The sequence below is a fragment of the Pantoea sp. DY-15 genome (genome assembly GCF_019795935.1).
In the GTDB taxonomy this organism is placed as follows: domain Bacteria; phylum Pseudomonadota; class Gammaproteobacteria; order Enterobacterales; family Enterobacteriaceae; genus Pantoea; species Pantoea leporis.
The window spans coordinates 113,633-228,975 of record NZ_JAIMIF010000005.1 but is presented as its reverse complement, the minus strand read 5'-3'; the positions used below and the strand labels follow the sequence as shown (position 1 = coordinate 228,975).

Annotated in this window: 102 protein-coding genes, 1 tRNA gene and 1 riboswitch (2 of these 104 running past the window's edge); of the genes, 50 read left to right on the top strand and 53 right to left on the bottom strand. The window is 53.5% G+C overall.

The genetic code is table 11. The features are described 5' to 3' along the window. From flgA to K5Y32_RS18830, 3 genes are all read left to right on the top strand, one after another. Nucleotides 1-355, top strand: partial view of a flagellar basal body P-ring formation chaperone FlgA gene (flgA, locus tag K5Y32_RS18840; RefSeq protein WP_222185428.1) — the final stretch only. 410 nt of this gene lie to the left of the window's left edge; 355 of the gene's 765 nt are visible here — the last part of the coding sequence; its start codon lies off the left edge, out of view; its stop codon occupies nt 353-355. A gap of 68 nt (nt 356-423) precedes the next feature. Continuing rightward, nucleotides 424-708: a flagellar biosynthesis anti-sigma factor FlgM gene (flgM, locus tag K5Y32_RS18835; protein ID WP_222185427.1), complete on the top strand. Its 285-nt coding sequence runs from the start codon at nt 424-426 to the stop codon at nt 706-708. Further along, the gene (locus tag K5Y32_RS18830) at nt 705-1,136 is read left to right on the top strand and encodes a flagellar protein FlgN (RefSeq protein ID WP_222185426.1); all 432 of its coding nucleotides are present in this window, start codon (nt 705-707) and stop codon (nt 1,134-1,136) included. Before flgM ends, K5Y32_RS18830 begins: the two co-directional genes overlap by 4 nt. A 196-nt stretch (nt 1,137-1,332) precedes the next feature. Here the strand turns inward: K5Y32_RS18830 and K5Y32_RS18825 are convergent, their stop codons facing one another. The 9 genes from K5Y32_RS18825 to K5Y32_RS18785 form a co-directional block, all read right to left on the bottom strand. Continuing rightward, nucleotides 1,333-2,235, bottom strand: coding sequence for a hypothetical protein (locus K5Y32_RS18825; protein WP_222185425.1), 903 nt, complete (start codon nt 2,233-2,235; stop codon nt 1,333-1,335). After that, the gene (locus tag K5Y32_RS18820) at nt 2,232-3,617 is read right to left on the bottom strand and encodes a glycosyltransferase family 2 protein (RefSeq protein ID WP_222185424.1); all 1,386 of its coding nucleotides are present in this window, start codon (nt 3,615-3,617) and stop codon (nt 2,232-2,234) included. The genes K5Y32_RS18825 and K5Y32_RS18820 overlap by 4 nt, the downstream gene beginning before the upstream one ends. Further along, the gene (gene fliJ, locus K5Y32_RS18815; RefSeq protein WP_222185423.1) at nt 3,614-4,057 is read right to left on the bottom strand and encodes a flagellar export protein FliJ; all 444 of its coding nucleotides are present in this window, start codon (nt 4,055-4,057) and stop codon (nt 3,614-3,616) included. Before fliJ ends, K5Y32_RS18820 begins: the two co-directional genes overlap by 4 nt. Nucleotides 4,058-4,065: 8 nt before the next feature. Further along, nucleotides 4,066-5,379, bottom strand: a complete 1,314-nt coding sequence (gene fliI / locus K5Y32_RS18810; protein WP_222185422.1) for a flagellar protein export ATPase FliI — start codon at nt 5,377-5,379, stop codon at nt 4,066-4,068. Nucleotides 5,380-5,467: 88 nt separating this feature from the next. Beyond that, on the bottom strand, nt 5,468-6,136 hold the full coding sequence (gene fliH / locus K5Y32_RS18805; protein WP_222185421.1) for a flagellar assembly protein FliH: 669 nt from the start codon (nt 6,134-6,136) through the stop codon (nt 5,468-5,470). A 3-nt stretch (nt 6,137-6,139) separates the two neighbouring features. After that, nucleotides 6,140-7,180, bottom strand: a complete 1,041-nt coding sequence (locus K5Y32_RS18800; RefSeq protein ID WP_222185420.1) for a flagellar motor switch protein FliG — start codon at nt 7,178-7,180, stop codon at nt 6,140-6,142. Continuing rightward, nucleotides 7,158-8,762 carry a flagellar basal-body MS-ring/collar protein FliF gene (gene fliF / locus K5Y32_RS18795; RefSeq protein WP_222185419.1) on the bottom strand — a complete coding sequence of 535 codons (1,605 nt, stop codon included), beginning with the start codon at nt 8,760-8,762 and terminating at the stop codon, nt 7,158-7,160. The genes K5Y32_RS18800 and fliF overlap by 23 nt, the downstream gene beginning before the upstream one ends. 13 nt (nt 8,763-8,775) lie before the next feature. Next, complete coding sequence (locus K5Y32_RS18790; protein ID WP_176971773.1) at nt 8,776-9,117, bottom strand: flagellar hook-basal body complex protein FliE; 342 nt, start codon at nt 9,115-9,117, stop codon at nt 8,776-8,778. A gap of 17 nt (nt 9,118-9,134) precedes the next feature. Next, entirely contained in the window at nt 9,135-10,130 is a 996-nt protein-coding gene (locus K5Y32_RS18785; RefSeq protein WP_255602699.1) for a sigma-54-dependent Fis family transcriptional regulator, read from the bottom strand. A 541-nt stretch (nt 10,131-10,671) separates the two neighbouring features. Between K5Y32_RS18785 and K5Y32_RS18780 the strand changes: the two genes are divergently transcribed. The 7 genes from K5Y32_RS18780 to K5Y32_RS18750 are packed head-to-tail and all read left to right on the top strand — an operon-like array spanning nt 10,672 to nt 16,909. Next, nucleotides 10,672-11,505 carry a FliM/FliN family flagellar motor C-terminal domain-containing protein gene (locus tag K5Y32_RS18780; RefSeq protein WP_255602698.1) on the top strand — a complete coding sequence of 278 codons (834 nt, stop codon included), beginning with the start codon at nt 10,672-10,674 and terminating at the stop codon, nt 11,503-11,505. A 1-nt stretch (nt 11,506) separates the two neighbouring features. Continuing rightward, on the top strand, nt 11,507-11,872 hold the full coding sequence (gene fliN, locus K5Y32_RS18775; RefSeq protein WP_222185416.1) for a flagellar motor switch protein FliN: 366 nt from the start codon (nt 11,507-11,509) through the stop codon (nt 11,870-11,872). A 5-nt stretch (nt 11,873-11,877) separates the two neighbouring features. Beyond that, a complete protein-coding gene (gene fliP / locus K5Y32_RS18770) occupies nt 11,878-12,639 on the top strand; it encodes a flagellar type III secretion system pore protein FliP (RefSeq protein ID WP_222185415.1) in 762 nt (253 codons plus the stop codon). After that, the gene (gene fliQ / locus K5Y32_RS18765) at nt 12,636-12,908 is read left to right on the top strand and encodes a flagellar biosynthesis protein FliQ (protein ID WP_168197468.1); all 273 of its coding nucleotides are present in this window, start codon (nt 12,636-12,638) and stop codon (nt 12,906-12,908) included. The genes fliP and fliQ overlap by 4 nt, the downstream gene beginning before the upstream one ends. Nucleotides 12,909-12,910: 2 nt before the next feature. Beyond that, the gene (gene fliR / locus K5Y32_RS18760; RefSeq protein WP_222185414.1) at nt 12,911-13,684 is read left to right on the top strand and encodes a flagellar biosynthetic protein FliR; all 774 of its coding nucleotides are present in this window, start codon (nt 12,911-12,913) and stop codon (nt 13,682-13,684) included. Beyond that, nucleotides 13,684-14,820, top strand: coding sequence for a flagellar biosynthesis protein FlhB (flhB, locus tag K5Y32_RS18755; RefSeq protein WP_222185413.1), 1,137 nt, complete (start codon nt 13,684-13,686; stop codon nt 14,818-14,820). The genes fliR and flhB overlap by 1 nt, the downstream gene beginning before the upstream one ends. Further along, entirely contained in the window at nt 14,807-16,909 is a 2,103-nt protein-coding gene (locus K5Y32_RS18750) for a flagellar biosynthesis protein FlhA (protein WP_222185412.1), read from the top strand. The genes flhB and K5Y32_RS18750 overlap by 14 nt, the downstream gene beginning before the upstream one ends. A gap of 176 nt (nt 16,910-17,085) precedes the next feature. On the opposite strand, the gene K5Y32_RS18745 is transcribed toward K5Y32_RS18750, so the two are convergent. Continuing rightward, complete coding sequence (locus K5Y32_RS18745) at nt 17,086-17,421, bottom strand: endonuclease domain-containing protein (RefSeq protein WP_255602697.1); 336 nt, start codon at nt 17,419-17,421, stop codon at nt 17,086-17,088. 173 nt (nt 17,422-17,594) lie between these two features. Between K5Y32_RS18745 and K5Y32_RS18740 the strand changes: the two genes are divergently transcribed. Continuing rightward, the gene (locus tag K5Y32_RS18740; protein ID WP_176971763.1) at nt 17,595-18,077 is read left to right on the top strand and encodes a YlaC family protein; all 483 of its coding nucleotides are present in this window, start codon (nt 17,595-17,597) and stop codon (nt 18,075-18,077) included. On the opposite strand, the gene K5Y32_RS18735 is transcribed toward K5Y32_RS18740, so the two are convergent. Next, complete coding sequence (locus tag K5Y32_RS18735; RefSeq protein ID WP_222185410.1) at nt 18,074-19,486, bottom strand: PLP-dependent aminotransferase family protein; 1,413 nt, start codon at nt 19,484-19,486, stop codon at nt 18,074-18,076. The two genes, K5Y32_RS18740 and K5Y32_RS18735, sit on opposite strands and share 4 nt — an antisense overlap. 242 nt (nt 19,487-19,728) lie before the next feature. On the opposite strand from K5Y32_RS18735, the gene K5Y32_RS18730 reads away from it, so the two are divergent. Together K5Y32_RS18730 and K5Y32_RS18725 are read left to right on the top strand one after the other, a co-directional pair. Then, the gene (locus K5Y32_RS18730; RefSeq protein WP_222185409.1) at nt 19,729-21,078 is read left to right on the top strand and encodes an Ig-like domain-containing protein; all 1,350 of its coding nucleotides are present in this window, start codon (nt 19,729-19,731) and stop codon (nt 21,076-21,078) included. Nucleotides 21,079-21,138: 60 nt separating this feature from the next. Beyond that, nucleotides 21,139-22,263, top strand: coding sequence for an Ig-like domain-containing protein (locus tag K5Y32_RS18725; protein WP_222185408.1), 1,125 nt, complete (start codon nt 21,139-21,141; stop codon nt 22,261-22,263). A gap of 110 nt (nt 22,264-22,373) precedes the next feature. On the opposite strand, the gene exbD is transcribed toward K5Y32_RS18725, so the two are convergent. Beyond that, nucleotides 22,374-22,796, bottom strand: coding sequence for a TonB system transport protein ExbD (gene exbD / locus K5Y32_RS18720; protein WP_008103349.1), 423 nt, complete (start codon nt 22,794-22,796; stop codon nt 22,374-22,376). Between the two features lie 5 nt (nt 22,797-22,801). After that, on the bottom strand, nt 22,802-23,530 hold the full coding sequence (exbB, locus tag K5Y32_RS18715; RefSeq protein ID WP_176972228.1) for a tol-pal system-associated acyl-CoA thioesterase: 729 nt from the start codon (nt 23,528-23,530) through the stop codon (nt 22,802-22,804). Between the two features lie 260 nt (nt 23,531-23,790). Between exbB and metC the strand changes: the two genes are divergently transcribed. Next, on the top strand, nt 23,791-24,981 hold the full coding sequence (gene metC / locus K5Y32_RS18710; RefSeq protein WP_222185407.1) for a cystathionine beta-lyase: 1,191 nt from the start codon (nt 23,791-23,793) through the stop codon (nt 24,979-24,981). A gap of 98 nt (nt 24,982-25,079) precedes the next feature. After that, entirely contained in the window at nt 25,080-25,742 is a 663-nt protein-coding gene (locus K5Y32_RS18705) for a DedA family protein (RefSeq protein WP_101761796.1), read from the top strand. Here the strand turns inward: K5Y32_RS18705 and K5Y32_RS18700 are convergent, their stop codons facing one another. Then, the gene (locus K5Y32_RS18700) at nt 25,743-26,654 is read right to left on the bottom strand and encodes an AraC family transcriptional regulator (protein ID WP_222185406.1); all 912 of its coding nucleotides are present in this window, start codon (nt 26,652-26,654) and stop codon (nt 25,743-25,745) included. It abuts the gene before it with no gap. 205 nt (nt 26,655-26,859) lie between these two features. On the opposite strand from K5Y32_RS18700, the gene dkgA reads away from it, so the two are divergent. After that, on the top strand, nt 26,860-27,687 hold the full coding sequence (gene dkgA, locus K5Y32_RS18695) for a 2,5-didehydrogluconate reductase DkgA (protein WP_222185405.1): 828 nt from the start codon (nt 26,860-26,862) through the stop codon (nt 27,685-27,687). Between the two features lie 63 nt (nt 27,688-27,750). Here dkgA and ftsP read toward each other — a convergent pair whose 3' ends face one another. From ftsP to parC, 3 genes are all read right to left on the bottom strand, one after another. Further along, nucleotides 27,751-29,178 carry a cell division protein FtsP gene (gene ftsP / locus K5Y32_RS18690; protein ID WP_222185404.1) on the bottom strand — a complete coding sequence of 476 codons (1,428 nt, stop codon included), beginning with the start codon at nt 29,176-29,178 and terminating at the stop codon, nt 27,751-27,753. A gap of 119 nt (nt 29,179-29,297) precedes the next feature. After that, nucleotides 29,298-30,035 carry a 1-acylglycerol-3-phosphate O-acyltransferase gene (locus tag K5Y32_RS18685; protein WP_101763012.1) on the bottom strand — a complete coding sequence of 246 codons (738 nt, stop codon included), beginning with the start codon at nt 30,033-30,035 and terminating at the stop codon, nt 29,298-29,300. Nucleotides 30,036-30,076: 41 nt separating this feature from the next. Continuing rightward, nucleotides 30,077-32,347 carry a DNA topoisomerase IV subunit A gene (gene parC / locus K5Y32_RS18680; RefSeq protein ID WP_137386541.1) on the bottom strand — a complete coding sequence of 757 codons (2,271 nt, stop codon included), beginning with the start codon at nt 32,345-32,347 and terminating at the stop codon, nt 30,077-30,079. A 407-nt stretch (nt 32,348-32,754) separates the two neighbouring features. Between parC and K5Y32_RS18675 the strand changes: the two genes are divergently transcribed. From K5Y32_RS18675 to K5Y32_RS18650, 6 genes are all read left to right on the top strand, one after another. Further along, nucleotides 32,755-34,317, top strand: coding sequence for a transcription antiterminator (locus K5Y32_RS18675; RefSeq protein WP_222185403.1), 1,563 nt, complete (start codon nt 32,755-32,757; stop codon nt 34,315-34,317). Between the two features lie 17 nt (nt 34,318-34,334). Next, nucleotides 34,335-34,805: a PTS sugar transporter subunit IIA gene (locus tag K5Y32_RS18670; protein WP_061720482.1), complete on the top strand. Its 471-nt coding sequence runs from the start codon at nt 34,335-34,337 to the stop codon at nt 34,803-34,805. Between the two features lie 24 nt (nt 34,806-34,829). Then, nucleotides 34,830-35,144, top strand: a complete 315-nt coding sequence (locus tag K5Y32_RS18665; protein ID WP_101763009.1) for a PTS fructose transporter subunit IIB — start codon at nt 34,830-34,832, stop codon at nt 35,142-35,144. 11 nt (nt 35,145-35,155) lie between these two features. Further along, nucleotides 35,156-36,247, top strand: a complete 1,092-nt coding sequence (locus K5Y32_RS18660; RefSeq protein ID WP_222185402.1) for a PTS fructose transporter subunit IIC — start codon at nt 35,156-35,158, stop codon at nt 36,245-36,247. Between the two features lie 9 nt (nt 36,248-36,256). After that, entirely contained in the window at nt 36,257-37,108 is an 852-nt protein-coding gene (locus K5Y32_RS18655) for a class II fructose-bisphosphate aldolase (protein WP_222185401.1), read from the top strand. 128 nt (nt 37,109-37,236) lie between these two features. Continuing rightward, complete coding sequence (locus K5Y32_RS18650; RefSeq protein WP_101763006.1) at nt 37,237-38,100, top strand: ketose-bisphosphate aldolase; 864 nt, start codon at nt 37,237-37,239, stop codon at nt 38,098-38,100. A gap of 138 nt (nt 38,101-38,238) precedes the next feature. Here K5Y32_RS18650 and K5Y32_RS18645 read toward each other — a convergent pair whose 3' ends face one another. Then, complete coding sequence (locus K5Y32_RS18645; RefSeq protein ID WP_222185400.1) at nt 38,239-39,003, bottom strand: transporter substrate-binding domain-containing protein; 765 nt, start codon at nt 39,001-39,003, stop codon at nt 38,239-38,241. Nucleotides 39,004-39,166: 163 nt separating this feature from the next. On the opposite strand from K5Y32_RS18645, the gene K5Y32_RS18640 reads away from it, so the two are divergent. Further along, nucleotides 39,167-39,745: an NAD(P)H-dependent oxidoreductase gene (locus K5Y32_RS18640; RefSeq protein WP_222185399.1), complete on the top strand. Its 579-nt coding sequence runs from the start codon at nt 39,167-39,169 to the stop codon at nt 39,743-39,745. A 31-nt stretch (nt 39,746-39,776) separates the two neighbouring features. Further along, the gene (locus K5Y32_RS18635; RefSeq protein WP_008103384.1) at nt 39,777-40,085 is read left to right on the top strand and encodes a putative quinol monooxygenase; all 309 of its coding nucleotides are present in this window, start codon (nt 39,777-39,779) and stop codon (nt 40,083-40,085) included. A gap of 85 nt (nt 40,086-40,170) precedes the next feature. Here K5Y32_RS18635 and K5Y32_RS18630 read toward each other — a convergent pair whose 3' ends face one another. The 4 genes from K5Y32_RS18630 to K5Y32_RS18615 form a co-directional block, all read right to left on the bottom strand. Then, the gene (locus K5Y32_RS18630; RefSeq protein ID WP_222185398.1) at nt 40,171-43,326 is read right to left on the bottom strand and encodes an Ig-like domain-containing protein; all 3,156 of its coding nucleotides are present in this window, start codon (nt 43,324-43,326) and stop codon (nt 40,171-40,173) included. Between the two features lie 205 nt (nt 43,327-43,531). Next, nucleotides 43,532-44,401, bottom strand: a complete 870-nt coding sequence (locus tag K5Y32_RS18625; RefSeq protein WP_222185397.1) for an OmpA family protein — start codon at nt 44,399-44,401, stop codon at nt 43,532-43,534. A gap of 71 nt (nt 44,402-44,472) precedes the next feature. Beyond that, nucleotides 44,473-46,665 (bottom strand): Ig-like domain-containing protein, encoded by a 2,193-nt coding sequence (locus K5Y32_RS18620; RefSeq protein ID WP_222185396.1) that lies wholly within the window; start codon nt 46,663-46,665, stop codon nt 44,473-44,475. A 254-nt stretch (nt 46,666-46,919) separates the two neighbouring features. Then, nucleotides 46,920-47,819, bottom strand: coding sequence for a LysR substrate-binding domain-containing protein (locus K5Y32_RS18615; RefSeq protein WP_222185395.1), 900 nt, complete (start codon nt 47,817-47,819; stop codon nt 46,920-46,922). Between the two features lie 92 nt (nt 47,820-47,911). Between K5Y32_RS18615 and K5Y32_RS18610 the strand changes: the two genes are divergently transcribed. After that, the gene (locus K5Y32_RS18610) at nt 47,912-49,387 is read left to right on the top strand and encodes a tetratricopeptide repeat protein (protein ID WP_222185394.1); all 1,476 of its coding nucleotides are present in this window, start codon (nt 47,912-47,914) and stop codon (nt 49,385-49,387) included. A gap of 27 nt (nt 49,388-49,414) precedes the next feature. Here K5Y32_RS18610 and parE read toward each other — a convergent pair whose 3' ends face one another. The 5 genes from parE to nudF are packed head-to-tail and all read right to left on the bottom strand — an operon-like array spanning nt 49,415 to nt 53,871. Further along, entirely contained in the window at nt 49,415-51,310 is a 1,896-nt protein-coding gene (gene parE, locus K5Y32_RS18605; protein ID WP_222185393.1) for a DNA topoisomerase IV subunit B, read from the bottom strand. Nucleotides 51,311-51,356: 46 nt separating this feature from the next. Beyond that, a complete protein-coding gene (yqiA, locus tag K5Y32_RS18600) occupies nt 51,357-51,938 on the bottom strand; it encodes an esterase YqiA (protein WP_176972208.1) in 582 nt (193 codons plus the stop codon). 3 nt (nt 51,939-51,941) lie between these two features. After that, nucleotides 51,942-52,769: a 3',5'-cyclic-AMP phosphodiesterase gene (gene cpdA / locus K5Y32_RS18595; protein ID WP_222185392.1), complete on the bottom strand. Its 828-nt coding sequence runs from the start codon at nt 52,767-52,769 to the stop codon at nt 51,942-51,944. Nucleotides 52,770-52,813: 44 nt separating this feature from the next. Beyond that, nucleotides 52,814-53,239 carry a DUF1249 family protein gene (locus K5Y32_RS18590; protein WP_222185391.1) on the bottom strand — a complete coding sequence of 142 codons (426 nt, stop codon included), beginning with the start codon at nt 53,237-53,239 and terminating at the stop codon, nt 52,814-52,816. Continuing rightward, nucleotides 53,236-53,871, bottom strand: a complete 636-nt coding sequence (gene nudF, locus K5Y32_RS18585; RefSeq protein ID WP_222185390.1) for an ADP-ribose diphosphatase — start codon at nt 53,869-53,871, stop codon at nt 53,236-53,238. The genes K5Y32_RS18590 and nudF overlap by 4 nt, the downstream gene beginning before the upstream one ends. A gap of 25 nt (nt 53,872-53,896) precedes the next feature. On the opposite strand from nudF, the gene K5Y32_RS18580 reads away from it, so the two are divergent. The 4 genes from K5Y32_RS18580 (at nt 53,897) to K5Y32_RS18565 (ending at nt 57,544) form a co-directional block, all read left to right on the top strand. Then, nucleotides 53,897-54,088: a hypothetical protein gene (locus K5Y32_RS18580; RefSeq protein WP_225614418.1), complete on the top strand. Its 192-nt coding sequence runs from the start codon at nt 53,897-53,899 to the stop codon at nt 54,086-54,088. Then, nucleotides 54,085-55,557 (top strand): outer membrane channel protein TolC, encoded by a 1,473-nt coding sequence (tolC, locus tag K5Y32_RS18575; protein WP_222185389.1) that lies wholly within the window; start codon nt 54,085-54,087, stop codon nt 55,555-55,557. Before K5Y32_RS18580 ends, tolC begins: the two co-directional genes overlap by 4 nt. A gap of 140 nt (nt 55,558-55,697) precedes the next feature. Continuing rightward, entirely contained in the window at nt 55,698-56,372 is a 675-nt protein-coding gene (locus K5Y32_RS18570) for a DUF1190 family protein (protein WP_222185388.1), read from the top strand. An 8-nt stretch (nt 56,373-56,380) separates the two neighbouring features. Beyond that, nucleotides 56,381-57,544, top strand: a complete 1,164-nt coding sequence (locus tag K5Y32_RS18565) for a glutathionylspermidine synthase family protein (protein ID WP_222185387.1) — start codon at nt 56,381-56,383, stop codon at nt 57,542-57,544. Between the two features lie 38 nt (nt 57,545-57,582). On the opposite strand, the gene ygiD is transcribed toward K5Y32_RS18565, so the two are convergent. Further along, on the bottom strand, nt 57,583-58,368 hold the full coding sequence (gene ygiD / locus K5Y32_RS18560; RefSeq protein ID WP_222185386.1) for a 4,5-DOPA dioxygenase extradiol: 786 nt from the start codon (nt 58,366-58,368) through the stop codon (nt 57,583-57,585). 273 nt (nt 58,369-58,641) lie between these two features. On the opposite strand from ygiD, the gene K5Y32_RS18555 reads away from it, so the two are divergent. Continuing rightward, entirely contained in the window at nt 58,642-59,025 is a 384-nt protein-coding gene (locus K5Y32_RS18555) for a cell wall hydrolase (protein ID WP_222185385.1), read from the top strand. Nucleotides 59,026-59,083: 58 nt separating this feature from the next. Here K5Y32_RS18555 and ribB read toward each other — a convergent pair whose 3' ends face one another. Further along, nucleotides 59,084-59,740, bottom strand: coding sequence for a 3,4-dihydroxy-2-butanone-4-phosphate synthase (gene ribB / locus K5Y32_RS18550; protein WP_222185384.1), 657 nt, complete (start codon nt 59,738-59,740; stop codon nt 59,084-59,086). A gap of 105 nt (nt 59,741-59,845) precedes the next feature. Then, nucleotides 59,846-59,995: riboswitch (FMN riboswitch) on the bottom strand. 171 nt (nt 59,996-60,166) lie between these two features. Between ribB and K5Y32_RS18545 the strand changes: the two genes are divergently transcribed. Next, on the top strand, nt 60,167-60,472 hold the full coding sequence (locus K5Y32_RS18545; RefSeq protein ID WP_110867312.1) for an accessory factor UbiK family protein: 306 nt from the start codon (nt 60,167-60,169) through the stop codon (nt 60,470-60,472). A gap of 37 nt (nt 60,473-60,509) precedes the next feature. On the opposite strand, the gene hldE is transcribed toward K5Y32_RS18545, so the two are convergent. From hldE to K5Y32_RS18530, 3 genes are read right to left on the bottom strand one after another with little or no spacing between them, the layout of a single operon-like run. Beyond that, a complete protein-coding gene (gene hldE, locus K5Y32_RS18540) occupies nt 60,510-61,934 on the bottom strand; it encodes a bifunctional D-glycero-beta-D-manno-heptose-7-phosphate kinase/D-glycero-beta-D-manno-heptose 1-phosphate adenylyltransferase HldE (protein WP_222185383.1) in 1,425 nt (474 codons plus the stop codon). 59 nt (nt 61,935-61,993) lie between these two features. Next, on the bottom strand, nt 61,994-64,852 hold the full coding sequence (glnE, locus tag K5Y32_RS18535; RefSeq protein ID WP_222185382.1) for a bifunctional [glutamate--ammonia ligase]-adenylyl-L-tyrosine phosphorylase/[glutamate--ammonia-ligase] adenylyltransferase: 2,859 nt from the start codon (nt 64,850-64,852) through the stop codon (nt 61,994-61,996). Between the two features lie 25 nt (nt 64,853-64,877). After that, the gene (locus K5Y32_RS18530) at nt 64,878-66,188 is read right to left on the bottom strand and encodes an inorganic triphosphatase (protein WP_222185381.1); all 1,311 of its coding nucleotides are present in this window, start codon (nt 66,186-66,188) and stop codon (nt 64,878-64,880) included. A gap of 204 nt (nt 66,189-66,392) precedes the next feature. Here K5Y32_RS18530 and K5Y32_RS18525 point away from each other — a divergent pair, with 204 nt between their 5' ends. Both K5Y32_RS18525 and K5Y32_RS18520 read left to right on the top strand, forming a co-directional pair. Continuing rightward, entirely contained in the window at nt 66,393-67,016 is a 624-nt protein-coding gene (locus K5Y32_RS18525; protein ID WP_101762988.1) for a TIGR04211 family SH3 domain-containing protein, read from the top strand. 142 nt (nt 67,017-67,158) lie between these two features. Beyond that, the gene (locus K5Y32_RS18520) at nt 67,159-68,391 is read left to right on the top strand and encodes a multifunctional CCA addition/repair protein (RefSeq protein ID WP_222185380.1); all 1,233 of its coding nucleotides are present in this window, start codon (nt 67,159-67,161) and stop codon (nt 68,389-68,391) included. 18 nt (nt 68,392-68,409) lie between these two features. Here K5Y32_RS18520 and bacA read toward each other — a convergent pair whose 3' ends face one another. Both bacA and folB read right to left on the bottom strand, forming a co-directional pair. Further along, on the bottom strand, nt 68,410-69,228 hold the full coding sequence (gene bacA / locus K5Y32_RS18515) for an undecaprenyl-diphosphate phosphatase (protein WP_222185379.1): 819 nt from the start codon (nt 69,226-69,228) through the stop codon (nt 68,410-68,412). Between the two features lie 191 nt (nt 69,229-69,419). Continuing rightward, a complete protein-coding gene (gene folB, locus K5Y32_RS18510) occupies nt 69,420-69,779 on the bottom strand; it encodes a bifunctional dihydroneopterin aldolase/7,8-dihydroneopterin epimerase (protein WP_101762984.1) in 360 nt (119 codons plus the stop codon). 107 nt (nt 69,780-69,886) lie between these two features. Between folB and plsY the strand changes: the two genes are divergently transcribed. Beyond that, on the top strand, nt 69,887-70,486 hold the full coding sequence (gene plsY / locus K5Y32_RS18505) for a glycerol-3-phosphate 1-O-acyltransferase PlsY (protein ID WP_101762983.1): 600 nt from the start codon (nt 69,887-69,889) through the stop codon (nt 70,484-70,486). A 25-nt stretch (nt 70,487-70,511) separates the two neighbouring features. Here the strand turns inward: plsY and tsaD are convergent, their stop codons facing one another. Then, nucleotides 70,512-71,525 (bottom strand): tRNA (adenosine(37)-N6)-threonylcarbamoyltransferase complex transferase subunit TsaD, encoded by a 1,014-nt coding sequence (gene tsaD / locus K5Y32_RS18500; RefSeq protein WP_101762982.1) that lies wholly within the window; start codon nt 71,523-71,525, stop codon nt 70,512-70,514. Between the two features lie 281 nt (nt 71,526-71,806). On the opposite strand from tsaD, the gene rpsU reads away from it, so the two are divergent. The 3 genes from rpsU to rpoD all read left to right on the top strand — a co-directional run bounded on the left by rpsU (nt 71,807) and on the right by rpoD (nt 76,107). Further along, the gene (gene rpsU / locus K5Y32_RS18495; RefSeq protein ID WP_008103436.1) at nt 71,807-72,022 is read left to right on the top strand and encodes a 30S ribosomal protein S21; all 216 of its coding nucleotides are present in this window, start codon (nt 71,807-71,809) and stop codon (nt 72,020-72,022) included. 118 nt (nt 72,023-72,140) lie between these two features. Then, a complete protein-coding gene (gene dnaG / locus K5Y32_RS18490) occupies nt 72,141-73,886 on the top strand; it encodes a DNA primase (RefSeq protein WP_222185378.1) in 1,746 nt (581 codons plus the stop codon). Between the two features lie 379 nt (nt 73,887-74,265). After that, a complete protein-coding gene (gene rpoD, locus K5Y32_RS18485; RefSeq protein WP_064738465.1) occupies nt 74,266-76,107 on the top strand; it encodes an RNA polymerase sigma factor RpoD in 1,842 nt (613 codons plus the stop codon). A 63-nt stretch (nt 76,108-76,170) separates the two neighbouring features. Here rpoD and mug read toward each other — a convergent pair whose 3' ends face one another. Further along, on the bottom strand, nt 76,171-76,686 hold the full coding sequence (gene mug, locus K5Y32_RS18480; RefSeq protein ID WP_222185377.1) for a G/U mismatch-specific DNA glycosylase: 516 nt from the start codon (nt 76,684-76,686) through the stop codon (nt 76,171-76,173). After that, a complete protein-coding gene (locus tag K5Y32_RS18475; protein ID WP_222185376.1) occupies nt 76,683-77,270 on the bottom strand; it encodes a TetR/AcrR family transcriptional regulator in 588 nt (195 codons plus the stop codon). Before K5Y32_RS18475 ends, mug begins: the two co-directional genes overlap by 4 nt. Before the next feature lie 134 nt (nt 77,271-77,404). On the opposite strand from K5Y32_RS18475, the gene K5Y32_RS18470 reads away from it, so the two are divergent. Beyond that, nucleotides 77,405-78,187, top strand: a complete 783-nt coding sequence (locus K5Y32_RS18470; protein WP_222185375.1) for an SDR family oxidoreductase — start codon at nt 77,405-77,407, stop codon at nt 78,185-78,187. A gap of 189 nt (nt 78,188-78,376) precedes the next feature. Then, a tRNA-Ile gene (locus tag K5Y32_RS18465) sits at nt 78,377-78,452 on the top strand. 112 nt (nt 78,453-78,564) lie between these two features. Here K5Y32_RS18465 and K5Y32_RS18460 read toward each other — a convergent pair. From K5Y32_RS18460 to K5Y32_RS18445, 4 genes are all read right to left on the bottom strand, one after another. Then, on the bottom strand, nt 78,565-79,269 hold the full coding sequence (locus tag K5Y32_RS18460) for an MgtC/SapB family protein (RefSeq protein ID WP_222185374.1): 705 nt from the start codon (nt 79,267-79,269) through the stop codon (nt 78,565-78,567). Between the two features lie 340 nt (nt 79,270-79,609). Then, nucleotides 79,610-81,430 (bottom strand): TolC family protein, encoded by a 1,821-nt coding sequence (locus tag K5Y32_RS18455; protein ID WP_222185373.1) that lies wholly within the window; start codon nt 81,428-81,430, stop codon nt 79,610-79,612. 5 nt (nt 81,431-81,435) lie between these two features. Continuing rightward, nucleotides 81,436-82,677, bottom strand: coding sequence for an HlyD family type I secretion periplasmic adaptor subunit (locus K5Y32_RS18450; RefSeq protein ID WP_222185372.1), 1,242 nt, complete (start codon nt 82,675-82,677; stop codon nt 81,436-81,438). Then, nucleotides 82,674-84,974, bottom strand: a complete 2,301-nt coding sequence (locus K5Y32_RS18445; RefSeq protein ID WP_222185371.1) for a type I secretion system permease/ATPase — start codon at nt 84,972-84,974, stop codon at nt 82,674-82,676. The genes K5Y32_RS18450 and K5Y32_RS18445 overlap by 4 nt, the downstream gene beginning before the upstream one ends. Nucleotides 84,975-85,240: 266 nt before the next feature. Here K5Y32_RS18445 and ddlA point away from each other — a divergent pair, with 266 nt between their 5' ends. Next, nucleotides 85,241-86,335: a D-alanine--D-alanine ligase gene (gene ddlA / locus K5Y32_RS18440; protein WP_222185370.1), complete on the top strand. Its 1,095-nt coding sequence runs from the start codon at nt 85,241-85,243 to the stop codon at nt 86,333-86,335. Between the two features lie 16 nt (nt 86,336-86,351). On the opposite strand, the gene K5Y32_RS18435 is transcribed toward ddlA, so the two are convergent. Then, nucleotides 86,352-87,776: a GGDEF domain-containing protein gene (locus K5Y32_RS18435; protein WP_222185369.1), complete on the bottom strand. Its 1,425-nt coding sequence runs from the start codon at nt 87,774-87,776 to the stop codon at nt 86,352-86,354. On the opposite strand from K5Y32_RS18435, the gene K5Y32_RS18430 reads away from it, so the two are divergent. Next, nucleotides 87,684-87,941: a hypothetical protein gene (locus K5Y32_RS18430; protein ID WP_199559720.1), complete on the top strand. Its 258-nt coding sequence runs from the start codon at nt 87,684-87,686 to the stop codon at nt 87,939-87,941. The two genes, K5Y32_RS18435 and K5Y32_RS18430, sit on opposite strands and share 93 nt — an antisense overlap. A 128-nt stretch (nt 87,942-88,069) precedes the next feature. Here the strand turns inward: K5Y32_RS18430 and K5Y32_RS18425 are convergent, their stop codons facing one another. Together K5Y32_RS18425 and K5Y32_RS18420 are read right to left on the bottom strand one after the other, a co-directional pair. Next, the gene (locus tag K5Y32_RS18425) at nt 88,070-89,545 is read right to left on the bottom strand and encodes a SulP family inorganic anion transporter (protein ID WP_222185368.1); all 1,476 of its coding nucleotides are present in this window, start codon (nt 89,543-89,545) and stop codon (nt 88,070-88,072) included. 682 nt (nt 89,546-90,227) lie between these two features. After that, nucleotides 90,228-91,037, bottom strand: a complete 810-nt coding sequence (locus tag K5Y32_RS18420) for a 5'-nucleotidase, lipoprotein e(P4) family (protein ID WP_222185603.1) — start codon at nt 91,035-91,037, stop codon at nt 90,228-90,230. Nucleotides 91,038-91,146: 109 nt separating this feature from the next. On the opposite strand from K5Y32_RS18420, the gene K5Y32_RS18415 reads away from it, so the two are divergent. Then, nucleotides 91,147-91,866, top strand: a complete 720-nt coding sequence (locus K5Y32_RS18415; RefSeq protein WP_222185367.1) for a polyphenol oxidase family protein — start codon at nt 91,147-91,149, stop codon at nt 91,864-91,866. A gap of 30 nt (nt 91,867-91,896) precedes the next feature. Here K5Y32_RS18415 and K5Y32_RS18410 read toward each other — a convergent pair whose 3' ends face one another. From K5Y32_RS18410 to K5Y32_RS18395, 4 genes are all read right to left on the bottom strand, one after another. Further along, nucleotides 91,897-93,216: a gluconate:H+ symporter gene (locus tag K5Y32_RS18410; protein WP_008103467.1), complete on the bottom strand. Its 1,320-nt coding sequence runs from the start codon at nt 93,214-93,216 to the stop codon at nt 91,897-91,899. A gap of 79 nt (nt 93,217-93,295) precedes the next feature. After that, nucleotides 93,296-94,060: a gluconate 5-dehydrogenase gene (gene idnO / locus K5Y32_RS18405; RefSeq protein ID WP_222185366.1), complete on the bottom strand. Its 765-nt coding sequence runs from the start codon at nt 94,058-94,060 to the stop codon at nt 93,296-93,298. Nucleotides 94,061-94,069: 9 nt separating this feature from the next. Continuing rightward, on the bottom strand, nt 94,070-95,101 hold the full coding sequence (gene idnD / locus K5Y32_RS18400; RefSeq protein ID WP_222185365.1) for an L-idonate 5-dehydrogenase: 1,032 nt from the start codon (nt 95,099-95,101) through the stop codon (nt 94,070-94,072). 170 nt (nt 95,102-95,271) lie between these two features. Next, the gene (locus tag K5Y32_RS18395; protein ID WP_222185364.1) at nt 95,272-95,973 is read right to left on the bottom strand and encodes a response regulator transcription factor; all 702 of its coding nucleotides are present in this window, start codon (nt 95,971-95,973) and stop codon (nt 95,272-95,274) included. A 509-nt stretch (nt 95,974-96,482) separates the two neighbouring features. On the opposite strand from K5Y32_RS18395, the gene K5Y32_RS18390 reads away from it, so the two are divergent. The 3 genes from K5Y32_RS18390 to K5Y32_RS18380 all read left to right on the top strand — a co-directional run bounded on the left by K5Y32_RS18390 (nt 96,483) and on the right by K5Y32_RS18380 (nt 103,145). Beyond that, the gene (locus K5Y32_RS18390; protein WP_255602696.1) at nt 96,483-100,097 is read left to right on the top strand and encodes an ATP-binding protein; all 3,615 of its coding nucleotides are present in this window, start codon (nt 96,483-96,485) and stop codon (nt 100,095-100,097) included. A 99-nt stretch (nt 100,098-100,196) separates the two neighbouring features. Continuing rightward, entirely contained in the window at nt 100,197-100,820 is a 624-nt protein-coding gene (locus tag K5Y32_RS18385) for a response regulator transcription factor (RefSeq protein WP_222185363.1), read from the top strand. Nucleotides 100,821-101,141: 321 nt separating this feature from the next. Next, the gene (locus tag K5Y32_RS18380; RefSeq protein WP_222185362.1) at nt 101,142-103,145 is read left to right on the top strand and encodes an NADPH-dependent 2,4-dienoyl-CoA reductase; all 2,004 of its coding nucleotides are present in this window, start codon (nt 101,142-101,144) and stop codon (nt 103,143-103,145) included. Here the strand turns inward: K5Y32_RS18380 and rlmG are convergent, their stop codons facing one another. Continuing rightward, nucleotides 103,146-104,264: a 23S rRNA (guanine(1835)-N(2))-methyltransferase RlmG gene (rlmG, locus tag K5Y32_RS18375; RefSeq protein WP_110867387.1), complete on the bottom strand. Its 1,119-nt coding sequence runs from the start codon at nt 104,262-104,264 to the stop codon at nt 103,146-103,148. Nucleotides 104,265-104,345: 81 nt separating this feature from the next. Between rlmG and K5Y32_RS18370 the strand changes: the two genes are divergently transcribed. Further along, nucleotides 104,346-104,846: a M48 family metallopeptidase gene (locus K5Y32_RS18370; protein ID WP_101762916.1), complete on the top strand. Its 501-nt coding sequence runs from the start codon at nt 104,346-104,348 to the stop codon at nt 104,844-104,846. Here the strand turns inward: K5Y32_RS18370 and K5Y32_RS18365 are convergent. Beyond that, nucleotides 104,843-106,531 carry a chloride channel protein gene (locus K5Y32_RS18365; protein ID WP_222185361.1) on the bottom strand — a complete coding sequence of 563 codons (1,689 nt, stop codon included), beginning with the start codon at nt 106,529-106,531 and terminating at the stop codon, nt 104,843-104,845. The two genes, K5Y32_RS18370 and K5Y32_RS18365, sit on opposite strands and share 4 nt — an antisense overlap. A 139-nt stretch (nt 106,532-106,670) precedes the next feature. On the opposite strand from K5Y32_RS18365, the gene K5Y32_RS18360 reads away from it, so the two are divergent. The 3 genes from K5Y32_RS18360 to sstT all read left to right on the top strand — a co-directional run bounded on the left by K5Y32_RS18360 (nt 106,671) and on the right by sstT (nt 110,380). Next, nucleotides 106,671-107,657, top strand: a complete 987-nt coding sequence (locus K5Y32_RS18360; RefSeq protein ID WP_222185601.1) for a Gfo/Idh/MocA family protein — start codon at nt 106,671-106,673, stop codon at nt 107,655-107,657. A 271-nt stretch (nt 107,658-107,928) separates the two neighbouring features. Beyond that, on the top strand, nt 107,929-108,900 hold the full coding sequence (locus K5Y32_RS18355) for a TerC family protein (protein ID WP_008103489.1): 972 nt from the start codon (nt 107,929-107,931) through the stop codon (nt 108,898-108,900). Nucleotides 108,901-109,132: 232 nt separating this feature from the next. Further along, nucleotides 109,133-110,380, top strand: a complete 1,248-nt coding sequence (gene sstT / locus K5Y32_RS18350) for a serine/threonine transporter SstT (RefSeq protein WP_101762914.1) — start codon at nt 109,133-109,135, stop codon at nt 110,378-110,380. Between the two features lie 44 nt (nt 110,381-110,424). On the opposite strand, the gene K5Y32_RS18345 is transcribed toward sstT, so the two are convergent. Genes K5Y32_RS18345 through uxaC form a run of 3 tightly spaced genes read right to left on the bottom strand, consistent with a single transcriptional unit; the run spans nt 110,425 to nt 114,786 of the window. After that, nucleotides 110,425-111,915 (bottom strand): UxaA family hydrolase, encoded by a 1,491-nt coding sequence (locus K5Y32_RS18345; protein WP_222185360.1) that lies wholly within the window; start codon nt 111,913-111,915, stop codon nt 110,425-110,427. A gap of 4 nt (nt 111,916-111,919) precedes the next feature. Continuing rightward, nucleotides 111,920-113,368, bottom strand: a complete 1,449-nt coding sequence (locus K5Y32_RS18340) for a tagaturonate reductase (protein WP_222185600.1) — start codon at nt 113,366-113,368, stop codon at nt 111,920-111,922. Nucleotides 113,369-113,370: 2 nt separating this feature from the next. Further along, entirely contained in the window at nt 113,371-114,786 is a 1,416-nt protein-coding gene (gene uxaC, locus K5Y32_RS18335) for a glucuronate isomerase (protein WP_222185359.1), read from the bottom strand. Between the two features lie 373 nt (nt 114,787-115,159). Between uxaC and K5Y32_RS18330 the strand changes: the two genes are divergently transcribed. Then, on the top strand, nt 115,160-115,343 hold the 5' end (the start) of the coding sequence (locus K5Y32_RS18330; protein WP_222185358.1) for an MFS transporter. It continues 1,118 nt past the right edge of the window; only the first 184 of its 1,302 coding nucleotides appear in the window; it begins with the start codon at nt 115,160-115,162; its stop codon lies beyond the right edge, outside the window.

The window sequence follows — 115,343 nt, the reverse complement described above, 5'->3', positions numbered from 1 at the left end:
ACAGCTGGCTGCCAGCGACGTGGAAATGAAGAAGCGTAATATTGTGGGGCTGCGCGACGGCTTCCTTACCAACCCCGACGATGCAGTCGGTTTTACACTGAAGAAACGCGTGCGTGAGTTGCAGGCGATCGCACCGGCCCATCTCGATCAGCCGGTATTGATCGAACGTGGTCAGCAGATTGTGATGATTGCCGAACAGGATGGCGTGCAAGCTAAGATGATGGGCGAAGCGCTGAAGAAAGGCCGTAAAGGCGACATCATTAAGGTGCGCAATCTGCAAAGCCAACGCGTGGTGAGCGCACGTGTTGATGAGCGTGGCGTAGTAAGAATGCTGGTGGCACCGGGGGCTCCCTAAAAGCGGAATTTAAGTTTCCGCAAGCCGGTGTCGTTGTGCTGGGATATGCCGTAATCGACCCGAGACAGATGACTATGAAAATCACCCGTAATGAAGCTGGCATCACGCCAGTGACTCAATCAGTGACTACATCGCTGAATGATGCACCTGCTGCGCATAAAAATGAACATGCCGCAGCGCGCAACAACAAAACCGAGCAAGGCCCAATGCAAGCCGCACAGCAGCAATTGCGTGAGATGCCCGACGTTGATGCTACCTTTGTGAGCGCCATGCAGGACGCCGTAAAATCAGGCCGTTTGCAGGTGGATACCGACACGCTGGCGCAAGCCATGATGGACTTCTATCGCTCATGAACACCACTGCAGAACGGGTAAAAACGCTACTGCGCGATATCAAACAAGACACGCAGCACTACGATGCGCTGACGGCGCTGCTGCAGCAACAACGTGAAGCGATGATCGCCTGTGATGCCATACATCTGCAGTCAGTGAATGAGCAGTTGCTGTCTATATATCAGCAGTTACACGGTTCGGCCCAACGCCGCAGCGAAACCTTGCAGGCGTTGAAACTGGCTTCCGATAGCCGTGGCATCAGCCAGCTTATGCCGTACTTGCCTGTCGCGCTGGCACAGCAAGCGGAAAGCTGGTGGCGCATGCTGGAACTGAGCGCATTGGCCTGCCAGCAGATGAACGAACGCAATGGATTATTGCTGTCGATGCAGCAGGAAACGCTGAATTCTCTGACCGGACAAGGGCAGCAGAACTTCCTGTATCAACGATAACATCCCGCTTGTTGTATAAAAAAGTCGCCAAACTGGCGACTTTTTTGTTTTCCGCTGCAGAGAACCTGAACCGATCGCCATAAATGGCGACCCTACGGGTAATTTGTGCAAATCGGTCGCCATGAAAGGCGACCTGCTGGGTTTTCGTAGGGTGCGCATTCATGCGCACCTGGAAAAGTGATGACGGCCGCTTCATTTACTTCAGCAGTGACAAACCGATTAACAGCGCATTATCTTCGCTCAGCGCTGGCAAAGTCTGACGCTCCCACGCAGCAAACAGCGCTGCCAATGCCGCATTATCCAGCTCACACTGTTCAGCCAATAACAGGCCTAAGATTACCTGCATGCCGAATACCCGCTGGCACAGCAGTAAAAACGCCGTTTCCCACTGCGCATCGGAAGTGCCGGGGAATACACCGTGATAAGCATGCCACAGCAGATAGTTGCGCCACATAGTCGTCTTCTGCTGCATAAAGCTTTGTAATTGCACATCTTCACGCAGCTCCGCCAGCAGCGGTAACAACTGTGCATCACTCAGCATGGCTAATTCATTTAATTTCATTACCAGCGTCATACCAGTAAGCGGATCGAGGTTAGCATCGATTTCTACCTGCGCCAGCTGACGTAGCGCAGCCAATGGATACGCATCAATAGCCGGTAATGCAAGAAAAGCCTCGGCCAATAGGCCGCTATTCATCAACGTCAGCAGCTCTTCCCCCACCTGAAGAATGTCTTCTGCTTGCTGCAATTGCTGGCATTTGCTCAGCAGCACGCCCACAGCATAAAGCTTCTCTGCCAGCGGCGCTTCCTCGTTACTCAGCAGGAAAATCGCCTGCTGGTTGAGCATTTGTAAGCGCGAGCAGAGTGCCGGCGCATCCAGCGCCGCAGCAGAGCTATGCTGCAGGGCAAAAGCATCGTCATCAAATAAAATGGTGGATGCCGCGCTGTCGCAGCTTAGCTCTGCACTGGCACGCTGCTCTTCACGCCAGCGCAGTTGCAGCAGCGGTTTTTCACCGTTGCAGCCAGCGCAGCGGCACTGCCAGGGTTGCGCCTGCAGGCGAGTCACATATTCCGGGGTATAACTGTTTGCGGTATTCATGGTTGCTCCTGTGCACCGTCTTGCGGCACGATACCTAATTTACGGAAAAAGCGCGCCGTACATGCCTGCCCATCATCATCTTCACTGCGGAAGAACATGCTGGGATAGAGGGCAAACCAGCGCAGGTCCGCAGTATTGAGATAACCAGCTGCTGTCAGCTGATCCTGTAAACGTTCGATTAAAGGTGCATACGCCTGCTGATTTACACAGCAGGCCAGATGCGGCAGCGATTGCACGGTGGGGCTGATAACACCTTCCAGCTGGCTGAGAATCCAGCCCTCATTAAGTTCGGCGGCCAGATGAAAACCATCCCATACAACGTGGTTAAGCGCGCGCAGCAGGCGATTAAGTGCATCAATACCACGCTGCTGACGCACCCAATGGAGGCGGCTGTCGAGCAGCAAATAGTTTGGCCACTGCTCGCGCTGGGCACGTTGCGTCACGGCCAAATGCGTCAGGCGGGAATCGTTCTCCACAGACTCAATCTGTTCCAGCTGCGCCTGCGATAAGCCGGCATCCAGCAGTCGTTGGCTAAACGCGGCTGCCATGTTGGCATCGTCGCCCACCAGCACCACGCGATGGAAAAAGGCCCAGTTCGGCTGTTGTGATAACGGTGCCTGATGCAGTCGCTGATAAAATTTGCGAACAAAGGTATCGGGCACCGCCTCTTCAAGCGTGGAGCTCTGCGCTTCGCAGGAGGCAAGAACAAAATCTTTATCGAAAGTATTCCTGCTGTGCGACACACAAAGAATCGAGCGCCATGGATCCAGTAGCAGTACCGGTGCGGTGAAGTAATTGGTGAAGCCTTCCTCTTCGGCTAGCGTGGCAAGATCGTCATAGCGATGTTTTTTGAGGAAGTTACGGTGATAGGCAAAAGTGCCATTCAACACGTTACGCTTCCCATTATCGCTGGTCATAAAGATGCGATTAATGTGGCTGTACCAAATTGGGATCACGTTACAGGCCGCAAATAACGCGTTATGGCGACGCATTTCGTTAATGGTGTAACTGAGCTTATCGACGCGATAAAAATCATCGTCGTCCATACAAACAATATATTCGCCGCGCGCCAGTTCATTCACCCGATTGCGCTTGGCGCCAATCGTCATGCGTTCGCTGAGATGGTAATAGCGGATCAGCTCAGGATGCGGCGAGTAGCGCGTCAGCGAGGCAATCAGATCGGCGTTGCTCTCTGGAGAATCATCCAGAATCACCAGTTCACGGCGATCGGCCGGATAATCCTGATACTGGAACATATAGAGCAGATAAGGCAGAAACTCGCGGCGGTTCCACGTTGGCGTCACCACGCTGATAAACGGCAGTTCGCCCCTTTTCAGCGGCTGACGTTTGCTCATCAATTGGTTAAACAGCGGGTTGCTCATGCAAATTTTCCTCGATTGCGCAGCCAGCACTGCATGGCCTGCGCATCAGTGAGTTTCTGCTGCTGTTGTTGACGCGCCTGTGCCAGCGCCTGCTGCTGTTGCTCCAGCACCAGCGACACGGTTTTCTCCTGACACGCATGGCTGATCAGCTCGGTTTGCAGTTCATCCTGCTGTTTTTCCGCCAGTGCCGACGCCTGCGTCTGCCAATCAATCACGCGCTGAATATTGGTTTTATAACGCGCCAGATTGGTCAGCTGCGTGGCATTCGCCCCTTCTGTGCTGGTGCCGCCACCCAAACGATTGAGCGCCGAAATATTATTTTGATAGCGCTGCACCAGCTGCTTTTGCTGCGCCAGCTGGCTGCTGAGATCGTTCACTTTGCGCTCGCGCATTTCGCGCAGCTGCGTCAGGGTAGCGATCATTTTTTGTTTTCTGATCATGCCTTGCCTTATGCCTGGCTCAGGGCCAGCAGGTCATTAATGGATTGCGCCAGCGCGGCGGGTTGATCCACCGTCTGGCACAGGAAACTGGTAATTGCTGGCTGCAGGCGGACCGCGCGATCGGCCTGCGCATCAACGCCCGCAACATAGCCGCCCAGCGGCAGCAGCGGTTTGATCGCCATGTAATCGGCATACAGCTGCTTGAGCATACGCGCTGCCAACTGATGATCTTTGTCGGTGATTTGGCTCATGCAGCGGCTGATGCTTTGCCCGATATCGATCGCCGGATAGTGGCCCGATTCGGCCAGCGCACGCGTCAACACAATGTGGCCATCCAGCACTGCACGCGCGCAGTCAACGATCGGATCCTGCTGGTCATCACCTTCCGCCAGCACGGTGTAAATGGCGGTCATACTGCCGTTCGAGGCACTGTTACCCGCGCTCTCCACCAGCTTGGGAATGATGCCAAACGCCGAAGGCGGATAGCCTTTGGTGGCTGGCGGTTCGCCGAGTGACAGCGCAATTTCGCGCTGCGCCATGGCGTAACGCGTCAGTGAATCCACCAGCAGCAACACGTCATAACCGGCATCGCGATACCACGCCGCCAGCGTGTGGCAGAGCTCGGTGGCTTTCATGCGCATCAGCGGCGATTCATCTGCCGGCGCAGCCACCACCACCGATTTCGCCATGCCAGCCGGGCCGAGCGAGTGGTCGATAAACTCTTTGACTTCGCGGCCACGTTCGCCAATCAGACCAACGATCACCACCTGCGCATTGGTGCTGCGGGTGATCATGCCGAGCAGCACGCTTTTACCTACGCCCGAACCGGCCATTAAACCGACGCGCTGGCCTTTACCGATGGTCAGCAGACCGTTGATGGCGTTGACGCCGACATCCAGCGGTTCCACCACGGCTTTACGCGTCAGCGGATGGATTTGCGTTGGCTGCGTTGGCAGCACCTCATCGCCGCCAAGCTTGCCTTTGCCGTCGATCGCTTCGCCCAGGCCGTTTACCACGCGTCCGAGCCAGCTTTCGCCAATCAGGATGTCGCTCTGTTTTTCCTCGGGAAAAACGCGGGCGCCAGCCATCAGTCCTTCCGGGCTTTTGAACGGCATCAGCCAGGTGACATCACGATCGAATCCCACCACCTGCGCGGCCAGCAACGTGCCATCGGCCTGCTCGACGTTGCAGCGCTGGCCGACGGCTAAGCGGCAACCGACGCTTTCCAGCAGAATGCCGTTAACGCGCACCAGCCGTCCGGCGACACGCGCCAGCGGGATGTTTTCCAGCGATTGCAGTAGGGTGTTGAAGGATTGCGTCATGATGGATCCTGTTAGTTTTTGTGCGGCCTGCCCGGTGCGCATAAATGCGTCGATGTAGGGTCGCCATTCATGGCGATCGGCCTGACACTTACAAATTCTCCTGCAGCACACTCATGCACTGGCTCAAACGTTGATTGCAGCCGATATCCATCTCGCTGGCATCGGTAACAATGCGGCACTCGCCGGGCTCCATTTCGCTGTCGGCAACTAAGCCCCAGCTTTTTACCTTCTTCGGCTCCAGCTCTTTGATACGGCTGAACTCTTCCGCATTCATCAACACACGCAGCTGCTTTGGCCGCTCCGGCAAGCTGGTCAGCGCTTCGTCCACCAGCGCCAGCAGCTGTGAAGGCTGCAACGCCAGCTCAACGCGGATCACCTGGCGCGTCACTTTCTCGACCAGCGCTAACAATTCGCTTTTACGGCGCTCTTCATGTTCATCCAGCTGCTGCTGCAACTGTCTGCTCAACGCATCCAGTGGCTCACCAGCGCTTAGAAAGTGCTCCAGCGCCTGCTGCTTGCCCGCATCAAAACCCTGCTGCTTACCTTCGGTACGCCCACGCTCAACGCCTTCCTCGTAACCCTGGCTGCTACCCTGCTCTAAACCCTGAGCAAAACCATCGCTAATGCCCTGCTGAAAACCATCCATCAGCTGCTGTTGCAGCGTGGCGGCATCGGCAGGCACGCCGGATTCGTCCGTGCGCTGCCAGGCTTTGCGCAGCGGGGGAAACTGATGCAAACGCATCTGTTTGCTGGTCATCGCTTACTCCACCGTTTGTTCGCTAAACAGCTGAATCTGGATCTCGCCGCTTTCCGCCAGTTCACGCACGCGCGTCATGATCTCTTTGCGCACCTGCTCAATACGGCTGATCGGCACAGGACCAAGGCGCGAAGTGGTGTTCTGCAACAGCTGCACCTGACGGCGTGGCATGGCATCGTAAATCGCCTGGCTCAACATCGGCTCGGTGCCTTTCAGCGCCACCGCCCATTGATCCATTGGCACCTCTTCCAGCAGACGCCCAAGGACCGTGCTGTTCTGGCGGCTGAGGATAAAGAACTCGTACATTTCGCTTTTCAGCTCATCCACCACCGCTTCATCACGCATCTCCAACTGCGCCAGTAGCGCCTGCTGATTGCCGCTGATGCGGTTAACGATGTTGGCAGCCTGACGCATGCCCTGCACTTTCGAACCGTGTTCGGACAGCACCGCCACGCCGCGATCGATCAGGCGATCCAGCTCATCCACCACATCGCGGTTGATGTCATCAAGACGCGCCACGCGATAGAGAATTTCGTCCTGACGCGATTCGTCGAGCTGCGCCAGCACGCCAGCGGCGACATCCGGCGGCAGGAAGGCGAGAAAGACCGCCTGCAACTGGAGATGTTCCTGGGCGATCATCGCCGCCAGCTGCGGCGTATCGACCCACTGCAACCGCGCCATCCGATGACGAATCTCATCGCCGTAGATGCCGTTAATGACGCTGCGGGCGATTTCACCGCCCAACGCACGTTCAAGGATGTTGCGCAGATAGCTGCGCGACGCGCCGTTAATGCCGCTCTGTTCGCGGTATTCCTGGAAAAAATTGTTCATCGCCAGGCGGGCATGCGTCAGCTTGACGCCGTGCAGGCGCGCCATGGTTTCCGACAGACGCAGCACTTCTTCACGGCTCATCTTGCTCATCACCTGCGCCGCGGCTTCTTCGCCGATGCTCAGCAGCACGATGGCGGCCTGCTCAAGACGCGAACGCACCTTGGTGGTCTGGTCGCTGCTTTTGCTGTTTTTACTTTCTGTTGCTTCGCTCATTGCTGCTGATCCATTGTTTCAACACTTCGGCGACGCGATCGGTTTCGCTCTGCGCCAGGTTTTGGAGATGATTAATTTTGGTTTCGAGGCCCGAGCTCTGCGGCGGTAAGTTGTCGTCGCCGTTAAAGCTGTTGCCCGGCAATACCGGTGTATCCTCTTCCGCTTCGGCCACGGCTGCTGGCAGCGCGACGCTGGCTTCAGACACCTCGCTAGCGGCCGGTTGGCGCGCCACGCGGCGCATCATCGGCAGCAGACCAAACAAAATCACCAGCAGTGCCAGCAGGCCAATGCCGCCGCGCTCCGCCCACAGCAGCGTGCTGTCGCGTTCCCACCACGGCAGCGCCTCTTCGGGCTGCACTTCCGGCTGATTAAAGGCCAGCAAGGCCAGCGACAATTCATCGCCGCGCTCGCTATCGATACCAGCCGCTTTGGTCAACAAGGCGTTGATTTGCGTTTGGTTATCCGCTGTCCAGCCCTGCACCACCGCCGCGTTTTGATTCAGCACCACGGCCACGGTCAGTTTCTGCACCTGATAGCCCTGATGTTTAATATGGCGAACATCGCGATCCCAGTTGAACTGGCGCTGTGCCTGATTACGCGAGGACATCTGCGGTTGTGCGTTGTTTTGCGCGGGTGCATTGGCCGGACGGTTGCTGAGCGAACCCGGGATACCGACCGCCAGCTGCTCGGTGGTGTTGTCCTGCGCCAGCTGCTCACTCGCCACGCGCGGTTCGTTAAGGAAGCGTTCCTGCGTCTCTTCGACCTGGCTGAAGTCAACGCGCGGCACCACGCTTACGCGGAAGTTTTCATGTCCCAGCACCGGCACCAGCAGGTTGGCAATGTTGCGTTCCACCTGCTCACGCATCTGCTGCACCATCTCGCCGCTATTACGCAGGCCGGTGCGGCCATTTAGCTGGTCAGCGATATTCGCCGACAGCAGCGCGCCTTTTTGATCGACCACGCTTACCAGTTCGGCCTTCATGCCCGGTACGCTGTTCGCCACCAGGCTCACCACCGCGCCAACCTGTTCGTCGCTGAGTTGACGACCATATTTCAGGCGCAGAACCACGGAAGCGGTGCTGTTCGGTTTATTGGAAAGGACAAACGAGCTGGTTTCCGAAATGCCGAGATGCACGCGGGCAAACTCAACGCTGTCGAGCGCCATGATGCTCTGCGCCAGTTCGCCTTCCATGCTGCGGCGCAGACGTACGTTCTGCACGAACTGGCTGCTGCCGAGCATCTCTTCTTTATCCATCAGCTCATAGCCATCTGGCGTGGCTGCGCGGATGCCTTTCGCGGCCAGCGCCATACGCGCCTTAGGTAAATCATCTTCGCGCACCAGCACCATGCCGCTGTCGGGCGCGACGCGATAATTCAGTCCTTCACCGCTCAGCGTGGCCACTACTTCGGACATCGGCAGGTTCTCCTGCGTGCCGAACAGCGTGGTCCACTTGTTATTGCTCTGCCACAGCAGCGCCACGATCACTGCGGTGATCACCGCTGCAATCGCCGCAGGGAGCAGCCATTTTTTCACTATCGCCTGCAGGTTCGCAGGCAACAGCGCTTGTAATTTATCCAGCACGTCTCAACTCCATTTACATTGGGCTATTGATGACTTCATCGAAGCCCTGTTGCAGCTTGTTACGCACCTGCATCAGCGCCGAGAACGCCACACTGGCTTTCTGACTTTCGATCATCGCGCCACTCAAATCATCGCTCAGGCCCATATCGATGGCCGTTTGCTTCTGCGAAGCGACATGCTGCTGGCGGTCAACGCTGCCGACGGCGCCCTTCAGCACATCAGTGAAACTCGGGGTGCTGAGCGAAGCCATTTGACCGGCTGGCGCGATAGGGCTGGTTTGTGCCTGCAGCTGCATACGTTGCATCTCGGCCATCATGTTGCCCTGTACGCCGATAGCGGGAAGTTTGTCTAACATTGCGTAGTTCTCTTTTATCAGGCGCAGCCGAGGTCAAAGCCTTGCTCGCGCATGGAGGCCAGTCGATAGCGCAGCGCGCGTGGAGTGATGCCAAGAAACTCGGCGGTTTTGGATTTGTTGCCCTGATTGCGTTTCAGCAAATCAAGGATGTACTGCGATTCGGCACGACGACCGTGACTCTTAATCTGGCATTCTTCGGCGTTGGCGGCGTCGCCCAGCTGCTGCACCATCACTTCCGGTAGCAAGGTAGTGCTGACTTTCAGGTTGAAGCAGCCCGCGTGCAGATCGCCATCGGCGCACATAATCAGGCCGCGTTGCATGATGTTTTCCAGCTCACGCACGTTGCCCGGCCAGCTGTAGCTTTCCAGCGCCTGACGGCCACATTCGGTGATGCGCGGTTGGTGTTTGACGAAAGCCTTATATTTTTCAATGAAGCGTTCAGCTAACGGCAGGATATCTGCGGTACGTTCACGCAGCGGCGTGATGTGCATTGGCACCACCGACAGGCGGTAGAACAGGTCCTGACGGAAACGCCCTTCGGCGATCTCCACTTCCAAATCTTTATTAGTAGAAGCAATTAAACGTATATCGAGCGGAATCTTTTTATGGCTGCCGAGGCGCTCAACTTCCTGCTCCTGTAATACGCGCAGTAATTTAACCTGCAGCGCTAACGGCATATCACCGATTTCATCAAGTAATAATGTGCCGCCGTTGGCCAATTCAAATTTACCTGGCTGGCTACTGACCGCACCGGTAAACGCACCTTTTTCATATCCGAATAAAATCGCTTCCAGCATATTCTCTGGAATCGCTGCACAGTTAACACCAACGTAAGGTGCTGACTGTTTAAATGCGTGTTGATGAATATACTTCGCCACGCACTCTTTACCGGTGCCAGTTTCACCGGTAATTAATACCGGCACATTGAATTTTGCTACACGTTGCGCCAGTGCAAACAGATTCACACTCGATGAAGCCTGAGCGATAAAGCGATCATCATTATTCTTTTGCATTGAGTCAGCCATATTCATAATGAAAATTTCCTGAACACCGAGTAAGAGACGCATCTTTATAAGAAAAAGAGTTGCCTTTATTACGCATGACATTTCATACGTTTTCCGAAGGTGAAAGCCAGACTATTCGTTATTAAGAATCGACTTATATCAAGCCCGGTAAAGATGCCGAATTGCTGGTTCCGCCTGTGTTGTGCGCTGAGTATACGTATCGGACTATTCCTAGCTAGCATCTTCGCAGTATTAAAAGATTAATCTATGTTTATTAGTTACTTAACAAATTTAATTAATCTGATTCTCGGTTTTCAATTAATGGATTAATAAGTTTTTCCACCTTGTTTTAATTAGACGGAAACGTTTTAATTTGCACCAGAGAAAACATCTCGCTTAATAAAGATTAGAAGATTCCTATATCAGCAAATTCTTATGAATTAAGACGTGACTGATAAAAGGGAATCACCAGCGGGATCGCATTCATTCTATTAAAGACAGGTTCACCCTGACAGACGGAAGCATGAAGATGCGCACGAAATCCAATCGGATGAGAATCTATACCCCAGAAAATCAGCCTGAGCTGATGAAACTGGAAGTCAATAAACTCGGTCGCCCGTATCACAAGGTCCCGAAAGTATTTAAAGATAATAGCGATCGCTTAGACGCCAAACTGGGTATCTATTTTCTGAAGAAGTTTCGTGTCGATGTCAGTTTGCGCGATATGCAATTTCAGATGGATTGTGCGGTTAAGCAGGCCACCATTTTCAGCAGTGAATTGGGTAACCTGGCATTTCGCCTCGACCGCGCCTTATTACTGAATATTTTACACGACTATTACGGATTATCACGCGACGACCAGCATGAGTTAACGGCCGATAATTTCCCGGTAACCAAAACGGAAGAGCGTTTGCAAATGAAACTGGCCAGCGAGCTGGTGCATTTAATTTGCGGTGACGAGTTATTTACCGAAGCGCTGAACATTAAACCAGACCCGGCATCGTTATTAACCCAATGGTCTTATCGTGTGGATTTCTTCCTTGACGGTTACAGCAATGGCAAGTTCTCGCTGCTGCTGGATGCCGCGCACGTTGACCGTTTACTCAGCACGCTGCGCCAACCTGCCGAGGCGAATCGCAACACGCCAGTGCCTACCCGTCCACACAGCTTTAAGCAGTTGCCGGTGCGCCTGCGCGGACGCTTAGCCACGCTGCCGATGACGGTAGCGGACCTGGCACGTCTGAAGCCGGACGATGTCCTGCCCTTTGCCATGAATGACCGCATTCCACTGCTGGTGGGCGATCAACCGTTGTTTAGCGCCGTAATCTGCGAAGAGCGCGGCAAACTCTTTTTCTCCGAATTCAGTGAACGTACGAGTGAATAACATGAGCGATTTAAATGATTTAGCCACTGCGCTGGACCTCGATTTTAACCTGGAAAACCAGCCTGAAACGGAAGTAGCCGAGCCGGTTACTGCGGTCACGCGTGACGCACCGCGTAACCTCGCGCTGTTCAGCCGCATTCCGGTGACGCTGACGCTGGAAGTGGCGTCGATTGAGATCTCTCTCGCCGACCTGATTGGCGTGGGCAACGACTCGGTCATCGAACTGGATAAGCTGGCCGGTGAACCGCTGGACGTGAAAGTGAACGGCATTCTGTTTGGTAAAGCCGAAGTGGTGGTGCTGAACGACAAATATGGCCTGCGCCTGATTGAGTTCAACAACAGCGATCTTAGCGAACTGGCGGGCTAATAATAATGCGCAATTCCGGCTGGATTAAAGGAGGGCTGGCGCTGGCTGGCCTGCTGCTGGTGCCTTCATTGGCATTGGCAGAACAGAACGGACTGCCGTTGTTCTCTGCTGTGCCCTCCGCCAATGGCGGCCAGGAGTACAGCGTAAAAGTTGAAATTCTGATTCTGATGACGCTGCTCGGCTTGCTGCCGATCATGATGCTGATGATGACCTGTTTTACCCGCTTTATCATTGTGCTGGCTCTGCTGCGTCAGGCAATTGGCCTGCAGCAAAGCCCGCCGAACAAAGTGCTGACCGGCATCGCGCTGGTGCTGACGCTGCTGGTGATGCGTCCGGTGTGGACCAACGTCTATGACAACGCGGTTGTCCCATATCAGAACAATGAAATCAGCCTGCAACAGGCGCTGAGCACCGGTCAGGTGCCGCTGAAAAAGTTCATGCTGTCGCAAACTCACAGCACCTCGCTGGCGCAGATCATGACCATTGCGAACGCGACCGGCGAGCCGGAAGCGCAAGATCTCACTATCATCGCGCCGGCCTTTGTGCTGAGCGAGCTGAAAACCGCCTTTAAAATTGGCTTCATGATCTACATCCCGTTCCTGGTGATCGACCTGATCGTCGCCAGTATTTTGATGGCGATGGGGATGATGATGTTGTCACCGCTGATTGTTTCCCTGCCGTTCAAACTGATTCTGTTTGTGCTGTGTGACGGTTGGTCGCTGATTGTTGGCACGCTGACGCAGAGCGTACAGGGGCTGGGATTATGATGAATATCGACATCGCCGGCGACATTTTGGCACAAGGTCTGAAGCTGGTGCTGATGATCTCCGCCGTTGCCATCGTGCCGAGCCTGATCACCGGCCTGCTGGTGAGTATTTTCCAGGCGACTACCCAGATCAACGAACAGACGCTGAGCTTTCTGCCGCGTCTGATCATGACGCTGCTGGTGCTGGTATTTGCCGGTAAATGGATGCTGACGCAGCTGATCGATTTCACCCAGCTGATCTTTCAGCAAGCCGCGCAGCTAGTAGGCTAACGATGGATATCGCCATCAACGATCTGATCCAACCGATCTTCGCGCTGTGGCTGCCTTTCGTGCGCATCTATGCCTTTATGCACTTTTGCCCGCTGCTGGATAACCGGGCTTTTTCACGCAAGGCCAAACTCGGCCTGGCGCTGCTACTGAGCATCATTATGACGCCGATGCTGGCGCATAACGTGGTGCTGCGTGATCTGATGTCGGTGCAGAGTTTGATTCTGACCGGCGAACAAATTCTTTGGGGCTTCCTGTTTGGCCAGATGCTGTGGTGGACCTTCTGGGCGCTGCAGACAGCGGGCAATATTTTGTCGATGAACATGGGCCTCGGCATGGCGGTGATGAACGATCCCACCAGCGGCAGTTCCACCATGGTGATCTCACAGATTATTCAGGTGTGGGCCGCGCTGCTGTTTTTCAGCATGGATGGGCATTTGCTGCTGATGTCGATTCTGTTTAGCGGCTTTACCTACTGGCCGATTGGTCAGGCGATTAATGAAGTTTCCCTGCGTACGCTATCGGGCGGCGTTGGCTGGATCTTCAGCGGCGCGCTGCTGCTGGCGATGCCCACGGTGATCATCATGATGCTGGTGCAAGGCGTATTTGGCCTGCTGAACCGCATTTCACCGACGCTAAACCTGTTCGCGCTGGGCTTCCCGATCAGCATGCTGTTCGGCCTGTTCTGCTTCACCTTGCTGATGGGCAATGTCGGCAGCCACTACCTTGAGCTTACCAATCAGGTGCTCGGTATGTTGGAAAAAATGAGGAGCTACTGATGGCCGATGCAGGAAGTGGTGATAAGAGCGAAAAACCCAGCCCGGGAAAACTGCGTAAAGCGCGTGAAAAAGGCGACATTCCTCGCTCCAAAGAGGTGAACCTGGCCGTTAGCCTGGTGATGGCGCTGGTGACGATGGGCCTGTTTTTTCCCTACTATCGGGAGTTAATCCAGGCGTCCTTTCAGGCCGTACGCCAGATGGCCGATCGCATCCAGGATGATGGCGCGCTGCACCAGTTCATGCTGACGCAGGTGCTGATCATCATGAAATTTATCGTCACGCTGATCCCGATCCCGTTCGCCGCCGCCCTTTCAACGCTGGTGCCGGGTGGCTGGATCTTTGTGCTGACACGCATTAAGCCAGACTTTAAAAAGCTCAATCCAATCAGCGGAGTAAAGCGCATGTTCTCGATGCAGCACTACGTTGAGGTGTTGAAGATGATCGCCAAATGTTTGCTGATGCTGGCGCTGCTGTGGAGCACCATTACCGGCAATCTGACCGCGATGATGGATCTGCAAGGCCTGTTTTTACGCGACGCCATCAATCAGGGCCTGCACCTGTTCGAGTCGATGATGCGGCTGTTTATCATCACCATCGTGCTGTTCGCGGTGATTGATGTGCCGCTGACCAAATTCTTCTTCACCAAAAAAATGAAGATGTCGAAGAAAGAGGTGCGCGATGAGCACAAGAACAACGAAGGAAATCCGCAGGTAAAAGGCCGCATTCGTAACCTGCAGCGTCAGATGGCGATGGGCCAGATTAACAAGCAAGTGCCGCTGGCGGATGTGGTGATCACCAACCCCACGCACTTCGCGGTGGCGCTGAAATACGACCCGAAAAAGGCCGCTGCACCCTACGTGGTGGCCAAAGGTGTGGATGACGTCGCGCTCTATATCCGCAGCGTGGCCGGTAAACACAAAATTGATGTGGTGGAGTTTCCGCCGCTGGCGCGTGCCGTTTATCACAGCACGCGTATCAACCAACAAATTCCTGCAGCCCTGTTCCGTCCGATTGCACAGGTGCTGACTTACGTGATGCAACTGCAAACCTGGCGCACCGGTCAGGGTGAAAAACCTCGGCTGGATACCCAACTGCCGAACTTAGATGAGGTAATGAAAGCTCATGAGCCAACTTAAAACGCGCCAGTTCACACAACTGCTGCGCCAGGCCCACATCGGCGTGCCAGTACTGCTGCTCAGCGTGCTGGCGATGGTGATTTTGCCGCTGCCGCCGATTGTGCTGGACGTGTTGTTCACCTTTAACATCGTGCTGGCGATCATGGTGCTGCTGGCCAGCGTGAACAGTAAACGCCCGCTGGATTTCTCCATCTTCCCGACCATTTTGCTGATCACCACGCTGATGCGTCTGACGCTCAACGTCGCCTCGACGCGCGTAGTGCTGCTCGACGGTCACGAAGGCGTCGGCGCTGCCGGTAAGGTGATTGAAGCCTTCGGTAACGTGGTGATTGGCGGTAACTTCGTCGTCGGCTTTGTGGTGTTCATCATCCTGATGATCATCAACTTTGTGGTGGTGACCAAAGGTGCTGAGCGTATCTCCGAAGTGTCAGCACGCTTTACCCTCGATGCGTTACCGGGCAAACAGATGGCGATCGATGCCGATCTGAATGCCGGTTTGATCAATCAGGAACAGGCGCGCACGCGTCGTCAGGATGTGGCCAACGAAGCTGACTTCTACGGAGCGATGGACGGTGCCTCGAAGTTCGTGCGTGGTGATGCTATCGCCGGGATCATGATCCTGATGATCAGCGTGATCGGCGGGATTTTGATCGGCATGTTCAAACACGGTTTACCGGCGGGCCAAGCCTTTGAGCAATATGTTCTGCTGACCATCGGTGATGGTTTGGTGGCGCAGATTCCATCGCTGCTGCTTTCGACCGCAGCGGCGATTATCGTGACGCGCATCAGTGATGGCGCGGATATGGGCGATGACATTAAGACGCAGCTGCTGGCACGACCGGGCACGCTGTATACCGCCTCCGCCGTGATGTTTGTGCTGGCGATTGTGCCGGGCATGCCGCATCTGGTGTTCCTGATCTTTACCGCGATGCTGCTGTTCGCTGCCTGGCGTCAAAGCCGTGGCGTGAAAGCGCCGACGCAAGATCACCACGATATGGAAGCGATCAACCAGGCGCTGACGCAGCCAGAAGATCAGCCTGCTATCGGTTGGGACAATATCCCGATGGTTGAGCCGATCGGCTTGAATCTCGGCTACAAGCTGGTGACGCTGGTAGATAAAGGCAAAGGCGCGCCGCTGACGCTGCGTATGCGCGGCGTGCGACAAGTGGTGTCAGAAACCAGCGGCGTGCTGCTGCCGGAAATCGCCCTGCGTGAGGATTTCCATCTCAAGCCGGCGCAGTACGCGATCAAGATCAACGGCGTGCGCACCGCTGTCGGCGAAGTGCATGCCGATCGTCTGATGGCGATCCCGACGCCGGAACAGTACGGTGAAATCGATGGCGTATTGGATACCGATCCGGCTTACGGCATGGCGGTGACGTGGATTCTGCCCGAGCAGAAAGCTAAAGCGCTGAACCTGGGTTATCAGGTAGTGGATTGCGCCAGCGTGGTGGCTACGCATGTGAATAAAGTGGTGCGCGAGAACCTGCCCGAGCTGTTTAACTACGATGACATTACCCAGCTGCATCAGCGTCTGGCGAACGTGGCGCCTAAGCTGTCTGAAGATGTGAATGCGGCGGTGAACTACAGCTTGCAGCTAAAAGTGTATCGTCTGCTGCTGAACGATCAGGTGTCGCTGAAAGACATCATCACCATCGCCACGACGTTGCTGGAGAGCGCGGCGATCACCAAAGATCCGATCCTGCTGACTTCCGATGTGCGCTATGCCTTGCGCCGTGCGATGGTGGCGGCGATTGCGCCGGACAACAAACCGCTGTCGGCGTATACGCTGGAAAACAGTTTGGAGAACCTGCTGCTGGCGGCGCTCAATCAGGCGCAGCAAGCCGGTAAAGTGGCGCTGGATAGCTTCCCGGTTGATCCAAATATCCTGACGCAGCTGCAGAGCACGCTGCCGGTGATGATGGAGCAGTTGAAAGCGCAGAACCTGACACAGGTGCTGCTGGTGACGCCGCAATTGCGTCCATTGATTGCGCGCTACGCACGTCTGTTTGCTAATGGCTTGAATGTGCTGTCTTACAACGAAGTGCCAGATGAGGCGAATTTGCAGATTGTGGGGCAAGTAAGTTAGATCGTGCTGGCTGTACCAGATTGTGCTCGCTGTCCCCCATCCCGGCCTTCCCCCGCTAGCGGGGGAAGGAGATGCTGCCACATGCAGCTTCATCACAGGCATGTGGCAGCATCTTCCTCCCCCATTTATGGGGGAGGACCGAGGAGGGGGACAACGGGCACACACATCACCCAGCACTATCCCATCAACGCCGCCATAATCACCGCAAAAACCGCGCCCGACTCGAGCATCACTTCATGATTCCAAAATCTCAGCACACGCCAGCCATGTCTATTCAACCGTTGCGTGCGTTCATCGTCATATCTGACGTTTTCACCATGTTGCGATCCATCGAGTTCAATCACTAGCCGTTTCTCCAGGCAGGCAAAATCCAAAATATACGGGCCGAAAGGATACTGGCGGCGAAACCGCATACCGCCACATTGTCTGGCACGCAGCAGAGACCAGAGCTTAAGCTCTGCTGGCGTCATGTTATTTCTCAACTCCTTAGCGCGCAGCACATGATGTCGCATGGTTATTCATCCTAAAAAGCGCATCTTGTTCCCGGTATGACACCATCTCAACGTGTGCAGTGCAATCTTGAGCAATACATCCCAACTGTTATAAAAAAACACACCAAATCTGTCTCTAATTCGCTTCACTGTTATGTGCTTTACTGGCAGGCAGTGATAATTAGAGGTGAACAATGGACGCGATCAAACAAATCCTGCTCGACGAAATCGCCACGCTGAACCGCGAGGGACAGCGCGATAATTTGCCGCGCTTTAGCTTTTCCTTCCTGAAAACCCATCCGGGGCTCTGGGCCATCATGTATCTGTGTTACGCGCTGTGCGTGGCGCTGATCTTCTCCACCGACATGCTCGGCTGGCCCGCCTTCTGGTTTGCCACGGTGTTTGTGGTGGTGATGAGCGTGCTGATGCTGATGGATATCAACCCGAAATATCGCTTCGAAGATATCGATACGCTGGATCTGCGCGTGTGCTACAACGGCGAGTGGTATTACGTGCAGCCGGTTTCGCAACAGGCACTGGACAAAATTCTCGATAATCCGCACACGCCGGATCGCGTGCGCAGCGGCATTGATCGCCTGATGAAGCAGAAAGGTGAAGTGGATTTCTACGACGTCTACTATCTCACCTGGGGCCACCAGCAGGCGGCCCAGGTTTAACGATTTAGCTCGGCAATCAGTTTTCCCAACGTCTCTACCGCCGCTTCGGCGCGTTCATCCCACGGCCAGGCGGTGTTGAAGCGGAAACAGTGGCTGAAGCCTTCGCTGCTGGAAAACAGCTGACCGGGAGCGATGCTGATTCCCTGCTGCAAGGCGAGATGATACAGCTCAGTGGTGTTGATCTGCGCTGGCAGCGCAACCCAGAGAAAATAGCCGCCCGGCGTGTCGCTGATGCTGGCATCGGCAGGCAACACGCGGCGCAGCGCCTGTTGCGCCAGCTGCTTGCGCTTTGCCAGCGTCTGCCGCAGCTTCTTCAGATGCGTATCATAGCTGCGCGTGCTGAGGAAATCGGCCAGCGCCAGCTGCATCGGCGCGCTGGTAGACAGCGTGCTCATCAACTGAATACGCTGCACGCGCTGTGCGTGACGTCCGGCTGCTACCCAACCAACGCGAAATCCCGCCACCAGATTCTTAGAGAAACTGCCGCAGTGCAGCACGTTGCCATCGCGATCAAAGGCTTTGGCCGGTAGCGGTTTGTCATGGCCTTCATACAGATCGCCGTAAACGTCGTCTTCAATCATCGCCACGTTGTAGCGCGCCAGCAGTCCCACCAGCTGCTGCTTGCGCTCGGCGCTCAAGGTAAAGCCGAGCGGATTTTGCCGGTTGGTCATCAGCCAGCAGGCTTTCACCGGCCAGCGCTGTAGCGCCTGCTCCAGCTCTTCCAAATCCATGCCTTGCTCCACATCGCTGGCGATGGCAATCGCGTTCAGCTTGAGGCGTTCAATCGCCTGCAGCGCGCCATAAAACGACGGATTTTCGAGGATTACCCAATCACCGGGTTCGGTAACGGCTTGCAGGCTGAGATTGAGCGCTTCCATCGCGCCGTTGGTGATGACGATGTCATCCGGCGACAGCGTGATGCCCTGCTGTGCATAGCGCTGCGCCAGAATTTTGCGCAGCGCTTCATTGCCTGGCGGCAGGTTGTTGAGCGCATCGGTGGGCTTTAAGTTGTGTGAGACTTTTACCAGCGAGCGCATCAGCTGGCGCTGCGGAAAAAGTTCGGGATCGGGAAAGGCTGAGCCAAACGGCATGATGGCGGGATTGCGGGTGGCTTGCAGCACATCAAACACGAAGCTGTTGGTATCCGCCTGATCGGTTTTAGCGACCTCATGAGTGGGCAGCCGGGGACGACTTTCGGCGGCGCGCGGCGCCACGTAATAGCCCGATTGCGGCTTTGAGACGATCCAGCCCTGACTTTCCAGCACTTCATAGGCGTGCATCACCGTCATCAGGCTCAATCCGCTCAGCTCCGCCTGCTGGCGTAGCGATGGCAGCTTTTCACCCGGCGGCCAGATCCCTGCTTCAATTTGCGTACGAAGCGTTTCCACCAACTGCTGATATTTCGCCACTGACTCTCCGTGCTACTGGATTTTTACCTCATAGTGTACAGAGGTTGATCGCGAGCGCCGCAGGAAAATATTTACGCTTATTTAACGCTTTCCATGCCTCTATTAACTTCATCCAGGATTTTTCCTACTTCGGGACATTTCTCGTACATGCATTTAAGTGTCCCTCTTACTCTCACGTCCGCCAGATTAACGAAACAATTAATCTTATCTAACCCCAGAAATCTATGTTGAAGGACACAACCATGAGTAACCCTATTGGTACCACGAACGAAAAATGGACTAAAGATCGACAGAGTAAATTCAGCGGCACCGAAGTCGCTGAAAAAGGCAGCACCATGGAGATCGTGCTGAATGGCATGGTCTACACCACGCTGATTGATCCCCTCACCGGCAAATGGGACTGGAAGCCGCCCTTTGAACTGGAAGATGGCCGCTACACCCTCACTTTCCGCATGATTGATCAGGCCATGAATATCGGCGCGCCCTATATGATGATCCTCAACGTCGATAACACCGCCCCGGGCCAGCCGGAAATCCTGCGCGTGGAAGATAAAGCCGGAGATAAGACAGGCTGGTTAACCCCGGGCGCGCAAACCGATGATAAAAAACCGTCCTTCAGCGGCAGCGCCGAAGCGGGCTCTATGGTGCGCCTTTTAGATGGTAATACGGTGATTGGCAGCGCCGTTGCCGATGAGAACGGCCGCTGGACAATTATTCCTAAAGATCCCCTGACTGACGGTGATCACAATTTCACTGTAACCAGCGCGGATAAACTGGGCAATATCAGCGTGCCTTCAGACAACTTCAAGCTGTCTATTGCTAAAGATCCAGCCGATAATCAATTTTTAAGGGGACATGAAAACTTTGATGACTGCCCATATATGTCACGGTTATCTGAATGGGAATTTGATTCTGGCGTGAAATTCAGCAGCAGCAGCAGCAACTCCAAATGCATAAGCGTAACTGGAGAACTTGACATGGGCAAGCTAGTGGAAATAAATACAGATCCAGCAACGATGAGTTTTGGTTCTGCAGTTGAGTCAGTATCCTTTAGATATCAAGCAATACCTAATGGATCAGTCGTTTTTCTTGACGAAAATGGAAAAACCCTCGACAGATATAGTTTAGGAAAAAACGACTATGAATACTTCCATGATATGAATTATACAGCACCATCCGGGAAGACAATTGCTTCAGTTAAATTTATACCTCAAGAGGTTCCCGGCATCGACTATGGCAGGGTATATATTGATACGATTAGTTGGAAATATCCTTCCTCATCCGTTAATAAGACAATGGATATTCAGGATGAAACTCATAACGACATCAGCATCCACGAAGTCTCACTGAATAAAATTTTAGCCGAGGGTGATAACAGTCTGTTTATTGACGACGGTAAAACCCAGTTTATGGTCAACGGCAATAACGGCGATGTTGTGCAGCTAAAAGACATTCTGCCGCAGGGCGAGGAGTTTACCGGCTGGCAGCAGCAGACGGGAACCGTCACTATCGCCGGGACGGAATATCACGTCTATAACCACGGCGAAGCTGAACTGCTGGTGCAGGAAGGCGTGAAAACCGAACTGGTTTAACCCCTGTTTTCCTCTTTTTGCAGGCGCACCGCGCCTGCCCTTTAACCCTGGGTGTTAACAATGAACACAGTACAAAACGCGTTAAAACAATGGATCAAGGATCCAAATTGGAAATTTAGTAGCAAAGCTCCTGGTGAAAACGGTTCAACTGTGGAGATCGTGCTTGATAATATAGTTTATACCGTCATTGTGCAAAATGAACGATGGGAGTGGACACCACCTACGCCGTTGAGCGAAGGCGAACACACTTTTAGCGTTCGCCTTATTGATGCAGCCGGTAATTATGGCGCTCCTCTGCTGGTAATATTAGACGTTGATACTCAACATCCCGATGCACCGTTAATCCTTCAGGCATTTGATGATGCCGGGAAGCAAACGGGCATGCTTTCTCCGGGCGATATCACTGATGATAAAACGCCAACCCTGAAAGGCGTGGCAGCTCCTAATAGCAAGGTAAATATCTATGACGGTGACGAACTGATCAAAACTACCACGTCGGACAAAAACGGTTTCTGGGAGGCGTATGTTGAGTTGGAGGATGGTAAGCATGAACTGCGCGCCGAAACTGTTGATTCACACGATCGTAAAAGCAGCAAGTCAGAGCCCTTTACGCTGATAGTGGAAGCGCTTCCGGGTGGCATTGATGACGCGCCGGTGCTGGATCGCATCTATGATGATGTTGGCGCTGGTATTGGCGATCTGTCCAACGGCAGCAAGACCAACGACAACCAACCCACGCTGTATGGAACCGGCATCGCCGGACATAAGGTTGAGGTTTTTGATAATGGTGTATTGATTGGAGAGGCTCCCATCGCCGCCGATGGCAGCTGGAACTTTACTCCGGGGAGCAAGCTGGCGGAGGGCGCACACACCTTTAGCGTGGCGCATAAAGGAAGCGACGTAAAATCTCCTGTCTGGGATATAACAGTGGATACCATTAAGCCACCGTTGCCGATTATTAATGCAGTGCTGAGTGAGGCCACAGAAGGAATCTTTATCGCCAATGGTAAAACGCAGCAATTACTGGGCGGCGATGAAGCTGAGGTTGCACAGTGGCATGCCGCGCTTAATAACAGCGAAAGCGGTTGGACACAACAAGCCGGTACGTTGACGGTAGCTGGCGTGCAGTATCAGGTTTATAGCCAAGGTGAGAGTGAGTTGCTGGTGCAAACTGAGCAGTTCTAATAACTTTATTTATCTTATTAGCAGGCACTCTGTGCCTGCTTTTTTTTCAGTAATAAAAAAGCCACTCAAAGAGCGGCCTTTCTCATCATTATTACCACTGTAACACGGTGTTATTTCTTCACCGTTTCCATGCCCATCAAACCAATCTTCAGATAACCGGCTTCACGCAGTTGATCCATCACTTCCATCAGGGTGGCGTAATCAACCGATTTATCCGCCTGGAAGAAGATGGTGGTGTCTTTCTTGCCTTCGGTTTGTGCCGTCAACGCATTCACCAGCGTCTCTTTGGTGACCGCATCGTTACCGATGAAGATCTGCTTATCTTCCTTGATGGAGAGATAAACCGGTTTTTCCGGACGCGGCTGCGGCGCGCTGGTCGATGCTGGCAGGTTTACGCGCACATCGACGGTAGCTAATGGCGCGGCGACCATAAAGATGATCAGCAGAACTAACATGACGTCGATAAACGGCGTCACGTTGATTTCGTGCATTTCGCCATCGCCGACCGAGTCATCGTTTAAACGCATCGCCATAATACTTATCCTACGCGCAGTTTCTGTGCCGCCGCTGGACGGTTGGCTTCTTTCGCGGTATCGACGTTGCCGAGATCCAGATCGCGGCTCTGCAGCAACATCACCTGTGCGGCGACATCGCCCAGCGACGCTTTGTAGCTGGCAATCATACGCGCGAACACGTTGTAAATGACGACTGCTGGGATTGCTGCCACCAGACCAATCGCGGTAGCCAGCAGCGCCTCGGCGATGCCCGGCGCGACGACTGCGAGGTTAGTGGTTTGCGTTTTAGCGATGCCGATAAAGCTGTTCATGATGCCCCATACGGTACCGAACAGACCGATAAACGGCGCAACGGAGCCGATGGTGGCGAGGAAGCCATTACCGCGACCGGCATGACGGCTGAATGCAGCAACGCGGCGATCGAGACGGAAGCTGGTGCGCTCTTTAATGCCGTCCAGATCTTCGGTGCCAGCGGACAGCTCCAGCTCATTCTGCGCGTCGTTGAGCAGCACAGCGCTGTGGCTGTTGCCTTTGAAGTTTTCAGCAGCACGGTAAGCATCGTTTAACGAGCGGGCTTCGCCCAGCGCTTGCTGCTCGCGTTTCAGGCGACGTTTCGCCCCGCTCAGCTCAGCAAACTTACCGAAGAAAATTGCCCATGTGACAACGGAAGCCAGTAACAGGCCAATCATCACAATCTTTACCACGATATCGGCATGCTGATACATGCCCCAAACGGAAAGATCCGTTTGCATCAAATCACTGGCTACCACGCTGCATCTCCAACTTCTGTTGCACAGTTCACGATTGAAGCGCGGATCATAGCAAAAAATACCACCGAAGTGATAGTGGTTCTCATTACTATTTACAAAGCAAAGATGCCCGCGATTTCCACAAGTTAGCGGATGTTATGCGCAATACTGGCCTCACTCTGATAATCCGCAATCAGGCTCAACCCGCTACACTGATTCGTGGTAACGTGAATGTTTTGTGGGAAATGTCAGGAAAGGCAGTGATGGCAACGAAAAAAATAGACACCACGCTTGTCAGCGCGGGACGCAGTAAACGTTACACGCAAGGCTCAGTTAACAGCGTAATTCAACGCGCTTCATCCCTGGTTTTTGACACGGTCGCCGACAAGAAACGTGCTACCGCTGGCCGCGCGTCAGGCGAGCTGTTTTATGGTCGTCGCGGCACCCTCACCCATTTCTCGCTACAAGACGCCATGACCGAGCTGGAAGGCGGCGCAGGTTGCGCGCTCTATCCGTGCGGCGCGGCGGCGGTCTCTAATGCCATTTTGTCCTTTGTCGCAGCCGGCGACCATATTCTGGTGAGCGGCGCCGTCTACGAACCGACGCAGGATTTCTGCTCGAAAATTCTCAGTAAGCTGAACGTCGCCACCACCTATTTCGATCACTGCATCGGCAGCGAAATTGGCGAACTGGTGCAGCCGAATACGCGCGTGGTGTTCCTGGAATCACCGGCATCGATCACCATGGAAGTGCAGGATATTCCAGCAATTGTTGCCGCCGTGCGCGCCAAAGCGCCGGAGGCGATCATCATGATCGATAACACCTGGGCGGCGGGCGTGTTGTTTAACGCGCTGGAGCATGGCATTGATATTTCGATTCAGGCCGGTACCAAATACATTATTGGTCACAGCGACGCGATGATTGGCACGGCGGTAGCGAATGAACGTTGCTGGCCGCAGCTGCGCGAGAACTCCTATCTGATGGGCCAGATGGTCGATGCCGATACCGCCTATATGGCGAGCCGCGGTATTCGTACATTGGGCACGCGTCTGCGTCAGCATGAAGAGAGCGGATTGCAGGTGGCCGAATGGCTGGCAACGCAGCCGGAAGTGGCGCGCGTTAATCATCCGGCGCTGGCGCAGTGTAAAGGCCACGCATTCTGGCAGCGCGATTTCAGCGGCAGCAGCGGTTTGTTCTCGTTCATCCTGCATGAAAAACTGAGCCGTGAGCAGCTGGCAAATTACCTCGATCACTTCCACCATTTCAGCATGGCGTATTCGTGGGGCGGCTATGAATCACTGATTCTGGCGAACCAGCCTGAAGAGCTGGCGGCGATTCGTCCGGCGGGCGGCGTGGATTTTGACGGCACGCTGGTGCGTCTGCATATCGGCCTCGAACATGTCGATGACTTGCTGGATGATCTTAAAGCCGGTTTTGCACGTTTAAGAAGTTAAACAGAAGATAAACCACGCTGTGGCGGCGATGAGAGATCAACGTATGCAATGCCACAGAAGGTTAAAATTAGACTCCTTGTGACTCGATGGAATAGCTGATGGGTGTTTTACATGAGATTGTCCAGGCGCTTTGGCATCAGGATTTTGCCGCGCTCGGCAATCCGGATGTGGTTTGGATTGTCTACGGCGTGATGTTTTTAACGCTGTTTCTGGAAAACGGTTTGCTGCCCGCGTCATTCCTGCCGGGCGATAGCCTGCTGTTACTGGCGGGCGCGATGGTCGCCAAAGGTGTGATGGACTTCGTGCCGACCATTGTGATTCTGACCACGGCGGCCAGTCTCGGCTGCTGGCTCAGCTATCTGCAAGGACGCTGGCTCGGCAACACCAAACTGGTGAAAAGCTGGTTGCTGCATCTGCCCGCGCAATATCATCAGCGCGCGTGGAATATGTTTAACCGCCACGGTTTGATGGCGCTGCTGGTTGGCCGCTTCCTGGCCTTTGTGCGCACCTTACTGCCGACCATGGCCGGGATTTCCGGCTTAAACAATGGCCGCTTCCAGCTGTTTAACTGGCTGAGCGGCTTGTTGTGGGTTGGGATTGTGGTGACGCTGGGCTACGGTATCAGCCATGTGCCCTTTATCAAGCGCCATGAAGATCAGGTGATGGCGATCCTGATGATTCTGCCGATCGCGCTGCTGTTTATCGGCCTGGCCGGCAGCATTGTGGTGATCTGGAAAAAACGCCGCCAGAAACTCTCCTGATTACGACGCGGCGTCAAACGGTAAGGTTTGACGCACGCGGCTCGCCTCTTCTCCCGGCGTCACGCCGAAATAGCGCTTAAACTCACGCGAAAACTGCGATGGGCTTTCATAACCGACGCGCACCGCCGCCGCGCTGGCTTTCATGCCATCCTGCAGCATCATCAGGCGCGCCTGATGCAGGCGATAGCGCTTAAGGTATTGCAGCGGCGAGGTTTGCGTCACCGCTTTGAAGTTATGATGAAACGCCGAAACGCTCATGTTCACTTCGGCGGCCAGCATATCGACGCTCAGGCTTTCAGCAAAATGGTTTTCGATGCGACGCAGCGCGCGTGCAATCTGGCTGAACTGCGTCTGCCGATTGACCAGCGACAGCAGCGCGCCGCCAATCGGTCCGGTTAACACGTAATAGATGATCTCGCGCACCAGCTGCGGACCCAGCACGCGGGCGTCGCGCGGGTTATTCATCACATCCAGCAAGCGTTCGGCCGCACACAGCATCTCTTCACTCATAAACGCCGAATGGATGCCGGAGGTTTGCGCCTGCGGCTGGAACTGCTCGTCATCGCCGATGTCCATCAGCAAATCCTGCAGGCTGGCAACATCCACGCTCAAACACATGCCGGCTAACGGCTCCGCCAGGGAGGCTTCGGTTTCGCACTCCACCGGCAGCGGCACGGTGAGCATCAGATATTTGGTGGCGTCGTAGTGGAAAACCGTGCTGCCGAGATAACCGGTTTTACGTCCCTGAAACAGAATCACGATGCCAGGTTGATACATCATCGGCGTACGCGGCAAGGTTTCGCAGGCGTAGATCAGTTTGACGTTTTCTACCGCGCACAGCGGCTTATTCAGATCACTCATCAGCGAAACTACACGCTGCGCTAGCTGACGGCAAAGGGCGTCGTTTGGCATGCATCTCTCTCGGGCAGCTAAAAAGTCAGTTTGCCGTAAGGCTGTGCAAAGCTCCACTATTCTGGAGAATCAGGCAAGATTCTTGCAGAAATCCATCAGGCAAAAGTGCCGCCCGCTTGCCACAATGATCCTGAGGTGAGGTTTGTTGACTAGACTTAAGCACATCTTTTCTACGGTAAGTCCCTGCAACAGATAAGGAGCAATTATGGCAGATCAACCCATTATTAAATTGCGCGACGGCAACATGATGCCGCAGCTTGGCCTCGGCGTGTGGCAAGCGAGCATTGAGGATGCGCGTAACGCCATCCTGGAAGCCCTGAAAGTCGGCTATCGCTCCATCGATACCGCCGCTATCTACAAAAATGAGGAAGCGGTTGGGCAAGCGCTGCAAGATACCGACGTGGCGCGCGAAGACATTTTTATCACCACCAAATTGTGGAACGACGACCAAACCAACTGGCAGCAGGCGATGGAAACCAGCCTGAAGAAGTTGCAGCTGGAGCAGGTGGATTTATATCTGATGCACTGGCCGTGCCCGGAAAAAGATAACTACGTTGAAGCCTGGAAAGGCTTGATTGAGCTGCAGCAACAGGGCTTAACCAAAAGCATCGGCGTATGTAACTTCCACGAGGCGCACCTAAAGCGTTTGATCGATGAAACCGGCGTGTCGCCGGTGGTGAACCAGATTGAGCTGCATCCGATGCTGCAACAGCGCACGCTGCATGCGTGGAATGCGCTGCACCAGATTCAAACCGAATCCTGGAGTCCGCTGGCGCAAGGCGGTAAAGGCGTGTTTGATCAGGAGATTATCCGCGAGCTGGCCAAGAAATATAGCAAGACGCCGGCACAGATTGTTATCCGCTGGCATCTGGATAGCGGTTTGGTGGTGATTCCGAAGTCGATTACCCCGGAACGTATTCGTGAGAATTTCCAGGTGTTTGATTTTAGGTTGGATAAAACTGAAGTGAGTGAGATCAGTAGGCTGGATAGCGGCAACCGTTTGGGACCGGATCCGGAGGCGTTTAACGGATAGTGATGTGAAAAGGTCGCCATAAATGGCGACCCTACGGTGCGCGATTATGCGCACCGTTTTTTATTAAGACGCTGAATTCACCAATAACTGCCCCGCCGTCCCGCGATCTGCCATCTCTAACGTCTGGCTGTAATAGACAAACGGGAAGTGATCCGACGAACTCTGCGGGAAGCTCACCAGCAGCTCCACGCTGCCATCCACCCAAACGGTATCTTTCCAGCCGCGATCTTCGCCCATCGGCTGCGCGCCATTGACGTTCTTAATCAGGAACATCACGCCCTGAATATGCAGCGATTGCGGGCGATCGGCGTGGATAATCCAGCGCTCGAAGGTGCCCTGCTGCACGGTGGTATCGATGCGGTTCATGTCCCACAACACGCCGTTAATGCCCGGCTCGCTGTCACCAATACGGAATTCGCGCGTGCGCACCGCCACGCCATCAAGAATCTGATCCGCCAGCAAACGCATCGGCAGATTGTCAGTCACCAGCGGCAATAAACCGGTTGGGCGTAAGCTCAGCACCAGCGTATTGGTCAGAATCGATGACGGCTCAAACAATCCGCGCAGGCGATCCATCAAACCCGCCGCCGTTCCGGCCATGATCGAGACTTCATCGCCCTGTGACATATCCACCAGCACTTCGCGACGTTCGCCGGGAGCCAGCGTCAGCAGCTGCACCGCCACCGGCGCAGGCAGGAAGCCCTGATCGCTGGCGATCACCGTAAAGGGGCGATTATCGGAGAAGGTGAGATCGAAGCGGCGCGCGTTCGAGCCGTTCAGCAAACGCAAACGCACCCAGCCGCGTGAGACTTCGACATAGGGATTTTGCACGCCGTTCACCAGCAGCACGTCGCCCATAAAACCGCCGCTGGAGGGCGGGTTATAAACCGGCGTGGCGAAGTTATCGAGGCGCTTGTCCTGAATAATCAGCGGGAAATCATCGACGCCATAATGCTTCGGTAGCGGCAGCGATTTACTGACGTCATCTTCCACCAGCCACATGCCGGCGAGTCCGTTGTAGACGTGCGGCGCCATGCGATTTGGCGTATTGGCGTGATACCACAATGTGCCCGCACCCTGACGAATCGGCAGCACCGGCGCCCAGTCGGCTCCGGCCGACATCATGCGCGGCGCACCGCCCATTAACGCGCCCGGCACCTGCAAACCGCTGACGGTCATCGATACCGGTTCGTTGAGGCGGTTACTGTAAATCAGCTTCACATCGTCGCCGCTATACACGCGCACCGTTGGGCCGAGATACATGCCGTTAAAGCCCCACACCGGCACTTTGTTGCTGTTGCCGCTGAACGACCAATGGCTGCGCTGCAAGGTGAGAAACAGCGGCTGACCGCGACGTGATTCAATCAGCGGTGGAATAGGAAGTGGCGTATCGCCCAATGGCACGGCGGCGCGGGCGGCGAAAGGCATAGCACCGGAAGCCAGTGCGACACCGGCAGAAAGCTGAATAAACTGACGTCTGCTGCAAGACATAAAACTTCAGACCTTTTGAGCGTGGCGTGAGGACGCCGTGTCCATGTTGTTCTAATTAATGATGAGTTGCTGTGTGGCTTGAGAACGGGGCAGATGATCACCTGCCCCATTTTGGCTGCTCAGAGTTTACCGTTTTTTTCGCGTTCGGCGACTTCGGCGTTCAATTCTTCCAGTTTAGTCGACATTAATTCACGGCAGTGCGTGGCGAGCTTACGCACCGAGGTGGTAGCAAACTGCGAGGTATCGACCGGCGGCAACATCTCCACAATTACCAAACCGTTGTTCCAGCGGTTCAGCTTGATCTTGTCGTGGGTGTTGGAAACCACAATCGGGATGATTGGCACACCGGCTGCTACCGCTGCATGAAACGCACCGGTTTTGAACGGCAGCAAACCACGACCGCGGCTGCGCGTCCCTTCCGGGAACATCCAGAACGAAATGCGCTTTTTGTTGAACTGCTCCACCAACTCACCGATGGTGCCGTGCGCTTTGGAGCGGTTATCACGGTCAATCAGCAGGTTACCGGTCAGCCAGTAGAGCTGGCCAAAGAACGGAATCCACAGCAGGCTTTTCTTGCCCACGGTCACGGTGGTCGGCTGCACGATTTTGGCCGCCGTGATCATGTCGTAGTTGTTCTGGTGGTTAGCGATATAGATCGCGTTACCGTAATGCGCGGCTTCCGCCGGTTTACGCAGTTCCACTTTGAGACCAAACACCGTCGACAGCCGACCGAGCAGATGGCCGAAAGTTGCGACGTGACGCGGATTACGCGGTGAAAACAGACACCAGATACAGCCAACAATACTGACCAGAATCGAATAAACAATAACAATAATTGCTCGTAAAATTAGTAACATAGATTCCTCAAATGGGGCATTCCATCGCCTGAATTACAGCGTTACTCTTCACTCGCGTCGGCTTTCGGACGCGCTGGTGCATTCACTTCTACGCTATCGATACGTTGCAGGCCACGCGCCACGCTGCCGCGACGACCGCGCTCGGCACGCACTTTTTGCAGATCTTCATCACGCATGATCAGCTTACGTTTACCGACATACACGGTGATTGACGCGCCCGGCGGCAGAATCAGCAACCATTGTAATTTGTCGGTGCCCGCCGCGGCTTCCGCTGCAGGAATCGAGATGATCTTGTTGCCTTTGCCTTTCGACATCTGCGGCAGATCGCCAACCGGGAACATCAACATGCGTCCGGCCTGGGTAATTGCCAGCAGCATATCATCGCCCGAATGTACCGCCATTGGCGTCATCACTTTGGCGTTTTCCGGCAGCGTCAGCAGCGCTTTACCGGCACGGTTGCGCGACACCAGATCGGCAAAGGTACAGATGAAACCGTAACCGGCGTCAGAGGCCATCAACAGCTTCTGATCGTCAGGCTCCATCAGCACCTGCTCAATCACGGCGCCCGGCGGTGGCGTCAGTTTGCCAGTGAGCGGCTCGCCCTGCCCGCGCGCAGACGGCAATGAGGTCGGATCCAGCGTGTAGCTGCGTCCGGTGGAGTCGATAAAGGCCACCGGCTGATTGCTCTTGCCGCGTGCGGCGGCCAGATAGCTGTCGCCCGCTTTGTAGCTTAAGCCCGCCGGATCGATATCGTGACCTTTGGCGCTGCGCACCCAGCCCATCTGCGACAGCACGATGGTCACCGGCTCAGCGCTCACCAGCTCGGTTTCGCTCAGCGCTTTGGCTTCTTCGCGCTCGTGCAGCGGCGAACGGCGATCGTCGCCGTAGGTTTGGCTATCGGCCAGCAACTCTTTCTTCAGCAGATTGCTCATCTTGCGCTCGGACGCCAGAATCGCCTGCAGCTGATCGCGTTCTTTTTCCAAATCCGCCTGCTCGCCGCGAATCTTCATCTCTTCCAGTTTGGCGAGATGGCGCAGTTTCAGTTCGAGAATCGCTTCGGCCTGGGTTTCACTGATGTCAAAACGCGACATCAGCACCGGCTTCGGCTCATCCTCGGTACGGATGATGTGGATCACTTCATCAATATTGAGGAACGCCACCAGCATACCTTCAAGAATATGCAGGCGACGCAGCACGCGATCTAAACGATAGTTGAGGCGGCGCGTCACGGTATCGCGGCGATACACCAGCCATTCAGAGAGGATTTCCAGCAGGTTTTTCACCGCCGGACGGTTATCCAGTCCGATCATATTCAGGTTAACGCGGTAGCTTTTTTCCAGATCGGTGGTGGCAAACAGGTGATTCATCACCTGCTCGAGATCCACGCGATTGGAGCGCGGCACAATCACTAAACGCGTCGGGTTTTCGTGGTTGGACTCATCACGCAGATCTTCCACCATCGGCAGCTTTTTATTGCGCATCTGGTTAGCGATCTGCTCCAGCACGCGTGCGCCCGACACCTGATGCGGCAACGCGGTGATCACCACATCACCATCTTCTTTTTTCCACACCGCACGCTGACGAATCGAACCGCGACCGCTCTGATAAATCTTACGGATTTCGCTGCGTGGCGTGATGATCTCCGCTTCGGTCGGGTAATCCGGACCTTGCACAATATCCAGCAGCTCATTCAGCGTGGTTTTCGGGTTGTCGATCAGCTTGACCGCTGCTTCCGCTACTTCGCGCAGGTTATGCGGCGGAATGTCGGTCGCCATCCCCACGGCGATGCCGGTGGTGCCGTTGAGCAGAATATTGGGCAGACGCGCCGGCAACATCTTCGGCTCCTGCAGGGTGCCGTCGAAGTTCGGAATGTAATCGGACGTGCCCTGACCGAGTTCACCCAGCAGGATTTCAGCGTATTTAGACAGGCGCGATTCGGTGTAACGCATCGCGGCGAAGGATTTCGGATCGTCCGGCGCCCCCCAGTTTCCCTGGCCATCCACCAGCGGATAGCGGTAGGAGAAGGGCTGCGCCATCAACACCATCGCTTCATAACAGGCGCTGTCGCCGTGCGGATGGTATTTACCCAGCACGTCACCAACGGTACGCGCCGATTTTTTGAATTTGGCATTGGAATTGAGACCCAATTCCGACATGGCATACACAATACGGCGCTGCACTGGCTTGAGGCCATCGCCGATGTACGGCAGCGCGCGGTCCATGATCACGTACATGGAGTAGTTCAGGTACGCGTTTTCGGTAAACGTGTGCAGGGCAAGACGCTCTGCACCATCCTGCGTCAATTCGCTCATTCAGCTCGCATCCTCACTTCGTGTCCCGCAACGGCGGGACATCCGGCGGTCATTTGGCGAGGATATTACCTTATTCGTACGGTTTAGTCACAGAGAAGCCCGTTCAGCAAACAGAATCGTCTTGCATTAAATAGCGTGATATTGGTTGGAAAATTAAAACGGAATGGTAGCCATGTCACAGTGAATATCGGCAATAATCTGTGAGCAACTTCGCAATTAATATCGCGAGGCATTTAGCGTATTAATGGTGTCCGCAAGCCGGGACAACATTTAGTATGGTTGCTTAGTGATTACTCTCCTAAATTCATACTCCACAAGCCCCACATTTTTGCGCGTCTGATTTCTGGCATGGAATAAATATAACCACCAATTAGCCATAAACGTTTTGCCAAAATAAGGGTGAACGAATGCAAATACTGACTTCGCGACAACACCGATTAGTAAAATTGCTGCTGCATCATGCCGCACCGCAGCCGACAAAAGAATTAGCTTTACAGCTTGGCGTGTCGGAGAAAACCATCCAGCGCGATTTGCAATGGCTGGAGAGTTGGCTTCGCGACTGGTCGCTGCAGCTGGAAAAAATGCCGGGACGCGGCATACGTCTGCGGGTAGACGATCTGCAGCAGCGTCTGCAACTGGAGCAGCAGCTTAACGGCGACGAAAGCAGTTCGGATGCGCTGAGCCACAACAGCCGACGGGTGAAGATTGCCTCGCAGCTGCTGAGTGATGCGCCACGCGCGACTTCAATCAGTAAATTGTCGGAACGCTACTTTATCAGTCATGCGTCAATCGTGAATGACCTGAAGGTGATCGAAGAGTGGCTGCAGCCGCTGGGTTTGGTGCTGCAGCGCGGCCCCGGCGGCACCCACATCGAAGGCAATGAGCAGACGCTGCGCCAGGCGATGGTCTCGCTAATTAATGATGTGATGCAGCAGAACGTCGCCGGCACGCCGCTGCTACCACGCCTCGATCCCGGCAGCCAGCAAGCGCTGGTGCACTATTTTGGCGACGAGGATGTGGCTTTTGTGCAGGCGCTGCTGCAGCAGATGGAGCAGCAACTGAGTTATCCGTTGGGCGACGCGTGGTACCTCAATCTCTGCACCCATATTCTGATCATGATGCATCGCATGGCGCAAGGTAACGCGCTGGCGCTGGAAACCCTGACCAGCGCGCAGGATCTCGATCAGCGCATTCTGAAGATTTCCCAAAACATGGTGGTGCAGATTGAACAGCGCATGTGCTGCGCATTGCCAGCCGATGAAGTGGGTTTTATTTATCAATATATTGTCTCGTCCGGCATTGTGGTAGAAGAGCGTGGCGATAACGCGCCGCTGCATAATCAATTTTCCACCGCTGAATCAGTAAAAATAACCTGTGAATTAATCGATCGCTTCGCGTCATTTATTCAGCAGGACTTAGCGCAGGACCGATTATTATTTGAAGGATTATTAGTTCATATAAAGCCATTATTAAATCGACTCAAATATCATATTCATATTCGTAATCCGCTGCTGGAGGATATTCAGCAGGAGATGAAGGAAATATTTTCATTAACGCAACAGGCGATGCAATTAACCGCGCGCAGCCAGGGACTTTCATCGGTGGCGGATGACGAAATAGGTTATCTGTGCGTGCATTTCCAGGCAGCGCTGGAGCGACAAATCGCCCACAAACGCATTCTGGTGGTGTGCTCCAGCGGCGTGGGAACCTCGCATCTTTTGAAGAGTCGCATTCTGCGCGCCTTCCCGGACTGGGAGATTGTCGGCGTGGTTTCCGCCAGTAATCACGCGGAGTTTTGCCAGCGAGAAACGGTGGATTTGGTGATTACCACTATTCACCTCAACGCCGGAGCGGTTCCGGCGGTGTATGTCAGTGCCTTTTTTAACGATGACGATATTCGGCGGGTGACTGACGCCATGATTGGCAGCCAGCTGCCCGACGGCGCCTCCTGCGCTTTGGCTGAACATTAATTGAATGAGGATTGAACATGGATATTTCGCGCATTCTGACGCCGCGCCGCGTTAACCTGGCGCTGACCGCCACCACCAAAGAGCAAGCGATTCATGAGCTCACCGATTTGCTCTACCACGACGGCGCCATCAGCGACCGCGCCGCCTTTATCGAAGACGTCTGGCTGCGGGAAGCTGAAGGTTCCACCGGCTTCGAAAATCATATCGCCATCCCGCACGGTAAATCCGCCGCGGTGAAACAAACCACGCTCGCCATCGGCCGCACCCAACACGACATTCCGTGGGAAACGCTCGATGGCAGCCAGGTGCGCTGCATCATCCTGTTCGCGGTGCGACTGGAAGATCAGAACACCACCCATATTCGCCTGTTGTCGCAGGTGGCCAGTGCGCTGGCCGATGATGAGGTGATAGCCCAACTGCTGGTGGAAAACGATGCCAGCAATATCATCCGGCTGTTTAGTCAGTACGCCGAAACCGACCTCTGTTAACACCCTAACTCTCTGAGGTGACACATGAATATCGTCTGTGTAGCGGCCTGCACGGCAGGCATCGCGCATACCTACATTGCGCGCGAAAAACTGATTAAAGGGGCCCACGCGCTGGGCCACACCATCCACGTTGAAACTCAGGGCACCATCGGCACCGAAACGGCGCTGACGCAGCAAGATATCGCCGCTGCGGACGTGGTGATCCTCGCCGTTGACGTGAAGATCAAAGGCGAGGAGCGCTTTCAGGGCAAACCCATTGTGCGAGTGAAAACCGAAGTAGTGATCAAATCACCGGTGAAATTCCTCGAAAAAGTGGCGGATTCACTGGCGCGCGCCTGAGGAGATCCATCATGAGTGACAACAAACGTCAGTACGGCCAGGAGATCAAAGGGCATTTGCTTACCGGGATCTCGTGGATGATCCCGCTGATCGTCGCCGCCGGGATCTGCATCGCGCTCGGCCAGGTGATCGGCGGGCCGGATGTCGGTAAACAGACCGGCACCCTCGCGTGGATGTTGAATCAGATCGGCGGTTGGGGCATGGGCCTGATTGTGCCGCTGATCAGCGCGGCGATTGCTTACTCGATTGCCGATCGTCCCGGCTTCGCGCCTGGCCTGATCGTCGGTTTTATCTGCGGGCAGATCGGTACCGGCTTTATCGGCGGCATCTTCGGTGGCTTCCTGGTCGGTTACACGGTGCTGCTGCTGCGCCGCACTATCAAATTACCGAAATCGATGCAGGGCTTAATGCCGATTATGGTGCTGCCGGTGCTGAGCACCATCATTGCCGGGCTGCTGATGATGACCTTTATCGGTCAGCCGATTGTCTGGCTGCAGAAGGCGCTGATTGCCCTGCTGGAGTCGATGCAGGGCGGCTCAAAGTTTGTGATGGGCGCGATTCTAGGCGCAATGGCCACCTTCGACTTCGGCGGTCCGGTGAATAAAACCATGTCGCTGTTCGCCGACGGCATGCTGGTTGACGGCATTTACGGGCCGGAAGCGGTGAAGTTTGTCGGTTCGATGATCCCGCCGTTCGGCATCACGCTCTCTTATTTGCTGAGCCGCAACAAATACACCAAAGCGGAAAAAGAGGCGCTGAAAGCCGCGTTCCCGATGGGCATCTGCATGATTACCGAAGGCGTGATTCCGATTGCGGCGCGCGATCTGTTCCGCGTGGTTGGCAGCTGCGTAGTGGCTTCCGCCATCGCCGGTGGGCTGATTATGGTGTGGGGCGTTGGCGCACCGGTGCCGCACGGCGGCATGTTTGTGGTGCCGCTGTTCACCAAACCCTGGCTGTTCTGTTTAGCGCTCGGCATCGGCACCACGGTGTGCGGCGTGATGCTGTCGATACTGAAAAAGCCGGTGACGCAGGCGGATGAAGAGTTCGATGACGTGGAAGCCCCCGGCGTTCGCGATGAAGAGATCAAATTCACTCTGGAATAAGGAGCCACCATGTTTGCCATGATGAACGACCTGATTCAGGCCGCCGCCCATCAGCGCTATGCGGTGCTGGCGATCAACAGCTTCAACCTTGAAACCGCGCGCGCCGCCATTCAGGCCGCCGAGCAGCAGCGCGCTCCGCTGATCCTCAATGTTTATCAGGGACACAGCGCGCACTTTCCGCCGGCTGTCGCGGTGCCGTTAGTGCGAGCGCTGGCCGATGCCGCCAGGGTGCCGGTGGCGCTGGCACTCGATCATGGCAAAGCTTTTCCACTGATTGGTCAGGCATTTCGCGCCGGTTTTACCGGCTTGATGATCGATGCCTCGTCTGAACCGCTCGCCGAGAACATTCGCCAGACCGCCGCCGTGGTGAAGATGGCGCATACCGCCGGTGTGTGCGTCGAGGGCGAGCTGGGACATATCGCCGATGCGCCCACCTACGAGCTGGCTGATGCTTCAGTGAAGATGACGCAGGTGGCCGATGTGCTGCCGTTTATCGAGCAGACCGATATCGACCTGCTGGCGATCTCGGTTGGCACCGCGCACGGGCTTTATCCGGCGGGTGTGAAGCCAAAGATCGACTTTCAGCGCTTGCAGGAGTTGCAGGCGGTTTCTTCGCGACCGCTGGCGCTGCACGGCGGATCGGGCACGCCCGCTGAGGATATTCGCCGCGTCAGTGAGTTTGGCGTAGCCAAGATCAACGTCGGCGCGGCAGTGTTTGATGCCGGAAAAATGGCGGTGGAACAGGCCTTGAAGCAGCATCCTCACGCTGAGTTAGCCGATGTGCTCGGGCTGATGGAGTCCGCCTGCCGCGAAGTGGTGGCGGAGTATCTGAGCTGGTCGGGATCGGCGGGCAAGGTTTAGTCATCGGGTTAGCTAGCGGTCGCCATGAATGGCGACCCTACGTCGCATTGTAAATTTCACATTCATATCCACTATCGGGTCGGCGCATGCGTCGGCTCCGGTAAACATCACGCTGAGGAAATATTAACATGTTGATTTCAATGAAAGAGATGTTGGCACCGACTCGTGAGCACCGCTACGCGATTGGCGCTTTTAATGTGGCCGACAGCTGCTTTATCCGCGCGGTAGTTGAAGAAGCTGAAGCTACCCATACGCCGGCGATCATTTCCATCCATCCAAGCGAGCTGGAGTTTGTCACTGATGAGTTCTTTGGCTATGTGCGCGAGCGCACGCTGAAAAGCAAAGTGCCGTTCACCATCCACCTCGATCACGGTGCGTCCATTGCTCAGGTGTTGCGCGCTATTCAATGCGGCTTTACCTCAGTGATGATCGATGGTTCATTGCTGCCTTATGAAGAGAACGTAGCGCTGACCAAAGAAGTGGTGAAACTGGCGCATGCGGTGGGCGTTTCGGTGGAAGGTGAACTCGGCACCATCGGCGATACCGGCACTTCAGTGGAAGGCGGCGTGAGTAAAGTGATCTACACCGAACCGGCGCAGGCAGAGGATTTCGTGCAGCGCACCGGTGTAGATACGCTGGCGGTAGCGATTGGCACCGCGCACGGCATCTACCCGAAAGATATGAAGCCTGAGCTGCAGATGCATATCCTCAGAGACATTGCGCAGCGCACCACTATTCCGCTGGTGCTGCACGGCGGTTCAGCAAATCCGGATGCCGAGATCGCGGAAGCGGTGACGCTGGGCGTGGGCAAAATCAATATTTCCAGCGACATGAAGTTCGCCTATTTCGCTAAGCTGCGCGAGATTCTGGCACGCGAAACCTGGTGGGATCCGAATGTGATTTATCCCGATGCCATTGCGGCGGCGAAGGAAGTCATTCGCTACAAAATGAATCTGTTTGGCGGGTTGGGTAAGGCGAGTTTGTATCGCTGAGTTAAGTAGTAAGCCTGGCATCTTCAACGTGCTCGGCAATGCGCAATAAATTGCGCCGCTACGGTATGTGCAGATATTAAGTATGGTAATCAGCCACGCGCACATATTTGTAGCGTCGCGATTTATCGCGCTCTTTTGTTATTTAGTCGCACCCAACCATTGTTTAGCAATCAGCGCGTATTCGCCGGTGGCGGTGCTGAGATGCAGCCACTGATCGACATACAACTTCCAGCTCATATCATCGCGCGGGATCATGTAGGCCTTCTCGCCGTACTGCATCGGTTTGTCCGGATTGATGGCGCACAGCGCGGGATAATGCTGCTGCTGGAACAGCGCTTCAGACGCATCGGTGATCATTACGTCCGCTTTGTTATCCACCAACTGCTGGAAAATCCCCACATTGTCAGCCAGCTGCAGCGTCGCCTGCGGCAGATGGCTGTGCACGAAGGCTTCGTTGGTGCCGCCCGCCGGTTCGATCACGCGCACGCTCGCCTTGTTAATCTGTTCAACCGTCTGGTATTTCGCTTTATCAGCACAGCGCACCAGTGGAATTTTTCCATCAACACCGAGCGGCTGAGCAAACCAGGCGATCTGCTGACGCTTGAGGGTGACTGATACGCCGCCCAATGCGATATCACACTGCTTGGCCACAAAATCATCGCTCAGGGTTTTCCATGTGGTTGGCACCCACTGCACTTTTGCGCCCAGACTTGCCGCCAGCGATTGCGCCATGCTGATATCCAATCCTTCATATTGGCCATCGCTACGCAAATAGCTATATGGCTTGTAATCACCGGTGGTACAGACTTTTAAGGTTTTGCTTGCGCGGATGTCATCGAGGTGGGATTGCGCCTGAGCAGCGCCCGTCACCATAAGTAATGCACTCAGTATCGCGGTTTTCATGTTTTCTTCTTTTATGGGAGTTGATGTTGGTTTGCTCACGGATTGTTTCATAACCCTGCGTATTATTGCTTTATTAGCAAAAGTGTTGTGATCGATCACGCATTTTTCTCGCTGCTGCGCGCGCGTAGAGTGTGCGGCATCAACGAGAAACGGAGCGGATGACATGAACTTTTTAATTATCGATGGTGGCAAAACCTTCGCCCATTCGAAAGGCGAACTGAACCATACCTTAACTGACGTCGCAGCCAGCCAGTTGCGCGATCTTGGTCATCAGGTACAGGTAACGATTGCCGACAGCGATTACAACGTGGCAGAAGAAGTGCAGAAGTACCTCGACAGCGATGTGGTGATTTATCAAATGCCCGGCTGGTGGATGGGCGAGCCGTGGACAGTAAAAAAGTATATCGATGATGTCTTCACCGAAGGTCACGGTTCACTGTATGCCAGCGATGGCCGCACACGCAGCGATGCCGGTAAAAAATATGGCTCCGGCGGCCTGATTCAGGGTAAGAAATACATGCTGTCATTGACCTGGAACGCTCCGCTGGAAGCCTTTAACGATCCTGAGCAGTTTTTTGAAGGCGTGGGCGTGGACGGTTTGTATCTGCACTTCCATAAGGCCAACCAGTTCCTCGGTATGGAAGGTTTGCCGACCTTTATCTGTAACGATGTGATTAAAATGCCGAACGTACCGCGCGATATCGAACGTTATCGGACTCATCTCAGCCAGATCTTTGGTTAACTGTAAGCACCCAAGGAAAAGAGGAAGCACTATGTTAACCGTCGTTGCAGAGATTTGTGTCAAACCGGGCCGTCGTCAGGTGGTTTTGGATGCGATTAATCAGCTGATTCCTACCGTGCTGGAAGAAGATGGCTGCCATCAATATGACGCATTAGTTGATCATCAGGCACAAGTGCCGTGGAAACAGAATTCACCTGATTCGATTTTCATGCTGGAGTTGTGGGAATCACTGCGCCATCTGGAGCAGCATCAGCAAATGCCACATATGGATGCGCATCGCGCGTTGATTAAAGATGAAGTGGTAGATGTGAAGATTCTGGTGCTGGAAGCGGCTAAATAACTCGATTTGCTTGGTCGTTCAGTACCTTACATCAAAAAAGGCCCGGTCTCGCGACCGGGCCTTTTATTTAGCAGCTAATCAGAGATTAGTGCTGTTGTTCCTGCATCAGATACTGTGGAACCATCACTTCAGCATCGCCACCGTTGTTCTGGTAAACGTTGTATTCAACGCCTGCCACGGTTACGGTGCCATTTGCCTGGGTCCAGTTACTCACTTCTTCACCTTTCGGCAAGATATCTTCCAGAGCAACTTCTTTACCTGCGTCAGCAATCATCAACTGGGTTTTACCGTTGTCGATGAACAGGGAATCATCGCTCATTCCCAGGATGTCATTCAGAGACATTGTCATCAGAAGGCTATTCACTGAGTCTGGGAACAGATCGCCCGGATCAACAGATGGTGGTGGAGTAACGTCAATTTCCAGCTTGAACGTTTCGCTACCCGCAGTTTCATTACCTGCAGCATCGCGGTAACCGAAGGAGAAGTCGTAAACGCGTTCTTCAAGCGCAACGGTCTTAAGTTCCCACTCGCCCGCAGTCACTACAGCGCTGCCGAGTACCTCAGTGTGTGCAGCATCGCCATATAGCACAACAATGGTGCCATCTTCACCTGTACCTTTCAAAGTCAGCAACTGGCCATTCATCTTTCTTGGATTACCGTCATTAGTTGGATTGGTATCCAACGTTTTAGTATATCCATATGCATCAATATAGGTACCGCCCACGAAGGTACCACCACCAGGAGGAGTCAGATCCACCTCAAAGTTGATACCATCGTTAATTGGACCACGAACACCTGATGCGCTGACAGGCTGAACGCGGATGTTATGCGCACCTTCAGCCAAGTCTTTCAGATCATAGCTCCACTGTCCATTAGTGACCACGGCAGTGCCAATTTCTGTATTGCCATCCCAGATAATGACTTTAGTACCATCTACACCGGTGCCGCGTACGGTTGGGGTTTTATCGTCGGTGATGTCACCTTCAGAAATTAGGCCGGTTTTAACGCCAACATCATCCCACATTTCAAAATTGGCAATTTTATCTGGCACTTGAGTATCAATGATCAGATCAATTGGGTCTGAAGGGTCTGATTTGTTACCTGCCGGATCGGTGACTTCAACGATAACTTCATATTCGCCATCACCAATTGGATCTGTTGGTGTCACAGTCCAGTTACCACCTGCATCAACCTTGCCGCTACCAATAACTTTCTCGTCACCATTTTCGTCAATGATAACGACTTCAACGATATCACCTGGATTCGCGCCACCACCTTTGAATTCAGGTTTGGTTTCGTCAATTGGCGTTCCTGGCTGAACCGTACCCAGGTCACCACCGGTATTATCAATAATTTCAGGCACACCAGGTTTATTTGGTGGAGTGAGATCCACCACGATAATCACTGGGGTAGAGAAATCAGACTTTTTACCTGTCGCAGGATCCTCAACTTTAATCTTCAGCTCATGCGAATTCTCATCTAATGGATCGAGTTCGATCTCCCACGTGCCGTCAGGTTTAACTACAGTTGATTTAACTACATTGTTTCCGTCATAAACGTGAACAATCTCACCTTGATTACCGGTACCGCGCAGTACAGGCGTGTCATCATTGGTTGAATCACCACTAACCAGAACACGATCGGTGGCACCGTTGTTAGCAACAACTTCACCGATTTCTGCTGTTGGTGGAGATGTAGTATCTACAATGAGGATGAATTCATCGGATTTAGCAGAAGCACTCCCCCCTTTTGAGACCGAGTCTACACGCAGTGAGTGTGAGCCTTCAGCCAGATCCTTATCCACATCAAAGCTCCATTGGCCGCGATTATTAGCAACAGTGCTACCAATGATCTCATTGCCATCCCAAATACGCACGATTGAACCGGCATCAGCTACGCCAGAGAGATTAGGCATGGTGTCATCGGTTTTATCACCCGAATGCAGTACGGCTGTTTTACCAAAATCATCAAAGGCTTCATTAATTTCTGGTGTGCTTGGTGCAGTTGCATCCAGCTTCAGGATGAAGTTGTCAGATTTCGGGCTCATACGATCAAACCTATCCTTGTACGCCACGCTGAAGACATAAGTATCATCGTTAGTCAGATTTGGGAAAAAGCTCCAGCGGCCATCCTGGCCTGCAACAGTACTGCTAATTGGGGTAGCAGAGGCGCCATAGAGGTATACCATAGAGCCCGGTTGAGCAACGCCTGACAAGGTTGGCGATTTGTCATCGGTATATTGGCCTGATGTTAAATAGTCAATTTTGCCTTCATCATCAATGACACGCATAATTTGTGGCGCTTCAGGGCCTTCAGCTTGAATGTAGAAAATAACTTGAGTTGGTTTCAACCCCCAGTTACCTGCTTGATCACGCTCACGATACTGGAAGAAGTAGGTGCCATCAGGCAGTGCATCAGAGCTAAAGGACCATTTTCCGTCAGCATCTGCTAAGACGGTGGTTACCGTATTGTTAATCGTAATCTCAATCGTGCTAAAAGGTTCAGCCTTAAGAGATGTGCTGATCACGTTGTTCTTTGTGTATTTTACATACGCGTTTGCGAAGGTGCCAAAATCGTGAGTAGTTGCTACTGGCTCAATGTGTTGCTCAGCCACTGGCGCCGAATTTTCGGCCATCACCACTTTGCCAGATTCAATTTTAAGATTGAAAGCCGCAGACGCCGGGCTTTCGTGTTTACCCGCATCTTTTACAACAGCGGTCAGACTGTGGTCGCCATCGGTCAGAGTTAGTGGAATTGTCCACGCACCCATGCTATTCACTTGCGCGGAATTTATGGCGGTTGTGCCGTTATTATCAAAGATATAAACGATTGAACCAGGCTCTCCTACACCAGAAACCACTGGATTAGACTCATCAGTAGTATCGCCTGGAGTCAAATTACCTTTATCTTTACCGGTATTATCTACTACACGCCAAATTTCTGGGGCTACTGGCGCTTTGGTATCCAGATTAACAATTAATGAAGTTGGCGCTGCACGGTTTCCTGCTGCATCAATAATGGTAATCTGAACGGCATGCAAGCCTTCATCCCAACCAGCCGGAGGAGTGAATGACCACTTACCTTCTGCGTTAATATCGACATAAGTAGTCACGCCGTCGATAATAATTTCAACCCTTCCATTTTCACCATTTGAAGCATAGATATTATTCCAGCCAAAATTACTGTCGGTGATGGTATTTATTGCCTGTTTTTTAACTTCATTAATGCTGTTATTAGCCATGATAGCATCCTTTTTTGATATTTCGGTTTAGAGTTCCGGTTCCATCCCGGTACACAAACATTCTGAGCCAGTTAGCGAAGTAGCTAACACAAGATATGTCCCAATTAATTGGGAAGATAAAAAAATTAATGGGATACTGATGTTTATAAAATGGTCTAAATCTATACAATTCAGACCGTGCGAAAACTAAAGCGGGGAAATAAAATTATTTCCTTTCTACACTGATTACTACACGGCGCTCGGTCGCATAGCACAAACGCTGCTGTTTTAATGACCCTGAGCAGTGTTTAGAGACCTGACTTTCACCCATACTTTGCGACTGAATCTTGTCACCATTTAAACCATTATTGACTAATAATTCCTTAATAGTATCAGCGCGGCGTTGGCCTAACTTTAGATTACTCTGTTCATCACCAATAGGATCGGTAAAACCAGTAACAATAATATGCTGCTCCGATTTGCCACTGCGTTTCAGTAAATGCGCGAATTGCTGAATAGCGTTATGGCCTTGAGAAGAAATATCGTCACTGCTGGCACTAGCGAAATTAAATAATAGATCAGATGAAAACTCGTAATTATTATATGATTGAGCGGCATCCATCTTACATGAGATAACGGAAGAGGCACGGGAAAGCAAATGCGCTTGCTGCCGGGTACCCATCAACTGTTGCTGCGCCACGGAGGTTTCTACAACATGGGGACGACCAGAGCCATCAAGACTTGCAGAAACATAATAGGTTTTCCCCGCAGCCAATGAATCTCGCCACTGCTGTTGTTGTTTACCTTGATAGCGTGGTGCATCATCGGTGTAACTTCCTAATGAATGCATACCTGGCTTTAGACAAAACACCGTGTATCCACCCGATAAAAGTGCGGTCTGGAATTCACCATCCACATAGATATGTGCCGCACTTTTATCATTATCAGCAGTTCGATAATAAACAATTTTGGTTTGATCTTCCGCCGCTGCTGGCACTGATAGCCATGATTTCCCAAAAATAGTTTGCGCTTGAATTCCCGTAGTTATGGACAATGATGCAATAACGGCGATAATCGAAACACTTTTAATATTCATTACAACTCCCTAAAAGAAAGTGCCAAATGACACTTTCTTTTATCCAAAATTAAAATTAGCAAATGTATTAATTATTCAGATAAGTCACGAAAAACCAAGTGATTATCAAGCGAAGAGACATCTAACGAAACCACCCCATTAAGGGTAGAATGATTGACGTTAAAATCAGACGTAATATTATTTAAAGAACTTTCATCAAGATCTTTGGAAAGAATATTTTCTTCCTGAGATTCGCCAAACAACGTGTCATGCTGATCTGAAAGTAAATCAGAAATGTTAATTTGGTTTGTTGAATCGGGGAAGAGATCACCCGGAGCAACAGATTCTGGCGGTATAGTGTCGATTTCAACTGCAAATACAGGCGTTTTAGCCGTCACAACACCATCAGCATCCTGGAAAGCAGCCTCAATATTATATTTATCATCTGGAAGCTCTGGTGTTGGGATACTCCACTTTCCTGTTGCATCGACTGTAGATGAAAGATAAAAGTGATTTTTAGCACCATTTATCCAAACATATACGATGTCCCCGGGAATTCCGGTGCCGCCAACAAAGATGGTCGAATCATTTACTGCATCGCCGCTCGCAATAGGTTGCTTACCCACAGGTATTTTTTTACCACCATCCAATTTTTCATCGCGATAAACATCTCCAATTACACCGGTTACTGGCACATTTGGATCAGGAATAACTTCTTCAACCGGATCAGGGTCGACTGGTGCCTTTGGATCATTAATATCAACGACGACTTTTTCAGAACTCTCAGATTCATTACCGGCTGGATCTACAATGATGATTTGGAATTCATGTTTACCGTTTTGTAAAGATTCTTCCGGTGTAAAGGTCCACTCGCCTTTATGATCAATTACGGCACTACCTATTACTTTGCCGTTATCGATAATTTTGACGATATCACCTTTCTCACCGACACCAGAAAACGTTGGGGTGCTATCTTGAGTTTCATCACTATTTTCTATCGGTTTTTCATTGCTATCTTTAATTGCACCGATGCCTTTATTTTCTGGCGCAATGGTATCAACCTCAACAGCCCATTCATCTGATCCAAAAGATTTATTACCTACCTCATCAACGACCACAATGCTGAATTTATGTATTCCGTCGGCCAATTCTGGGCTAGTGAATTTCCAGTTACCTTCACTATCAGTTTTCGCGGTACCCAGCAATTGACGATCTTTCCAGATTTCAACAGTAGAGCCAACTTCAGCTTTACCTGAAAGACTTGGCGTATTGTCTTTGGTGACGCCATTTTTTGTAATTTCTTTTGGTGGATTCGTACTGTCGTCGAACATGCCACCAATGGTACCTTGTGCTGGTGCAGTCAGATCAATTACAAAACCCCATGCTTCACTTGACTCGCTCACTACGCCGTTTTCATTGCGCTCACGGGTAGTAATGCTGTGGCTACCTGCTCCCAGCGCTTTTCCAGGTGTGAAAGACCAGGTACCATTTTCACCAACGGTAGTTTCACCAATTTTGGTGGTGCCATCCCATACTTCAATCACGTTTCCTTTGGTGCCAGTACCATTCAGAGTCGGCGTGACGTCATCGGTTCGGCCACCTTTAGCGATCAATCCAGTGATGCTACCTACATCGTCGAATATGCCATTCACCACCGGAATGCTTACATTGCCGCCACCGTTTTCACCACCACCTTTGCCGCCATCGCCACCTTTGCCGCCGTCTCCGCCTTTACCACCCTGACCGCCATTGTTGCTGTCTTGATACTGATCTTTGGCTGCCACATAGCCCAATCCTGCAGCAGCAGCAATCGCCGCCATGCTACCTAAAGCGATCAATGCCGGTGACCACTCAAAACCCGATGCCAATGCAAATCCATCATTATTGTTATCGACAACGGCTTCGCCTAAGGCCAATGCTGCTGTTTCACCATCAGCAAGTGCTTCAGCTTCATGACTGGCATCACCATCGGTAGCAACATATGCATGCATTTCGCCATCTTCAGCTTTACCCACTAAGCTGCCGGATTTAGCAAAGAAATCTTCGATAATAAGGTCGGGGTCATTGCTATCAGAACCTTCCAGCATTACCAGAAGATTTTTTCCTACGCGTTTGACAGTAATATTTTCCGGTGCAACACCGTCACTACCTTGCGCAAGCATATATTTACCGTTGGTAATAGCCTGAACTTTCGCGGCTTTACCCTCTTTCCCAACACGCAACACCTCTGCTTTAGTTATTGTTTTTTTATCAATAATCGCAACACTCACGGGCGAAACATTCATGATTAATCCCTTTCATACATTATTTTCGACTGCACGATTGCTGACAAACGCAACAATCTCCCTGGCTAAACCTACCGAAGCAGGCTCAAAGTGAGCGTCATAATCCGGAAAGTGAGATTTCCGAGACATAAGAAATGTCCCGTATAGGAAAGAAAAAGTGTCTAACGTTGCCTAAAGTGAAAAATTCCAATCAACTGATTGAATTAATATATTTAATTGAATCTCAAACTAGCGGAAAAAAAATTATTTGAGGGCTATAACAGATGATTTTCCTGAATTTTTTTGCTTAAAAAATCCAGAAAACAGGTAATGCGCGAGGTAAGGGATTGATTGCGGTAATAGACTGCGTGAATAGGTAAACGCTGCTCACGGTTTTCCGTTTCAAGAATCTGCACCAGGCGCCCACTGACGCGATCTTCACGGCTGACAAAATCGGATAAACGTACGATACCTTGCCCAGCTAAAGCCAGTTGACGCAATGTTTCGCCACTGGAGGCGGAAAGCGTAGGTTTGATGCGCAGGAACTCACCTTCCCGCTGCCACACCGGCCAGACGTTATGGGCATCAAGCTGACTGAAACCCAGTAGTTGATGGTTTGCTAGTGCATCAACGTTTTCCGGTAAACCAAACTTATCCAGATACGCAGGACTTGCTAGCAAACGTATTGCGCTGCTTCCAAGCACACGCGCACGCAGCGTTGAGTCACGCAATTCGCCGATACGAATGGCGATGTCCGTTTGCTGTTCCAGCAGATCGATCACGATATCGTCGGTGTTGAGTTCCAGCTGAATCAGCGGATAGCGCTGACGGAACTCCGCCACCAACGGCACAATGACGTGTAGAGTAAACGGGGTATTGGCGTTGACGCGTAAACGTCCTGACGGGATGTCCCGACGCTGCGCAATTTGTTCTTCCGCTTGTTCAACCGAAGCCAGAATCTGCCGCGCGTGATCGAGAAAAATCAGCCCCTCTTCGGTCAGAGCCAGGCGACGCGTGGTGCGATGCATCAAGGTGGTTTGTAGCTTACTTTCGAGGCGGCTAAGCGCACGACTCACGCCAGAGCTGGTTTGATCTAGCTGCTCTGCGGCTGAAGTGATTGATCCGGTATCCACCACCGTGACCCAGGCACGCAACTCTTCCAGTGTTATTTTCAAATTTCCATCCTCAAAGAACCAGACCTGTCTTAGCGCTGTTTCTGACACTTTTGACTTAAATTACGCCACTTTATTAGCAGCAGGGTATCACAATGCGTCATAAACCTCGGATGGCTAACGATTTACGTCAGCAACAAGCGGTAACCCAGTTGCTGCAGCAAGGGCGACAGGAAGAAGCCTGGCGTAAGATTCGAGCGCATCTGACGCTTGCTCCCTACGATAGCTGGTTCCTGTTTGAAGCCGCACGACTTGCACGACGCAGCGGCGAGCTCGATCTGGCTCAGCGCTACTATCAGCGGGCACTGAAGCTTACGCCACAGGATGCCGGATTACTCAATGGACTCGGCTTAACCCATTATGAAGCCGGACGTTGGGACGAGGCGGAAGCCTGTTATCAGACCGCGATTAAAGTGCATGCTGGCTATGCCGCCTGCCACAATAACTATGCTATTTTGCTGCATAAGCAGCAGCGCTATCACCTGGCTTTAAAGCAGTATCAATTGGCGCTGCAGAGCCAATCTGATTATATCGAAGCCCGCTATGGTATGAGTACGTTGCTGGCGCATATGGGGCAGCTGCAAGAAGCAGAAAGTCTGATGCAGCAAGTGTTGCACGTACGTCGCGCCGATCGACGCTGTCGTACTGCGCTCGGCATGGTGCAACTGCAGCAGGGCAACTTTGCTGCAGGCTGGTCCAACTATCAGGCGCGTTATGCGTCGGATAATCCCGACCGCTTCTTTACCTTACCTAAACTGCCCATTCGCTACTGGCAAGGAGAGGATCTGCGCAATAAAGCGCTGCTGGTGCGGACTGAACAGGGAATGGGCGATGAGATTCAGTTCTGCCGCTTTCTCACACGCGTGAAAACCGAAAAGCAGGCGAAGACAGTGATCATGCTGGGGAGCGCGGCCTTAAAACCGTTGATGATTTCGCTGCCACAGCTCGATCATTATCTTACGCGGGGAGAGTCACAACATACGCTGCCACAGGCTGATTATTGGTGCTCGCTACTTGATTTACCGCAGCATTTCCTCAATTCAACGCAGCCCTTCAGCGCGCAACATCCTTATCTGTTCAGCACCGCTGATCAGCAGGAAAAGTGGCCGATTAAGGGCAACGGAAAAAAAATCGGTATCGTGTGGAAAGGATCCAGCGAACATAAGAATGATAGCCAACGCTCGCTTGCGCATTTGTCACAGCTTGCACCGTTATTTGACCTGCCTGATATTATCTGGATAAGCCTGCAAAAAGGCGCGGGTGAAGAGGACGTTATCGATTTCCCACACGTGCAGCCACTTGGTGCGCAGTTCAGCAGTTATCAGGACACGGCCGCAGTTATTGCGCAGCTGGATTTGGTGATAGGCGTCGATACATCAGTAATTCATCTGGCAGGAGCATTGGGTAAACCGTGTTGGGTATTGTTACCGGCCTGGGCGCGCGATTGGCGCTGGTTAGAAAATCGCGAAGATTCGCCGTGGTATCCGCAAATGAGACTGTTTGCGCGCGGGCAAGATGAAGAGTGGAGCGCGGTCATTGCGCGGGTTAAACAGGCATTGCTGCAGCAATAAACAGGGACGCCATGGCGTCCCTGTTTTTTATACTTCGAGGTCGGCTAAATCGCCTTTCTCTTGCAGCCAGTTGCGGCGGTCTTCCGAGCGTTTCTTCGCCAGCAGCATGTCCATCATGCGTAGGGTTTGATCGACATCCTCATCGCTGATCGTCAATTGCACCAGGCGACGTGTATTCGGATCGAGCGTGGTTTCGCGCAGCTGCAGCGGGTTCATTTCACCCAAGCCCTTAAAGCGTTGCACGTTTGGCTTACCTTTCTTGCGCTTCAGCTGATCCAGCACGCCCTCTTTCTCATCCTCATCCAGGGCGTAATAGACTTCTTTGCCGAGATCGATGCGATAGAGCGGCGGCATGGCCACATAGACATGGCCATGCTGCACCAGCGAACGGAAGTGCTTCACAAACAGCGCGCACAGCAGCGTGGCAATGTGCAGACCATCAGAGTCCGCATCCGCAAGAATACAAATCTTGCCGTAACGCAGTTGGCTCAAATCTTCACTGTCGGGGTCGATACCGATCGCCACTGAAATATCATGCACTTCCTGCGAGGCCAGCACTTCGTCCGAAGAGACTTCCCAGGTGTTAAGGATCTTGCCTTTCAGCGGCATAATCGCCTGATAATCACGATCGCGCGCTTGCTTGGCGGATCCGCCCGCAGAATCTCCTTCGACGAGGAACAGCTCGGTTTTGTTCAAATCTTGTGCGGTGCAGTCAGCCAGTTTGCCCGGCAGCGCCGGGCCGCTGGTGAGTTTTTTACGCACCACTTTCTTCGCGGCGCGCATGCGGCGCTGCGCGCTGGAGATCGCCAGCTCGGCCAGCATTTCAGCCGCCTGCACGTTTTGATTCAGCCACAGGCTGAAGGCATCTTTGACCACCGCGGAGACGAATGCCGCACACTGACGCGACGACAGGCGCTCTTTAGTCTGCCCGGCAAACTGTGGATCCTGCATCTTCACCGACAGCACGTACGCACAGCGATCCCAGATATCTTCTGCCGACAGCTTTACGCCGCGTGGCAGAATATTGCGGTATTCGCAAAACTCGCGCATGGCATCCAGCAAGCCCTGACGCAAACCGTTGACGTGCGTGCCGCCTTGCATGGTTGGGATCAGGTTAACGTAGCTTTCTGTTAGCAGCTCTCCGCCTTCCGGCAGCCAAAGCAGCGCCCAATCCACCGCTTCCACATCGCCAGCAAAACTGCCCACAAAGGGTTTTTCCGGCAGCGTGGGTAAGCCGTCAACCGCTTCACACAGGTAATCGGTCAGGCCATCCTGATACATCCAGGTTTGTTCGGTGTCGTTGACCTTGTCTTTAAAAACAATTTCAACGCCCGGACAGAGCACGGCTTTGGCTTTTAACAGATGTGATAAACGAGAAACCGAGAAACGCGGGCTATCAAAGAAGCTTTCATCTGGCCAGAAGTGCACGCTGGTACCGGTATTGCGTTTACCGACGGTGCCGGTAACCGTAAGATCCTGCACCTTGTCGCCATTTTCGAAGGCAATCTGGTAGATTTCGCCGTTACGTCGCACGGTAACTTCCACGCGCTTCGACAAGGCGTTAACCACCGAGATCCCGACGCCGTGCAAGCCGCCTGAGAACTGATAGTTTTTGTTGGAGAATTTGCCGCCCGCATGCAGGCGACAAAGAATCAGCTCAACCGCTGGCACGCCTTCTTCCGGATGGATATCCACTGGCATGCCACGACCATCATCAATAACTTCCAGCGACTGGTCGGCATGAAGAATGACTTCCACGCGTTTAGCGTGACCGGCCAGCGCCTCATCGACGCTGTTATCGATCACCTCCTGGCCCAGGTGGTTCGGGCGCGTGGTATCGGTGTACATCCCCGGACGACGACGCACCGGTTCAAGGCCGGTCAGGACCTCAATGGCATCGGCATTATAGCTTGATTGGCTCATCGTAAATGTCTGATTAGCAATAGTAAAATGGCCCCACTTCGCAAGGTCACTGGGCGTTTAATCCCAGAAAATCAACGATCTGTGCGAAATGGCGTTCGAATCCGATATAGGCATGATTGCCGCCCTCTTCAACCGTCTGGCGGCATGCGCTGTAATACTCCAGCGCCTGGCGATAATCGAGTATTTCATCGCCGGTTTGTTGCAGCAGCCAGAGTAAATCGGGCGCTTCAAGAGGGTCAATCTGCATTACTTTCAGATCGTAAATGTGGCGAGACTCTAACACATATTGCTGGCCGGTGTAGGGATTACGGTTTTCGCCGAGGTAATCCACCAGCAGCTCAAACGGCCGTACGGCCGGATTGACCACCACCGCAGGCAACATGAAACATTGCGACAGCCAGGTCGCAAAATAGCCGCCCAGCGACGATCCCACCAAGCCCAGCGGTTCACCGGCATATTGCATTACCAGCTCTTCCAGCATACTGGCGGCTTCGGCCGGGAATGTCGGCAGTTGCGGCACCATCACATTAATATGAGGATGCTGCTCGTTGAGCCATTGCTGCAGCTGCGTGGCTTTCGCCGATTGCGGGGAACTGTTGAAGCCATGCAGATAGATCAGCGCCGCCATTGCTTAGTAGCCCTCGGAATCAAGATCGGGGCGGAACATGTCACTTTGCAGGCGATTCACTTCGGTGTGCAGCGTACCGTCAGGCTGCAAGGTGAACCAGCGCCAGCCCGGCGCCAACGTATCAATGGTGAAGTTGGTGCAATGCGGTTTGAACTGTACGCAGGTCGATGGCGAAGCCATCACGCGGCGACCATGCCAGTCGAGATCGAGTTCCTGGTGAATATGGCCGCACACCAGATTGCGCGCGCGCGGGAAGTGTTGCAGCACCGCCTCCAGCTGATGTGGATTGCGCAAGCTGTGCTGATCTAACCAGGTACAACCGGAAGCCAGCGGATGATGATGCAAAAGTACCAAAGTGTGACGTTCCGGGTACTTGCTTAACGCGGTGTGCAGCCACTCCAGCTGATATTCGCTCAACATGCCGTGCGGCACGCCAAATACCTGGCTATCCAGCAGCACCAGCTGCCAGTGATCGCCTAACAGAACGTGCTTGTCGGATTTGATGCCCGCGTCGGCCAGCGTATCCACCATCGCCGGCTGAAAATCGTGATTTCCCGGCAGCCAGACGCACGGTTTCGGCAGACGATTAATGCCCGCTACAAAGTGTTGGTAAGCTTCGACGGTGTGATCCTGAGCGAGATCGCCAGTGGCGATAATCAGATCATACTGGCGCTGTTGTACTTCAATAGCATCCAGTACCGCATCAAAACTCGACCAGGTATTTACCCCAAGCAGCGATTGATGTTTTCCAGCAAAAAGGTGGGTATCCGTGATTTGTAAAATCCTGATATCAGACCCATCTTGCGCAGGAAGAGTTAGCAGGCTATCCAAAGCGTTTCCTTAATCTCCACGCCATCGTTGCGTTTTTTACGCTATCAGCAAACCGGTACTGCCACAGCGCCGTGCGCTAAGCAGTAACGCAACCAATCCGCAAGGAACTGGTTAATCTGATGTTTTTCATCGCGCTGATGCAGTTTTTTATTAGGATAATCATAGCGCGCTTTAAATCGGTAGATCTGTTTAGTGGAACACACTTCAGCGACCATCGCATCATGATAGAGCCGCACCGACATAGAAGGCAGGCTCCAGTAACTCACCGCGGGCGCCACCTGACGCACTTCCACCAGCGTGGTGTATCGCGTCGATTCTTCGATGGTGAGCTGATAGCTGGCGCCATTCACCTGATAAATCACCGATGCGCCTGCCTCGTCACTGCGCGGCAGCAGGCGACGCAGCTGGGCGAAATTGGTTTCGCACAGACGCATCATTTCGGGAAAGTCAGGGGTATAGCGCTGTTTCATTTTAGCTTCCACTCTTCTCGTAGTTTTTCATGGTGCAACGCCAGCCATTGCAAGGCGATGACAGATGCCGCGTTATCAATAATCCCCTCTTCCACCCAGCGATAAGCCTGTTCGCGGCTCACCACATGGACAAGAATATCCTCATTCTCTTCCTCCAGCCCGTGATTTCCCTCTGCCAGGCTGGCATCCACTTCGCCTACCAGCACCGACAAACGTTCAGACGTTCCGCCGGGGCTGGCTAAGTAATTCACTATCGGTTTGACGCGGCCAACCTTAAGGCCAGCCTCTTCTACCGCCTCACGTCGTGCGACATCTTCTGGTGTTTCGCCAGGTTCGATGATGCCAGCCACCATTTCCAGCAGCCAGGGCGTTGGGCTGGAATCGAAAGCGGGTATGCGGATCTGTTCGATCAGTACCACTTCATCACGCAAGGGATCATAGGGTAGCAGCACGGCGGCGTGTCCGCGCTCAAAAACTTCGCGCACCACCTCACCACTCATTTCGCCATTAAAACGACGGTGGCGGAAACGGTAGCTGACGATGGAAAAAAAACCATCGTAACGCGTTTCGCGTGCAATAATTTCTACATCGTTTTTTGTGAAAGTCACAGGGGATTTTTTTTCACTCGCCATCGTCTGATTCCTTATGCAGATTGGGATGGAGCAAAGAAAAGCCAAGTCTACCGCTCCGTCCGAGTGGTTCTTTTTGAATTATTTACGTAAATTAGGGGAAGAAGGCACGTTCAGCCAACTTATCTCTGACGCCGCCTCTGTAGAATCGGCGATTATTTTTTTGGCTTACCTGCAGCACTACCAGTGCATTTTGCTGCAACAAAAGGAATGCAAATGAAAAAACTGCTCCCACTTTTTATTGGGCTGACTCTGGGCGGATTCAGCCTTGCCAGCCAGGCAGAAAACCTGTTGCAGGTCTATCAGCAGGCGCGCCTTAGCAACCCCGATCTGCGATCTTCTGCCGCTAACCGCGACGCTGCATTTGAGAAAATCAATGAAGCGCGTAGTCCTTTATTGCCGCAGTTAGGCTTGGGCGCAGATTACACTTATAACAATGGCTACCGTGACAGCAGCGGACTTCATTCCAACACGACCAGCGCCTCTCTGCAATTAACTCAAACTATTTTCGATATGTCGAAATGGCGTGCGCTGTCGCTGCAGGAAAAACAGGCCGGTATTCAGGACGTCACTTATCAGGTGGCACAGCAAGATCTGATCCTGAACAGTGCAACGGCTTATTTCAACGTGTTGAAAGCGATCGATACGCTTTCTTACACCGAAGCACAGAAACAGTCGATCTATCGCGAATTGGATCAAACCACTCAGCGCTTCAACGTGGGTCTGGTCGCGATCACTGATGTGCAGAACGCCCGCGCTCAGTATGACACCGTGCTGGCCAACGAAGTGACTGCACGTAACAACCTCGATAATGCGGTGGAATCGCTGCGTCAGATTACCGGCATGGATTATCTGTCGCTGGCTTCACTGAATATCGATCGTTTCAAAACCGCGCGTCCAGATGCCGTTGCCAGCCTGCTGAAAGAAGCAGAGAGCCGCAACCTGACCTTGCTTTCTGCGCGTCTGAGCCAGGATCTGGCACGTGAACAGATTCGTTCAGCCGAAACCGGCCACATGCCGACGCTGGATTTGACCGCCTCAACCGGTATGTCGAACAGCAAATATGGCGGCAGCCGAGCCAATCAGAGCGCTGGCAGCACCGATTCCATCACCGGTTCTAACCAGGTTGGCCTGAGCTTCACTATGCCACTGTACAGCGGCGGTTCGGTGACTTCGCAGGTGAAACAGGCGCAGTACAACTATGTCGCGGCCAGCGAACAGCTGGAAGGCGCGCATCGTAGCGCGGTTCAGACGGTGCGTTCTTCATTCAATAACGTGAATGCCTCTATCAGCAGCATCGATGCTTATAAGCAGGCAGTTGTCTCTGCACAAAGCTCATTGGATGCGATGGAAGCCGGTTATCAGGTCGGTACGCGTACCATCGTTGATGTGCTGGATGCGACTACCACGCTGTTCAATGCTAAACAGCAGCTTTCTGATGCGCGTTATAGCTACCTGATTAACCAGCTGAATATCAAATATGCGCTGGGTACGTTGAACGAGCAGGATCTGCAGCAGCTGAACAGCACGCTGGGCAAAGAGATCACCACGACACCAGAAGTGGTGGCGCCGGAGAATAACCAGCAGGCCGCGCGTGTGGATAACGGTCCGAAAGCTTCATCGCCTTCAGCCGCCGCACAAGCCCGTCCAGCTGCCACACGCAGCAGCGGAAATCCATTCGGTAATTAATTCCCCAGGGGGCCGTATGCGGCCCCTTTCGCCTTCAATCGTATAGCTACGTAAAGATCCTTTCCCCATCTGGCTTCGCGCTTCATTTTCCACCGCTCATCCCCTATCCTTACCCCACCTTTGGGCACAGGATGAAAATAATGAAACGGACGAAAAATATTCGCCATGCCGCTTTTCGTAAAAGCTGGCAGGCACGCCACTTAACGCCAGTCGCCTTTGCCGTTAGCGCAGTGTTTATGCTGGCAGGCTGCGAACAGAGTGATGAAACGGTGTCGCTCTATCAAAACGCAGATGATTGCGCCAAAGCCAATCCAGGCCAGAGCGCGCAATGTACCACTGCGTATAACAACGCAAAGAAAGAAGCCGAACGTACCGCGCCAAAATACGCCACGCGTGAAGATTGTGTGGCTGAGTTTGGTGAGAACCAGTGCCAGCAAACGCCTGCACAAGCGGGTGTGGGCACCACCGCTAACAACGCTGAAGCTCAGCAAAGCGGTAGCTTCTGGATGCCGTTGATGGCCGGTTACATGATGGGACGTATGATGAGCGGCGGCGCAGGCTTTGCCCAGCAGCCACTGTTCTCGCCAAAAAATCCGAACAGCCCGGCAAACGGAAAATTTGTTGATGCGGCGGGTAAAAACTACGGTAATGCCACATCGGGCCGCACCATCAACGTGCCGAAAACAGCAATGGCGCCGAAACCCGCGACCACTTCCACCATTACGCGTGGCGGCTTTGGTGACAGCGTGGCAAAACAAAACACCATGCAGCGCAGCAGTGCTTCTGGCACCGGCAGCCGCTCGCTGGGAGGCTAAGCCGCAGCATGCAACGTATTGCAATCCCCGAACGTCCAGACTGGCGTGAAAAAGCCGCGGAGTATGGTTTCCAGTTTCACACCATGTATGGCGAACCTTACTGGTGTGAAGATGCGTACTACCAATTCACGCTAGCGCAGGTTGAACAGCTTGAGGATACCACCGCCGAACTGCACCAGATGTGTTTGCAGGCGGTGGAAAAAGTGGTGAACAGTGACGAGCTGCTCACCCGTTTCTGTATTCCTAAGCACACCTGGGACTTTGTGCGTGATTCCTGGAAGTTGCGCCAGCCTTCGCTCTATTCGCGCCTCGATCTGGCATGGGATGGCAAAGGTGACGCCAAGCTGCTGGAAAACAACGCCGACACGCCAACCTCGCTGTATGAAGCAGCCTTCTTTCAGTGGATATGGCTGGAAGACCAGGTTAAAGCGGGCAACCTGCCGCAGGGCAGCGACCAGTTCAACAGCCTGCAAGAGAAGCTGATCGAGCGCTTCGCCACGCTGCATCAACAGTTCGGTTTCAACTGGCTGCACTTCTCCTGCTGTCGTGATACCGAGGAAGATCGCGCCACGGTGCAATATCTGCAGGACTGCGCCACCGAAGCCGGATTGCCGAGCGAGTTTCTCTATATTGACGAGATTGGATTGGGTGAAAGAGGCCAGTTTACCGACGTAAACGACCAGGTCATCAGCAATCTGTTTAAGCTCTATCCGTGGGAATTCATGCTGCGCGAAGTGTTCTCCACTAAGCTGGCGGACGCGGGCGTGCGTTGGCTGGAACCGGCATGGAAAAGCATCATTTCCAATAAAGCGCTGTTGCCGCTGCTGTGGGAGATGTTCCCTAATCATCCCAACTTGCTGCCCGCTTATTTTGCCGATGATAACAATGCGCCGCAGATGGATAAGTACGTGATGAAACCGCTGTTTTCGCGCGAAGGTGCCAATATTCGCATCATTGAGAACGGTCAGGAGATCGCCCGCGCCGATGGCCCGTATGGCGAAGAAGGCATGATTATTCAGCAGTTCTATCAGCTACCGAAATTTGGTGACAGCTATACGTTGTTCGGTAGCTGGCTGATTGATGATCAACCTGCCGGTATCGGCTTACGTGAAGATCGTGCATTGATCACGCAGGATCTGTCGCGCTTCTATCCGCATACCTTTATTGAGTAAACGATGTGCCGCCCGTAATATTCGGGCGGCCACGCGCATTAACCAATCTGCACCGACATCATGCTGATCGCGCCCATCTCCATACCTTCCACGGGAAGGCTGATCGCTTCATCAGCAGCACGCGCCCCAAGAATATAGAGCAGCGGTAGATAGTGTTCCGGCGTAGGGTTTGAAAGCTGTGCATCCGGATGCTGCATAAAGTTCACCAATGGGTGCTCCGCCACCTCGCCCTGAAAATCCAGATTCTCACGTACAAACTGATCAAAGCTCTCCGCCCACGGATACGCCGTTTCCGCACCCTGCCAGCGCAGCATACGCAGATTGTGTACCACGTTACCGCTGGCCACGATCATCACACCTTCCTCTCGCAATGACGCCAGCTTTTGCCCCAATGCGAAGTGCCATTCAGCAGGTTTAGTGCCGTCAATACTCAGTTGCACCACCGGAATGTCGGCATCGGGATACATTTTTGCCAACACGCCCCAGGAACCATGATCAAAACCCCACTCCTGATCGGCATGAATGGCGATCGGTGCCAGTAAATCAATCACTTGCTGAGCCAGTTCTGGCGATCCAGGCGCGGGATAGCGCACATCAAATAGTGCCTGTGGGAAACCACCAAAATCATGGATAGTGCGTGGATTATTCATCGCCGTCACCGCCGTACCGCGTGTGTACCAGTGCGCCGAAACCGCGAGAATCGCACGTGGACGCGGCAACGTTGCGCCCAAATGCTGCCAGGTTTGGGTATAACGATTATCTTCCAGTACGTTCATCGGGCTGCCGTGACCAAGGAACAACGCAGGCATGCGTCTAGTGCTCATGATTAATCCTCTGACGAAGTGTAGCTTTGTTAACCGCTACGATACGCGCTTTCGCTGGGGGATTAACGCTGATAAGTATGATGATCTCTGTCAGGGAATTTGAATGATATTGGGTGGGGAAATTCGAGACAAGATGGGTCTCAATATTGCGTGCGGACCTTTTAGATATCAGTGATATAGCCCGCACCTAAGACCGAGCGAGACCGGTCTTGTTACATTCAGTGAATCTACTTCATAAACTCCACCCGGTTTTAGAAACATGAGTTGGAATTTATGTTAATTCAGGGAGCAATACTGTGCCTGGCGATGAATATCTACCATGAGGCGCGTGGCGAACCGATTAAGGGACAAATAGCGGTTGGCACCGTGACGATGAATCGGGCCAACTGGGATGTCAAAGAGATCTGTCCTGTGGTGTATGCACCTAAGCAGTTCTCCTGGACGTCTCTCAAAAAGAATCCTTATCGGTATCCACCACATGAAGATAAGAGCTGGCAACGCGCCAGAAAGCTGGCACAGAAGATCGTTGAAGGGGAATTACAGGACGTAACTCAAGGCGCAACCTTTTTCCATGCACATAGCGTCAAACCGGCCTGGCGTCATGCCTTTCAACGTACAGTGGTAATTGGCAATCACGTGTTTTATGCCAATCGCTAAAACAAAAAAAGAGGCCGGATAGATATCTATCCGGCCTCTTTCTTATATATCTATTCAGTTAGCTGGCGTGACGCGTTTCACGCTGACGGCGATAAGCCACCAAATCTTCGATGGTAACGACCGCCATATCATGTTGCTTAGCAAACACGATCGCTTCTGGCGCGTGCGCCATGCTGCCATCATCATTGGTTAATTCGCACAGTACACCTGCCGGTTTGAACCCTGCCAGAGTCACCAGATCGATAGTTGCTTCGGTGTGTCCACCACGCGACAGAACGCCGCCTTCACGCGCACGCAGCGGGAACACATGGCCCGGACGGTTAAGGTCTGAAGGCTTAGCGCCATCAGCCACCGCCGCGCGAATAGTGGTAATGCGATCGGCAGCAGAAACGCCGGTGGTCACACCGCTTGCAGCTTCGATCGTCACTGTAAAACCGGTGCCGTAAGCGCTGGTGTTAGTTTCCACCATCATTGGCAGCTCAAGCTGCTGGCGGCGCTCTTCGGTGATGCAGAGACACACAATACCGCTGCCGTGACGGATGGTTAATGCCATCTGTTCAACGGTCATGGTTTCTGCCGGGAAGATCATGTCACCTTCGTTTTCACGATTTTCATCGTCGAGCACCATTACACCGCGGCCGTTGCGCAGCGCATCAATGGCGCGCTCTACACGCTGTTCAGGCGTGCCAAATTCAGAAAAAAGCGTCTGATTCATGGTAAAAAAACCTTATAAAATATGAGTTACCAGAACCAGGGCGTGCTTAGGAGTGCGTACAAAACACATGGCAAAAACGTGACGCGGGCAAAGCCCGGCTGATGTCGTTACCCTCTCCCATCCGGACTCTAACCGTCGGCTCCGGAATTACACCGGATCTGCTGACCTTTCACATTGCTGTGAGAGCGCTCGCGGGCTTTCAGCTAGAGCTGATTTACCGCCGGTGGGGAATTTCGCCCCGCCCTGAGAATAAGCGAACAAACTATAACGCCAATCATCTGGTCGGGCAATCGACAAAAGTGCAAATGCTTTTGCATTTCCTGCGTTGCGGATTTCAGGTTTAACCTTTTCGTTTCAGGCATTACACTTAATAGCTATTGAGTCCGAACACGCGCAGCTATCGGCCACCGTAATCAGGAAATAATCATGATCGACACGAAAAAAATTGAACAACTGGCTCGCCAGGTACATGAAGCTATGCCGAAAGGGATTCGCGATTTTGGCGATGATGTCGAAAAGAAAATCCGTCAGGTATTGCAGGCGCAGTTGACGCGCATGGACCTGGTTAACCGTGAAGAGTTTGATGTGCAGACGCAGGTTCTGCTGCGCACGCGCGAGAAATTAGCTGCGCTGGAACAGCGCCTGGCGAAGTTAGAAAGTGAAAGTCCAGCAGCACCCGCGCCGGCGATCGTCACGCCAGATCCCGCAGGGAAAATTGATACTCCACAGTAAGCTAATGGGCGGGAGTTTTCCTCCCGCCCATTCACACTTAATGACTGCGAATCGTTTTGATGATGTTGCTGGTTGAGATGCCATCTTCGAAGTTCAATACGCGCACGTCACCACCGTTCGCCCACACTTCTTTGCTACCCGCGATGTCTTCCGGCTTGTAGTCGCCGCCTTTTACCAGCAGATCCGGCAGCACTCCAGCAATCAGACGTTGTGGCGTGTCCTCTTCAAACAGCACCACCCAATCCACCGCTTCCAGCGCACCCAGTACAATCATGCGGTTTTCTTGCGGATTGACTGGACGCGTTTCGCCTTTCAGACGCTTAGTCGAGGCATCACTGTTAACGGCCACAATCAGGCGGTCGCCCAGCTTGCGCGCGTTTGCCAGATAAGAAACATGGCCAGCGTGCAGGATGTCAAACACGCCGTTGGTCATTACCACTTTCTCACCACGCTGACGCGCCAACGCAACAGCGGCTTTCAGCTCCGCTTCGGTCATCACACCAAATCCCGTTTCCGGACGGGCGTGAATGGCATTTTCCAGCTCAACAGTGCTGACAGTGGAAGTACCCAGCTTACCGACGACCACGCCAGCTGCAGCGTTTGCAAGGAAACAGGCTTCTTCCAGGCTGTCGCCAGCCGCCAGCACCGCGGCCAGTACGCCAATCACCGTATCGCCCGCACCTGTCACGTCATAGACTTCCTGTGCCTGCGTAGGCAGATGCAGCGGCGCTTTGCCCGGCTGCAGCAGCGTCATACCGTTTTCCGATCGGGTTACCAGCAGCGCGGAGAGCTCATAATCCGCGATTAACTGCATGCCACGGCTAACAATCTCTTCCACGGTTTTGCATTTACCCACAACCGCTTCGAATTCAGACAAATTCGGTGTCAGCAGCGTTGCACCGCGATAACGTTCAAAATCAGTGCCTTTAGGATCAATCAGTACCGGCACTTTAGCTTCACGCGCCAGTTGAATCATGGTCTGAACGCTGTTCAGCGCGCCTTTGGCGTAGTCAGACAGCACCAGCGCACCCGCTTGCGTCAGCGATTGACGCATACGATCGTGAATCGGCTGCGGATCAATCTCCTCAAAACCCTCTTCGAAATCGAGGCGAATCAGCTGCTGATTGCGCGAAAGCACGCGCAATTTGGTGATGGTTGGATGGCTTTGTACCGCCACAAAATCACAGTCGACGTTGACCTTTTGCAGGGTTTCGCTTAACACGCGCGCGGCATCATCGGCGCCGGTCAAGCCAATCAGCCGTGATGCTGCACCGAGCGCAGCAATGTTCATGGCGACGTTTGCCGCGCCGCCTGGACGCTCTTCAATGGTATCCACTTTCACCACCGGCACCGGCGCTTCCGGGGAAATACGGCTGGTTGGGCCATACCAATAGCGATCTAACATCACATCGCCGACGACCAGCACAGTGGCCTTGCCAAAAGTGGGCAGTGTTACTTTCATTCAGAGACTCCAACACGGTCAAAATAATGCGCGGGATATTACCACATAAGCCATCAGGCTCACTGTTCCGCGCTGTCAGATTGGATACCGCTTAACCAACGCTGCCAACTGTTGTTGACCACCGCGCGTTCAGCGACAAATGCTTCAGGCGCCACATGGCCCGGTAATTCCTGCAATGCCAGATGGTGCAGCGCATCACGCAGCGTGACGTACGCATGCGTCAAAGCCTGCGCCTCTTCATCCGGCATAATGCCATGACGCGCCATCAATTCGAAAATGCGGACATTATCCGACCAACGCGTCAACGCTGGCTGATCGGCCGCGTAGCTTAAGACAAGGTATTGCGCGATGAATTCAATGTCGGTGATACCGCCCTCATCGGTCTTAATTTCCCAGCGACCTTTCTGTTTGTTGCTGAGATGCGCCCGCATTTTTTCGCGCATTTCACGCACTTCTTTTTGCAACGTCTCAACTTCACGCGGCAGGCAAAGAATGCCACGCCGGATTTCATCAAAGCGTTCACACAGCGCAGGTTCGCCAAACACAATGCGCGCGCGCACCAGCGCCTGATGTTCCCAGGTCCATGCTTCGCTGCGCTGGTATTCGTTGAAAGCGGCGAAAGTACTGACCAGCATGCCCGCCGCGCCAGAAGGGCGCAGGCGCGCATCCACTTCATACAAAATGCCGGACGAAGTACGCGTGCTAAACAGATGCATCACACGCTGCGCCAGGCGCAGATAGAACTGGCGACCATCAATGACGCGCTCGCCATCGGTTTCCGCATCATCCGGACAATCATGCAGGAATACCAAATCAAGATCAGAGCTGTAACCCAGCTCCCAACCACCGAGCTTGCCGTAACCGACAACCGCAAAACCGCGCTCATTGTCGCTGGTGAGATGCGATGGGCGACCATATCGCTGCACCATCATCTGCCAGGCTTGCTGCACCACGGATTCGATAATCGCTTCTGCCAGCCAGGTTAAGTGATCGCTCACTTTCATCACGGGCAGCGTTTCAGCAATATCAGCAGCGGCGATGCGCAGATGCTGAGCCTGTTTAAACTGGCGCAATGCTTCCAGTTGCTGCTCTTCGTCATCAGTGGGAATACGCAGCAGATATTGGCGCAGTTCGTCGCGGTAAGCGTCGGTCGCGGTGGGTTGATACAACGTTGCGGGATCGAGTAGTTCATCCAGCAGCAGCGGATAGCGCGCCAGCTGGCTGGCAACCATCGGTGATGCGGCACACAGACGAATTAGATGACGCAGCGCGCCATGATATTCGGTGAGTAATTCCAGATAAGTGCTGCGCGTCAGCACGCCCAGCAACAGCGGCGTCAGACGATTCAGCAACACATCAGCGTCTTCGCGTGGACAAACTTCACTGAGCAGACGCGGCATCAACTGGTCGAGCGCCAGACGACCGCGCGGACCAATGGTACGGCGGCTCACATCCTGGCGGAAGTTATTCAACGCATTGTAAAGCGCGTGACGCTGCGCATCGTCCAACTGCGGCACCACCGGAATGAGATCACTCTCTTCCAGCGCGTCCTGCCACAAGCCAGCAAATTCAGCCAACTGCGGCTGATCGTCGACATCCGGAGCATCGTCGCCAATCAGCTCGTCAAAGATGGCGCGCACACCGGCCATTTGCAGCTCAAGCTGTGCCATCAGCGCGTTCCAGTCTGCCACGCCCATCGCCCAGGCTAAGCGCTGGCGATCAAGTTCGTTTTCTGGCAGCGTTTGCGTTTGCTCGTCATTAATGCTTTGCAGCAGGTTTTCCAGCCGACGCAGGAACAGATAGGCTTCACGTAGATGATCGACCTGATGCTGGCTTAACAAAGCCAGCTCGCCAATCGCTTTGAGCGTAGGGAGCAAGGATCGCAGTTGTAGTGAGCGCTCACGTCCACCGCGAATCAGCTGGAACACCTGCACAATGAATTCCGTTTCACGAATGCCGCCGGCGCCGAGCTTAATGTTGTCTTTCAAACCGCGTCGACGCACCTCGCGCGCGATCATGCCCTTCATGTTACGCAGCGATTGAATCACGCTGAAATCGATATAGCGGCGATAGACGAACGGCCGCAGCATTTGTTGCAACTCCTGGCTCCAGTGGCCGTGGTCGTCGCCCATTAGCCGGGCTTTGACCATCGCATAGCGTTCCCAGTCGCGGCCTTGCTCCTGATAATAATCTTCCAGTGCCGCGAAACTCAGCACCAGCGGACCGCTATCACCGAACGGACGCAGGCGCATATCCACGCGATAGACAAATCCATCCACCGTTGGTTGATCGAGCACTTTGATCAGCCGCTGCCCCATGCGCGTGAAGAATTGCGCATTGTCGAGCTCGCGCCGTCCACCTTGAGTAACGCCGTTTTCCGGCCAGGCAAAAATCAGATCGATATCAGAAGAGAAGTTGAGTTCGCAGCCGCCGAGTTTACCCATGCCGAGAATCAGCATCGGTTGGGCTTCACCGGCTTCATTGCATGGCGTGCCAAAGTCGCGGCTGCAATCCTGCCAAACCCAGTCGCGCGCGGCAGCGATGAGGATCTCTGCCAGCGTGCTGAGTTGCTGCAAACTTTGTTCGGTAGTGGAGTGTTGCAGCGCCTGCATCCAGGCGATGCGCACCAGCATATGACGACGGAACAAACGCAGTTCACGCATAAGGGAGGTTTCATTATTAACCGTTTGCAGTGCATCGTTCAGCCAGCTGGCATAGTTTTGCCACTCATCGGGGGCAGGCGCTTGCTGTTGCAGATGCTGCCACCATTCGGGATGCTGCTGCAGGTTATCGAGGATAAAGTCACTAAAGGTCAGCGCACCCGCCTGTTCTGGCGTGAACACTGAGGGTGGCAAATTAAGTCGCTCTGCCACATTAGCCAACTGCGCCTGCATGAGCGCCGGTAACGGTAACAACATCTTCTCTCCCTGATTGGATTTTTCGTTAGCGTTTAGTTCCGCTATTGAGCCAGAAAGGTGCGGGGCGCACGGCCAGGTTAACCAGATGCATTAAGCCACGTTCCTGCTTCTCTCGAATCGCATGCTGCAACTCCAGCCAACCGTCCAGCCAAACATTCACCTCTTCCGCCGGATAAGCACCCGCCAGCAGGTTCACCGCCAGCAGTTGGCGATTCAGGCGCGTCGCTTTATCCTGGAACTCATTGAACAGTTGTACATCAACGAAAGTTTCTCTGAGATCGGCGGCAATACGACTCAGCATAATATCGCTGAAGCGCTTGAACGATCCCTGCAGCTTGCTTTTGCTCTTGTCGTCGAGCCAGTTTTTCCATTGAGACTCAACCAGCCAGTGAGTAAGCGCTAACTGGGCTTCAACGGAGGTCAACGAGAAGCAAGTGGCTTCAGCATTATTCTCATCATCGGCCAGCAACTCTTCCTGACGGGTTAATTTCTGGCGCAGATCGCTGCTGGCTTTGCGTGGCACCAACGCACCAAACAGTGAGAACGCCTGACGCAGCGTTTCCAGCGCATCAATTACCGCTGCTTTGGCATCTTTATTACCACGCAGCCACACTTCTTCGTGATATTGCCAATGATTCAGTGCCGCAGTCATTGCGTTGATCATGCCCTGCTCAACCGACGCTTTCGCGGCGATTTTCTGCAATGGCAACGTACGGATGGGGCGCGGTAAGTTACCCTGCGCCAACTGATAGCCGCGCGCGGCTTTGCTCAGGCTGCCGAGACGTAATCCGCCCATCGTAACCAGCGCTTCAGCGAACTTCAGCATGTCATCGCGTTGACCACTTTTAAGCTCCAGCTCGACTTCATAAAGCGGTTCGCTGAATTCACCGGCAGCCACTTCGCCGCGGTCAAACGCCACTTCAATTTCGCTGTCGCCAAATTGCACCAACCAGGCTTCGCGCTGGAAATGAGTGCTGAACAGCGGCTGTAGGCGCGATTGCAGTGCAGCAATATCGGTGCCCTGCGGCCAGATATCGGCTGGCAGGCGCGCGATATCGAGCTGCGGCTCAGTGAGATCAACATTGTATTCCGGACGCTGATGCAGTCCGCCAACGGTTTTACCGGCCGCTTTCAGCGTCATTTCATAGCGTTGGTCAACGCCACGAATACGCAGGCCCATGTCCCAACGACGCAGTTGGTTGTCATCGGTTTCATAATAGATATTGGTCAGCTCGCGCGCGGCGAAGTGCTGATGTGGCCACGCGGCAAGATTTTCCGCCAGTTTTTCGGCGGCTTGCGGTGTAGCAATGAACTTTAATTCGATTTCGATGGTCATAATTTTTTATTCAATACGCTGCTGGCACTTACGAGTTTAATCTGGCGAAGAGTAATGCACCGGAAGCCCGCTGTCTCCGCTTTCTTGTGCTTTTACGACCCTTTTCGCACCGGATTGAGACCAGGATAGTTCTCATTCAGATTTTTGAGAAGCGTCTCCAGACTGTGCCGGTAATTTTACGCCATTAAGAAAAAACGACATCGAATGAAAAAAATCACACTTGCTGCCCTTTCTTTGCTGGCTTTCAGCGCCATCACACCTGCTCATGCTGCTGACGAAAAGCGTTACATCTCCGATGAATTATCCACTTGGGTGCGCAGCGGTCCGGGCGATCAATATCGCCTGATCGGTAAGCTGAACGCCGGAGAGGAAGTCACTTTGCTGCAGACCAATAACGACTCTCAATATGGTCAGATTCGTGATGCAGAAGGCAAAACCAACTGGATTCCACTGTCGCAGCTGAGCGCCAGTCCTAGCCTGCGTACCCGCGTACCGCAGCTGGAGCAGCAGGTTAAAGACCTGACGGCCAAACTGGCGAATATCGATAACAGCTGGAATCAGCGCACTTCTGAGATGCAGAACAAAGTCGCCAACAGCGACGGCACCATTGATGGCCTGAAAGCCGAGAATCAGAAGCTGAAAAATGAGCTGATTGTCGCGCAGAAGAAAGTCAGCGCCGCCAATGTGCAGCTGGATGACAAGCAGCGCACCATCATCATGCAGTGGTTTATGTATGGTGGCGGCGTGCTGGGCGTTGGTCTGCTATTAGGTCTGTTGCTGCCGCATATGGTGCCGCGTCGTAAGAAAAACGATCGCTGGATGAACTAACGCGCCACGCAGATTTGTTCTTTTATTTAAGGGGATCGTAAGATGCCCTTTTTGCCGTGCCCGATATTTAGCCAAAGTATGCAACAATAAAGTAACAAGCGTGTTCAGCACGCAATTTTTGATCTGCCTCTGGAGTGGTTGAGTGAAGACGTTTCTGGTCGGTGGCGCAGTGCGCGATGCCTTACTGCGTTTGCCGGTAAAAGATAGAGATTGGGTTGTTGTAGGCGCAACGCCAGATGCGATGCTGGCGGAAGGTTATCAGCAGGTTGGCCGGGATTTTCCGGTTTTTTTGCATCCGCGAAGCCGTGAAGAGTATGCGCTGGCGCGTACGGAACGCAAAAGCGGCAACGGTTACACCGGCTTTGTGACGCAGTTCGCGCCGGATGTCACGCTCGAGCAAGATTTGCAGCGTCGCGATCTCACCATCAATGCCATCGCCCAAAGCGACAGCGGTGAGCTGATTGATCCGTATGGCGGTCAGCGCGACCTGGCGAAACGCCAGCTGCGCCATGTTTCCGCCGCCTTTAACGAAGATCCGCTGCGTGTACTGCGCGTGGCGCGTTTCGCCGCCCGCTTTGCCCATCTGAATTTCCGTATTGCTGATGAAACCCAGGCGCTGATGCGCGAAATGGCGGTCAGCGGCGAACTGGCGCACCTCACCGCAGAACGGGTGTGGAAAGAGACGGAAAAAGCGTTACTGACGCGTAATCCACAGGTCTATTTCCAGGTATTACGTGATTGCGGCGCGCTGCAGGTGCTGTTCCCGGAAATCGATAATCTTTATGGCATTCCGGCCCCGATCAAATGGCATCCCGAGATTGATACCGGCATCCATGCGCTGATGACGCTGGCGATGTCCGCTGCGCTCTCGGATCAGCTTGATGTGCGTTTCGCTACGCTGTTCCACGATGTCGGTAAGGCGCTGACGCCAGCAGAAAAATGGCCGAGCCATCATGGTCATGGCCTCGCGGGCGTGCCGATTGTTGAAGCGCTGTGCCAGCGCCTGCGCGTGCCGAATCAGGTGCGTGATTTGGCGTTAGTGGTGACCGAATTCCATGACGTGGTGCACACCATTGAGCGCCAGCCAGCTGACGCGTTAATCGCGCTTTTTGATCGAATTGATGCCTGGCGCAAGCCCGATCGCGTGGAGAAGATGGCGCTGACCAGCGAAGCGGATGCGCGCGGGCGTGCGGGTCTGGAAAGCATTACTTATCCGCAAGGCGACTATTTGCGTCAGGCGTTTGCGCTGGCGCAAGCGGTGCCAACCAAAGATGTGGTGGCAGCAGGTTTTAAAGGGGCGGAAGTGCGGGAAGAGTTGACGCGTCGGCGTGTGGCGGTGCTGCAGGCGCAATTGATTAACGCGCGGCCAGTGTAACCAGCCGCGCGGGGCAACTTACATAAAGATGGCGTAAACCACGGCCGCAACAATGAAGCGGTAGATAGCGAAAGAGACGAACGAGATACGCTTGATCAGCTCAAGGAACACCTTGATCGCCAGCAGCGCCACGACGAAAGCCGTTAAAAAACCGACGGCAAACATTGGGAAATCCTGCATCGTCAGGAAGCCGAGGCTCTTGTAGAGATCCAGTCCGGTGGCGCCAATCATCATCGGCACCGCCAGAATGAACGAGAACTCTGACGCCGCATAACGGCTCACGCCCATCAGCATACCGCCAGAAATCGTTGCACCTGAGCGCGAGAAGCCCGGCCACAGCGCCAGACACTGGAAGCAGCCAATCATAAATGCCTGACGGTAGGTGATATCGTCAACGCCAACCGCTTTCGGCTGCTTCGGCTTGAAGTATTCCGCCACCAGCAGCAGCACACCGCCCACCACCAGCGCATACATCACGTTGATCGGGTTAAACAGCGTTTTGATTTGGTCGTGCAGCAGCAAACCAATCACCACCGCCGGCACCATACCCAACAGAATATGAATCAGGGTTAATTTGCCCGTACCCACGCCTTCATGTTTGACCTCACCGAAGTGAATGCCGATCAAACCAAACAGGCGGCGCCAGAACATCACAACCACAGCCAGAATCGAACCGAGCTGAATCACCACTTCGAAGGTTTCAGCGGTCTGGCCTTCAAAACCCAACAGATGGCCAACAATAATCATGTGGCCCGTGGAAGAGACCGGCAGGAATTCCGTGAGGCCTTCTACAACCCCCAGGATTGCAGCTACCCAAAGCTGGTGAATGTCTGCCATCAAAATATTTCCTCTATCCGTTTTAAACAGTAAAAAGGCGGTCGCAAAGGGCTACCGCCTGAAATTATGCCTGCGTCACGCTGAAGGAAACCTTAAGAAATTCGGTTACTTCCTGCTGGTTAGCGCAACGGTCTCAAGTGAGACACACCATAATTTGGTTTGGTTTCATTGTGATGGCAATCACGGAAGATTTATTTCGGAATAGTCCCGCGCTCAATACGTACGCCAACGCTGGCCGCCTGCGCTACAGCGCCCGGTTTGCCTACCTTTATGCGTACTCCAGGGGTTTTGAAACGATTCATCAACAGATCGGCGATTTCTTCTGCTACCCTTTCGACCAGGGCAAAACGCTGGCCTTGCAGATGATTGAGGATCACTTCCGTGACATCGGCGTAGCTCAGACAATCATTCACATCGTCGCTGGCGGCGGCGTGACGGTTGTCCCACGCCATTTCGACATCGAGCACCAGCTTCTGCTGCATGCCCTGTTCCCAGTCGTAAACGCCAATAGTTGTGAACACGGTAAGCTGCTCGATAAATACGATATCCATGATGTCAGTCTCTGTTTTTGGCTAAGCCGGATACCACTTCCGGCGGATTATGCGTATTATCCACGCTTATCGAGAACAAAACGACCCAAAAGGAACGGTACGACGCTATGAGTGCTATCGCGCTTGGTATGATTATTTTCGCGTATCTTTGCGGCTCGATTTCCAGTGCGATATTGGTCTGTAAACTGGCTGGTTTACCCGATCCGCGCTCGCAAGGCTCAGGCAATCCTGGCGCGACCAACGTTTTGCGCATTGGTGGCAAAGCCGCCGCTGCGGCGGTGCTGATTTTCGACGTGGCAAAAGGCATGCTGCCGGTGTGGATTGCTTATCTGCTGCACGTTGCCCCGCTCTATCTTGGCCTCACGGCGATTGCCGCCTGTCTGGGCCACATCTATCCGGTGTTCTTTCGTTTTCGCGGCGGTAAAGGCGTGGCGACGGCCTTTGGTGCGATTGCGCCGATTGGCTGGGATTTGACGGGACTGATGACCGGAACCTGGCTGCTGACGGTGCTGCTTAGCGGCTATTCGTCACTTGGCGCGATTGTCAGCGCGCTGATCGCACCGTTTTACGTGTGGTGGTTCAAACCGCAATTTACTTTCCCCGTTTCGATGCTCTCGTGTCTGATTCTGTTGCGGCACCACGACAACATCCAGCGCCTGTGGCGCGGCCAGGAAAATAAGATCTGGAAACGGAATAAGAAGAAATAAAAAAACCGGCGCAAGGCCGGTTTTTTTATATGGCGGGCAATTCTGCCAGCGGCCAGCGCGGCCGCACGCTGACGCTGAGTCCACCGCTGGTGCCGCCTTTGAGGCGCACCATGCCCGCGTAAGCAATCATCGCGCCGTTATCGGTGCAAAACTCAGGGCGTGCGTAAAACACCTCGCCGCCACGCTTTTGCATCATCTCGGCCATGCGCTCACGCAACGTGCGGTTCGCGCTGACGCCACCCGCAATCACCAAACGTTTAAAGCCAGTTTGCTCAAGCGCGCGTTTGCACTTAATCATTAAGGTATCAACCACCGCATCTTCAAATGCGCGGGCGATATCCGCGCGAGCTTGCTCGTCGCCCTGATGCTCGCGAATGGTATTCGCCGCAAAGGTTTTCAGGCCGGAGAAGCTGAAATCCAGCCCCGGACGATCGGTCATTGGCCGCGGGAAGCGGAAACGGTTTGGCGTGCCTTGCTGCGCCATACGCGACAGCATCGGTCCGCCGGGATAATCCAGCCCCAGCAGCTTGGCGGTTTTATCGAACGCTTCGCCAGCCGCATCGTCAATCGATTCGCCCAATAAGGTGTATTCACCAATGCCGGTCACGCTGATCAATTGCGTATGCCCGCCGGAAACCAGCAGCGCGACAAACGGGAATTCCGGCGGATTCTCTTCCAGCATCGGCGCCAGAAGATGCCCTTCCATATGATGCACCGGCACCGCCGGCACATTCCAGGCGAATGCCAACGCTCGGCCAATGGTGGCGCCAACCAGCAGCGCCCCCACCAATCCGGGCCCGGCGGTGTAGGCGACGCCGTCAATCTGTTGTGGCTCAAGGCCCGCTTCTTTCAGTGCCGCCTGAATCAGCGGCACGGTTTTACGGACGTGGTCACGTGATGCCAGTTCCGGCACCACGCCGCCGTAATCGGCATGCAGTTTCACCTGGCTATATAGTTGATTTGCCAGCAGACCGGACGCATCGTCGTAAATCGCGATGCCGGTTTCATCGCAGGACGTTTCAATACCCAGAACTCGCATAGCTTTTATCACCCTCTTCGTGCGGCGCGCAGTGTAACACAGGCAATTCTCACGCCAGAGACTTTGCCCCTGAAAAAGTGTTTTTCTGTCGCACAAAGAGTGCGCTATACTCCACGGCCTGAAAAAACCGGCAGCCGCGATGGCATATGCCCCTGTTGGTTCTAAATTATACATGGTGCTTTACAAGTCGGCCGCGGCTGGAGTAAAATGCTGCACCATTTTGAAATGTGCTGGCGCCGCAGTCAGCAGCAAAAACCGAATTTTATCGAGGTAAGAGTTACATGCCGGTAATTAAAGTACGTGAAAACGAGCCGTTCGACGTAGCACTGCGTCGCTTTAAGCGTTCATGCGAGAAAGCAGGTGTTTTGGCAGAAGTTCGTAGCCGTGAGTTCTACGAGAAGCCTACCACTGAGCGTAAGCGCGCTAAAGCATCTGCAGTTAAGCGTCATGCCAAGAAACTGGCTCGCGAAAACGCACGCCGCACTCGTCTGTACTAATTTATTGCGGAAGCTTGCTTCCGCCGCGTGATAAACGCAGACAGAGTCAAGTAAAAGGCCGTGCTTTCCGAAAGGAAGCGCGGCTTGTTGTCGTTTATGAGCTGAAAAATCGGGGCTTATGGCTGGACGAATTCCACGCATATTTATCAACGACTTACTTGCCCGCACGGACATCGTGGATATTATCGATGCCCGCGTTAAGCTGAAAAAGCAGGGTAAGAACTATCACGCGTGCTGTCCTTTTCATAACGAGAAAACCCCCTCTTTCACCGTAAGCGGTGAGAAGCAGTTCTATTACTGCTTCGGCTGTGGCGCCAAAGGCAACGCCATCGACTTCCTGATGAATCACGATCGTCTGGAATTTGTTGAGAGTGTTGAGGAGCTCGCCACGCTTCATGGCTTAGAAGTGCCGTATGAAGCGGGCAACGGTCCTAGCCAGATGGAGCGCCATCAACGTCAAAGTCTTTATCAGTTGCTGGATGGCCTGAACGGCTTCTATCAACAGAGCCTGCGTAATCCACAAGCGCAATCTGCACAGAACTATCTCGCCACGCGCGGTCTTAGTCAGGAAGTGATCGATCACTTCGCTATCGGCTATGCGCCTGCGGGTTGGGATAATGCTCTGAAGCGCTTTGGGCAGCAGAAAGACGATCGCGAATCACTGATGGAAGCGGGCATGTTGGTCAGTAATGACTCTGGCCGCACCTACGATCGCTTCCGCGATCGTGTGATGTTCCCTATTCGTGATAAGCGTGGCCGCGTGATTGGTTTTGGTGGCCGCGTGCTGGGCAACGATACGCCGAAGTATCTGAACTCGCCGGAAACACCGATTTTCCATAAAGGCCGCCAGTTATACGGACTTTATGAAGCGCAGAAAAATCATCCGCAACCCACGCGTTTGCTGGTTGTCGAAGGTTATATGGACGTGGTGGCGCTGGCGCAGTTTGGCATCGATTATGCCGTTGCGTCGCTGGGCACCTCGACCACCGCTGAACACGTTCAGCTGCTTTACCGCTCAACGGATACCGTGATTTGTTGTTACGACGGCGACCGCGCCGGACGTGAAGCGGCATGGCGTACGCTCGAAACCGCATTGCCTTACATGAATGATGGTCGTCAGCTACGCTTTATGTTTTTGCCCGATGGCGAGGATCCGGACACGCTGGTACGCAAAGAGGGCAAAGAAGCCTTTGAAGCGCGGATGGAGCAGGCTACACCGCTCTCCACATTTTTGTTCGACAGCCTGATGCCGCAAGTGGATTTGAGTACACGCGATGGCAAGACCAAGCTGGCGACCTTGGCGTTACCGCTGATTAGTCAAATTCCCGGTGAAACGCTGCGCATTTATATGCGTCAAACCTTGGGTAATAAACTCGGGATTCTTGACGATAACCAGTTAGACAAGCTGATGCCGAAGCTGGCAGAAAGCGGAGTGCTGCCAACTGCCCCACCGTTGAAGCGCACCACCATGCGCGTATTGATCGCGTTATTAGTGCAGAATCCGCAATTTGCCTCCATCGTGCCTACACTGGATGGACTGGAGCAGTCAAAAATGGCGGGTTTACCGCTATTTGTGGAGTTAGTCAGCCGTTGTACAGAGAATCCTGGCCTGACCACCGGACAGCTACTAGAGTTATATCGCGGAACAAATTTTAGCCAGCCCCTTGAAACACTGGCCACCTGGAACCACATGATAGTGGATGAAGAGGCGGAAGAAGTGTTCCAGGATTCACTGGCGAGCATTTACGATTCCGCACTCGAACAGCGCCTTGAAGCGCTGATCGCACGCGAGCGAACTGAAGGCCTAAGCGCCGTCGAACGCCGTGAATTCTGGGCTTTAAGCCAGGCATTAGCGAAAAAATAAGATTTTAACGGGATCAGAACTGCAAGTACGTTAAAAACAGCATTCTGGTTCAGTGATTTCCGGAATGATAGACGCGATAAGCGAAGCCGGAAACACACAGCACAAATTTAGAGGCGTCAACTTCGCAGCCAGTTTCAGTGCTGCCAGCGCACAGCAACCGGAGCGTACTGAAGTACGTGAGGATTGCGAGCACTGCCAGCACTGAAAATGGCAAGTAAGTTAGCCTCGGAAAGAACACAAGCGGCTTAAGTGCCGATTATAGATGGGCTTCAGCCCTGGCCGCGATGTAGGCAGCGGCAAAAACACAACGCCTTCACTGTTATAGTTGGCTCGCGCCGACCGACACCAATCTAATTAACAGAAGTGTGGATACCGTCTTATGGAGCAAAACCCGCAGTCACAGCTTAAGCTACTTGTCACCCGTGGTAAGGAGCAAGGCTATTTGACCTATGCTGAGGTCAATGACCATCTGCCGGAAGATATCGTCGACTCCGATCAGATCGAAGACATCATCCAGATGATTAATGACATGGGTATTCAGGTTGTTGAAGAAGCGCCTGATGCTGATGATCTGATACTGAATGAAAACAGCTCCGATACTGACGAAGATGCCGCAGAAGCCGCCGCTCAGGTTTTATCCAGTGTTGAATCTGAAATTGGCCGCACCACCGACCCGGTGCGCATGTACATGCGCGAAATGGGTACCGTTGAACTGCTGACGCGCGAAGGCGAAATTGACATCGCTAAGCGCATCGAAGACGGTATCAACCAGGTCCAATGCTCTGTAGCCGAATATCCGGAAGCGATCACCTATCTACTCGATCAGTATGATCGCGTTGAAGCGGGCGACTATCGCCTGTCTGACTTGATCATCGGCTTCATCGATCCTAACGCCGAAGAAGATATCGCGCCGACCGCCACGCACGTGGGTTCTGAGTTATCTCAGGAAGATCGTAACGACGATGAAGAAGAAGATGAAGAGGATGACGACAGCTCTGACGACGATAATTCTATCGATCCAGAACTGGCTCGCGAGAAGTTTGGCGACCTGCGTACGCAGTATGAAACCACGCGTACCGTCATCAAAGCGAAAGGTCGCAGCCATGCTGACGCCGTAGCCGAAATCCAGAATCTTTCTGAAGTGTTCAAGCAGTTCCGCCTGGTACCGAAGCAGTTCGACTACCTGGTAAACAATATGCGTGAAATGATGGAGCGCGTGCGTACGCAAGAGCGCCTGATCATGAAGCTGTGTATTGAACTGTGCAAAATGCCGAAGAAAAACTTCATCACGCTGTTCACCGGCAACGAAACCAACCCAAGCTGGTTCAAAGCCGCGCTGGCAATGAATAAGCCATGGTCTGAGAAGCTGCTGGAAGTTGAAGATGATGTAAATCGTTCGCTGTACAAACTGCAGCAGATCGAAGAAGAAACCGGCTTGACCATCGAGCAGGTGAAGGACATCAACCGTCGCATGTCTATCGGCGAAGCGAAAGCGCGTCGTGCGAAGAAAGAGATGGTTGAAGCAAACTTACGTCTGGTTATCTCTATCGCCAAGAAATACACCAACCGTGGTCTGCAGTTCCTCGATCTGATTCAGGAAGGCAACATTGGTCTGATGAAAGCCGTTGATAAGTTTGAATATCGTCGTGGTTATAAGTTCTCAACTTACGCCACATGGTGGATCCGTCAGGCTATCACCCGCTCTATCGCTGACCAGGCGCGCACCATCCGTATTCCGGTGCATATGATTGAGACCATCAACAAACTCAATCGTATCTCTCGTCAGATGCTGCAGGAAATGGGTCGCGAACCGACGCCGGAAGAGCTGGCTGAACGTATGCTGATGCCTGAAGATAAGATCCGCAAAGTGCTGAAAATCGCTAAAGAGCCGATCTCTATGGAGACGCCGATTGGTGATGATGAAGATTCGCATCTGGGCGATTTTATCGAAGACACCACGCTTGAGCTGCCGCTGGATTCCGCAACCTCGGAAAGCTTGCGCTCAGCAACCCACGACGTGTTGGCTGGCCTGACCGCGCGTGAAGCGAAAGTGCTGCGTATGCGTTTCGGTATCGACATGAACACCGACCACACGCTGGAAGAGGTTGGCAAACAGTTTGATGTAACGCGTGAGCGTATTCGTCAGATCGAAGCCAAGGCGCTGCGTAAGCTGCGTCACCCCAGCCGCTCCGAAGTACTGCGTAGCTTCCTCGACGATTAATCGTTGTCGAGACGAAAAAACCCCGGCTTGCCGGGGTTTTTTATTGCCTGAAGAGTCGCTCTATCATGCGTTGCGCTGCAGCCAATCATTCAGTTGGCGATAGGATGCAGCCATCTCTTCCAGCGTCGCACGATTTAACCCGCTCGGATTAGGCAGCACCCACAAGCGCGTTTCACCCAGCGTTTGCGGCTGCTCGCCCCACTCAACTTTGCGCTGACGAAACGCTTTCTGAAAGGCATCCTTGCCCAACACCGCCAGCGCACGCGGCTGATAATGCAGAATCTTTTGCTGCAGGCGTGAACCACCGTCGCGTAATTCATCGCCGTCCAACTCGTTAGCCTGCACCGTCGGACGCTCCACCAGCATTGTGATGCCACAGCCGGTTTCCAGCAGCCGCTGCTCCTGCTCGGGCTTAAGTAACTCGCGCGTAAAGCCGGCCTGGTAAATCACTTTCCAAAAGCGATTGCCGGGATGCGCAAAGTGAAATCCGGTGTGCGCCGACGACTTGCCCGGATTGATGCCACAAAACAGCACCTGTAAATCAGGCGCAATAATGTCGCGGATATCGTGCTCGCTCATGCCATCTCCAGTCCGGCGCGTTGTTTTACCGACCGACGACTGCTCGCCAGCATCGTACGTGCTTCCTCGTCGTCCGGACAAGCACGTGCCATTGCCACCGCGCCAACCATTTCAGCCAACATGGTGATCGCGGCGTCATCCGCATGCGGATGGTTAAGTTCGCGCAGCGTCAATGCTAAACGCTGCCGCATCGCTTCACGCCGCTGCGAAAACAGCGTGCGTGCTTCCACTGGCAAATGCCCCATCTCACTCACCAGCGCAGGCAGCGGACAGCCTTCACCCGGCATACTGCAATGCTGCTCGGATAAATAGCTATCAATCAATTGATTGAGTCGTTCAGCGGGATCTTCAATTGAGGTGATATCCGCAAAGCGACGCGCCGAATCGGCAAACATCTCAGCGATCACCGCTTGCACCAAATCTTCGCGCGAAGCGAAGTGGGCATAAAAGCCGCCGTGCGTTAATCCCACTCGCTTCATCAGCGCCGCGACGCCGATGCTTTCAGTGCCGTTCTCGCGCATCACTACAGAGGCTTCATCCAGAATGCGCTGTCGTGTGCGCGCTTTATGACTCAGCTTTTCCATCTTCATTGACTCCGACATCGTTGATGGCAATCAGTGTAATTATTACAACCATCATATTCTAGCTTGACGATAAATATTATGATCGTCATATTAAATCTCGTTAATATGATAACCATCATTTAGAGGAACATACCATGTCACAACAACTGGCTTTGATCACCGGCGCATCAAGCGGAATTGGCGCTACCTATGCAAAACAGCTGGCAGCACGCGGCACAAACCTGATTCTGGTGGCGCGTGATGAAGCCCGGCTCAATCTGTTGGCGCAATCTCTGCGTGAAGCGCATAACGTTGAAGTCAGCGTGTTAGCGGCCGACCTCACCAACCCCGATGATTTGCAAAGAGTCGCTCACGAAATCGAGCAAAATAAAAAGATTACTCTGCTGGTAAACAATGCGGGCATGACTGTAGAAGGTGAATTCATCGACGGTGACATCGCGAAAATTCAAAGGATGCTGACGTTAAATATCGTGGCACTGACGCAGCTGGCCCACACTGCTGCGCAGGCATTTCGTGCGCGTCGCAATGGTACGATTGTGAATATTGCTTCAGTGCTAGCGCTAGTAAACGAATCGGCCAATGGCGCGTACAACGCCAGCAAAGCGTATGTGCTTTCACTGACTCGTAATCTTCATCGAGAATTAGTTGAAAGCGGTGTGCGTATGCAAGCTGTGCTGCCCGGCTTAACGCGTACCGAGATCTTTGAGCGCGCAGGAAAATCCATCAACGAACTTCCCGCTGAGATGCTGATGGAAGTGAATGATTTAGTCTCGGCAGCGCTACGTGGGCTTGATGCCGGCGAGTTGGTGACCATCCCGTCTGTGGAAGATGTGCAGCTTTGGCAGAGTTACGAAGAGGCACGCATCGCCATATTGCCTTTTATCTCTCTCAATAAGCCCGCCTCGCGCTATTTGTAGCATCAGCAAACTTTCGAATGAGCCTGGTCTCAAAAACCAATGATGATTGGGCGCTTAATAAGTGATAAAGCGTGGGATAATAGATTTTTCTTTTTGAGATCAAAGAGTCAGCTATTGCTGTAATTTTCACCATCCAAATGGCGAACTCTGGATCACCCTAACAAGATACTCTATAATCCCCGCTCCGCTGGCCCCTTAGCTCAGTGGTTAGAGCAGGCGACTCATAATCGCTTGGTCGCTGGTTCAAACCCAGCAGGGGCCACCAAATTTAGTGATGTTATTCATGCTATTAAGCCACCTCTTTCAAGGTGGTTTTTTTGTTTGTCATTCATAGTGGCGATTAAATGGCGACTGGTCTTCTAAAGCACATCTGAATATTAATCACGCTCCAACTCACTCACCTGCCATCGCACCGAACTCACACCTTTCTCCAGACTGATGCGGCTCACCAGACTTTCCAGCTGATCGGTTAACGTTGGATTGCCAATCACCTCCGCATTGACCTCCATGCGATGCGGCGGATCCATGTCTTCACTGTGTAGCGATTGCAGGCGTAAGCCGCTGCCACCCAGCGTGTGCAGCATCAGGCTGCGAACCTGAACCTCATCCTGCGCGAGGCAGATGATTTGTACTTTATAGTGTTGCATCGCTTCGGCTGCTGAGACGATGGTTTGGCGGTTGATACCCAAAGCCAGTTCACGCAGCAGTATATTCGCGCACAGGATCACCATGCAGCCGAGGGTCGCCTCCAGCAGCAATCCCATGCTGCACAGCACGCCAATGGCGGCGGTGCACCATAAGGTGGCAGCGGTATTCAATCCGCGGATGTTCAAGCCATCGCGCATGATGACTCCGCCACCGAGGAAACCGATACCGGAAACCACATAAGCCGCAACGCGTGACGCATCCGTAGCGATGCCGGGAACGCTTTGTGTCATCAGAACGAAGAGACAAGCGCCGGTGCTCACCAGCGCATTGGTGCGTAATCCGGTCATGCGTTGACGTAGTTGGCGCTCACTGCCGATCAGCGCGCCCAAAACCAGCGCGACGGTGACGCGCAGTAAAAAGATTTTCCAATCCATGATAGACCTCAATCCACAGCTCTTTATCTGCGGAACAACAGGTTAATAAATGGATTACAGACAGTGCGAATACCGCTGGGAACCAGCCGCATTGTGCTTATGAAAAGGGATGATTCTGGAAGGAAATTCACCGTCTTAACGCGCAGTTAAGACAGCGTGAAGGCTATCTTACCGCGAGGTCCTGCTGTAATCGTTTGGGACTTGTGTCCAATGCCGTTCTCCTCTTGGGTAAAAATCCGCCGCGATTCTAAAGTGACTTACGCAGCGTTGCCAACTCAAATAGCCCGTTCGTTTACGTTGGGTTAAAACAAAAACCCGCCGAAGCGGGTGTATCGAATTGTTATCGCCCCGTCGTTAGCCAACGACTTAGCGTGCCCGAGTTAGCGTATCCGCTGATAATGGCGGCATAGCTATCGAAACGGTTGCTAACTTCACTGATCTGGTTGTTGTAATGATCGCTTTCTGCACTCAATACGTCCAGCAATGAACGGCGGCCTAAGTGATACCACTGATCAAAGAAGTCCTTACGAATACGATCGGATTCCACAATCAGGTTTTTGTACAACACGGCTCGTTCAGCTGTTGAGTGTGCATTCTGACTGGCAGCACGCACACGGTTTTCCAGATCGCGCCGCTGTTCCTGCACCTGCTGACGACTCGCTTCGGCACGTTTAATCGCCGCAATTTCCTGGGCGTTGGTTGAACCACCGCGGAATAAGCCCCAGCTAACGTTCAGGCCGGTTTGCCATGCCTGCTGGCGTCCGAGCTGATCTTCACGTGTATTTTTGCTAACCGTCCAGTTGAGCTTTGGCAGGCCAGAAGCTTTGATTGCCTCCGCTTCTTTGAAGGCTGCTCGCTCTTCGGCGCTGGCGCGCAAGATCAGAGGATGGACATCCAGACTCGTCAGTTGGCGGTTTAAATCACCAAAGGAAAGCGCCCACTTATCGCTGGCTGGTAACGTCACGCGGCTGTTGCCCATCAGGCGATTCAGGGTGATTTCAACATCCCGCGCGCGAGACTCGGCATTTTCCAGGTAGCTTTGCGCTTGCAATAAGCGCCCTTTTGCCTGCGTCAGTTCACTGCGACGTCCAGTATCTGACTGAACAATACCGCTGAGCATTTTGGTCAGCTCCGCCATACGCGCCAAATACTGCTTACTGATAGCGATAACGTGCTGCTGTTTATTCCACTCAATCAAGGCATTACTGACCTGCATCGCCAGGTCTTCACGCTGTGCCTGCACTGCTTGCAGCGCAGATGTCACACGCTCTTCACGGCTTTCGATGGTGCGACTGGTTTGGCCAAAGTCGATAAGGTTGGTCGCCACTGATATACCTAAAGATGGCGTATTACCTTGATATTCATAATTCTTCGTCCCGCTACCAAACTCTTTGGTTGCGGAAGCGGCGCTGACATCAACCTGCGGCCAGCGCTGCCCTTTCGCTTCATCCACACTGGCTGCGGCGGCATCGCCTTGGGCAATGTAGGATTTCAATGACGGACTAATGCGCCAGGTAATGCGTGCAGCAGAGAGAAACTTTTGTCGTATTTCACTCTCGGCAACTGTTTCATTGGCTCCGCCGCTTAAAGTAACGGGTGAAGCCGTTACTGCTGCACTGGTACCCACAGGCGGGCTAACATAGTTAAAATCCGCCTTAGCGCTTTCAGCCGGAGCATAGGTCATCGTTGCTGCAGGCTGCTGCTGGCTAACATTGCGCGCCGGTTGCATCGGATTGAACGGCTTTGGTTCTGGACGACGTTGCTCCTCAGTCAGGAAGCCGCCACCCTGAATTTCAGCAGGCTGAATCGGCTTGCTGCTGATCGGTGCAGCTTGCTGCACAATTCCATTGCGCGGCGGAAGTTCAACGACCACAGGCGGTGCAATGGGTGCATTTACTGTTCTTGCCGGCTGGGAAAAAGTTACCGGAGCCGCAGATTGCGTGCGCACCGGCGCTACCGACATCGACGGAGCTCGCACTGGAGCCACCGGCGCAGGCGCCGTAGCGACAGGGCGCTGGCCACTCATTTCCGCAAACATCATTAACTCACTGGTGGAATCAGCCATCACGTTGACCGCTGGCGCCATCATAACTGCAATACAAACGGCAAGCAGAGAGAGATGACGCGCCTGTGTATGGCGCATCTTGTGATTATTTTTCATGATTATTAACGCTCGCGGAATGCTTCTTTGGCTTTCAGGATCGGCTTCAGCAGGTAATCGAGAATGGTTTTCTCACCCGTGCGCACCTCGACGGTAGCGATCATGCCGGGAATGATCGGCAGATCTTTATTGCCCGCATGCAGTGTGCTTTTGTCCGTCAGGATCAGTACGCGATAGTAGGTATCATCCGGGCGTCCACTGGCGGCTTTCTGATCGTCTTTTAGGGTATCCGGGCTGATATATTCCACGTGACCATCAAGTCCACCATAGATGGCAAAGTCATAGGCGGTGATTTTCACCTTGGCCGGTAAACCAGGTCGCAGGAAGGCGACATCCGACGGACGAATTTTCCCCTCCACCAGCAGTTGCTCTTCCAGCGGAACGATTTCGAGGATGTGCTCACCCGGCTGAATAACCCCGCCAATGGTGTTAACGCGTACGTTTTTCACCGTGCCGCGCACCGGGGCCACAATCGTAGTGCGATCAACGATATCAGCACGACCAATGAGGTTTTCGCTAACCTGGCTCAGTTCTAATTCCAGGCGGCCCAGCTCGGTATGGGCATCAGATTGATAGCGGTTACGACGTTCGACGATTTGCGCCTGAATATCGTTGGCCTGACGCTGCATACGCAATAGTTCGACTTCCGACAAGAGACCTTTGGCCGCTAACGGCTCAGCCAGATGAATTTCGCGCATCGAAAGGGCGTAACTGCGTTGCAGCGAGCTGACGCTGTCACTCAACGCACGTTTACGCGATTCATAGGCTTTAGTTTCCTGCGCCACAACGGCTGGATCATTCTTAACCTGCTCATCAAACACCAGTGGCAGTGAATAAGCTTCAGCACGTAAGCGCGCAATGCTGCCCTTCAGACCCACCACTTTACTCAGTACTTCGCGATAGCTGGATTCGGCGCGCGTTGGGTCAATTTTCAGCAACATATCACCGCGATCTACTACCGTTCCTTCGCGCACATTCATCTCTGCCAGAATGCCGCCTTCCAGGCTTTGAATAACCTGTTCACGGCTGCGTGAGATGACCTTGCCATCACCTTTGGTGATCTCTTCTACTCGTGCGTAATTGGCCCAAGTCAGCCCCCCAACTAACACCGCGATGATGATCCACATCACCAGCTTGGAACCCGGCGTGGTTTGGGACAGCAGAGAAGCCTGCACGTCATTCATAAATTCGGCATCAGCAGCGGACATACCTTTCTCGCTCTTACGCCATGGCATTAACTTGTTCATACTGCGGCCTCCTCTGCTGCTGCATCCGTCGGCGCTGAATCGTTAGCGGGAGCTGGCGCACGTACCGCCGGTTCGACCGCCTGACGCGGCTGTTGGCGCGCTTTATTCTTTCCTTCCAGCGCGGCAAGCACCTGATCTTTCGGGCCATCCGCGACCACTTTTCCTTCTTCCACCACGATGATGCGATCGACTAATGCCAGAATGGATGGACGATGCGTCACCACAATCAGCGTGTGTCCTTCACTGGCACGACGTAAGTGCGCGAGGAACTGGTTTTCCGTCATGCTATCCATGGCGCTAGTTGGCTCATCCATCAGCAGCACTTTAGGCCGGGTTAGCAGTGTTCGTGCCAGGGAAACCAGCTGACGTTGCCCGCCGGACAAGCCTTCACCGCCCTCGCCAACCGTTAAATTGATTCCGCTTGGATGACGTGCGGCGACGTGATCCAAACCGGTCAGATTCAACACGCGTAGCAGCTCATTGGCGGTGGCGTCCGGACGCCCAATCATCACGTTCTCACGCAGCGTGCCGTAAAACAGACGCGCATCCTGACCGACAAAACCCACCGCCTTGCGCCAGTCCGCTGGATCAATCTGGTTAACATCCAGACCATCGGCCGAAAGCTGACCTTTCACCGGCTGGTAGAGACGCGCCATCACACGCAATAAGGTGGATTTACCGCTACCGATGCGGCCCAGAATCGCGACACGTTCTCCGGCTTTGATACTCAACGAGATATCTTTGAGGATCTCCGGGTTTGGCTTCATTGGCGGTGCCGGATAGGAGAAGTTGACGTTGGTCAGCGTGATCTCACCACTCAGCGGCGGATCGGTGAGATAGGTTTTGCTACTGTCACGATCTACAGGCATCTCCATCAGCTTGTTGAGCGAGGTTAAGGCTGCTTTTGCCTGCTGGTAACGAACAGCCAAACCAATAACCTGACCGAGCGGGCCGGTGGCGCGGCTGGCGAGCATCACGGTGGCGATCATCGCACCCATGGTGAACGTACCTTCGTTGATCAGATAAACACCGGCCACCACCAACATCACCGTCTGGAACTGCTGCAGGAACGTCACCACACCGGTTGCCAGCGTCGAGTAACGTTTGGATTTCATCGAGTTAGCAGATTGCAGTGCGCTGAAGTTTTCCCAGCGGCGCTGCATGTGCGCTTCACCGCCCACCGCTTTCAGCGTTTCCATACCTTCAACCGACTCAATCAACACACCTTGTTTCAGTGAGGCATCACGCAGGTTCTCTTTCATGATGCGCGCCAGCGGCCACTGGATCGCGGCACTGACGATGATGATCAGCGGGATCATCATCAGAGGAATGATCGCCAGCGGACCGCTGATAAAGAAGATCACGCCAACAAACATCAGAATGAAGGGCAGATCGGAAATCGCCGCCAGCGTGGCAGACGCCACGAAGTCACGCACCGATTCATACTCACGAATCTGGTTGGCGAAAGTACCGGAGGAAGCGGGTTTGTGTTCCATCTGAATCGAAAGTGCCTGACGGAACAGCATACTGCCGAGCACCAAATCGGCTTTTTTACCGGCCATATCCAGCAGATGTGCACGCACGAAACGCGTGACCGCTTCGAAGATCATCGCAATGGTCACGCCAATCGCCAGTGACCACAGCGTCACGAATGCCTGGTTTGGCACCACGCGGTCATAGACGTTCATGGTGAAGAAGATGCTGGAAAGGCCGAGAACATTGATCAATACCGCCGCAATCGCGGCACTGCGGTAATAGCGGCGATAGCGCCACAACGTGGTAAACAGCCAATGGCCTTTTACTTCCGGCAGCATTTCACTGGCGCGCTCATCGACCACCGCAGCAGGTTTCGCCATCACAGCGAAACCAGCGTAAATCTCATTGAGTTCCGCCAGGCTCATCTCAACGGCTGAAGCGCTCACTTCTGGCATCACCAGTTGGAAGCGCAATTCGCGTTGGTTTTCTTCATTGGTATGAATACGACGCGACAGTACAATGCAACCGCCGCCCTCTTTGCGCAGAAGAATCATCGGCATCAACTGCTCCGGGAGATCCTGCAGACGACGCTCAACCATGCCGCCGGTAATGCCTGCATTTTCCAGCGCTGTCATAGCTTGTGATGGTGAAAGCAATGTCGCTTTTGGCAAACCTGCCACCAGCGCTTCTTTACTTTTCTCACGTTTATAATGTTTGCAGATCCAAGCCACGCTTTTTAACAGCGTGTCATCCACCGTGGTTTCAATACGAGCAACAGAACGCGCATCCTGCTCCACAGCATCCTGCTTCTGGTCGACCATTTCCCGACTCCTGTAAACCTGACAAAAAACGGTGAGCACATTGCCCACCGTTGCACCTGTTTGAATTGGGAAAATTCTGACAGATGGCAGGTTTTGAGCAGTCCAAGACTTGTCTCAAACGGTGATGAATAATTGTTTAAATTCGTGACTATAGGCGCCAGGCGGGCTTTTTTGCACAGCCTTAAGTGGGAAAATGCAAGGCTGTTGATGGCTATCCTGGGCGTGTTATCTTACTGACTCGCTTTATCGCAATCGGACAAATAGCAATGGTAAAACAGCGCGTAGGGATCGTGTTTGGCGGCAAATCGGCCGAGCATGAAGTGTCGTTACAATCAGCCAAAAATATCCTTGAAGCAATCGATAAGAGCAAATATGAGGTAGTGCTGCTGGGGATTGATAAACAGGGCGAATGGCATCTCAATGATGCCTCGGGATTCTTGCTCAACGCTGAGAATCCGAAGCTGATTGCCCTAAATCGTTCAGGTGAAAATGTCGCACTGGTTCCGGGAAGTTCTTCCCAGCAGCTGATTACCCGTCAGCAAGCGCAGCCGCTTTCACAGCTGGATGTCATTTTCCCCATCGTGCACGGCACGCTGGGTGAAGATGGTTCGCTACAGGGCTTATTACGCATGGCGAATCTGCCGTTTGTCGGCTCTGACGTGCTCGGTTCTGCCGTCAGCATGGATAAAGATTTCACTAAGCGCCTGTTGCGTGATGCCGGGCTGAACGTCGCACCCTGGCTGAGCGTGACGCAGGCACAGCGAGTGAATATAGATGCTGAGGCCGTAATGGCGCGCTTTGGCTTGCCGCTGTTTATCAAACCGGCTAACCAAGGCTCCTCAGTCGGCGTGAGCAAAGTGGACAGCCCGGAAGCATTCGATGCCGCGCTGGATCTGGCCTTTACGTTCGACCGCAAAGTGTTGATAGAGCAAGGGATCAAGGGACGCGAGATTGAGTGTGCGGTGCTCGGCAACGATGCGCCACAAGCCAGCCCGTGTGGCGAAGTGGTGGTTCATGATGCCTTCTACTCATACGACACCAAATACATCAGCGAAAGCGGTGCGCAGGTGGTGGTGCCAGCAGCGATCAGCGATGAAGCCAGCGATGCGATTCGTCAGGTGGCGATTACTGCATTTCAGGCGCTTGAGTGTTTTGGCATGGCGCGTGTTGATGTGTTTCTGAAAGAGAGCGGCGAGATCATTGTCAATGAAGTGAATACCTTGCCTGGCTTCACCAACATCAGCATGTATCCGAAGTTATGGCAGGCAGCAGGCTTGAGCTACAGCGATCTGATATCCCGTCTGATTGAGCTGGCGCAGCAACGTCACCAGCAGATCAGCCAACTTAAAAGCAGCGTTTAAATCGCCATGACGTGGCTCAAGCCACGTCATTCATCATGCTGCGCGACTCCATGGCAGGTGAGGTTTGATTACGGCCATTGCGTTTGGAGAGATAGAGATTTTTATCCGCCGTTGACACTAAACGATTAATCACACTCGGCCATTCACGTTCCGTCTGCGCACTGCCGCGCGCCAGACCCAAACTGGCAGTTACCGTTACCGTGTTGCCCTGAATCCAGAACTTCTCTTTGACCATCGCCTGACGAACCGTTTCGGCCAGCTGATAGAGTTGACTATGGCTACAATCGAACACCACCACCACAAACTCTTCGCCACCGAAGCGACACACCATGCCACGATTGCCAACCACGCGTTGAATACGTCGCGCAATCTCCTCCAGCACGCAATCACCGGCATCGTGGCCAAAGTTGTCGTTAATGGCTTTGAAATAGTCGACATCGAGCATCACTACGCCCGCTTCACGCTGCAGCGAAAAAGGTTCATTTCGCAGGCTTTCATACAGACCGGAACGGGACAACAACTGGGTGAGAAAATCAAAATTAGCGCGGAGTGCAAGGCGATGATTGAGTTGGCGAATGGCATCCATGCTCACCGCCACCAGCAGCGGGCTGAGCGCAACGGTGGCGACGCCAAGCCGTGCCGAGGTGAGATGGCTAATCGGTAGCAGTGCATCGTCACCCTGGATGTTCATCACACCATGCGACACCAGCACAATCTCCGTGATACCGGTTATCAGAATCACTAAGCTAGTCAATGGAATCGGTAACACAATGGCGCACCAGATCAGCGCAGGAACCGGGAATGTCAGGCTACCGGCCCCGCCAATTAGTGCCCCAACAGCCAGCGATAGAATCACCGCCGCCAGCGGCAGCAATTTGCCGGGATGCATTAAGGTGCGCGGTGAAACCGTTCGCAGCGGACGTGCCAGCATCACCGGCAGCAGCATCAGCGAAGTAGAGAACTGTTCGCTGAACCAGTCACTCCACGCCACAATAAAGCGCGCATTGAAATCAATATCCTGTGCCCACGCGCCCCAGGTTGCACAAGCCGCCGCCCCAAGAAAACAGGCGGGAAAAATGCGCATGGCATTGAACACCTGGCTGTGGGCGGAAGGACGTTGCAGATGTTTGATCAGCATGCTGACCGCGACGAGGATAAACAGAATGTTGGCAAAATTGACGGTAAACGCTGGCAGCGCCCAGCCGGAAAATACCGTGTCGTTAAAAATCATCGCACTGAAGCACACCAGATAGCTGGAGGTAGTGTGCAAAAACGGATTCCTCACTATTAATCCCGCCACCAGCGCATTCACCGGCCAGAATAGTGAGAACTCTTCAGGGATGCGTAAATGGCTGCCGATAAAGCAGAAAAACAGCGTAATGAAGAACAGCGTGAGGGCATTCTTTTTAAAATTATTCTCTTCAAACAGCATAACGCGCATACGTCTGAACCCTGTAACCTGGAAAGTGCCTGCATTAACCCTAAGCATCAGCAAGCATTAAACCGGAAATACCCGTGCGATGATTCGGTAATTAAGCAAGTGTTCGTCATCCTACTCTGCGGCTGGGCGGCGCTCACCTGCCATAAAAAGCAGCGTCGCGCCTAATGGCATTGTGGAAACGCCAGAGACAAAGGATAAAACTTGTGGCAATTATGCCCTGTAAATAAAAAAATCGGCTATCCGAGATATCCGATTTTTAGTTTTAAAACGGTTGTTCCAGCACAGACTTATGGCTATTTCACCGCAACAGGCCATTGACTCAGACGAATGCCACGTTCACGTGCGTTTTCACCAAAGTCTTTTAGCACCGCTTTAACGTCGGGATCCATATATTGGGCATTGCCGTGCTCAGCAATCACCACGCTGTTTTCCGGGATCTCCGCCAGCAATCCCTGCAGCTTTGGATTGTGCATAAAGGTCAGATTTTGCTGCAGGCGTAAAACGTAGTGATCGTCATGTCGCGTAAGCTGCAAGGCGTTGCGATGGCTTTTATAGATGCTGTAGAGGATTTGCGTAGCGATGCCAATTCCGATGCCGGCCAGCATGCCAAACACAATAATGCCGCCGATAGTGGCAAGGAATGGCACATATTGCTGCGGTCCCATGCGCATCTGCTCAATGAACAGGCGCGGCGTGGCCAGCTTATAGCCGGTATAAAGCAGCACCGCCGCAAGGCTGGCAAGGGGAATCGCGTTAAGCAGATTACTGAACCACAGGCCGCAGATTAACAGCAGCACACCATGAATCAAAATCGACAGTTTGGTTTGCGCGCCAACGCTGACGTTCACCGAACTGCGCACAATCACTGCAGTAATCGGCATCGCGCCAAGGAAACCGGCGGTCAGGTTACCAATACCCTGCGCAAACATCTCTTTGTTAGGTGAAGGTGCAGGATGTTGCGGACGCAGTTTCTTCAGCGCTTCCTGGCTGAGCAGCGTTTCAAGGCTCGCGACCAGCGCCAGCGTGATCGCCACCATCCACACTGCAGGATTCTGCCACGCTTGCCAATCTGGCGTTTCCAGCTCCGCCACCAGCGCCGACATGCTGTCGAACGCTGGCAGCGTGATACGCGGCAAGCCTTCTGCTAAGGCTGGAAACAGGCGATCGCCAAACACCGTGGCGGCACAGCCCACCAGCACCGCCACCAGCGGGCCAGGCATCCAGCTCAGCGCTTTAACTGACTTGATCAGCGGCGTGGTCCACAGCCATAGAATTGCCAATCCCACGCCCGCAACCAGCATCGCGCTGCGCGAAAATCGAAATTCCCCGTTGACCAGCGACAGCAGCTCGACATCGCCCGCCGCGCCGAATGCCACCGGAATTTGCTGCATAATCAGCAAAATACCAATCGCCGCCAGCATGCCTTTAATCACGCTGCTCGGGACTAAGGCGATAAAACGTCCTGCACGCAGTAAGCCAAACAGGCACTGCAACACACCCGCCAGAATCAGCGCGGTGAGAAAGGCGGAAAAGCTGCCTAGCGTGGCGATCGACGCGACCACAATCGTTACCAATCCCGCCGCCGGACCACTAACCGCAAAACGCGAGGGGCTCAGCGCAGTCACCAGCACCCCACCAATCACGCCGGTGAGCAGACCCGCAAAGGGCGGCAATCCACTCGCCTGCGCGATGCCAAGACAGAGCGGCAGCGCGACCAGAAACACCACCAAACCAGCCGGAATATCCTGACGAAGCGTGCTTAAATTCATGGCGTTGATTCCTCTGCAGATGGCTGAATTAACCGCGCGCGGCACCGCAAAGCCAGAGTACGATTTATCACTAATAAGGGTTTCAGGGTCATCACAATAATCTTCTCTCAACATTTAAAAAGATCGCTTTCAGGCAGATAGCGACGTCATTAAACGCGGCTATGGAGAACCATTGAGGATGAAAGCAGAACTTCCTCACAAAAATAGTTTATAGACGCTTAAGCATTACCTTGCATCATGAATATTTCTGACGTCGACAAAACGAATCTTTTTGTAAACAAAACTTCAATAAACGTATGAATCAGGTAAGTTTATGCAAGGAGCGGAATGATGAGCAGGTTCGATAAAAAGCATTATTAACAATTAAATAAGAGCGATTTTAAATGTGATATTTGCGGTGCAATTACAAAACAATACACGCAAAAATTATATGCCATTTTAACGACGCTATAATTTAATCCTTATGAGCTGGGAGAATTCCTAATTAAAAAATTTATGATTAGTGCGATTCACTGCCATTCAGCAAATAAGACGAGATATTTCGCTATTCAGTTGCCATGAATTTAGTAAGAGATCAGGAAAACAGTGAGGGGAATAATAGTTACGGAGTTATGTAAATATTGATGGACCTGAAAAGGACATGAATGCGCCTGCCTAAGCAGACGCTATTTTACCTGACGAATTATTTACCGTTCCACGCTTTCATACGCGCTTCACGCACCTGCAGTTGCTGCTCAGGCGTGAGTTTGTTGTAGTTTTCCGCCATGCCACTTTCCCAGTCGCCATACAGCGGGTTCGGTAACACGATGAATTGGGTGCCAAAACGCTGATGATTAAGGCTAACGAACTGCTGACGCTGCGCATTTCCCTGATGCCAGGTTGAACCGCCAAAGTCATTCAGGTTGTCGCCCACATACAGCACCACGTTGTAACCGGCATTCTTCACCGCGTCGAAGCGCTCTTGCTTGTTAGAATTGCCGGTACTCAAGCGCACCGTTTTCTCGCTCACGCCGCTGAAGCCCAGCTTATTCAGGTTCTCAACCGTTGCGGCAAAATCTTTTTGGTCGCGGTTGGAGATATAGAACATAGTGCCGCCGTGGCTGTTGACGTAGTTGGCAAACTCCACTGCGCCCGGAACGGCCGTTGCCTGACGCGCCTGCGTCCACGCTGACCAGGTTTTACCCGAGAAGGGCTGGCCGTTTTTCGTCTGCCACGCGCTGTAGGCGCTGTTATCAATCATCGTTTCATCTAAATCGACGATAACCGCTTTCGGTTTACCCGCCAGCGATGGCGCCTGATCGAAGGCCATGCGCGCGCTGTTAAATGCCTGCCAACTCAATGCCTGATATTCGCCGGATTGCTGGAACCAGTTTACTGCCAGCACCGATTGCTGGCCGAGCTGCTGCTGAGCCTGCTGTTTAGAAGGCTGCGCACAACCGGTTAATGCCAGCGCCATTAAGCCGGATGCCGCCAGCAAGGTGGTTTTCTTCATCATTTCATCCTTAAGTGATTAGGGTCAGTTTTTGTAAAGCTTTAAAAATGTAGCAGTTAACGTAAGCTGTGGGCAGCAGAAAGCAGCGGTTTGGTGAGAGGAGACACTTATGGTACAGCACCCCCACAGCGGTCCACGATCAAGACTATTGGATGACTTTTCCTGGCTGGAATACGCCTTTCAGCCGGCTGGCCAGCCCGTTCCGGCAGAGGCGGCTTATGGTCAACAGCGTCACAGCGCCAATGTGTTGCTGGCAAGCCAAAACATCCCGCCTAAGCGTTGCGAATCGGATGGCTTGATTGGCGAAGATCATCTGCCGGTCGCGGTGTATACCGCCGATTGTCTGCCGGTGTTATTTGCCGATCCGCAACAACAGCAGGTTGCGGCGGTGCACGCCGGATTAAAAGGCACGCTCGGTGGCGTATTGAACAACGCGATTGATCGTCTGCTGGAGCGCGGCGCCAGCCGTGAAACGCTGCGTGTGGTAATTGGTCCAGCGATCGGGCCGTGCTGCTATGAACTGGGTAACGATCTGGTGACACAGATGCAGGATCGTCACGATCTTCCGCCGTTACCCTACTCCACCCAGCAGCCGCACAACGCACAAGCGATCCGTCCGCAGGCGCGGGCCCAGCAGGATGGAATCTGGTTTGATCTGCCTAACCTGGCGCGAGGCTTGTTGTTACAGCGGGGGGTGGTGGCGGAACATATTGAAGTGCTAAACGTCTGTACCTACTGCATGGCGGAAGCGGGTTCCAGCTATCGCTACAACACCCATTTTGACAGCGGCTATCAGTCACGTTTCTCGTGGATCCGCACGCGCGGTTAAGGGCTTCACGTCCTTGTGAAGCTTTATCGATCAGTGAATTATGGCATTGAGCGCCAACACGCCGGCTAAACCGAGAATTGAGATCAGCGTCTCCATCACCGTCCAGGTTTTCAGGGTTTCCACCACGCTCAGGTTGAAGTAACCCTTGAACAGCCAGAAGCCGGGATCGTTCACGTGTGAAGCGATCACGCTGCCGGAACCCACCGCCAGTACCATCAAGGCCGGATCGGCATGCGTGGCCGCGATAATTGGCGTCACAATACCGGCGGTGGTGATCGCCGCCACCGTGGCTGAACCCAGCGCCACGCGCAGCATTGCCGCAACCGTCCAGCACATCAGCAGCGGTGACAGTGACGATCCCTTCATCATATCGGCGATGTAGTTACCTACGCCGCTATCCACCAGCACCTGTTTAAATGCACCGCCGCCCGCGATGATAAAGATGATCATGGCGATGGCGGCAATCGACTCGCCGCACATATCCATCACTTCTTCCATCTTACGGCCATTGCGCAGCCCCAACGTCAGCACCGCTATCACCACCGCGATAAACAGCGCCACTGCCGGATTACCGATGAATTCGAAGAACTGACGCAGCGCGTTCTCTTTCGGCGTGGTCAACTCGAAGACGGCGGCAATCGCCATCAGCACCACCGGAATCACTGCGGCAAAAATACTGATACCGAAGCCCGGCATCTCCTCTTCCGTGAAGATTTTTGGGTTATACAACCCTTCCGGCGGTGACTTCTCAAAGCTTTTAAGGAACTTCGAGAAAACCGGTCCGGCAATAATCACTGTTGGAATGGTGATGATCATGCCGTAGAGCAACGTGGTACCGAGATTGGCCCCAAAGATAGTGGCAATCGCCGTTGGGCCAGGATGCGGCGGCAGGAAGCAGTGAGTGACCGAGAGCGCGGCGACCATCGGCACGCCGACGTACAGCAGCGGCAAACCGGCAGCCGCCACGATAGTGAACACCAGCGGCAGCAACAGTACGAAGCCAACTTCATAGAACATCGCCAGGCCGACGATCAGTCCGGTCACCACCAGCGCCCATTGCAGCCGCTCTTTACCAAAAGCGGCGATCAGCGTGGTAGCCACGCGTTGTGCGGCACCGGTATCGGAAACCAGCCGCCCGAGCATGGCGCCGAAGCCGAGGATCATCGCTAATCCGCCCAGTGTAGAGCCGATACCTTTCTGGATCGAGGCCATGACATTTAGCGGCGTCATGCCTTCGGCAATACCGACCACCGCCGAGACAAACACCAAAGCAATGAAGCCATTGACCTTAAATACAATCATCAACACCAGCAGCAGTATCACACCCAGCACAATGATGGTTATTGGCATTTTTTATTATCCTTATGAATACAGAGGGGTGATTAAGGTTTAGGCGCGGCCCGATGATAATGCCAGCCGCGCCCGGTCATCACACGGCGACGCGCATGCCACCGTCAACGAACAGCAGATGCCCGTTAACAAAGTTCGACGCACCGGAAGCGAGGAACACCGCCGCGCCAATCAGCTCTTCCGGTTTGCCCCAGCGAGCGGCTGGCGTGCGCTTGGTTAGCCAGCCGGTAAAGGCAGGATCGTCAGCCAGCGCCTGAGTCATCTCCGTGACGAAATAGCCCGGCGCAATGGCGTTCACCTGAATATTGTGACGCGCCAGCTCCACGCACATGCCGCGCGTCAGCATAGTCACCGCGCCTTTGGAGGCCGCGTAAGGCGTGATGGTGTCGCGCCCTAATTCGCTCTGCATCGAACCGATATTGATGATTTTACCCTGCTGACGCTCGACCATTTTTTTCGCCACGGTTTGCGAAACCAGGAATACGGCGGTCTGGTTGACCGCGATAACGTCATTCCAGTCCTGCTCCGGGAATTCAAGGAACGGCCGACGACGCTGGATGCCGGCATTATTCACCAGCACATCAATCGCGCCCCACTCCGCTTCGATCTCATCCACCGCCTGCTTCACCTGCGCCGATTGCGTGACATCAAACGCTTTGGCGTGCGCGCGTAAGCCCAACTCACGCAGCTGCGCCGCGCCCTTCTCTGCGCCTTCGTGCGTAGTGGCGTTGACGATCACTTCTGCACCGGCTTCCGCCAGGCCGCGCGCCAGCAGAAATCCAATGCCACGCGCCGAACCGGTCAGCAGCACACGCTTGCCTTCGAGGGAAAATAACTGGCTCATCACTGATCCTTAAAAGGTTAACTGGACTTTAGCGGCACGGGTTTTATCGCCGGCAAACTGCAGCGCGGCATCAATATCCTGCAAGGCGAACTCACCGCTGAACAGCGGCAGCGGGTTTACTACGCCGGTGGCCAGCCACTCGACGGCGGTGTTGAATTCATGGGTAAAGCGGAAGGAGCCGACCAGATTAATCTCTTTGGCAATCAGCGCCATGATCGGGAAATTGGGAATGGTGCCGCCCATACCAACCTGCACCAGCGTGCCTTTGGCGCATACCACATCGAGGCAGCGCTGCAGCGAAGAAGGATGGCCGGAGGCTTCAAATGCCACATCGAAATAGCCTTTGTCGGCAAGATAAGGCACGAAGTCGCCATCTGCGGCATGAATCACATCGGTTGCGCCCATTTGCTGTGCCATCTCCAGTGAACGCTCGCTGATATCGCTGCACACAATAGAAGCCGCGCCGCGCGCTTTGGCCGCCGCCGCAATCAGGCAGCCAATCGGACCCACGCCCGAGATAAACACGTGCTTGCCGGTGAGATCGCCTGCCTGCTTCGTGGCGTGAATGCAGACCGCCAGCGGCTCTGCGAACACCATGATCGTTTCATCGGCATCCTGCGGGAACGGCACGCATTGCGCGCTATCCACCACTTTGTATTGGGTAAAACCGCCATCAACGTGCGGCACATACATTGCGCTGCCGAAGAATCGCATGGTGGTGCACTGGTTTTCCTGATCGCGCTGGCAATACTTACACGCGCCGCACGGCTTAGAGGGATTTACCGCGACTTTTTGTTCTGGTTTAAGTGCTGGATTGTCGCTCTCCACCACATAACCAATCACTTCATGGCCAAGAATCATCGGCATTTTGATTTCGAAGCTGCCGACCTTACCTTCCTGATAATAATGCAGATCTGAGCCACAAATCCCGCCGCGCGTAATGCGCACCAACGTACCTTTGCCGTCCCATTTCACCTGCTGTGATGCAACGCTGACTTGTTTTTTTCCGGTGATGACGCCGGATTGCGTTTCGATATTCATAACGTCCCCATAAGTGCTGTCGCAATGGGGGCCATCAGACCGGGTTATGCGGTTTAAAACTGTGATGAAGATCACCGGGAGACATGTTACGGAAAGGTGTTACCTGGAACGTGAAGTATGCGATGCAGAAGAGGAAACAGGCGGCCGTAAGTAGCCACCTGTGAAGAACATTAATAACCTGACATCAGGTCGTGGCTGTATTTGAACAGCTCAGAATCGGAGCGCAAACCGAGTTTTTTCAGCGCCGATTGTTTTTGCCCGCTCACCGTTTTACGGCTGCGTTTAAACTTCACGGCAATTTGAGACACGCTCAAACCATCAAGGAAACAACGTACCACTTCCACTTCGCGCGGGCTGAGGGTTTTCACCTTCTCATACATGTTGCCTTTGCTGCTGAAATCAAGGCTGTCATCCAGCGACTCTTCGCTCATGACATAGAGATTTTCTACCTCGTAAGCGACTTCTTTAGACAAGAACAAACGGCCCTGAGCGACCTGACGAATCGCATGGGTAATTTCCTGCATATTATGACTTTTGCCAATAAAACCCTTCACGCCAGCGCTTAGCACCATTTTGACAATCGCCGGGCTCTCCATGGATGAGGAGATCAGAATTTTTTGCTGTGGATAGTGATTACGCAGTTGCTTCACCAGCGCCAAACCATCCAGTTCTCGTTCACCCAGCAGGAAATCCAGTACCAGCACATCAACCACGGTATTTCTCAGCTGATTAAATAATTCATTACTTGAAGCCCAGGTACCCACCAAATGAATATCGGGCTCATGTTTCAAACACAACTCGAAAACGGTACGGACCATGGGGTGATCATCAAGGACAGCCACACGCACTTGTTTATTGTGTGCATATACCATTTGTTTATTCCTTTATTACAGCATTAACTTTGTCCAATTCTGACTGTCACACCCGCTTCAATAAATAAATGGTGTCGATTACAACAGCTGTGAAAAAATAGCCTTCACAACATCAGAATTCTAAATCGATAGCGTCACCCTAATAGCGGTCATTTTTATATACCCCTTTTAGGTTTATATTTTTCCGTGATAGATTCTTACTTGCCTGCTCACGTAAAAGTGGGAAAAGTCTGACTTAACTCCTTAACAAGACCACATAAGAATTGTCTTGAAAGAAAAGGAGCAATCTAACTAACTGAATAAAGCAATAAATATTCATCATATCTTAACATCACCATCACAGGCACTCTTTCACTAAAAATAGAAAATTTGAGAATGGTCGCAAAATATTAACAGTAAAAGAATAGAGCGGGCGAAAGACAATAATATCTTTATACTCCACATTCCTTATAGCCATTAATGAATATGTTCACGTGAGCAGAGTGCTAATTCACATCAGGAATCCCCGTTTGGCAGCCTTGTTTTTTTTGGCTCTTCTTTCTTTTTCATTAATGGCATCAGAGCAAAAACTGCAATTACTGGCGCGATATGATACAGCTCAACCTACCTTGCAATTAGCTGAGCCTATTGCTTCAGAGTTTCGTCATCAGATACTTAAAGTCGCCGTCGCTGGACAACCTCAACCGCCTCTGTTTATGGATATGGATACCCGGCGATTTGAAGGTGTAAGCGCAGATTATCTTTCGCTGATTCAAAATATGCTGGATACCACGGTAGAACTCCATTATTACGCCAGCCACAGCGCTGCGCAGGAAGCCGTGATCAGGGGCGAAATGCATCTATTAGCACTCTATGTGGCTCAACCCTCTTCGGGGCAGCAACCCTTGATCGCCAGCGAACCCTGGATGCTGGATTACGCAGCGATCGGTTTTAAATCTGAACAGAACACTGCACTAAATGACGATGAACCTCGTCGCCTGGCCTGGTCGGGTTCAGCATTGCTGCGAGGGGATTTAGAAGAGACTTATAAGCATGACCTTTTAGTTCGCTTTCCAGGTTACTACGATGCTGTCGCTGCAACCGTTTATGGTCAAACAGAGCGTGTCTGGGGCAGCGCCGCCACTCTTACGCACCTCAATCGCTTCATGTTCGCTAATGCGCTGGAAATAACCAAAGATGACCACACTCTCGCGATGAATGTCAGCTTTGGCATTAGCCCGCGTTATCCGCAACTGGCCGGTGCGATCAATCTTGCTTTAACACAAATTCCTCTCTCCATTCGTATGCAAATAGCGAAGCGTTGGCTGCTTGATACGCATCATGTTCTGCAGCGCAATCCGCTGGCATTGACGCAGGAAGAGGAAAAATGGCTGGATGAACACCAGCATATCATTACCGCCCTACCGCAAACCCTGGCTCCACTTAGTAGCCATACAGGCAGCATGCCGTTTCGCGGCATGATCATTGATGTATTAGGTCTGATTACCGACCAAAGTGAGATGACATTTATTCCAGTAGATCAGAAGGAAAGTAGCGGCGATTACACAGCGAAAAATTCTCCACGTCTGTATGCGCTAGAGATCCTCAACCATGAAATGTCGCCTCAGCGGGTAACCCGACCATGGCTGGTTTCACACTGGGTTATTATTCGCCATAAACGACCACGTAATATTATGGCTCGCGATCCTTTCCCCTTTGGTTCTGCTCTAATGCTGGGCAACCGGCAGATGAAAGATTGGATGCTGCTGCATTATCCCCATCTCAACATTGCCTTCAGCGATAACCCTTTGCAGGCCTTGCATGATTTGCAGGCGCATGAAATTGATGCGGTCGTGCTGCCGAAGATTTTTGCGGATTACTTGCTCCACAACCATTATACAGAGGACTTTATTGTCGAAACGACGTTGGGTGCAGAGCCGGCACGCTTTGTGATGCGCGTCGAGCCCGGTAATGAAATGTTGGTTGGTATCCTCAATAAAGCATTAATCGCGATTCCACCTGAAACGATGTTCAAATTGCTGGCGCAATGGCGTCAGGCAGAGATGCCGTTCCTGAGTGCGTCATGGCAGAACTATAAACAAATCATCTTGCTTATTGTTTCGGTCTCAAGCGGTTTGATCGCGCTTATTTTGCTGTGGAACCGCCATCTGCGGAAGGTTATTCAGCAACGTATTCGGGCCGAAAATGCGTTAAAAAATCAGCTTAATTTTACTCATACGCTGTTCAACGATTCGCCGGTCGCCATGTACATCCGCGACAAACAAACACGCCTGGTTGACTGTAACAACGCTTATCTACGCTTTATGAATTTTCGACGGGAGGAGGTTATTGGGAAACGTCTTTCGGACGTACTCGCCGGAAATAATGCCAGCATCCACAGCATTGAAGATGGCTACCAGAAAACCATTCTGGATGGCGAAGCCGTCATACGTGATATTCACATTGAATTAGATCAGCTTTCATTCCAGCTTTATCACTGGACACTACCATTTCGCGATAGACATGGTGATGTAGCAGGCGTGATTGGAGGCTGGCTGGATATCACCGAACGGAATGCACTACTTCAGGAGTTGCAGTTGGCAAAAGATGCCGCGGACAAAGCCAATCGTTCAAAAAGTGAATTTCTTGCCAGTATGAGCCATGAAATTCGCACACCGCTGCATGCAATGATTGGCCTGCTCGAGCTAGAAACGCGCTTGCAACCGGAGGATTCTCTCTCGGAAAACATCCGTGTTGCCTATAACTCGGCCCGTGCGCTGCTGTCATTGATTGGCGATATTCTCGATCTTTCCAAAATAGAGTCGGGCATTTATCAACCGACATTAGAAACCGTTTATCTGCCTGACGTGCTCGATCAAGCTGTAACGTTGTTTCGCAATAAAGCGGAGAATAAGGGAATTGAGCTACGTATTGAAATGGATATCGCCGCTTATTGGGTGAAAACGGATCCCTTGATGCTTAACCAAATTCTTTCTAACCTGCTGAGTAACGCTATTAAGTTTTCTGAACAGGGTACCGTCACTGTTGTGCTGATGCAGGGAATTGGACAGGAAGAGGAAGGTTGCGAATTCGTCATTGAAGTCAGCGATGAGGGCTGCGGCATGACGGAAGACCAGCAACATGCCATATTCGAACCCTTCGTACAGGTGGGGGATCGCCATCATCAGCAGATCGGTACCGGTTTGGGCTTAAGTATTTGCCGTAATTTGGCGCATTTATTGGATGGTGAACTCATCGTAGAAAGTGCGCCGGGCGAAGGTGCAGTGTTCTCCTTTTATTTTCGTGCCCAGCAAGGCGAACCGCGCGACCAAACCCAACCCCATTTTTCACAGCCGCTAGTCTCAGACAAGTTATCAGTCATGATTATCGACGATCACGCTCCGAATCGCTTACTGCTAGGCAAACAGCTTGAACTGGCTGGGCACCAGGTGATAGTCAGTGAAAGTGCTGCCGAGGCGCTGACACTTTGGCAGCAGGATCCACTGCGTTTCGATCTCATCATCACTGATTGCAATATGCCGGGCATGAACGGTTTCCAGTTCGCAGAAGCATTGCGTCACTATGAAAAAGTGCATCAGTTAATGCCAATTAAGTTGTATGGTCTTACGGCATCGGCTGAACAGCATATTATGCAACGCTGCTTACAATCAGGCATGGATGATTGCCTATTTAAGCCCTTGAACTTAGACAGTTTGCTGCTTCAGGTTGCGCATTGCACTCGCCGTAACGATGTGCATCCAGAACCGTTGGCCTCCCCCACAATTTCTCCGGAATCTGGCATCGCCCATTTTCCGCTGCTGTTAACACAGTTGGCCGATCGTGATAGCGAAAGTTGTCTGGCATTGCTCAAAAGCATACGAACCAGCCACGATGAATTATTAATGTCTCTGCAGCAGACAGAGGATGCCAGCACTCTGTCTCTGCTTGGTCACAAACTGAAAGGTGGCGCAGCAATAATTAATGCCACTGCGTTGACTGAATTAGGGCGCATGCTGGAGAAACATCGGGAAGAAGCACACGATGTGCAATCATTAATCAAGCAAATTCTTCGGGAGATGGTTCGTGTTAATGATGCTTTGCAAGAATTTGAGAAACATCGTCTGAAAAATCAGCAGGATTTATAGAATCATAATCTTATCAAGACATTTCTCGGTTCGCCCTATTAATCAGCCGGACATAATGGCCGCCAGCGTCATCATTTCGGTGTCGTTAAAGGGAGAGATATGTTTAATGCAAAAATTCTCATCGTTGATGAGCATCGTTTGGTGGCCGCCGGCGTGCAGGCTTTATTATTAATGAACGGGTTTAATTGTGTCACTACTGCGCACACAATTAACGATGGTATTGATGATATTATTCATCACAACATCGATATACTCATACTGGACCCAGACTTCAAAGAGAAAAACGGTATTGCTTTTCTGCGTGATATCGTTAAATCCAAGACGTGGATGAAAGTTATCCTGATAGGCCACAGCGGAAGCAATCCAGTTTCATTACAGTCACTTAGCCAAGGAGCAAATGGCTTTATATCAACCTACGATCCGATTCAAACGCTCATCGCAGCTATTGGCTGTGTATCTAACAATGTGAATTACCTTCCCGGTGATATTTTAGATAAACGTCAGCGTTACGTGAACGAGCAAGATATGCTCTCTCGGCTTACAGAACGTGAAAACTTAATTTTGCGCCAACTAGCCCAAGGTAAATCTAATAAAACCATCGCTTACGAATTGGGATTGAATAATAAAACCATCAGTACTTATAAAACTAAAATATTTCAGAAACTGGAATCAAAGAATCTGGTCGATATTATTGAACTGGCACGTCGCAATGGTGCGTGTTGAAAGAAAAATCAAGACTAGTCTTGCTGATTAATAACGTTATGGCGTGGCATGATATGCCTTGTCCTAACCCCGGACAGTTTTTAAAAAGATTGAGTTATAAAGGAATTAATAACCACAGAGCTAATTTATTAGCCCCTTCTTCATGCTATTACAGGGCGAGTAGGTTTCTTCCCGTGCCTGGCGAAAGAGTCCGAATCTTTCGTCTGCGACTTACCGCCCTGCTTTTTTTTGATGTTTCTCACAGGCTTCACGCCCAATATTTCCTTCCCTGCAAAATCCCGCTAGAGTTCACTCATCCGACCACTCCCTGAGTATGTGATCATGTCTGAACATTATGCCCGCTTGTTCGCCCCACTCGATTTGGGCTTCACCCAGCTAAAAAACCGTTTCCTGATGGGTTCGATGCATACCGGATTGGAAGAACACGCCGAGGGCGCAGCGCGTCTGGCGGCCTTTTACGCTGAACGCGCGCGTGAAGGCGTGGCGCTGATTGTCACCGGCGGAATCGCGCCCAATCCGCAAGGCGTAGTAGCACAAGGCGGAGCGATCCTCAACCAGGAAAATCAGTGCGACTGGCACCGTATCATCACTGATGCGGTGCACGTAGAAGGCGGGAAAATTGCGCTGCAAATTCTGCATGCCGGCCGCTACAGCTATCAACGCGATCTGGTTGCTCCTTCGGCGTTGCAGGCGCCGATCAATCCTTTTACGCCGCAAGCGCTCAGCGATGCGGATATTCAGCAAACCATTCAGGACTTCGCGCACTGCGCCAAGCTGGCGCAACAGGCCGGCTATGACGGCGTGGAGATCATGGGCTCGGAAGGTTATCTGATTAACCAGTTTCTGGTGGCGCACACTAATCGGCGTGAGGATGGCTGGGGCGGCGATGTGACGCGACGCCAGCGCTTTGCGTTAGCGGTGACGCAAGCGGTGCGTGATGCCGTCGGCAGCGACTTCATCATTATCTTCCGCCTGTCGATGCTCGATTTGGTTAATAACGGCAGCTCGCTGGAAGAGACGCTATCGCTGGCGCAAGCGTTGGAGCAGTGCGGCGTTACGCTGTTTAACAGCGGCATTGGCTGGCATGAAGCGCGTATTCCCACCATCGCCACCTGCGTGCCGCGCGCCGGTTTTGCCTGGGTCACGCAGCATCTGCGCGAGTGCGTATCGGTGCCGGTCATCGCCACCAATCGCATCAACCATCCCGATGTAGCTGAACAGCTTTTGCGTGATGGCATCGCTGATATGGTCTCGATGGCGCGCCCTTTCCTCGCCGATGCGGCTTTCGTCCGTAAAGCAGAAACCGGCCAACCCGAAGCCATTAACACCTGCATTGCTTGTAATCAGGCCTGCCTCGATCAAATCTTTATCGGCAAAATCACCTCTTGTCTGGTGAATCCGCGCGCCTGCCACGAAACGCTGATGCCGGTGATCGCCACCAAGCAGCCGAAACAGCTGGCGGTGGTGGGCGCGGGGCCCGCGGGTATGGCGTTCGCGCTGCAGGCGGCGCAGCGCGGCCATCAGGTCACGCTTTACGAGGCCGATGCGCAAATTGGTGGGCAGTTTAATATCGCCCGGCAGATTCCCGGCAAAGCCGAATTCAGTGAAACGCTGCGCTATTTCCGTCACCAACTTGCTGCCGCAGGCGTAACGATTAAAACGGAACATCGCGTCAGCGCCGACGAACTGGCAGCCGCTGACGAAGTGATCATCGCAACCGGTATCTTGCCGCGCCAGCTGACGATTCCTGGCATCGATCATCCCAGCGTACTGAGCTACCTTGATGTGATTCGCGATAAAAAACCGGTGGGAAAACGCGTGGCGATTATCGGCGCGGGCGGCATTGGTTTTGATACCGCCGAGTTTCTGCTGCATCAAACCAGCCATGACGATTTTTACCAAAGCTGGGGCATCGACCTTAGCCTGCAGGCGCGTGGCGGTTTGATTGCGCCACAGCCACAGCCCGCCGATCGGCAAATCTGGCTGCTGCAGCGCAAATCCGGCAAGCCGGGCGCAGGCTTAGCGAAAACCACCGGCTGGATCCACCGCGCCAGCTTGCAGGCGCATGGCGTGCAGATGTGGGGCGACGTCGAATATTTGCAGATTGATGACGCCGGATTACATCTGCGTCATCAGGGCGAAGCGATGACGCTGGCGGTGGATAACGTGGTGATTTGTGCCGGACAGGAACCGCTGCGCCTGCTGGCGGATCAGCTCAGCGCGCTTGGCAAATCCGTACGTGTGATTGGGGGTGCGGATGTGGCGCAGGAGCTGGATGCTCGCCGCGCCATCGCTCAGGCGACCGAACTGGCGCTGAGTGTGTAATTAGCGCAGTTTGACCGAACGCAGTACCACGAACTTGGCGTTGGACGCCACCAGCTCGCAGTTGCCAAACAGCTTTTTCATTTTGACGTGATAACCGAGGTGGCGGTTGCCGACGATGCGCAACTCGCCGCCATACTGCAGGCAGCGTTTCGCATCACGCAGCATTTGCCATGCCAGATGATCGGTCACCGCGTGCTGCTGATGGAATGGCGGATTGCACAGCACCGCGTGCAGGCGATCGGACGGGAAGCCACTCAGCACGTTGTTAACGCGGAACTGACAGCGCGCCATATCCTGCGGACGGTTCACTTCTACGTTCAGTTTGCTTGATGCCACCGCCATGTAGGATTCATCATAAAACAGCACGTCCGCGTTTGGGTTCTGTTCCAGCGCCAGCAAGCCAATCACGCCATTGCCACAACCCAGATCGAGAATCTCCCCTTCAATGTCAAAAGGCAGATGCTGCATAAAGAAGCGTGCGCCCACATCCAGCGACGCGCGGGAAAACACGTTGGCGTGATTGTGGATCTGGTACTCAGAATCATCCAGCGGCCAAACGGTGGTGGCGGGCTGATCCGCTAATTGCGGCGCAGTGAAGCGGCTGTAAATCAGACGCGCTTTTTTCCACGCCAGCGAGGTTTTGCTCTCGCCGAGGATGCGCTCGAACAGTTGCAGCGTGGAGTTGTGAATATCTTTGGCCTTCGCCGCCGCCAGAATCAGCGTGTCCGGCGTGACCACTTCGCGCAGTGCACGCAGTTGATGCTCGAGCAGCGCCAGCGCTTTGGGGATTTTGATCATCACCACCGCCGGTGCGGCCGGCAATGGCGCCAGGCTATCGAGAAAATGCACCTGATCTTCATCCATCTCATTGAGTCGCAGGTTCTGTTTTGCCGCCTGTTCGCTCAGCAGTGAATCGCTGACGTGCCACACCGGACGTGCACCCAACCCGCAAGTCAGCGCGCCAAAGCTGTCGTTGAACACCAAAACCGGTCCCTCAGGCAGCGCTTGCTGCAACAGGTATTCATCGGCGGAATCCCACGCCTGTAGCGGGCTTTCCTCACGCATTGGCGGGAAGCGGTGCAGCGTCAGCGTGCGATTGGTCAGTTCAAGTTGGCTCATGGAATCTCCGGCGTGGTACACTTTGCGCGATTTTCGCCCTAAAAAGGGGGCGCAGTATACTGTCTTTCGCCGGGAATCCCAATGTCATTAATCTATCTGCAGGGCTACCCTGAAAACATCCTCGAGCAGGTTCAGACGCTGATCGAACATGAGCGCTTAGGTGCCTTTCTCCAGCAACGCTATCCCGATACGCACAATATCGTCAGCGACCGCGCGCTCTATGATTACACGCAGGCGCTGAAAAACCGCTATATGCGCAGCGCACCGCCGGTGAGCAAAGTGATTTGGGACAATAAAATCAAGGTGATGAAGCACGCGTTGGGGCTGCATACGGCGATTTCGCGCGTGCAAGGCGGCAATCTTAAAGCCAAAGCGGAGATTCGCATCTCCACTTTCTTCCGCCTCGCACCGGAAGCGTTTTTGCGCATGATCGTGGTGCACGAGCTGGCGCACCTGAAAGAGAAAGAGCACGACAAAGCGTTTTACCAACTCTGCTGCCACATGGAACCGGATTATCACCAGCTCGAATTTGACGCCCGCTTGTGGATGACCGATCAGGCGATGCGCGGCAACGCAGCTTAAAGAAACTCCTGCGCTTTTTGGATCAGGCTGGTTTTGGTCAGTGCGCCCATAAAACGGCGCTCCTGCGGATTATTTAGCACCGGCAGGCGTTCAAGCGTGACGCGGGCAAAGGCTTCCCAGCCTTCGCGCATGCTTTGATTCTGATAAATGCAAGGAAAGTTATTGTCCATCACGCTACTGACTGGCGAATGCAGCGTGATCTCCTGCGACAACACCTTGCGTGAGATATCGTGTATCGACACCACGCCGAGAAATTGCCCTTCGCTATTAATCACATAGACATAACGTTCCCGCTTGAGCGAGCTCACCGCCAGCGCCTGCCCTACTGACTCTTCTGGCTGCAACGCCGCGCCGGGAATGATCAATTGGTCGACGCGCATGTTATCGAAATCATACTTGGCTTCGGAACGACTGAAATGGCTGCTCACCACTGGATAAGTGCTGGACGATTGCAGACGATACACCACCATCGAGGCCAGCACTGACGCGATCATAATCGGGAACAACAGGCTGCTATTCAGCGTCATCTCAAGCACCATCAGCATCGCCATTAACGGTGCCTGGCTGACCGCCGCCAGCACCGCCGCCATGCCGATGGCCGCATACAGCAAGGTATTGCCGACCGGTAAATGCAGCATCACACCCATCTGTGCCAGCGCCACGCCGAGCAGTGCGCCGATCAATAAGGAAGGGGTAAACAGCCCGCCCACCGCGTTGGAACCCACCGACAGCGTGGTCGCCAGCGTTTTGAGCATCAGCAATCCCAGTAATCCCATCAGTAGATATTGGCCATCAATGATTTTCACGATCACTTCGTAACCGTTACCGAGAATATCGGTGGAGATCAACGCCAGAAAGCCTACCGCTAATCCACCGGCGCCGAGCCGCAGCGGCAGCGAACGCACGCGGCCAAACAGCGCCTTGCTGCGCGCAATCAGTTTGATCAGCAGCCAGCCGGCGATACCGGCGACAAATCCAATCAGCAACGTCATTAGCAAACTGCTGATATCCATCTGAAATAGCGCTTCGGATAACGGATATAGCGCGCTGCGAAAACCCAGCGACCACATGGTCATCACCGCCACCGCCGACGAGACAATCAGCGGAATCAAACGCTGCAGCGCCGAGATGCCAAAAGCGATCTCCGCGACAAATATCGCCGACGCCAACGGGGCGTGATACACCGATGAAAGCCCGGCAGCAGCGGCCATCGCTACGATATCGCTGTTACGCAGATTCAACGATTTCGGCAGCCAGCGCCCGATTAAACTGCCGCTCAGCGCCGAGAGCTGCACCATCGGCCCCTCTTTACCAATCGACGCGCCGCTGCCGATGCTGGCCATCGATGACAGCGCACGGAACAGCGAGGTTTTGGTTGGTACCGCATCGAGCCGCGCGTTAATCACCTCCAGATAATCGGTCTGCACCGTTTCCTGTTTCTCAATCGCCACCGCATAGCGCAGGAAAAAACCGGCCAATACGCCGCCTGCGCCCACCAGCAGCGGCCAGAAGATCCACGGCCAGACATGCATCGCCACGGTGATTTCACTGTCACTGTTGAATAGCAGATGGTTGATCAATTCAATCACGCCGCGAAAGGCCAGCGTCACCAGCGAGGCCACACATCCAACGGGGATGGCGATCAGTAATGTGGTCCAGTTCAGAGCATGTTTACTTCCACTCACCCGCGCGTCCCCGCTAAGTCGGTTAAAAAGTTGTGCGGCATCATCATATTGGAATGCGGATCTCAGGATCAAATTTCGCCTGCCTGGCGCTCAGATGAACATGTTACTCTGCCGTTTTATTTTAGCAGGAGAGCAGCACGTGATTCGTTTCGCCATCGTGGGAACCAACTGGATTACCCGCCAGTTTATCGACGCCGCACATGAAACCGGCAAGATGAAGCTGAGCGGCGTCTATTCGCGTAATCAGCAGCAGGCCGACGCTTTCGTAGTGGATTATCCCTGTAAGCTGACCTTCACCTGTCTGGATGAACTTGCCGCCAGCAGTGAGATCGATGCGGTGTATATCGCCAGTCCGAATGCGCTGCACAGTGAGCAGGCGATACTGTTTATGTCGCACGGCAAGCATGTGATTTGCGAGAAGCCGATGGCGTCTAACCTGCGTGAAGCCGAGGCGATGATTGCCTGCGCGCGCCAGCATCAGGTGGTGCTGTTCGAAGCCTTTAAAACCGCCAGCCTGCCCACCTTCCTGCAACTGCAAAAAACGCTGCCGCAATTGGGCAAACTGCGCAAAGCCCTGATCAACTATTGCCAGTATTCCTCGCGTTATCAGCGCTATCTGGATGGCGAGAACCCGAATACCTTTAATCCGCGCTGGTCGAATGGCTCAATGATGGATATCGGCTTTTACTGCCTCGCCGCCGCCGTCACCTTGTGGGGCGCGCCGCAGCAGGTCAAAGCACAAGCTTCCCTGCTGGAAAGTGGCGTTGATGCGCATGGCGTGGTGGTGCTGGGCTACGGCGATTTTGATGTCACGCTGCTGCACTCAAAGGTCAGCGATTCACTGATCCCGAGCGAGATTCAGGGCGAAGCGGGATCGCTGGTGATTGAAAAGATCTCCGAGTGCCAGCAACTGCGCTTTATCCCGCGCGGTGGCGAGAGCCAAAACCTGACGCAGCCGCAGCACATCAATACCATGCTGTATGAAGCCGAAACCTTCGCCAAATTGGTGGAAGCCGGTGAAGTTGAGCATGCGGCCTTAGAAAACTCGCGCATCACGGCACAGTTGCTCACGGAAATCCGTCGCCAGACCGGCGTGGTATTCCCGGCGGATCAGACTGAAGTGTAAATATTGCAAAACATTTCCAGAGCCCTCTTGAAAGCGATTATCGAACTCCGTATGTTTAGCGCTGCAAAGGGGAGTAACTTCTACGCTGATTGATCGTCATTACGATGCGCCACGCAATATGCGTTACGCATCCGGTCGTCAGGCAACCCGGAATCTATTCTGAGTTGTAAGTGAGACCTTGCCGGAAGGCGAGGTTTGCTTGCAGCACGATCAAAGCGGCTGACGTCTTCTGACTTCAGCCGCTTTTTTATTTCTGGAAAAGGATACGACTATGCACTCAGTTGGCACACCGTTACTTTGGGGCAGCTTCGCTGTCGTAGTGCTCATCATGCTGGCGATCGACCTGCTATTACAGGGCCGACGCGGCGCACAAACCATGTCATTCAAACAAGCAGCGGTCTGGTCGCTGATTTGGGTGTCAGTTTCACTGCTGTTCAGCGCCGCCTTCTGGTGGTATCTCGACGGCACCGCCGGGCGCGAAGTTGCCACTGCGCAAACCCTTGCCTTCCTCACCGGCTACGTCTTAGAGAAAGCGCTGGCGGTGGATAACGTCTTTGTCTGGCTGATGCTGTTTAGTTACTTCGCTGTACCGGCCAACCTGCAGCGCCGCGTGCTGATTTATGGCGTATTGGGCGCGATTGTGCTGCGTACCATCATGATCTTTGCTGGCAGCTATTTGGTTACCCAGTTCAGCTGGATTCTTTACGTGTTCGGCGCTTTCCTGCTGTTCACCGGCCTGAAAATGGCGCTGGCGAAAGAGGAAGATGACAGCACGGTGGGTGACAAGCCGGTGGTGCGTTGGCTGCGCAAACATCTGCGCATGACCGATAGCCTGGACGGTGAGAAGTTCTTCACCCGCAAAAACGGGGTGCTGTTTGCTACGCCGCTGCTGCTGGTGCTGATCATGGTTGAACTGAGCGATGTGATTTTCGCCGTGGACAGCATTCCCGCGATCTTCGCGGTGACCACCGATCCGTTCATTGTGCTGACTTCCAACCTGTTTGCGATTCTCGGCCTGCGCGCCATGTACTTCCTGCTGGCTAACGTCGCGGAGCGTTTCTCGATGCTGAAATATGGCCTGGCGATTGTGCTGGTGTTTATCGGTATCAAAATGCTGATTGTCGAGTTCTATCACATTCCCGTCGGCATCTCGCTGACGGTGGTGGGTGTAATTCTCGGCGGTACGCTGCTGATCAACGCCTGGGTAAACCACAGAAACGACCAGAAGAAGATCTCACCATAATCTTCTGCAGGGGCGCTAATCGCCCCTGCTTTGTTTCGCCAGTGGCAACCTTCACCTTTTATATATCTGTCACACTTCCCATCATCAGCAGATCAAAAAACCGATCTGCTGCGCATGCACAGAATTATCTCTTTCCTCATAAGCTCTTTTCCTTATACTCCGCCGGGCAAACCGTTGTGCGTGGTGGAACCGCGCACAATACTCATGACCGCGAATATAAAAAGACTGTGATATGCAAAACAACTTTATTGGACGTCTGGGCGCACTGTTCGCAGGAAGCCTGGTGAAACAAATCATGATTGGCCTGGTGGCGGGCGTGGCGCTGGCGTGGTTCTCACGCGATGCCGCACTGGCCGTTGGCTTGCTGGGTGAGCTGTTCGTGCGTGCGCTAAAAGCCGTCGCGCCGCTGTTGGTTTTGGTGCTGGTAATCTCTTCGATCGCTAACCATCAGCAGGGACAAAAAACCAATATCCGCCCAATTATCATGCTGTATCTGCTCAGCACGTTCTTTGCTGCGGTTGTGGCGGTGATCTTCAGCCATCTGTTCCCTCAGACGCTGTCGATGAACGTCGGCGCCACGCAAATTACGCCGCCGTCGGGTATTACCGAAGTGCTGCACGGTTTGCTGATGAGCATGGTGTCGAACCCGATTGAAGCGCTGATGAATGCCAACTACATCGGTATTTTGGTGTGGGCGCTGGGATTGGGGCTGGCGTTTCGTCATGCCAGCCCAAGCAGCAAAGCGTTTCTTAATGACGCGTCCAATGCCGCGACCTGGGTCGTGCGCTGCGTGATCCGCTGTGCGCCGCTGGGGATTTTTGGTCTGGTGGCCTCCATTCTCGCCTCAACCGGTTTCGATGCGCTGTGGGAATACGCCAATCTGCTGGCGCTGCTGCTCGGCTGCATGCTGATTATGGCGCTGGTAATCAACCCAATGCTGGTGTTCCAGAAGATTCGCCGCAACCCGTATCCGCTGGTGTTTACCTGCATGCGTGAAAGTGGCGTCACCGCGTTCTTCACCCGCAGTTCAGCGGCTAACATTCCGGTCAATATGGCGCTGGCGAAACGTCTCAATCTGGATGAAGACACGTATTCCGTGTCGATCCCGCTGGGTGCCACCATCAGCATGGCTGGCGCATCCATCACCATCACGGTGTTGACGCTGGCGGCAGTACATACGCTGGGTATTGCGGTGGATGTTCCAACCGCCATTCTGTTGAGTCTGGTGGCGTCACTGTGTGCTTGTGGCGCATCCGGTGTGGCTGGCGGTTCGCTGCTGCTGATCCCGGTAGCCTGCAACATGTTCGGTATTCCGAATGATTTGGCGATGCAGGTAGTGGCGGTGGGCTTTATTATTGGCGTGCTGCAGGATTCCGCCGAGACCGCGCTGAACTCCTCGACGGATATTCTGTTTACCGCGGCCGTATGCCAGGCCGAAGCCGAGCGCCAGCCGCGTCGTACGGTGTCAGAGTCGGAGTAAAGTAAGGTTTTTGAATATGGGTCGCCATCCATGGCGACCTGGTTTTACAAGGTCACACCGCTTTTAAAGATGGCTAACTCGCGGAAATCGTTGCTTTCATTGCGCGCGGGTTGGCCATTGGCAATCGCCACAATCATATCGACGAAATCCTCCAGCATCTCCGACATACTCATCCCTTCAAGCAAACGCCCGGCGTTAAAATCGATCCAGTGCGGCTTCTTCTCGGCGAGCTGCGTATTGGTGGCGATCTTCACCGTCGGCACAAAACCGCCGTACGGCGTGCCGCGTCCGGTGGTAAACAGCACCATATGACAGCCGGCGCCCGCCAGCGCGCTGGTGGCGACCGCATCGTTGCCTGGCGCACTTAACAGATTCAGTCCCGGCGTATGCAGGCGCTCACCGTACTTCAGCACATCCACCACCTGACTTTGTCCGGCCTTCTGCGTACAACCGAGCGACTTCTCCTCCAGCGTGGTGATGCCGCCCGCTTTATTGCCGGGTGATGGATTTTCGTAGATCGGCTGCTGGTGATCGATAAAGTAGCGCTTGAAGTCGTTAATCATCGCCACGGTTTTTTCAAAGGTGGCTTCATCGCGACAGCGGCTCATCAGAATGCGCTCAGCGCCAAACATCTCTGGCACTTCGGTCAGCACCGTGGTGCCGCCGTTGGCAATCATCTGGTCGGAGAAACAGCCCAGCATGGGATTGGCGGTGATGCCGGAAAAACCATCCGAACCGCCGCACTCCAGACCAAACTTCAGCTCGCTGAGTTTGCCCGGCTGACGCTGATCCGTGCGCATGGCGCGATAGAGTTCGTGCAAGCGTTCCAGCCCCGCTTCCACTTCATCATCCTGCTTCTGGCACTCCATGAACTGCACGCGATCGCTATCGAAGGAACCGAGCGTTTCACGGAACACATCGACCTGATTGTTCTCGCAGCCAAGGCCAATCACCAGCACCGCGCCGGCGTTGGGATGGCGCACCATGTTCTGCAACATGGTGCGGGTGTTCTCGTGATCCTGCCCAAGCTGCGAACAGCCAAACGGATGGCTGAACAGATGCACGCCATCAATGCCTTCGGCGTCATTGGTCTCTTTCATAAAGCGCGTCAGGATTTGCCGCGCGATGCCGTTGACGCAGCCCACAGTGGGCAGGATCCATAACTCATTACGGATGCCCACTTCCCCGCTGGCGCGACGATAGATCTGCACGTCGCGATCGCCAGCTTGCGGCGGCAGATCGAGAAAATCGGGTTGATAGTCGTACTCATCCACGTCGCTTAGGTTGGTGCGCGCATTGCTGGAGTGAATGATCTCGCCGGCCGCAATCGGCTGAGTGGCGTGCGCGATCGGCAAACCGTATTTGATCACCAGCGCGTCGCTGGCTAAAGGCTGCAGCGCAAACTTATGGCCGCGTCCAACCTCCTGCTGCAAGGTGATCGCCTGTTGATTGATTTCGACCTGGGTATTGGCTGGCAAATCGCGCAACGCCACAGCAACGTTGTCGCGTGAATGGATTCTAATGGCATCTTGCATAGCGTTATCTCAGTTGTGTCAACGCCGTCCGCATCCCGTGGACGATGATGTTTTGCAGGTGTTGGCTGACCGCAGCCACTAATCCGGGCTGCTGAGTGAGATCTTCGCCCCAGTGATTGGCGTCGCTGAGTACCGCGCGCACCAACTGTTCTGGAGTCTGTTTATCGTTATTTACTGCTGACCACAGTTCAGCGAAACGCTGCAGCCACTGTTCGTCGTCCTGCAGCGGCCAGTGACGTTTGCCCTCTGCACCACGATAAAAGGCCAGCAACGCGGCAAAGGCGAAGGTCAGGCGCAAAGGCCATTGCCCGTTTTGCTGCTGCGACAACAACAATTGCGGCAGCAAACGGGTGCGGAATTTGGTCATGCCGTTAAGGGCGATGGAGAGCAACGCATGGCGGATAAAGGGATTGCGGAAGCGACGCTGCACCGCGTCGGCAAAGGCGTGCAGCTCGTCGCGCGGCAGATCCAGCGTGGGGATGACCTCGTCGCGCAGCAGCGCATCGACAAAGCCGGCCATCTGCGCGTCATCCATCGCTTCTCCCACGCTCTCCAGCCCGGCCTGAAACGCCACCGGCACCAGCGTGGTGTGTGCGCCGTTAAGGATCGCCACCTTTTGCGCTTTGTATGGCGTGATGTCATCAACCAGCTTCACTTCCGGTGCCAGCGCGTGCAGCTGCAGTTCCTGCGCCAGTGCGTCTGGCCCCTGAATCACAAACTGGTAATAGACTTCGCCCGCCACCAGATAGCGATCTTCGTAGCCTAATGACGCTTCGATCGCCGCGCTATCCGCCGGATAACCGGTGACAATGCGATCCACCAGCGTGTTGTAGAACGCGCAGTGATCCTGCACCCAGCGGGCAAACGCCAGCGGCAGCTGCCAATGCTGGCTGTAGCGCAGCACCAGCTCACGCAGCGTGTCGCCGTTGTAATCGATCAGTTCACAGGGCACCACCAGCCAACCTTTATCGCTGGCACCGGAAAAATGGTTGAAGCGCGCCCACAGCAGCTGCGTCAGCTTGCCGGGGAAGGATGAGGCGGGCGTGTCGTCCAGCCGATCCTGCTCCGCAAAGGCAATTCCGGCTTCTGTGGTATTGGAGAAGACAAAGCGCATCTGCGGTGCGCGTGCCAGCGCGAGAAACGCATCAAACTGCTGATACGGCTGGATTTCACGATTCACGCTGCGGATCAGGCGGGCTTCACTCACCTGCTCGCCCGCCGCATTCAGCCCGCGAATCAGCGTGGTGTACAAACCCTCTTGCTGATTCAGTGTCTCTTCCACCACGCGGTTGCGCGGACGCACCACCACCACGCCCGCATCGGTATTGTGATGCTGATTGAGCCAGTCGAGCTGCCAGTCGATAAAGGCGCGCAGGAAGTTGCCTTCACCAAACTGGATAACGCGCTCGCTGTAGTGCGCGCCGGGAAAATCGTGACGGTTGAGTCGCTGCATCATCAGGCTCCCAGCTCAATGCCGAAGTAATCGCGCGCATTGTTGAAACTGATGTTCTGTACCATCTGCCCCAACAACGCCTCGTCTTCAGGCGCTTCGCCCCTCTCCACCCAATTGCCGATCATCTGGCACAGCAGACGACGGAAATATTCGTGGCGCGTGTAGGAGAGGAAGCTGCGGCTGTCGGTCAGCATGCCGACAAAGCGGCTCAGCAGGCCGATTTGCGCCAGCTGCGTCATCTGCCGCTGCATGCCATCCAGTTGATCGTTAAACCACCACGCCGAACCAAACTGCATTTTTCCCGGTTCGCCTTCACCCTGGAAATTGCCCGCCATGGTCGCCAGCACTTCGTTGTCTCGCGGGTTGACGCAGTAAAGGATGGTTTTGGGCAGCGCGTTATTGCGGTTCTGCGCATCCAGCAGGCGCGCCAGCGGAATCGCCAGCGGCGCATCATTAATGGAATCGAAGCCAACATCCGGCCCGAGGATATCGAACTGGCGGCGATTGGCATTGCGCAGCGCGCCAATGTGATACTGCTGCGCCCAGCCGCGGCGCGCATATTCGCTGCCGAGCCACACCAGCACAGCGGTTTTAAACTGGGCCGTCTCTTCAGCGGAAGGCGCTGCACCTTGCAGTCGGCGCGCCAGAATGCCGTCCAGCGTGGCGTCATCCGCTTCCGCAAACACCACCACATCCAGCGCGTGATCGGAAATTTTGCAGCCATGCGCGGCGAAGTGATCGAGTCGCTGGCTTAAGGCGCAGCGCAGATCGTCAAAGCGCTGCACGTTAACATCCGCGACCTGCGCTAAGCGCTGAATCCACGGCAGGAAGCTCTCCAGCTCAATGTTGAAGGCTTTATCCGGACGCCAGCTCGGCAGCACTTTGACGTCAAAGCTGCTGTCCTGTGCCAGCTTGCGGTGATGCTGTAAATCGTCGAGCGGATCGTCGGTGGTGCCGACCATTTTCACCTTCATCTGCTGCATGATGCCGCGCGCGCTGAAGGCGTCCTGAGTCAGCAGTTCATTGCACTGCTGCCAGATGCGATCCGCGCTCTGTTCATTCAGCAGCACATCGGTGATGCCAAAAGGTCGGCGTAATTCAAGGTGCGTCCAGTGATAGAGCGGATTGCCGATGGTATGCGGCACGGTGCGCGCCCAAGCGTTAAATTTCTCACGATCGCTGGCATCGCCAGTGCATAACGCTTCCGGCACGCCGTTAGCGCGCATCGCACGCCATTTGTAGTGATCGCCTTTCAGCCAGATGTCATAGAGGTTGGTGAAGCGGTAATTATCGGCAATCTGCTGCGGCGGTAAGTGACAGTGATAGTCGAAAATCGGCTGGTCTTTGGCGTAGTCATGGTACAGACGACGGGCGAACTCGGTGTCGAGTAGAAAATCCTCACTCATAAAACGCGACATACCTGCTTCCTCATTTTGTAGCCAAATGGCTTTTAACTAAAAGTTATCATACCAATTTAAACGAACGGCAAAATTGTTTGCGATCCGACTCACAATAATGACAGTTTTACTGTGGGTATATGGACGATCTTGTTGCGAATATTACGTTAAATGGCTGTTTTAACTATCTTTCGTCCTAACACACACTGGCTGCAAGGTTTATGTGATGGCATTCAACTTTTGAAGCGGTATAACAAGTTAACCTCTCGCTCCGTTGCTAACGGGATTAATGGCACAGGCAAGGAACTGCGGGAGTGAGCAGCACTGTTCACGTCTTCCCGCTCCAGATAACTACAGCGGTAAAACCGCAACGACAGACTGGACGAGGTTAATAATGCGTAAGATCAAAGGGCTACGCTGGTACATGATTGGGCTTGTGACGCTGGGCACCGTGCTCGGTTACCTGACGCGCAATACCATTGCCGTTGCGGCGCCCACGCTGGAAACGCAGTTGGGTATCACCACGCAACAATATTCCTATATCGTCGCCGCCTACTCGGCGTGCTACACAATCATGC

Coding starts and splice junctions, on each gene's coding strand:
- K5Y32_RS18445 (WP_222185371.1), bottom strand. CDS start 84,974: ATGGTCGACCAGAAGCAGGATGCTGTGGAGCAGGATGCGCGTTCTGTT.
- tsaD (WP_101762982.1), bottom strand. CDS start 71,525: ATGCGAGTTCTGGGTATTGAAACGTCCTGCGATGAAACCGGCATCGCG.
- K5Y32_RS18395 (WP_222185364.1), bottom strand. CDS start 95,973: ATGGTATATGCACACAATAAACAAGTGCGTGTGGCTGTCCTTGATGAT.
- K5Y32_RS18435 (WP_222185369.1), bottom strand. CDS start 87,776: ATGCGCGTTATGCTGTTTGAAGAGAATAATTTTAAAAAGAATGCCCTC.
- tolC (WP_222185389.1), top strand. CDS start 54,085: ATGAAAAAACTGCTCCCACTTTTTATTGGGCTGACTCTGGGCGGATTC.
- parC (WP_137386541.1), bottom strand. CDS start 32,347: ATGAGCGAATTGACGCAGGATGGTGCAGAGCGTCTTGCCCTGCACACG.
- K5Y32_RS18380 (WP_222185362.1), top strand. CDS start 101,142: ATGTCTGAACATTATGCCCGCTTGTTCGCCCCACTCGATTTGGGCTTC.
- parE (WP_222185393.1), bottom strand. CDS start 51,310: ATGAGCCAATCAAGCTATAATGCCGATGCCATTGAGGTCCTGACCGGC.
- exbB (WP_176972228.1), bottom strand. CDS start 23,530: ATGCAAACGGATCTTTCCGTTTGGGGCATGTATCAGCATGCCGATATC.
- nudF (WP_222185390.1), bottom strand. CDS start 53,871: ATGGCGAGTGAAAAAAAATCCCCTGTGACTTTCACAAAAAACGATGTA.
- K5Y32_RS18455 (WP_222185373.1), bottom strand. CDS start 81,430: ATGAAAAATAATCACAAGATGCGCCATACACAGGCGCGTCATCTCTCT.
- K5Y32_RS18650 (WP_101763006.1), top strand. CDS start 37,237: ATGTTGATTTCAATGAAAGAGATGTTGGCACCGACTCGTGAGCACCGC.
- K5Y32_RS18555 (WP_222185385.1), top strand. CDS start 58,642: ATGTTAATTCAGGGAGCAATACTGTGCCTGGCGATGAATATCTACCAT.
- K5Y32_RS18670 (WP_061720482.1), top strand. CDS start 34,335: ATGGATATTTCGCGCATTCTGACGCCGCGCCGCGTTAACCTGGCGCTG.
- K5Y32_RS18700 (WP_222185406.1), bottom strand. CDS start 26,654: ATGCCAAACGACGCCCTTTGCCGTCAGCTAGCGCAGCGTGTAGTTTCG.
- K5Y32_RS18475 (WP_222185376.1), bottom strand. CDS start 77,270: ATGGAAAAGCTGAGTCATAAAGCGCGCACACGACAGCGCATTCTGGAT.
- bacA (WP_222185379.1), bottom strand. CDS start 69,228: ATGGCAGACATTCACCAGCTTTGGGTAGCTGCAATCCTGGGGGTTGTA.
- K5Y32_RS18410 (WP_008103467.1), bottom strand. CDS start 93,216: ATGCCAATAACCATCATTGTGCTGGGTGTGATACTGCTGCTGGTGTTG.
- K5Y32_RS18385 (WP_222185363.1), top strand. CDS start 100,197: ATGTTTAATGCAAAAATTCTCATCGTTGATGAGCATCGTTTGGTGGCC.
- K5Y32_RS18345 (WP_222185360.1), bottom strand. CDS start 111,915: ATGCAAGATGCCATTAGAATCCATTCACGCGACAACGTTGCTGTGGCG.
- flgM (WP_222185427.1), top strand. CDS start 424: ATGACTATGAAAATCACCCGTAATGAAGCTGGCATCACGCCAGTGACT.
- folB (WP_101762984.1), bottom strand. CDS start 69,779: ATGGATATCGTATTTATCGAGCAGCTTACCGTGTTCACAACTATTGGC.
- K5Y32_RS18450 (WP_222185372.1), bottom strand. CDS start 82,677: ATGAACAAGTTAATGCCATGGCGTAAGAGCGAGAAAGGTATGTCCGCT.
- idnO (WP_222185366.1), bottom strand. CDS start 94,060: ATGAGCCAGTTATTTTCCCTCGAAGGCAAGCGTGTGCTGCTGACCGGT.
- hldE (WP_222185383.1), bottom strand. CDS start 61,934: ATGAAAGTAACACTGCCCACTTTTGGCAAGGCCACTGTGCTGGTCGTC.
- K5Y32_RS18340 (WP_222185600.1), bottom strand. CDS start 113,368: ATGCAGCGACTCAACCGTCACGATTTTCCCGGCGCGCACTACAGCGAG.
- K5Y32_RS18675 (WP_222185403.1), top strand. CDS start 32,755: ATGCAAATACTGACTTCGCGACAACACCGATTAGTAAAATTGCTGCTG.
- K5Y32_RS18415 (WP_222185367.1), top strand. CDS start 91,147: ATGGTACAGCACCCCCACAGCGGTCCACGATCAAGACTATTGGATGAC.
- K5Y32_RS18420 (WP_222185603.1), bottom strand. CDS start 91,037: ATGAAGAAAACCACCTTGCTGGCGGCATCCGGCTTAATGGCGCTGGCA.
- K5Y32_RS18725 (WP_222185408.1), top strand. CDS start 21,139: ATGAACACAGTACAAAACGCGTTAAAACAATGGATCAAGGATCCAAAT.
- K5Y32_RS18780 (WP_255602698.1), top strand. CDS start 10,672: ATGAGAATCTATACCCCAGAAAATCAGCCTGAGCTGATGAAACTGGAA.
- sstT (WP_101762914.1), top strand. CDS start 109,133: ATGCAAAACAACTTTATTGGACGTCTGGGCGCACTGTTCGCAGGAAGC.
- K5Y32_RS18545 (WP_110867312.1), top strand. CDS start 60,167: ATGATCGACACGAAAAAAATTGAACAACTGGCTCGCCAGGTACATGAA.
- mug (WP_222185377.1), bottom strand. CDS start 76,686: ATGAGCGAGCACGATATCCGCGACATTATTGCGCCTGATTTACAGGTG.
- K5Y32_RS18830 (WP_222185426.1), top strand. CDS start 705: ATGAACACCACTGCAGAACGGGTAAAAACGCTACTGCGCGATATCAAA.
- rlmG (WP_110867387.1), bottom strand. CDS start 104,264: ATGAGCCAACTTGAACTGACCAATCGCACGCTGACGCTGCACCGCTTC.
- K5Y32_RS18790 (WP_176971773.1), bottom strand. CDS start 9,117: ATGTTAGACAAACTTCCCGCTATCGGCGTACAGGGCAACATGATGGCC.
- K5Y32_RS18730 (WP_222185409.1), top strand. CDS start 19,729: ATGAGTAACCCTATTGGTACCACGAACGAAAAATGGACTAAAGATCGA.
- uxaC (WP_222185359.1), bottom strand. CDS start 114,786: ATGTCGCGTTTTATGAGTGAGGATTTTCTACTCGACACCGAGTTCGCC.
- rpsU (WP_008103436.1), top strand. CDS start 71,807: ATGCCGGTAATTAAAGTACGTGAAAACGAGCCGTTCGACGTAGCACTG.
- K5Y32_RS18430 (WP_199559720.1), top strand. CDS start 87,684: ATGGCTGCCGATAAAGCAGAAAAACAGCGTAATGAAGAACAGCGTGAG.
- fliI (WP_222185422.1), bottom strand. CDS start 5,379: ATGACGCAATCCTTCAACACCCTACTGCAATCGCTGGAAAACATCCCG.
- K5Y32_RS18645 (WP_222185400.1), bottom strand. CDS start 39,003: ATGAAAACCGCGATACTGAGTGCATTACTTATGGTGACGGGCGCTGCT.
- K5Y32_RS18570 (WP_222185388.1), top strand. CDS start 55,698: ATGAAACGGACGAAAAATATTCGCCATGCCGCTTTTCGTAAAAGCTGG.
- yqiA (WP_176972208.1), bottom strand. CDS start 51,938: ATGGCGGCGCTGATCTATCTGCATGGCTTCAACAGTTCCCCGCAATCG.
- K5Y32_RS18625 (WP_222185397.1), bottom strand. CDS start 44,401: ATGAATATTAAAAGTGTTTCGATTATCGCCGTTATTGCATCATTGTCC.
- K5Y32_RS18655 (WP_222185401.1), top strand. CDS start 36,257: ATGTTTGCCATGATGAACGACCTGATTCAGGCCGCCGCCCATCAGCGC.
- K5Y32_RS18580 (WP_225614418.1), top strand. CDS start 53,897: ATGGAGCAAAGAAAAGCCAAGTCTACCGCTCCGTCCGAGTGGTTCTTT.
- K5Y32_RS18635 (WP_008103384.1), top strand. CDS start 39,777: ATGTTAACCGTCGTTGCAGAGATTTGTGTCAAACCGGGCCGTCGTCAG.
- ftsP (WP_222185404.1), bottom strand. CDS start 29,178: ATGTCTTGCAGCAGACGTCAGTTTATTCAGCTTTCTGCCGGTGTCGCA.
- exbD (WP_008103349.1), bottom strand. CDS start 22,796: ATGGCGATGCGTTTAAACGATGACTCGGTCGGCGATGGCGAAATGCAC.
- K5Y32_RS18685 (WP_101763012.1), bottom strand. CDS start 30,035: ATGTTACTAATTTTACGAGCAATTATTGTTATTGTTTATTCGATTCTG.
- dkgA (WP_222185405.1), top strand. CDS start 26,860: ATGGCAGATCAACCCATTATTAAATTGCGCGACGGCAACATGATGCCG.
- K5Y32_RS18660 (WP_222185402.1), top strand. CDS start 35,156: ATGAGTGACAACAAACGTCAGTACGGCCAGGAGATCAAAGGGCATTTG.
- fliN (WP_222185416.1), top strand. CDS start 11,507: ATGAGCGATTTAAATGATTTAGCCACTGCGCTGGACCTCGATTTTAAC.
- K5Y32_RS18820 (WP_222185424.1), bottom strand. CDS start 3,617: ATGAGCAACCCGCTGTTTAACCAATTGATGAGCAAACGTCAGCCGCTG.
- K5Y32_RS18630 (WP_222185398.1), bottom strand. CDS start 43,326: ATGGCTAATAACAGCATTAATGAAGTTAAAAAACAGGCAATAAATACC.
- K5Y32_RS18370 (WP_101762916.1), top strand. CDS start 104,346: ATGTCATTAATCTATCTGCAGGGCTACCCTGAAAACATCCTCGAGCAG.
- fliJ (WP_222185423.1), bottom strand. CDS start 4,057: ATGATCAGAAAACAAAAAATGATCGCTACCCTGACGCAGCTGCGCGAA.
- K5Y32_RS18610 (WP_222185394.1), top strand. CDS start 47,912: ATGCGTCATAAACCTCGGATGGCTAACGATTTACGTCAGCAACAAGCG.
- idnD (WP_222185365.1), bottom strand. CDS start 95,101: ATGAATATCGAAACGCAATCCGGCGTCATCACCGGAAAAAAACAAGTC.
- K5Y32_RS18785 (WP_255602699.1), bottom strand. CDS start 10,130: ATGCAAAAGAATAATGATGATCGCTTTATCGCTCAGGCTTCATCGAGT.
- K5Y32_RS18705 (WP_101761796.1), top strand. CDS start 25,080: ATGGGTGTTTTACATGAGATTGTCCAGGCGCTTTGGCATCAGGATTTT.
- fliR (WP_222185414.1), top strand. CDS start 12,911: ATGGATATCGCCATCAACGATCTGATCCAACCGATCTTCGCGCTGTGG.
- glnE (WP_222185382.1), bottom strand. CDS start 64,852: ATGTTGTTACCGTTACCGGCGCTCATGCAGGCGCAGTTGGCTAATGTG.
- K5Y32_RS18355 (WP_008103489.1), top strand. CDS start 107,929: ATGCACTCAGTTGGCACACCGTTACTTTGGGGCAGCTTCGCTGTCGTA.
- K5Y32_RS18745 (WP_255602697.1), bottom strand. CDS start 17,421: ATGCGACATCATGTGCTGCGCGCTAAGGAGTTGAGAAATAACATGACG.
- rpoD (WP_064738465.1), top strand. CDS start 74,266: ATGGAGCAAAACCCGCAGTCACAGCTTAAGCTACTTGTCACCCGTGGT.
- ddlA (WP_222185370.1), top strand. CDS start 85,241: ATGGTAAAACAGCGCGTAGGGATCGTGTTTGGCGGCAAATCGGCCGAG.
- ribB (WP_222185384.1), bottom strand. CDS start 59,740: ATGAATCAGACGCTTTTTTCTGAATTTGGCACGCCTGAACAGCGTGTA.
- K5Y32_RS18460 (WP_222185374.1), bottom strand. CDS start 79,269: ATGGATTGGAAAATCTTTTTACTGCGCGTCACCGTCGCGCTGGTTTTG.
- K5Y32_RS18640 (WP_222185399.1), top strand. CDS start 39,167: ATGAACTTTTTAATTATCGATGGTGGCAAAACCTTCGCCCATTCGAAA.
- fliQ (WP_168197468.1), top strand. CDS start 12,636: ATGATGAATATCGACATCGCCGGCGACATTTTGGCACAAGGTCTGAAG.
- fliP (WP_222185415.1), top strand. CDS start 11,878: ATGCGCAATTCCGGCTGGATTAAAGGAGGGCTGGCGCTGGCTGGCCTG.
- K5Y32_RS18425 (WP_222185368.1), bottom strand. CDS start 89,545: ATGAATTTAAGCACGCTTCGTCAGGATATTCCGGCTGGTTTGGTGGTG.
- dnaG (WP_222185378.1), top strand. CDS start 72,141: ATGGCTGGACGAATTCCACGCATATTTATCAACGACTTACTTGCCCGC.
- flhB (WP_222185413.1), top strand. CDS start 13,684: ATGGCCGATGCAGGAAGTGGTGATAAGAGCGAAAAACCCAGCCCGGGA.
- fliH (WP_222185421.1), bottom strand. CDS start 6,136: ATGACCAGCAAACAGATGCGTTTGCATCAGTTTCCCCCGCTGCGCAAA.
- K5Y32_RS18825 (WP_222185425.1), bottom strand. CDS start 2,235: ATGAATACCGCAAACAGTTATACCCCGGAATATGTGACTCGCCTGCAG.
- K5Y32_RS18800 (WP_222185420.1), bottom strand. CDS start 7,180: ATGAGCGAAGCAACAGAAAGTAAAAACAGCAAAAGCAGCGACCAGACC.
- K5Y32_RS18530 (WP_222185381.1), bottom strand. CDS start 66,188: ATGACCATCGAAATCGAATTAAAGTTCATTGCTACACCGCAAGCCGCC.
- K5Y32_RS18470 (WP_222185375.1), top strand. CDS start 77,405: ATGTCACAACAACTGGCTTTGATCACCGGCGCATCAAGCGGAATTGGC.
- metC (WP_222185407.1), top strand. CDS start 23,791: ATGGCAACGAAAAAAATAGACACCACGCTTGTCAGCGCGGGACGCAGT.
- K5Y32_RS18620 (WP_222185396.1), bottom strand. CDS start 46,665: ATGAATGTTTCGCCCGTGAGTGTTGCGATTATTGATAAAAAAACAATA.
- K5Y32_RS18590 (WP_222185391.1), bottom strand. CDS start 53,239: ATGAAACAGCGCTATACCCCTGACTTTCCCGAAATGATGCGTCTGTGC.
- K5Y32_RS18740 (WP_176971763.1), top strand. CDS start 17,595: ATGGACGCGATCAAACAAATCCTGCTCGACGAAATCGCCACGCTGAAC.
- plsY (WP_101762983.1), top strand. CDS start 69,887: ATGAGTGCTATCGCGCTTGGTATGATTATTTTCGCGTATCTTTGCGGC.
- ygiD (WP_222185386.1), bottom strand. CDS start 58,368: ATGAGCACTAGACGCATGCCTGCGTTGTTCCTTGGTCACGGCAGCCCG.
- K5Y32_RS18750 (WP_222185412.1), top strand. CDS start 14,807: ATGAGCCAACTTAAAACGCGCCAGTTCACACAACTGCTGCGCCAGGCC.
- K5Y32_RS18525 (WP_101762988.1), top strand. CDS start 66,393: ATGAAAAAAATCACACTTGCTGCCCTTTCTTTGCTGGCTTTCAGCGCC.
- K5Y32_RS18565 (WP_222185387.1), top strand. CDS start 56,381: ATGCAACGTATTGCAATCCCCGAACGTCCAGACTGGCGTGAAAAAGCC.
- K5Y32_RS18665 (WP_101763009.1), top strand. CDS start 34,830: ATGAATATCGTCTGTGTAGCGGCCTGCACGGCAGGCATCGCGCATACC.